At 71.4% G+C, this 113,616-nt stretch carries 107 protein-coding genes, 1 tRNA gene and 1 pseudogene (1 of these 109 only partly in view); 50 read left to right on the forward strand and 59 right to left on the reverse strand.

The window, feature by feature from the left end:
• A pseudogene (locus ABT034_RS02560) lies at positions 1-1,065 on the reverse strand (sugar-binding protein); the annotation flags it as partial.
• A 437-nt stretch (positions 1,066-1,502) separates the two neighbouring features.
• Here ABT034_RS02560 and ABT034_RS02565 point away from each other — a divergent pair.
• On the forward strand, positions 1,503-2,474 hold the full coding sequence (locus ABT034_RS02565; RefSeq protein WP_351210460.1) for an ATP-binding cassette domain-containing protein: 972 nt from the start codon (positions 1,503-1,505) through the stop codon (positions 2,472-2,474).
• Between the two features lie 47 nt (positions 2,475-2,521).
• Complete coding sequence (locus ABT034_RS02570; protein ID WP_351210462.1) at positions 2,522-3,319, forward strand: ABC transporter permease; 798 nt, start codon at positions 2,522-2,524, stop codon at positions 3,317-3,319.
• 80 nt (positions 3,320-3,399) lie between these two features.
• On the opposite strand, the gene ABT034_RS02575 is transcribed toward ABT034_RS02570, so the two are convergent.
• Both ABT034_RS02575 and ABT034_RS02580 read right to left on the reverse strand, forming a co-directional pair.
• Positions 3,400-6,540, reverse strand: coding sequence for an AfsR/SARP family transcriptional regulator (locus ABT034_RS02575; protein WP_351210464.1), 3,141 nt, complete (start codon positions 6,538-6,540; stop codon positions 3,400-3,402).
• A gap of 120 nt (positions 6,541-6,660) precedes the next feature.
• The gene (locus ABT034_RS02580) at positions 6,661-7,539 is read right to left on the reverse strand and encodes a glycosyltransferase family 2 protein (RefSeq protein ID WP_351210466.1); all 879 of its coding nucleotides are present in this window, start codon (positions 7,537-7,539) and stop codon (positions 6,661-6,663) included.
• A gap of 277 nt (positions 7,540-7,816) precedes the next feature.
• On the opposite strand from ABT034_RS02580, the gene ABT034_RS02585 reads away from it, so the two are divergent.
• Positions 7,817-9,073 (forward strand): serine/threonine-protein kinase, encoded by a 1,257-nt coding sequence (locus ABT034_RS02585; RefSeq protein ID WP_351210468.1) that lies wholly within the window; start codon positions 7,817-7,819, stop codon positions 9,071-9,073.
• Between the two features lie 36 nt (positions 9,074-9,109).
• On the opposite strand, the gene ABT034_RS02590 is transcribed toward ABT034_RS02585, so the two are convergent.
• Together ABT034_RS02590 and ABT034_RS02595 are read right to left on the reverse strand one after the other, a co-directional pair.
• Positions 9,110-9,391 carry a hypothetical protein gene (locus ABT034_RS02590; RefSeq protein WP_351210469.1) on the reverse strand — a complete coding sequence of 94 codons (282 nt, stop codon included), beginning with the start codon at positions 9,389-9,391 and terminating at the stop codon, positions 9,110-9,112.
• An 82-nt stretch (positions 9,392-9,473) separates the two neighbouring features.
• On the reverse strand, positions 9,474-10,817 hold the full coding sequence (locus tag ABT034_RS02595; RefSeq protein WP_351210471.1) for a tetratricopeptide repeat protein: 1,344 nt from the start codon (positions 10,815-10,817) through the stop codon (positions 9,474-9,476).
• A gap of 374 nt (positions 10,818-11,191) precedes the next feature.
• Here ABT034_RS02595 and ABT034_RS02600 point away from each other — a divergent pair, with 374 nt between their 5' ends.
• The 3 genes from ABT034_RS02600 to ABT034_RS02610 are packed head-to-tail and all read left to right on the forward strand — an operon-like array spanning position 11,192 to position 14,838.
• The gene (locus tag ABT034_RS02600; RefSeq protein WP_351210473.1) at positions 11,192-12,226 is read left to right on the forward strand and encodes an Lrp/AsnC family transcriptional regulator; all 1,035 of its coding nucleotides are present in this window, start codon (positions 11,192-11,194) and stop codon (positions 12,224-12,226) included.
• Positions 12,227-12,252: 26 nt separating this feature from the next.
• Complete coding sequence (locus tag ABT034_RS02605) at positions 12,253-14,073, forward strand: S9 family peptidase (protein ID WP_351210475.1); 1,821 nt, start codon at positions 12,253-12,255, stop codon at positions 14,071-14,073.
• Between the two features lie 24 nt (positions 14,074-14,097).
• A complete protein-coding gene (locus ABT034_RS02610; RefSeq protein WP_351210477.1) occupies positions 14,098-14,838 on the forward strand; it encodes an SURF1 family protein in 741 nt (246 codons plus the stop codon).
• A gap of 26 nt (positions 14,839-14,864) precedes the next feature.
• On the opposite strand, the gene ABT034_RS02615 is transcribed toward ABT034_RS02610, so the two are convergent.
• From ABT034_RS02615 to ABT034_RS02645, 7 genes are all read right to left on the reverse strand, one after another.
• A complete protein-coding gene (locus tag ABT034_RS02615) occupies positions 14,865-16,043 on the reverse strand; it encodes a hypothetical protein (RefSeq protein ID WP_351210478.1) in 1,179 nt (392 codons plus the stop codon).
• Positions 16,040-16,768, reverse strand: a complete 729-nt coding sequence (locus tag ABT034_RS02620; protein WP_351210480.1) for a SigE family RNA polymerase sigma factor — start codon at positions 16,766-16,768, stop codon at positions 16,040-16,042. Before ABT034_RS02620 ends, ABT034_RS02615 begins: the two co-directional genes overlap by 4 nt.
• A gap of 262 nt (positions 16,769-17,030) precedes the next feature.
• Entirely contained in the window at positions 17,031-18,089 is a 1,059-nt protein-coding gene (locus tag ABT034_RS02625; protein ID WP_351210482.1) for an aspartate-semialdehyde dehydrogenase, read from the reverse strand.
• Positions 18,086-19,366 (reverse strand): aspartate kinase, encoded by a 1,281-nt coding sequence (locus tag ABT034_RS02630; RefSeq protein ID WP_351210484.1) that lies wholly within the window; start codon positions 19,364-19,366, stop codon positions 18,086-18,088. The genes ABT034_RS02625 and ABT034_RS02630 overlap by 4 nt, the downstream gene beginning before the upstream one ends.
• 164 nt (positions 19,367-19,530) lie before the next feature.
• Positions 19,531-20,193, reverse strand: a complete 663-nt coding sequence (locus ABT034_RS02635; protein WP_351210486.1) for a DUF5063 domain-containing protein — start codon at positions 20,191-20,193, stop codon at positions 19,531-19,533.
• Positions 20,194-20,228: 35 nt separating this feature from the next.
• Positions 20,229-20,828: a recombination mediator RecR gene (gene recR, locus ABT034_RS02640; protein ID WP_351210488.1), complete on the reverse strand. Its 600-nt coding sequence runs from the start codon at positions 20,826-20,828 to the stop codon at positions 20,229-20,231.
• A 101-nt stretch (positions 20,829-20,929) separates the two neighbouring features.
• A complete protein-coding gene (locus ABT034_RS02645; RefSeq protein ID WP_148003706.1) occupies positions 20,930-21,265 on the reverse strand; it encodes a YbaB/EbfC family nucleoid-associated protein in 336 nt (111 codons plus the stop codon).
• A 267-nt stretch (positions 21,266-21,532) separates the two neighbouring features.
• Here ABT034_RS02645 and ABT034_RS02650 point away from each other — a divergent pair, with 267 nt between their 5' ends.
• Positions 21,533-22,237, forward strand: coding sequence for an SLATT domain-containing protein (locus ABT034_RS02650; protein WP_351211370.1), 705 nt, complete (start codon positions 21,533-21,535; stop codon positions 22,235-22,237).
• A 31-nt stretch (positions 22,238-22,268) separates the two neighbouring features.
• Here the strand turns inward: ABT034_RS02650 and ABT034_RS02655 are convergent, their stop codons facing one another.
• The 3 genes from ABT034_RS02655 to ABT034_RS02665 form a co-directional block, all read right to left on the reverse strand.
• Positions 22,269-22,919 (reverse strand): putative DNA-mimic protein, encoded by a 651-nt coding sequence (locus ABT034_RS02655; RefSeq protein WP_351210490.1) that lies wholly within the window; start codon positions 22,917-22,919, stop codon positions 22,269-22,271.
• A gap of 121 nt (positions 22,920-23,040) precedes the next feature.
• On the reverse strand, positions 23,041-23,775 hold the full coding sequence (locus tag ABT034_RS02660; protein ID WP_351210492.1) for a GntR family transcriptional regulator: 735 nt from the start codon (positions 23,773-23,775) through the stop codon (positions 23,041-23,043).
• A gap of 68 nt (positions 23,776-23,843) precedes the next feature.
• Positions 23,844-25,208, reverse strand: coding sequence for an aspartate aminotransferase family protein (locus ABT034_RS02665; protein ID WP_351210494.1), 1,365 nt, complete (start codon positions 25,206-25,208; stop codon positions 23,844-23,846).
• A 132-nt stretch (positions 25,209-25,340) separates the two neighbouring features.
• Between ABT034_RS02665 and ABT034_RS02670 the strand changes: the two genes are divergently transcribed.
• Both ABT034_RS02670 and ABT034_RS02675 read left to right on the forward strand, forming a co-directional pair.
• On the forward strand, positions 25,341-25,982 hold the full coding sequence (locus tag ABT034_RS02670; RefSeq protein WP_351210496.1) for a DJ-1/PfpI family protein: 642 nt from the start codon (positions 25,341-25,343) through the stop codon (positions 25,980-25,982).
• The gene (locus ABT034_RS02675) at positions 25,979-26,449 is read left to right on the forward strand and encodes a MarR family winged helix-turn-helix transcriptional regulator (RefSeq protein ID WP_351210498.1); all 471 of its coding nucleotides are present in this window, start codon (positions 25,979-25,981) and stop codon (positions 26,447-26,449) included. The genes ABT034_RS02670 and ABT034_RS02675 overlap by 4 nt, the downstream gene beginning before the upstream one ends.
• Positions 26,450-26,482: 33 nt before the next feature.
• On the opposite strand, the gene ABT034_RS02680 is transcribed toward ABT034_RS02675, so the two are convergent.
• Genes ABT034_RS02680 through ABT034_RS02690 form a run of 3 tightly spaced genes read right to left on the reverse strand, consistent with a single transcriptional unit; the run spans position 26,483 to position 27,870 of the window.
• A complete protein-coding gene (locus ABT034_RS02680; RefSeq protein ID WP_351210500.1) occupies positions 26,483-26,857 on the reverse strand; it encodes a type II toxin-antitoxin system VapC family toxin in 375 nt (124 codons plus the stop codon).
• Positions 26,858-26,899: 42 nt separating this feature from the next.
• On the reverse strand, positions 26,900-27,409 hold the full coding sequence (locus ABT034_RS02685) for a VOC family protein (protein WP_351210502.1): 510 nt from the start codon (positions 27,407-27,409) through the stop codon (positions 26,900-26,902).
• Between the two features lie 38 nt (positions 27,410-27,447).
• Positions 27,448-27,870 (reverse strand): hypothetical protein, encoded by a 423-nt coding sequence (locus ABT034_RS02690; protein WP_351210504.1) that lies wholly within the window; start codon positions 27,868-27,870, stop codon positions 27,448-27,450.
• Positions 27,871-28,025: 155 nt separating this feature from the next.
• Between ABT034_RS02690 and ABT034_RS02695 the strand changes: the two genes are divergently transcribed.
• A complete protein-coding gene (locus tag ABT034_RS02695; protein ID WP_351210506.1) occupies positions 28,026-28,865 on the forward strand; it encodes a helix-turn-helix domain-containing protein in 840 nt (279 codons plus the stop codon).
• Positions 28,862-29,098: a DUF397 domain-containing protein gene (locus ABT034_RS02700; RefSeq protein WP_351210508.1), complete on the forward strand. Its 237-nt coding sequence runs from the start codon at positions 28,862-28,864 to the stop codon at positions 29,096-29,098. Before ABT034_RS02695 ends, ABT034_RS02700 begins: the two co-directional genes overlap by 4 nt.
• Here ABT034_RS02700 and ABT034_RS02705 read toward each other — a convergent pair whose 3' ends face one another.
• The gene (locus ABT034_RS02705; protein WP_351210510.1) at positions 29,099-29,989 is read right to left on the reverse strand and encodes a glycoside hydrolase family 19 protein; all 891 of its coding nucleotides are present in this window, start codon (positions 29,987-29,989) and stop codon (positions 29,099-29,101) included.
• Between the two features lie 180 nt (positions 29,990-30,169).
• Between ABT034_RS02705 and ABT034_RS02710 the strand changes: the two genes are divergently transcribed.
• A complete protein-coding gene (locus tag ABT034_RS02710; RefSeq protein ID WP_351210512.1) occupies positions 30,170-31,009 on the forward strand; it encodes a hypothetical protein in 840 nt (279 codons plus the stop codon).
• A gap of 97 nt (positions 31,010-31,106) precedes the next feature.
• Here ABT034_RS02710 and ABT034_RS02715 read toward each other — a convergent pair whose 3' ends face one another.
• Complete coding sequence (locus ABT034_RS02715; protein WP_351210514.1) at positions 31,107-32,048, reverse strand: NADP-dependent oxidoreductase; 942 nt, start codon at positions 32,046-32,048, stop codon at positions 31,107-31,109.
• A 173-nt stretch (positions 32,049-32,221) separates the two neighbouring features.
• On the opposite strand from ABT034_RS02715, the gene ABT034_RS02720 reads away from it, so the two are divergent.
• Both ABT034_RS02720 and ABT034_RS02725 read left to right on the forward strand, forming a co-directional pair.
• A complete protein-coding gene (locus ABT034_RS02720; RefSeq protein ID WP_351210516.1) occupies positions 32,222-33,760 on the forward strand; it encodes a PstS family phosphate ABC transporter substrate-binding protein in 1,539 nt (512 codons plus the stop codon).
• A gap of 26 nt (positions 33,761-33,786) precedes the next feature.
• Positions 33,787-35,706: a serine/threonine-protein kinase gene (locus tag ABT034_RS02725; protein WP_351210518.1), complete on the forward strand. Its 1,920-nt coding sequence runs from the start codon at positions 33,787-33,789 to the stop codon at positions 35,704-35,706.
• Between the two features lie 119 nt (positions 35,707-35,825).
• Here ABT034_RS02725 and ABT034_RS02730 read toward each other — a convergent pair whose 3' ends face one another.
• A complete protein-coding gene (locus ABT034_RS02730) occupies positions 35,826-37,109 on the reverse strand; it encodes an adenylosuccinate synthase (RefSeq protein ID WP_351210520.1) in 1,284 nt (427 codons plus the stop codon).
• 142 nt (positions 37,110-37,251) lie between these two features.
• Between ABT034_RS02730 and ABT034_RS02735 the strand changes: the two genes are divergently transcribed.
• Complete coding sequence (locus ABT034_RS02735) at positions 37,252-38,049, forward strand: diacylglycerol kinase (protein ID WP_351210522.1); 798 nt, start codon at positions 37,252-37,254, stop codon at positions 38,047-38,049.
• A 124-nt stretch (positions 38,050-38,173) separates the two neighbouring features.
• A complete protein-coding gene (locus tag ABT034_RS02740) occupies positions 38,174-39,634 on the forward strand; it encodes a hypothetical protein (protein WP_351210524.1) in 1,461 nt (486 codons plus the stop codon).
• A 43-nt stretch (positions 39,635-39,677) separates the two neighbouring features.
• Here ABT034_RS02740 and ABT034_RS02745 read toward each other — a convergent pair whose 3' ends face one another.
• The 17 genes from ABT034_RS02745 to ABT034_RS02825 form a co-directional block, all read right to left on the reverse strand.
• Entirely contained in the window at positions 39,678-40,880 is a 1,203-nt protein-coding gene (locus ABT034_RS02745; RefSeq protein ID WP_351211372.1) for a cytochrome P450, read from the reverse strand.
• Between the two features lie 36 nt (positions 40,881-40,916).
• Complete coding sequence (locus tag ABT034_RS02750) at positions 40,917-41,579, reverse strand: response regulator (RefSeq protein WP_351210526.1); 663 nt, start codon at positions 41,577-41,579, stop codon at positions 40,917-40,919.
• On the reverse strand, positions 41,576-42,898 hold the full coding sequence (locus ABT034_RS02755; protein WP_351210528.1) for a sensor histidine kinase: 1,323 nt from the start codon (positions 42,896-42,898) through the stop codon (positions 41,576-41,578). The genes ABT034_RS02750 and ABT034_RS02755 overlap by 4 nt, the downstream gene beginning before the upstream one ends.
• A 77-nt stretch (positions 42,899-42,975) precedes the next feature.
• On the reverse strand, positions 42,976-45,207 hold the full coding sequence (locus ABT034_RS02760) for an FG-GAP repeat domain-containing protein (protein ID WP_351210530.1): 2,232 nt from the start codon (positions 45,205-45,207) through the stop codon (positions 42,976-42,978).
• Between the two features lie 90 nt (positions 45,208-45,297).
• Positions 45,298-46,167 carry an alpha/beta hydrolase gene (locus ABT034_RS02765; protein WP_351210532.1) on the reverse strand — a complete coding sequence of 290 codons (870 nt, stop codon included), beginning with the start codon at positions 46,165-46,167 and terminating at the stop codon, positions 45,298-45,300.
• A 103-nt stretch (positions 46,168-46,270) separates the two neighbouring features.
• Positions 46,271-47,569 (reverse strand): kynureninase, encoded by a 1,299-nt coding sequence (gene kynU, locus ABT034_RS02770; protein WP_502972786.1) that lies wholly within the window; start codon positions 47,567-47,569, stop codon positions 46,271-46,273.
• Positions 47,562-48,419: a tryptophan 2,3-dioxygenase gene (locus ABT034_RS02775; protein WP_351210534.1), complete on the reverse strand. Its 858-nt coding sequence runs from the start codon at positions 48,417-48,419 to the stop codon at positions 47,562-47,564. Before ABT034_RS02775 ends, kynU begins: the two co-directional genes overlap by 8 nt.
• Before the next feature lie 124 nt (positions 48,420-48,543).
• On the reverse strand, positions 48,544-49,362 hold the full coding sequence (locus ABT034_RS02780) for a DUF3152 domain-containing protein (protein ID WP_351210536.1): 819 nt from the start codon (positions 49,360-49,362) through the stop codon (positions 48,544-48,546).
• 187 nt (positions 49,363-49,549) lie between these two features.
• Positions 49,550-49,963, reverse strand: a complete 414-nt coding sequence (locus ABT034_RS02785) for a DUF3151 domain-containing protein (protein WP_266893592.1) — start codon at positions 49,961-49,963, stop codon at positions 49,550-49,552.
• 15 nt (positions 49,964-49,978) lie between these two features.
• Positions 49,979-51,439 (reverse strand): MFS transporter, encoded by a 1,461-nt coding sequence (locus ABT034_RS02790; protein ID WP_351210539.1) that lies wholly within the window; start codon positions 51,437-51,439, stop codon positions 49,979-49,981.
• Positions 51,440-51,563: 124 nt separating this feature from the next.
• The gene (fbaA, locus tag ABT034_RS02795; RefSeq protein ID WP_351210541.1) at positions 51,564-52,586 is read right to left on the reverse strand and encodes a class II fructose-bisphosphate aldolase; all 1,023 of its coding nucleotides are present in this window, start codon (positions 52,584-52,586) and stop codon (positions 51,564-51,566) included.
• A gap of 222 nt (positions 52,587-52,808) precedes the next feature.
• Positions 52,809-53,348, reverse strand: a complete 540-nt coding sequence (pyrE, locus tag ABT034_RS02800) for an orotate phosphoribosyltransferase (RefSeq protein WP_015034616.1) — start codon at positions 53,346-53,348, stop codon at positions 52,809-52,811.
• A 24-nt stretch (positions 53,349-53,372) separates the two neighbouring features.
• Positions 53,373-54,158 (reverse strand): aldose epimerase family protein, encoded by a 786-nt coding sequence (locus ABT034_RS02805; protein ID WP_351211376.1) that lies wholly within the window; start codon positions 54,156-54,158, stop codon positions 53,373-53,375.
• A 62-nt stretch (positions 54,159-54,220) separates the two neighbouring features.
• Positions 54,221-55,222, reverse strand: a complete 1,002-nt coding sequence (locus ABT034_RS02810; RefSeq protein ID WP_351210543.1) for an SRPBCC family protein — start codon at positions 55,220-55,222, stop codon at positions 54,221-54,223.
• A gap of 42 nt (positions 55,223-55,264) precedes the next feature.
• Positions 55,265-56,962 (reverse strand): polyamine aminopropyltransferase, encoded by a 1,698-nt coding sequence (locus tag ABT034_RS02815; RefSeq protein ID WP_351210545.1) that lies wholly within the window; start codon positions 56,960-56,962, stop codon positions 55,265-55,267.
• A gap of 75 nt (positions 56,963-57,037) precedes the next feature.
• Positions 57,038-57,556, reverse strand: a complete 519-nt coding sequence (locus ABT034_RS02820; protein WP_351210547.1) for a DUF2617 family protein — start codon at positions 57,554-57,556, stop codon at positions 57,038-57,040.
• A 261-nt stretch (positions 57,557-57,817) separates the two neighbouring features.
• Entirely contained in the window at positions 57,818-58,066 is a 249-nt protein-coding gene (locus tag ABT034_RS02825; RefSeq protein WP_351210549.1) for a hypothetical protein, read from the reverse strand.
• 100 nt (positions 58,067-58,166) lie between these two features.
• Between ABT034_RS02825 and ABT034_RS02830 the strand changes: the two genes are divergently transcribed.
• Positions 58,167-59,336 (forward strand): pyridoxal phosphate-dependent aminotransferase, encoded by a 1,170-nt coding sequence (locus tag ABT034_RS02830; protein ID WP_351210551.1) that lies wholly within the window; start codon positions 58,167-58,169, stop codon positions 59,334-59,336.
• An 88-nt stretch (positions 59,337-59,424) separates the two neighbouring features.
• On the opposite strand, the gene ABT034_RS02835 is transcribed toward ABT034_RS02830, so the two are convergent.
• Together ABT034_RS02835 and clpB are read right to left on the reverse strand one after the other, a co-directional pair.
• Positions 59,425-59,958, reverse strand: a complete 534-nt coding sequence (locus ABT034_RS02835) for a type III secretion system chaperone family protein (RefSeq protein ID WP_351210553.1) — start codon at positions 59,956-59,958, stop codon at positions 59,425-59,427.
• 94 nt (positions 59,959-60,052) lie between these two features.
• Positions 60,053-62,647: an ATP-dependent chaperone ClpB gene (clpB, locus tag ABT034_RS02840; protein ID WP_351210555.1), complete on the reverse strand. Its 2,595-nt coding sequence runs from the start codon at positions 62,645-62,647 to the stop codon at positions 60,053-60,055.
• A 123-nt stretch (positions 62,648-62,770) separates the two neighbouring features.
• On the opposite strand from clpB, the gene ABT034_RS02845 reads away from it, so the two are divergent.
• Complete coding sequence (locus ABT034_RS02845; protein ID WP_351210557.1) at positions 62,771-63,175, forward strand: pyridoxamine 5'-phosphate oxidase family protein; 405 nt, start codon at positions 62,771-62,773, stop codon at positions 63,173-63,175.
• A 103-nt stretch (positions 63,176-63,278) separates the two neighbouring features.
• Here ABT034_RS02845 and ABT034_RS02850 read toward each other — a convergent pair whose 3' ends face one another.
• Together ABT034_RS02850 and ABT034_RS02855 are read right to left on the reverse strand one after the other, a co-directional pair.
• Entirely contained in the window at positions 63,279-63,599 is a 321-nt protein-coding gene (locus ABT034_RS02850) for a Rieske (2Fe-2S) protein (RefSeq protein ID WP_073811266.1), read from the reverse strand.
• Positions 63,596-63,859 carry a hypothetical protein gene (locus tag ABT034_RS02855; RefSeq protein ID WP_351210560.1) on the reverse strand — a complete coding sequence of 88 codons (264 nt, stop codon included), beginning with the start codon at positions 63,857-63,859 and terminating at the stop codon, positions 63,596-63,598. Before ABT034_RS02855 ends, ABT034_RS02850 begins: the two co-directional genes overlap by 4 nt.
• A 107-nt stretch (positions 63,860-63,966) precedes the next feature.
• On the opposite strand from ABT034_RS02855, the gene ABT034_RS02860 reads away from it, so the two are divergent.
• Both ABT034_RS02860 and ABT034_RS02865 read left to right on the forward strand, forming a co-directional pair.
• Positions 63,967-65,010, forward strand: a complete 1,044-nt coding sequence (locus tag ABT034_RS02860) for a helix-turn-helix transcriptional regulator (protein ID WP_351210562.1) — start codon at positions 63,967-63,969, stop codon at positions 65,008-65,010.
• 5 nt (positions 65,011-65,015) lie between these two features.
• Complete coding sequence (locus tag ABT034_RS02865; protein WP_351210564.1) at positions 65,016-65,483, forward strand: hypothetical protein; 468 nt, start codon at positions 65,016-65,018, stop codon at positions 65,481-65,483.
• Positions 65,484-65,550: 67 nt separating this feature from the next.
• Here the strand turns inward: ABT034_RS02865 and ABT034_RS02870 are convergent, their stop codons facing one another.
• The 4 genes from ABT034_RS02870 to dnaK form a co-directional block, all read right to left on the reverse strand.
• On the reverse strand, positions 65,551-66,012 hold the full coding sequence (locus ABT034_RS02870) for a heat shock protein transcriptional repressor HspR (RefSeq protein ID WP_351210566.1): 462 nt from the start codon (positions 66,010-66,012) through the stop codon (positions 65,551-65,553).
• A 3-nt stretch (positions 66,013-66,015) separates the two neighbouring features.
• Positions 66,016-67,200 carry a molecular chaperone DnaJ gene (gene dnaJ, locus ABT034_RS02875; protein WP_351210568.1) on the reverse strand — a complete coding sequence of 395 codons (1,185 nt, stop codon included), beginning with the start codon at positions 67,198-67,200 and terminating at the stop codon, positions 66,016-66,018.
• 93 nt (positions 67,201-67,293) lie between these two features.
• Entirely contained in the window at positions 67,294-67,956 is a 663-nt protein-coding gene (gene grpE, locus ABT034_RS02880) for a nucleotide exchange factor GrpE (protein ID WP_351210570.1), read from the reverse strand.
• Complete coding sequence (gene dnaK, locus ABT034_RS02885) at positions 67,953-69,797, reverse strand: molecular chaperone DnaK (RefSeq protein WP_351210572.1); 1,845 nt, start codon at positions 69,795-69,797, stop codon at positions 67,953-67,955. The genes grpE and dnaK overlap by 4 nt, the downstream gene beginning before the upstream one ends.
• A 335-nt stretch (positions 69,798-70,132) precedes the next feature.
• On the opposite strand from dnaK, the gene ABT034_RS02890 reads away from it, so the two are divergent.
• The 3 genes from ABT034_RS02890 (at position 70,133) to ABT034_RS02900 (ending at position 74,118) form a co-directional block, all read left to right on the forward strand.
• A complete protein-coding gene (locus tag ABT034_RS02890) occupies positions 70,133-70,621 on the forward strand; it encodes a sugar transferase (RefSeq protein ID WP_351210574.1) in 489 nt (162 codons plus the stop codon).
• A gap of 107 nt (positions 70,622-70,728) precedes the next feature.
• Positions 70,729-72,990, forward strand: a complete 2,262-nt coding sequence (locus ABT034_RS02895; protein WP_351210576.1) for a (Fe-S)-binding protein — start codon at positions 70,729-70,731, stop codon at positions 72,988-72,990.
• Positions 72,991-73,170: 180 nt separating this feature from the next.
• A complete protein-coding gene (locus ABT034_RS02900; protein ID WP_351210578.1) occupies positions 73,171-74,118 on the forward strand; it encodes a Yip1 family protein in 948 nt (315 codons plus the stop codon).
• A 66-nt stretch (positions 74,119-74,184) separates the two neighbouring features.
• Here ABT034_RS02900 and ABT034_RS02905 read toward each other — a convergent pair whose 3' ends face one another.
• On the reverse strand, positions 74,185-74,682 hold the full coding sequence (locus tag ABT034_RS02905) for a phosphoribosyltransferase (protein ID WP_351210580.1): 498 nt from the start codon (positions 74,680-74,682) through the stop codon (positions 74,185-74,187).
• A gap of 13 nt (positions 74,683-74,695) precedes the next feature.
• Positions 74,696-75,271, reverse strand: coding sequence for a dCTP deaminase (gene dcd, locus ABT034_RS02910; RefSeq protein WP_329118768.1), 576 nt, complete (start codon positions 75,269-75,271; stop codon positions 74,696-74,698).
• A 403-nt stretch (positions 75,272-75,674) separates the two neighbouring features.
• Here dcd and ABT034_RS02915 point away from each other — a divergent pair.
• The 8 genes from ABT034_RS02915 (at position 75,675) to ABT034_RS02950 (ending at position 81,649) form a co-directional block, all read left to right on the forward strand.
• A tRNA-Gly gene (locus ABT034_RS02915) sits at positions 75,675-75,745 on the forward strand.
• Positions 75,746-75,894: 149 nt separating this feature from the next.
• A complete protein-coding gene (locus ABT034_RS02920; RefSeq protein ID WP_351210582.1) occupies positions 75,895-76,296 on the forward strand; it encodes a WXG100 family type VII secretion target in 402 nt (133 codons plus the stop codon).
• Between the two features lie 19 nt (positions 76,297-76,315).
• On the forward strand, positions 76,316-76,618 hold the full coding sequence (locus tag ABT034_RS02925) for a WXG100 family type VII secretion target (RefSeq protein ID WP_351210584.1): 303 nt from the start codon (positions 76,316-76,318) through the stop codon (positions 76,616-76,618).
• Entirely contained in the window at positions 76,618-78,387 is a 1,770-nt protein-coding gene (locus tag ABT034_RS02930; RefSeq protein ID WP_351210586.1) for an RNase A-like domain-containing protein, read from the forward strand. Before ABT034_RS02925 ends, ABT034_RS02930 begins: the two co-directional genes overlap by 1 nt.
• A 27-nt stretch (positions 78,388-78,414) precedes the next feature.
• Entirely contained in the window at positions 78,415-78,975 is a 561-nt protein-coding gene (locus tag ABT034_RS02935) for a hypothetical protein (protein WP_351210588.1), read from the forward strand.
• A gap of 46 nt (positions 78,976-79,021) precedes the next feature.
• Positions 79,022-79,321 carry an RNase A-like domain-containing protein gene (locus ABT034_RS02940; protein ID WP_351210590.1) on the forward strand — a complete coding sequence of 100 codons (300 nt, stop codon included), beginning with the start codon at positions 79,022-79,024 and terminating at the stop codon, positions 79,319-79,321.
• A gap of 13 nt (positions 79,322-79,334) precedes the next feature.
• Complete coding sequence (locus tag ABT034_RS02945; protein WP_351210592.1) at positions 79,335-79,991, forward strand: contact-dependent growth inhibition system immunity protein; 657 nt, start codon at positions 79,335-79,337, stop codon at positions 79,989-79,991.
• 812 nt (positions 79,992-80,803) lie between these two features.
• Positions 80,804-81,649 carry a DUF1206 domain-containing protein gene (locus tag ABT034_RS02950; RefSeq protein WP_351210594.1) on the forward strand — a complete coding sequence of 282 codons (846 nt, stop codon included), beginning with the start codon at positions 80,804-80,806 and terminating at the stop codon, positions 81,647-81,649.
• Between the two features lie 241 nt (positions 81,650-81,890).
• On the opposite strand, the gene ABT034_RS02955 is transcribed toward ABT034_RS02950, so the two are convergent.
• A complete protein-coding gene (locus tag ABT034_RS02955) occupies positions 81,891-83,444 on the reverse strand; it encodes a UDP-N-acetylmuramoyl-L-alanyl-D-glutamate--2,6-diaminopimelate ligase (protein ID WP_351210596.1) in 1,554 nt (517 codons plus the stop codon).
• Between the two features lie 119 nt (positions 83,445-83,563).
• A complete protein-coding gene (locus ABT034_RS02960; protein ID WP_351210598.1) occupies positions 83,564-83,716 on the reverse strand; it encodes a hypothetical protein in 153 nt (50 codons plus the stop codon).
• Positions 83,717-83,944: 228 nt separating this feature from the next.
• Between ABT034_RS02960 and ABT034_RS02965 the strand changes: the two genes are divergently transcribed.
• Positions 83,945-84,274, forward strand: coding sequence for a hypothetical protein (locus ABT034_RS02965; RefSeq protein WP_351210600.1), 330 nt, complete (start codon positions 83,945-83,947; stop codon positions 84,272-84,274).
• Positions 84,275-84,300: 26 nt separating this feature from the next.
• On the opposite strand, the gene ABT034_RS02970 is transcribed toward ABT034_RS02965, so the two are convergent.
• Positions 84,301-86,613, reverse strand: a complete 2,313-nt coding sequence (locus ABT034_RS02970; RefSeq protein WP_351210602.1) for an N-6 DNA methylase — start codon at positions 86,611-86,613, stop codon at positions 84,301-84,303.
• Positions 86,614-86,915: 302 nt separating this feature from the next.
• Positions 86,916-87,350, reverse strand: a complete 435-nt coding sequence (locus tag ABT034_RS02975) for an FG-GAP repeat domain-containing protein (RefSeq protein ID WP_351210604.1) — start codon at positions 87,348-87,350, stop codon at positions 86,916-86,918.
• Between ABT034_RS02975 and ABT034_RS02980 the strand changes: the two genes are divergently transcribed.
• The 8 genes from ABT034_RS02980 to ABT034_RS03015 all read left to right on the forward strand — a co-directional run bounded on the left by ABT034_RS02980 (position 87,304) and on the right by ABT034_RS03015 (position 98,927).
• Complete coding sequence (locus ABT034_RS02980; protein ID WP_351210606.1) at positions 87,304-88,275, forward strand: SulP family inorganic anion transporter; 972 nt, start codon at positions 87,304-87,306, stop codon at positions 88,273-88,275. The two genes, ABT034_RS02975 and ABT034_RS02980, sit on opposite strands and share 47 nt — an antisense overlap.
• 77 nt (positions 88,276-88,352) lie before the next feature.
• Complete coding sequence (locus ABT034_RS02985; protein ID WP_351210608.1) at positions 88,353-90,170, forward strand: alkyl/aryl-sulfatase; 1,818 nt, start codon at positions 88,353-88,355, stop codon at positions 90,168-90,170.
• Positions 90,171-90,198: 28 nt separating this feature from the next.
• Complete coding sequence (locus ABT034_RS02990) at positions 90,199-90,684, forward strand: DUF1269 domain-containing protein (RefSeq protein WP_351210610.1); 486 nt, start codon at positions 90,199-90,201, stop codon at positions 90,682-90,684.
• A gap of 197 nt (positions 90,685-90,881) precedes the next feature.
• On the forward strand, positions 90,882-95,978 hold the full coding sequence (locus tag ABT034_RS02995; RefSeq protein ID WP_351210612.1) for an HD domain-containing protein: 5,097 nt from the start codon (positions 90,882-90,884) through the stop codon (positions 95,976-95,978).
• Positions 95,975-96,334 carry a hypothetical protein gene (locus ABT034_RS03000; RefSeq protein ID WP_351210614.1) on the forward strand — a complete coding sequence of 120 codons (360 nt, stop codon included), beginning with the start codon at positions 95,975-95,977 and terminating at the stop codon, positions 96,332-96,334. The genes ABT034_RS02995 and ABT034_RS03000 overlap by 4 nt, the downstream gene beginning before the upstream one ends.
• Complete coding sequence (locus tag ABT034_RS03005) at positions 96,331-96,927, forward strand: hypothetical protein (protein WP_351210616.1); 597 nt, start codon at positions 96,331-96,333, stop codon at positions 96,925-96,927. The genes ABT034_RS03000 and ABT034_RS03005 overlap by 4 nt, the downstream gene beginning before the upstream one ends.
• Positions 96,928-97,488: 561 nt before the next feature.
• Positions 97,489-98,067, forward strand: a complete 579-nt coding sequence (locus ABT034_RS03010) for a TetR/AcrR family transcriptional regulator (protein WP_351210618.1) — start codon at positions 97,489-97,491, stop codon at positions 98,065-98,067.
• A gap of 77 nt (positions 98,068-98,144) precedes the next feature.
• Positions 98,145-98,927, forward strand: a complete 783-nt coding sequence (locus ABT034_RS03015) for an oxidoreductase (RefSeq protein ID WP_351210620.1) — start codon at positions 98,145-98,147, stop codon at positions 98,925-98,927.
• Between the two features lie 39 nt (positions 98,928-98,966).
• Here the strand turns inward: ABT034_RS03015 and ABT034_RS03020 are convergent, their stop codons facing one another.
• From ABT034_RS03020 to ABT034_RS03030, 3 genes are all read right to left on the reverse strand, one after another.
• Positions 98,967-100,241 (reverse strand): M23 family metallopeptidase, encoded by a 1,275-nt coding sequence (locus ABT034_RS03020; RefSeq protein WP_351210622.1) that lies wholly within the window; start codon positions 100,239-100,241, stop codon positions 98,967-98,969.
• 367 nt (positions 100,242-100,608) lie between these two features.
• A complete protein-coding gene (locus ABT034_RS03025) occupies positions 100,609-101,850 on the reverse strand; it encodes an MFS transporter (protein ID WP_351210624.1) in 1,242 nt (413 codons plus the stop codon).
• Positions 101,847-103,307 (reverse strand): NAD(P)-binding domain-containing protein, encoded by a 1,461-nt coding sequence (locus tag ABT034_RS03030; RefSeq protein WP_351210626.1) that lies wholly within the window; start codon positions 103,305-103,307, stop codon positions 101,847-101,849. Before ABT034_RS03030 ends, ABT034_RS03025 begins: the two co-directional genes overlap by 4 nt.
• 253 nt (positions 103,308-103,560) lie before the next feature.
• Between ABT034_RS03030 and ABT034_RS03035 the strand changes: the two genes are divergently transcribed.
• Both ABT034_RS03035 and ABT034_RS03040 read left to right on the forward strand, forming a co-directional pair.
• Complete coding sequence (locus ABT034_RS03035) at positions 103,561-103,920, forward strand: ArsR/SmtB family transcription factor (RefSeq protein WP_351210628.1); 360 nt, start codon at positions 103,561-103,563, stop codon at positions 103,918-103,920.
• Positions 103,917-104,417: a GNAT family N-acetyltransferase gene (locus ABT034_RS03040; protein ID WP_351210630.1), complete on the forward strand. Its 501-nt coding sequence runs from the start codon at positions 103,917-103,919 to the stop codon at positions 104,415-104,417. The genes ABT034_RS03035 and ABT034_RS03040 overlap by 4 nt, the downstream gene beginning before the upstream one ends.
• Before the next feature lie 104 nt (positions 104,418-104,521).
• On the opposite strand, the gene ABT034_RS03045 is transcribed toward ABT034_RS03040, so the two are convergent.
• From ABT034_RS03045 to ABT034_RS03055, 3 genes are all read right to left on the reverse strand, one after another.
• Positions 104,522-105,577 carry an ArsO family NAD(P)H-dependent flavin-containing monooxygenase gene (locus tag ABT034_RS03045; protein WP_351210632.1) on the reverse strand — a complete coding sequence of 352 codons (1,056 nt, stop codon included), beginning with the start codon at positions 105,575-105,577 and terminating at the stop codon, positions 104,522-104,524.
• Between the two features lie 186 nt (positions 105,578-105,763).
• The gene (arsB, locus tag ABT034_RS03050) at positions 105,764-106,846 is read right to left on the reverse strand and encodes an ACR3 family arsenite efflux transporter (RefSeq protein WP_351210634.1); all 1,083 of its coding nucleotides are present in this window, start codon (positions 106,844-106,846) and stop codon (positions 105,764-105,766) included.
• Positions 106,843-107,151, reverse strand: a complete 309-nt coding sequence (locus tag ABT034_RS03055; protein ID WP_351210636.1) for an ArsR/SmtB family transcription factor — start codon at positions 107,149-107,151, stop codon at positions 106,843-106,845. Before ABT034_RS03055 ends, arsB begins: the two co-directional genes overlap by 4 nt.
• A 275-nt stretch (positions 107,152-107,426) precedes the next feature.
• Here ABT034_RS03055 and ABT034_RS03060 point away from each other — a divergent pair, with 275 nt between their 5' ends.
• From ABT034_RS03060 to ABT034_RS03070, 3 genes are read left to right on the forward strand one after another with little or no spacing between them, the layout of a single operon-like run.
• Positions 107,427-107,843 carry an arsenate reductase ArsC gene (locus tag ABT034_RS03060; RefSeq protein ID WP_351210638.1) on the forward strand — a complete coding sequence of 139 codons (417 nt, stop codon included), beginning with the start codon at positions 107,427-107,429 and terminating at the stop codon, positions 107,841-107,843.
• Positions 107,840-107,986, forward strand: coding sequence for a hypothetical protein (locus ABT034_RS03065; protein ID WP_351210640.1), 147 nt, complete (start codon positions 107,840-107,842; stop codon positions 107,984-107,986). Before ABT034_RS03060 ends, ABT034_RS03065 begins: the two co-directional genes overlap by 4 nt.
• A gap of 39 nt (positions 107,987-108,025) precedes the next feature.
• A complete protein-coding gene (locus ABT034_RS03070) occupies positions 108,026-108,247 on the forward strand; it encodes a hypothetical protein (RefSeq protein WP_351210642.1) in 222 nt (73 codons plus the stop codon).
• 492 nt (positions 108,248-108,739) lie between these two features.
• Here ABT034_RS03070 and ABT034_RS03075 read toward each other — a convergent pair whose 3' ends face one another.
• The gene (locus ABT034_RS03075; RefSeq protein ID WP_351210643.1) at positions 108,740-109,714 is read right to left on the reverse strand and encodes a helix-turn-helix transcriptional regulator; all 975 of its coding nucleotides are present in this window, start codon (positions 109,712-109,714) and stop codon (positions 108,740-108,742) included.
• A 279-nt stretch (positions 109,715-109,993) separates the two neighbouring features.
• Between ABT034_RS03075 and ABT034_RS03080 the strand changes: the two genes are divergently transcribed.
• The 5 genes from ABT034_RS03080 to ABT034_RS03100 all read left to right on the forward strand — a co-directional run.
• On the forward strand, positions 109,994-110,284 hold the full coding sequence (locus ABT034_RS03080) for a hypothetical protein (protein WP_351210645.1): 291 nt from the start codon (positions 109,994-109,996) through the stop codon (positions 110,282-110,284).
• A gap of 151 nt (positions 110,285-110,435) precedes the next feature.
• On the forward strand, positions 110,436-110,606 hold the full coding sequence (locus tag ABT034_RS03085; RefSeq protein WP_351210647.1) for a hypothetical protein: 171 nt from the start codon (positions 110,436-110,438) through the stop codon (positions 110,604-110,606).
• Positions 110,603-111,139 carry a transposase gene (locus ABT034_RS03090; protein WP_351210649.1) on the forward strand — a complete coding sequence of 179 codons (537 nt, stop codon included), beginning with the start codon at positions 110,603-110,605 and terminating at the stop codon, positions 111,137-111,139. Before ABT034_RS03085 ends, ABT034_RS03090 begins: the two co-directional genes overlap by 4 nt.
• Positions 111,140-111,326: 187 nt before the next feature.
• Complete coding sequence (locus tag ABT034_RS03095) at positions 111,327-112,907, forward strand: phospholipase A2 (protein WP_351210651.1); 1,581 nt, start codon at positions 111,327-111,329, stop codon at positions 112,905-112,907.
• A 218-nt stretch (positions 112,908-113,125) separates the two neighbouring features.
• Positions 113,126-113,616: the 5' end (the start) of a S8 family serine peptidase gene (locus ABT034_RS03100; protein ID WP_351210653.1), read on the forward strand. Its footprint extends 2,284 nt past the window's final position; 491 of the gene's 2,775 nt are visible here — the first part of the coding sequence; its start codon is at positions 113,126-113,128; its stop codon lies beyond the right edge, outside the window.

The following is a 113,616-nucleotide window of genomic DNA, read 5'->3' on the forward strand; positions in this document are numbered from 1 at the left end:
GATCTGCTTGCCGCTGATCTGCGCCATCGGGAAGTGCAGGAACGACCGCGCGATCTGACCGGCGCCGTTGTTGCCGAGCTTGAGCTCCGTCGACGCCGACATGTCCGTCGTGTAGCCCTGCTGCACGAAGGTGTCGAAGCTGGACCCGAGGTTCACCGCCGGGTCCACCGTAACCGGGAACGTTCTGGCCGGGTCGGAGAGGAAGTCCGCGTCCGGGGTGAGGGTCAGATCGACCGCGTCCCCGCGCTGCGTCACCTTCAAGCCCACGTCAGCGCGCCGGGTGTGCTCACCGGACCGTGGGTCGACATACGCGTCCCACATCACGGGAGCCGGCAGGACACCGACCTGCTTGCCGGACTCGACGTCCATGAAGGACACCGACCGGTCCGCGTTCGCCCGGGCACTGATCCCCTTGGCATTCAGCGTCAACGTGACCGAACCATTGGCCGCGATCGCCGAACGGTCCTTCAGCTCCAAGAACTGCTCGAAACCCGTACGGGTCGATTCGATGACCAGGTCCGTCGCCGGCAACGCGTTCGCGTACCGAGCCGTAGTACCCGACAGCGCGGGCTCCGGCAGGACACCCCGCCACGACAGGTTCAACGCCTGGCCGTCACCGTCGTCCAGCGATACCAGCGGAACCGGGGTGGTCCGCGCATCGCCGGCGGCGCCCGACGCCATCACCCGGGCTGCATGCGCGGCCGGCGTCCTACCCCCCAGCTTCAGCCCGAGCGGGTGGTCCCTCGCGATGACCGAACCATCCAGGCCTTTCACCAACGCGACGTCGACGTTGCGCCAAGCACCCGTGGCCTTGTCGCGGAACCGGACCGGGCCCGACGCGGCGTCCGTCGTCACCGTGCCGTCCGGGTTCGCCCAAGTCGTCGTCGACTCCGTGCGCTCCGACAGCGCCTCCACCCGCTTGCCCGACAAGCGGGCCGCAACCGTCGCGGACGGCAGGTCCGCCGCTTCGGTGGGGTACGCCGCGTCATCGACCGCGGGAGGCTGCGAGGGCAGGGCGATCGCCTGCCCAGTGGTCTCCAGCACGATGGCAGCCTCGACGGCCATCAGGGCCGCAGTTGCGAGCGCCACCCTCCGCAAAGCGCGTCTGGGTAGCCACCCTCCGCCTGTCCAATTCGACGGCAATATGCAGTCATTCACGCCTTTGAACCCTCCCCTTGAAGCCACTTATGCGGCTAGCGGAGGATAGTATTCAACTTGAAAAAGTTTCGCGAAGACGGGGTGTCGCGCTTGCGCACCCTCTTGATCATCTACTCACCGAGCACGACTGCCAGCCGGTTTTTCAGCACACGGGCGGGCCGGAAGCGTTCGTCCCCGAGGCGTTCGCCCTCCGGAGTGCCGGCGGACCGCCGCTCGGTCCTGACACGGGCTGACAGCCGGCGGGCAGGGCTGTCAGGTGGCTGGCCGAGGGCTGTCAGGGGGGTTCGGCATCGTCAGGGGCGTCGAGAGACGGCGAGCGGGAACCTGACGAGGAGATGGTGGACATGGCGTATGCGATTCGGGCCGAGGGTCTGGTCAAGAAGTACGGGGACTTCACCGCGCTGGACGGTGTCGATCTGGAGGTGCCGGCCGGGAAGGTCGTCGGGGTGTTGGGGCCCAACGGGGCCGGCAAGACCACCACCGTGCGCATTCTGGCCACGCTGATGCGCCCCGACGGCGGGCACGCCACCATCGGCGGGCACGACATCGTCAAGGACCCGGTCAAGGTGCGGCAGCTGATCGGGCTCACCGGGCAGTACGCCTCCGTGGACGAGACCCTCTCCGGTGCCGAGAACCTGGTGCTCATCGGGCGGCTGCTCGGACTGTCGCGGCGCGACGCGAAGGCGCGGGGGGCCGAGCTCCTGGAGAAGTTCTCCCTCACCGAGGCGGCCCGCAAGCCGATCGCCACCTTCTCCGGCGGTATGCGGCGGCGGCTCGACCTGGCCGCCTCCCTGGTCGGCCGGCCGCAGGTGCTCTTCCTCGACGAGCCCACCACCGGCCTCGACCCGCATGCCCGGCAGGAAGTCTGGGACGTCGTGCGGCAGTTGGTCGCCGACGGCTCCACGGTGCTGCTCACCACCCAGTACCTGGAGGAGGCCGACCAGCTCGCCGACTCCATCACCGTCTTCGACAAGGGCCGCAAGGTCGCCGAAGGCCGGCCCGGTGAGCTCAAGCGCCGCGTCGGCGGCCAGATCCTCCAGGTCCGGCCCACCCTCGCCGCCGATGTGCCGCAGGTCGCCGGGATGCTCGCCGAGCTGACCGGGCACACCCCCGCCCAGGACTCCGGCGTCCTCACCGTGCCCGCCGACGAGCCGCTGATCGTCGCCGCCGTCGCCCGCCGCCTGGACGGCGCCGGTATCACCGCCGACGAACTCGGCCTGCGGCTGCCCAGCCTCGACGAGGTCTTCCTCGCCCTGACCGGACACGCGCCCGCCGTCGCGCCCGCCGACGCCGCTGCGCAGTCCGTGGCCGTCTGAGACCGCTGCCCCCCGCTTCCCCCCAGGACTTTCGAGAGGACCCCGTCATGAGCCACGCCGAGCTTCCCAGCCGTATCAGCCTCGCCCAGACCGCCCAGCACAGCTTCGCCCTCGCCGGCCGCGGCGTCACCAAGTTCATGAAGTCGCCGATCCAACTGGTCGACGTGATCCTCACCCCGATCATCAGCCTCCTGATGTTCGTGTACCTCTTCGGGGAGGCCATGTCCGGCGGCGACACCGACCGCTACCTCCAGCTCGTCACCCCCGGCGTCATGGTCATGGCCGTCTTCCAGGCCAGCGTCGGCATCGGCGCCTCGCTCTGCGCGGACGCCAGCACCGGAATCTTCGACCGGTTCCGCAGCATGCCGATCGCCCGCTCCGGCCCGCTGATCGGCGCCGTCCTCGCCGACATCGTGCGCTACGTCGTCTGCCTGGCCACCCTGGTCGTCCTCGCCCTGGTCATGGGCTACCGCGTCGAGACCGGCCCGGTCGCCTCGCTCGCCGCGCTCGCCCTCCTCGTCGGCTTCGCCCTCAGCTTCTCGTGGATCTCCGTCTACCTCGGCATGCTGATCAAGAACCCCGCCTCCGTGCAGGGCCTCATGACCATCCTGATCCTGCCGCTCACCTTCGCCAGCAACGTCTTCGTCCCCCGCGAGGACATGGCCGGCTGGCTCCAGGCCTGGTCCGACGTCAACCCCGTCTCCCTGGTGGCCGACGCGGTCCGCGGTCTGCTCAACGGCGGCCCCGTCGCCGGCTCCCTGGCCGGCACCTTCGCCTGGATGGCCGGTGTGATCGTGGTCTTCTTCCCGCTGGCCATGCGCGCCTATCGGAAGAACGCGGGATGATCCTCATGTGACACCGAAAGCCGGGCGGGTCCGCACCCTTGGTGCGGGGCCCGCCCGGCTTTCGCGTTCCCCCGCTCCCGTCAGCCCCGCAGCGTCTCCGTCTCCAGCCACCTCAGCGCGTCCGTACGGGAGTACGCGGCCCCCTCGTCGTACGCCTTCCGGAAGCCCTCCTCGCCCAGCACCGCCACGATGCGGTCGACCAGCTCGCGCCACTCCGGCTCGCCCCAGTCGAAGGCGCCGCGCATCACCTGGCTCATGCCCAGCGCCCGCGCGCCCTCCTCCGGGGCGCCCTCCAAGGTCCTCAGTCCGCCGAGGAGTTCCGACACCCAGGCCAGCGCGGCGCCCGCCCCCTGGCCGAACAGGGAGCCGGCCGCCTCGGGCAGCAGCGCCCTGGCCCGCACCGCGTCCCCCTCCGCGAGACGGTTCTCGACGCGGGTGCTGACGATCAGGTCGCGGGCCAGGCCCCGGAGGGAGGGCCGCCGGGCGCTCAGCGCTTCGAGGCGGTCCAGCGTCGCGTCGGACTGCGCCAGGTCACCGGCCCTGCGGTGCACGTTGGCGAGGCCCACCAGGATGTTGGCCTCAAGCCGCAGTTGGCCCTGTTCGCGGGCCTGGCGGTGTGCCGCGTGCAGGTCGCGGAAGGCGCCCGCCAGGTCGCCGCTGCGCCGGCGTTCGCGGGCGAGCCGGGCCTTGCTGAGGTAGAGGTAGTCCTCGGTGCCGAGTTCGGAGCTGAGCACCACCGTCCGTTCGAAGGTGGCGATGGCCTGGGCGTACTCGCCCCGCAGCGAGTGGTCGCGGCCGATCGGGAGCAGGCTCATCACGAGCCCCCAGCGGTCGCCCACCTCCTCGAAGCCGCGCAGGGCCTCGATCCGGGACTCGGCGCCGGTGACCAGGTCGCCCTGTTCGGTGAGCGCGAAGTCCCGTGCCAGATGGGCGCCGGCCCGTACCCAGGGGTCGGGGGAGGTCAGGGGGTCAGCGGCGTCGGTCCGTCCCGAGCCCGCCGGGAGGGAGGACCAGCCCGCCGGGAGGGACGCCTGGGACATCCGTAGGAGCAGGGCCGCCGGGTGGAACTCGCGCGCGGTCGCCGACTCGCCCTCGGCCCCCGGGCCGTCACCGTCACCGCCGCCGTCACCGCCACCGGCCGCCGCCTTCGGCAGATACGTGTCCAGGCGCGTGCTCAGGCCCCTGATCCCCCAGTACCAGAACATCGCCCCGGCGAAGCGCCCGGCCAGGTCCGCTTCCCCCGCGTCGGCGACCGTGCGGAGCGCGTGGACGAGGTTGTCGTGTTCGGCGTCGAAGACCTCGACCGCGCGCAGTTGTTCGCGGGTACGGAGGCGGGGTTCGTACTCCTCCGCGAGCGCCAGGAAGTACGCGGCGTAGCGGCGCGTGACGGCGTCCCCGGGCTCGGCGGTGGCGAGTTGCCGCGCCGCGTACGCGCGTACCGTCTCCAGCATCCGGTAGCGCGGCTCGCCCGCCCCTTCGTCGACGACGCCGACCAGCGACTTCTCCACCAGGGCGTCCAGGACGTACGGGATGTCGTCGGCCGGGAGCGCCGGGTCCGCGCAGACCGCTTCGAGCGCGGGGACGGTCGCGCCGCCCGGGAACACCGACAGTCTGCGGGCGAGGGTCCGCTCGGGTTCGTCCAGGAGGTCCCAGCTCCACTCGACGAGGGCGAGCAGGGTGCGCTGGCGGGGCAGGGCGGTGCGGCTGCCCGAGGCGAGGAGGCGGAAGCGGTCGTCCAGGCGGCGCGCGATCTGCTCGACGCTCATCGAGCGGAGCTTCGCCGCGGCCAGTTCGAGGGCGAGCGGCACCCCGTCGAGCCGGCGGCAGATCTCGACCACGGCGTCGAGGGTCTCGTCGTCGAGTGCGAAGTCCGGCCGGGTTCCGGTGGCCCGGTCGACGAAGAGGCGGACGGCGGGCGACTGCGCCGCTTCGGCGGGCTCCGGTGTTCCCATCGGTACGGCGAGGGGGCCGAGGTGGCACAGCGACTCGCCGGTGATGGCGAGGGCTTCGCGGCTTGTGGTGAGGATACGCAACTCGGGGAGCTGGTCCAGGAGTTCGGCCGTGAGCGCCGCCGCCTCCTCTACGAGGTGCTCGCAGTTGTCGAGCATGAGCAGGGCGTCGCCGCTGCCGAGGAGCCCGGCCATGCGCTCGACCGGGGTGGCCCGCTGCCCCTGGCCGGCGTCGTAGAGGCCGCCGTCGGTGGAGCTGAGGGCGCCGAGTACCGCGTCGGCCAGCTGGTCCGGTGCGCTCACGCCGGCGAGCGGCACGAACCAGACCCGGCCGCGGGCGTGGGCGCGGTCCCTGGTGGCCGCTTCGAGGGAGAGCCGGGTCTTGCCCGCGCCGCCGGGGCCGACGATGGTGACGAGGCGGTTGCGGACCAGCTGACCCGCCAGTCGGTCCAGTTCGGCGTCGCGGCCGACGAAGCTGGTCAGCCTGGCCGGGAGGCGGCTCGGGGCCGCCTGGGCCCGCTCGGTGGGCGTCTCGAGCTCGCCCCGCAGCAGGGACAGGTGGATCTCGCGCAGCTCGGCCGACGGATCGACGCCGAGTTCGTCGCCGAGCCGCTCCCGTACCGCCTCGTACACCGCGAGCGCGTCGGACTGGCGTCCGGCCGCCGCCAGCGCCCTCATCCGCAGTCCCGCGACCCGCTCGCTCAACGGGCGCTCGGATCCGGCCGCTTCGAGGTCGGCAAGGACCGCCCCGTACCGTCCGAGGCGCAGTTCCGCGTCGCAGCGGTCCTCGGCCGCCGCGGTCCGCAGGTCGTCGAGCCGGGTCGCGACGGGCCCGGCGAACGGCGCGTCGAGGACGTCGGCGAGCGCCCCGCCCCGCCAGAGGCCGAGCGCCGTCCCGAGCAGCGCGGAGGCCTCGGCCGCCCGGCCGGCGGCGAGTTCCCGTCTGCCCCGGCCGGTCAGCTCCTCGAAGCGGTGGACGTCCACGTCCTCGGGCCGTACGGGGAGCCGGTAGCCGCCGGACGCGGTCTCGACCGCCGCGGGCCCGCGCAGTGCCCTGCGCAGCCGGGAGACCAGGGCCTGGAGCGCGTTGGCCGCGTCGGCGGGCGGTTCCTCTCCCCACAGGCCGTCGACGAGGGCGTCGGCGGAGACCGTCCGGCCCTCTTCGAGGGCGAGCCGGGCGAGGAGCATCCTCAGCCGGACGCCTCCGACGTCGACCGGCGCCCCCTCGTCGGCGTACACCTGTATCGGTCCCAGCAGCTCTACGCGCACCACGGCGGCCCTCCCCCTGTGGACCGGTCACCCCCGACCGGCCCCGATGATGTTGATCATCATCCCTTCGACGCCGGTCAGCATCACCCACCCGGCGGCCCCGGTAAAGGGATCGCGGCCGACCTAGATCACCGGCGGGCGGCCCAGGCGGGTCATGTGGCGGACCGTGGACCAGCGCATGGGGTGGCGGGGTCCGCCCGAGCGGCGCACGCCCTCCGCGAAGCCGGCGAACCAGGACGCGAGGCCCGGCAGGGAGCGGGTGCGGGCCAGGGTGAGCAGGGTCCACACGCCCAGGTAGACGGGGACGAGCAGGGCGGGCAGGTTGCGCTTGGCCAGCCAGACGCGGTTGCGGGCGGTCATCCGGTGGTAGACGGCGTGCCGGGCCGGGCTGGTCTTCGGGTGCTGGAGGAGCAGCGCGGGCTCGTAGATGACCTTCCAGCCCGCGTCGAGCGCGCGCCAGGCCATGTCGGTCTCCTCGTGGGTGAAGAAGAAGTCCTCCGGCCAGCCGCCGATCTCGTCGAGCATCGCCATCGACAGGCCGTGCCCGCCGCCGAGGAAGGTCGTGACCTCCCCGCCGCGCATCGGGTCCTTCGCGCCGAGGCGCGGGATGTGGCGCCGCTGCGTCTCGCCCGTCTCGTCGGCGATACGGAAGGACACGACGCCCAGGGCCGGGTCCTCCTCGTACAGGTCGGCCAGGCGCCGGAAGACGTCCGTGTCGACGAGCAGGCCGTCGTCGTCCAGGTCCACGAGCACGTCGACGTCGCCGAACGCGCGCAGCGTCTCGATGGCGACGTTCCGGCCGCCCGACACGCCCCGGTTCTCGGGCAGTTCGACTCCGGTGACACCTTCGGGGAGCTCCGGGAGCGTCCCGGTACCGTTGCCGACGACGACGATCCGGGCCGCGGGTTCGTCCTGCCGGGCCACGGCGTCGAGCAGGGCCCGCAGCTCGACCGGTCGCGTGCCCATCGTCAGTACCGCCACACCCACACGAGGTCGTGCCACGACCCACTCCGTTCCACGCTCACCGGCCTGCGCCGGCACTCACTCCGGGCCGCGATGCTAACCGGACGGCGCCATCCTTCGTTCACCCGCATCACAGACCACGTCCATCCGGGCGGGCCGCGGAGGGCGGGATCGCGGCCTCGAAGGGGCCGGCCGCGGGCGTCTGCGCGAGGGCCGCGGCGGGCCCCGGGGGGAGCGCGGCGAAGAGCACGGTCGTACGGCTCTACGCTGGTTCCCTTCCGTCAAGTTGATCGATCGTCGAAAGGGTGGTCTCCAGGTGCTGGTCGCGGACCGATATCGGCTTCACGTGTGTATCGGCCGGGGCGGCATGGGCGAGGTGTGGCAGGCCACCGACGAGGTGCTCGGCCGGTCCGTGGCCGTCAAGCTGATGCTGGCGCAGTCGACGGACCCCTCCGCCGGTGACCGCTTCCGGCTGGAGGCGCAGACCGCCGCCCGGCTCAGCCACCCGCACGTGGTCGGCGTCTTCGACTTCGGTACGTGGGACGGGAAGCTGTTCCTCGTCATGGAGCTGGTGGAGGGCGACAGCCTCGCCGGGAGCCCCTCCGATCCGCTGGTCCTGCCCCCCGAGCGGGTCGCCGTGGTCGCCGCGCACGCCGCCGCCGGGCTCGCCGCCGCGCACCGGCAGGGGGTCGTGCACCGGGACATCAAGCCGGGGAACCTGCTGATCGACGGGGACGGGACGGTGAAGCTGGCCGACTTCGGCATCGCGCGGTTCGTCGACGACCCCTCGGCGGCGCTCACGACGACCGGGCAGATCGTGGGTACGGGGCTCTACCTGGCGCCCGAGCGGGCCCTGGGGCAGCCCGCCTCGTCCGCCTCCGACGTGTACTCGCTCGGCTGCGTGCTCTACCAACTCCTCACCGGCCGCCCCCCGTTCCGCGCGGACACGGCGACGGCGCTGCTGTACCAGCACATCGACACCGCGCCGGTGCCGCCCGCCCACCTCGGGGTGGCGCTGCCGCCCGAGTTCGAGTCGTACCTGCTGAGCCTGCTGGCCAAGCAGCCGGAGCAGCGGCCCTCGGCGCAGGCCATCGCGGACTGGTTCTCCTCCGGCGCCTGGCGCGCCACCTACGCCCCCGGCATCCCGGCGCAGCCCGGGCCGGGCGCGGCACACCACCACGCGGGCCCGCCGCAGGGAGTCGCGGCCACCCGGGGCGCGCCCCTATCCGGGCACATGGCGGGGCAGATGTCGGGGCCCATGTCCGGGCCTATGTCAGGGCCGATGTCAGGGCCGATGTCAGGGCATGCCTCCGGGTCCATGTCCGGGCCCATGCCCGCGCCCGCCGCCATGCCGGCACCCCGTGCCGGGCAGGCCCACAGACCCCCGGCCGGACAGTCCCGCAGACCGGTGTCCGCCGGCGCGCCCACCTCGGCACGGCGGCGTGAACGGCCCGCACCCACGGGCGGCGGGCTCGCGGAACTCTCCCGGCGCCGGCCCCGCAAGACGGCCGCCGTCGCCGGGGCCATCGCCTTCGTCGTCTTCCTGATCATCGGGATGGCCTGGCTCTCCTGACCGGCCGGCCGCACCCCGACCCCGGCCCGCTATCCCTCAGTACGCTCTCGGCGCCATCACCAGCGGCTCCCCGTCCGCCTCCGTGATCAGCAGGCAGTGCGGTACGCCGGGCCCCGGGGTCGCCCGTACGGTCACCGTCGTCGGCGGGTCGGTCGGCAGCTCGACCGGTACCGTGACGGGCCGGTCACCCTGGGTCCTGGCGTATCCGGTCTCCTTGCCGTCGACGAGGACCTCGACGACGGCGGTGTGCCCGGTCTGGACGGTCACGGAGACCGAGTGTCCGAGGTGGTCGGTGTGGAAGTGGTGCCGTCGGCTCATGGGTCACCTCCGTACCTCAAGAGTAGGTACGGAACGCCGCTCGCGCCGCTCCACCGCCCGCCCCACCGCCCGGGCGCGACCGCTACGCCGTCTCCGCCAGGGCGAACAGGCCGATCCTCGCGCCCTCTTCGTACGCCCGGCGCAGCTCCGGGTCGTCGAGCATGTCCCGCAGGGCCGTCTCGCTGCGGTCCCGGGTGGGCACGCAGTACTCCGCCGGCCTGTACGAGGCGTCGAAGACGGACGTCCTCAACAGGTTCACCGCGCCGAGGAGATGGGCGGCCGACGCGGCCCGGCCCGTCATGAGCCGCAGCTGGGCGAGGAGTTCCGCCGCACAGGCCGCTCCGACCGCCGAGCCGAGCGCCAAGTGGCCGCGCAGCGCCCGCCGGGCGTGGTCGGCAGCGCGTTCCCGCTCGCCGTCCCAGGCGAGGAGCTCCGCGCGCGCGTGGTGCGTCCACGCCTCGGCCCACAGGTCGCGCCCCGCCCAGGCCCGCCGCGACGACGGGTCGAGCACGAGCTGGTCCAGGGCCTCCTGGGCGGCCTCCGGGTCGGTGCGGGTGAGGCTGAGCGCGAGCGCGGCCCAGCACAGCTCCCGGGTGGGTCCGAACTCCGGGCAGTCCCCCATCAGGGCGAGCGCGTCCCTGAACTCGGCCGCCGCCGCGCGCGTACGCCCCTGGTAGAGGGCGGTCGCGCCGCGCAGATGGGACAGCAGACCCAGGGTGCGGTCGTCCCGCTCCCGTACGGCGGCCGCCCAGGCCTGGACGAGGAGCGGGTCGGCGTCCTCGGGGCGGCCGGACTCCAGCTCCAGGAAGGCGGCGAGCCACAGGGCGCGGGACGGCGGCTTCCCGGTGTAGAGGGAGAGTGCGTGGCGCAGCCGGGTCCTGCCCTCGCCGACCCGCCCGCAGGCGATCCACAGGAACCACAGGGAGACGGCGATCTCGACGGCCGTGTCGGCCTCGGCGCTCGGCGAGAGGGGCGCGGTCGTCGGGTCCATGGCGGCGGCCAGGTCGGGGAGTTCGCGCAGGGCGAGATCACGGGCGTCCAGCTGCCGGCCGCTCTGCCACCAGTCGGCGGCCCGCCGGGCGAGCTTCACGCACCATCTGCGATGGCGCAGGACGACGGCCCAGCGGTCGCCGCGTGCGGTGAGGCGGCGGGCGCCGACGGCCCGCATGGGGTGCGGCATCCAGTAGCGGGGGCTGTCGTTCTCGCCGTCGAACAGGTCGTCGACGGGGAGGAGGGCGGCGGGGGCCAGCCGGTCGAGGACCGACTGGACGACCGCCGGGGGCAGGGCGTCGGAGGCGCACACCTCACGGACGGCGTCCCCGCCGAAGGCCCCCTCGAAGACGGAGAGCCGTTCCCACAGGAGCTGCTCGGCGAGGCCGCAGCGGGCGTATCCGCGCTCCGCGGCGGCGAGCTGCTCGGGGCTCACCGGCTCGCCCCACAGCAGCTCCGCCCCCGGTTCCGCCCCCGGCGCCGTCCACGGGCCCCTTCCGACGCCCGCCCCCGGCTCGATCCCCGGCTCGATCCCCGGCTCCGCCCCCGCCTCCGTCCACGGGCCTCTTCTGACCTCCGCCCCCTGCCCTCTTCTCGGTTCCGTCCTCGGTCGTCGCCCGCTCACCATGTACCCCCGTCCCCCGTTCGTGCCCGTTCGTTCCTGTTCGTTCCGCGCCGGCATCCGTACCGTGTGGCGGAGTCGATCGCGGTCCATCGCCGTTGCGGCTTGAATGCAGAGGCCCTGGTCAACATCCTGGGGCGCTCCGGGACCCACACCCACGGTTTCCCAGGGATCGGCCAAGGAGGAAAATGCGTACCGGGGAATCCGTCCTGGGAGAAGCGGATCTTTCGCTGATCCACGCACTGCAGATAGCCCCGCGGGCCAGCTGGACCCAGCTCTCGGCCGTGCTCGGGTCGAGCCCGGACACCCTCGCCCGGCGCTGGGAGCACCTCACGGCCGGCGGATACGCCTGGAGTTCGCTGCTCGCCGCCCGCCGCGGCACGGACGCCATGCTCTACGCGTGGATCGAGCTGGAGTGCGTCGCGGGCGACACCGAGGCCACCGCGATCGAGGTCTCGGGCGATCCCTGCACCCTCGGGGTGCACCAGGTGACCGGCGACGCCGATCTGGTCCTGCTCGTGGTCTGCCCCGACCTGTTCGCCCTCGACGCGTACCTCGCCGGGCGGGTGCGGCGGCTGCCCGGGGTGATCCGCTCCCGTACCCAGGTCGTCACCCGGCTGCACAACCGCCCGTACCGGTCGCGGATCGAGCAGCTCACGCCGGGGCAGGTCCAGCTCCTCACGGGGATCACGGGCGGCGACCGGCGGCCACGCGCGCGCGGGGGCAGCGGGCCGAACCTCACGGAGCTCGACCACCGGCTCGTCGCGGAGCTGGCGGGGGACGCCCGCCGCAGCGCCGCCGAGCTGGCCCGGCAGTGCGGTACGAGCGAGTCGACGGTACGGCGGAGGCTGGACGTCCTCGCGGCGGGCGGCGCCCTCCACCACCACTGCCTGCCGGCCCCGAGGTTCTCCGGGCGTCCGGTGTGGGCGATGGTCACGACCGATGTGCCGCCCCTCGAGGTGCCGGCGACGGTGGCGGCGCTCGGCCGGGTGCGGGAGACCCGGCTCGTCACCTCGGTCACGGGCCCGCACAACCTGGCCGTCGCGCTGTGGCTCCGTACGGTCGACGAGCTGCACGACGTGACGGCGGCGCTGGTACGGGCCGCCCCGACGCTGCGGATCGCGGGCACCGCGCTCTCGCTGCGCACCCACAAGATAGGGGCGCAGGTCCTCGGCCCGGACGGGCGCCGCATGCACCACGTACGGCCCGCGTCGGTGTTCTGACACGGCCGTCCGTGGCGCGGAGCATCATGGGTGCCATGACTGAGAGCAAGCCGATCGACACCCCTGTCTGGGAGCAGCGCTTCCGGGCGCCGCGCGTCTCCCTTCCCGAGTGGGCCGAGGAGGCCCCGGACCGCTCCCTCTTCGTGTCCAACGCGACGGGGACGTACGAGCTGTACGCCTGGGACCGGGCGAGCGGGGAGCAGCGGCAGGTCACGGACCGGCCGAACGGCACGACGGACGGCACTCTGTCCCCTGACGGCGCCTGGATCTGGTGGTTCAAGGACACCGACGGGGACGAGTTCGGGGTGTGGATGCGCCAGCCGTTCGGCGGCGGCGCGGACGAGCCGGCCGTGCCCGGCCTCGGCGCCTCCTATCCGGCGGGGCTCGCCATCGGCCGGGAGGGCACGCTCGTGGTGGGCCGCTCCACGGACGAGGAGGGCTCGACGGTCCATCTCGTACGGCCCGGGGCGGGCGACCCCGTCGAGATCTACCGGCACCGGGAGTCGGCCGGGGTCGGGGACCTGTCGTACGACGGGTCGCTGATCGCGATCGAGCACACCGAGCACGGGGACGCGATGCACTCGGCGCTGCGGGTGCTGCGCGCCTCGGACGCGGGCGTGGTCGCCGAGCTCGACGACACCAAGGGCGGTACGGAGGAGCTGGGCCTCGCGGTCCTCGGTTTCGCGCCGGTGGCCGGGGACAGCAGGCTGCTCGTGGGCCACCAGCGGCGCGGCCGCTGGGAGCCGATGCTCTGGGACGTGGCGGCGGGCACGGAGACGGACCTGGCGCTCGACCTGCCGGGCGATGTGTCGGCCGAGTGGTATCCGGACGGCACCGGGCTGCTGATCGTGCACAGCTTCGAGGCCCGCAGCGAGCTGTGGCGGTACGAGATCGCGACGGGCGCCCTGGGGCGGGTGGAGACCCCGGCCGGTTCGGTGTCGAGCGCGACGGCCCGTCCCGACGGCAGCGTGGAGTACCTGTGGTCGTCGGCCGCCGAGCCGCCCGTGGTGCGGTCCACGGACGGCCGGGTCGTCCTCGACCCGCCCGGCCCGAAGGCGCCGCCGTCGGTGCCGGTGGAGGACGTGTGGGTGGAGGGCCCCGGGGGCAGGGTCCACGCGCTCGTGCAGCGCCCGGAGGGCGAGGGCCCGTTCCCGACGGTCTTCGAGGTGCACGGCGGCCCCACCTGGCACGACAGCGACGCCTTCGCCTCGGGCCCGGCGGCCTGGGTGGACCACGGATACGCGGTGGTGCGGGTCAACTACCGGGGTTCGACGGGGTACGGCCGGGAGTGGACGGACGCGCTCAAGCACCGCGTCGGCCTGATCGAGCTGGAGGACGTGGAGGCGGTCCGCGCGTGGGCGGTGGCGAGCGGCCTCGCCGACCCGGCGCGGCTCGTGCTGTCCGGCGGCTCCTGGGGCGGCTATCTGACGCTCCTCGGCCTCGGCACCCAGCCGGACGCCTGGGCGGTGGGGCTCGCGGCGGTCCCGGTCGCGGACTACGTCACGGCGTACGAGGACGAGATGGAGGCGCTCAAGGCGCTGGACCGGACGCTGCTCGGCGGTTCGCCCGATGAGGTGCCCGAGCGGTACGCGGCCTCGTCGCCGCTGACGTACGTGGACGCGGTGAAGGCCCCGGTGCACATCTCGGCGGGCGTCAACGACCCGCGCTGCCCGATCCGGCAGATCGACAACTACGTCGAGCGGCTGAAGGCCCGGGGCGCGGTCCACGAGGTGTACCGGTACGACGCGGGCCACGGCTCGCTGGTGGTGGAGGAGCGGATCAAGCAGGTCGCCCTGGACCTCGCGTTCGCCGCGAAGCACCTGGGGACCCGGCCGGCGGGGGGCTGAGGCGGCTTGCGTACCGTGGGGGGCGTGTACCGGTTCCTGAGAACGCCCCGCTGGTGGGGGATCAACGTCTTCGTCCTGCTCGCGATCCCGTTCTGCGTCTTCATGGGGACCTGGCAGCTGGGCAAGTTCGAGGACCGCGTCGACTCCCATCGGGAGGCCGAGGACCGGCCCGCCGCGAGCTCGCTGAAGGCGGAGCCGCTGGACTCGCTGCTTCCGGTGGACAAGGAGACCTCGGGCCGGTCGGCCGAGGCGCGCGGGCGGTACGGCGAGCAGTTCCTCGTTCCGGACCGCGAGCTGGACGGCCGGACCGGCTCGTACGTCCTGACGATGCTGCGGACGGACGGCGGGCGGTCCCTGCCGGTGGTCAGGGGCTGGCTCCCCACGGGCGCTGAGGCGCCCGCCCCGCCGTCCGGCGAGGTGGCGGTGGTCGGTGCGCTCCAGGCCTCGGAGACCTCGGGCACGAGGGGCGTCCGTGCGGCCGGTGGGTTGCCCGAGGGGCAGCTCGGCATGATCAGCTCGGCGGCCCTGGTGAACGTGGTGACGGACGACGTCTACGACGCGTGGATCACCCTCGCCGACGCCCCCGCCGGCCTGGTCCCGGTCCCGGCGGCGGCCGCGGCGGGCACGGGTCTGGACGTGAAGGCGTTCCAGAACCTCGGCTACACGGCGGAGTGGTTCGTCTTCGCGGGCTTCGTGCTCTTCATGTGGTTCCGCCTGGTCCGCCGCGAGGCGGAGGCGTCCCGCGACGAGGCCCTGGGGCTGTAGCAGCCCTCAGGGCCCTCTCCGGGGCCTCAGGAGGCCAGGACCCCGGTCCGGTAGACGGTGCCCGCGCAGGCGTTGGGGATGCTTGCCGAGGCCGCGGGGCCGCCCGGTTCGGCGACATGGCTGACCAGGACGCTGCCGTCCGCCGGGCCGTCCTCGCGGAGCAGCTGGGGTGCCGTGCCGGCGTCCGCGCCCGAGCCGGCCTCGCCGCCGGTCTCCGGTCCCGTGCCCGTGCCGCCCGCGCCCGAGCCCTCGCTGGGGCTGGGGTCGACGGTGGGGTCGGTCGGCGGGGTGTCCGTCGGGGGCGGTGTGGTCGGCGGTTCGGTCGGCTCGGTCGGCTCCGTCGGGGTGGGCGTGGTCCCGGTCGTCGGGCAGGTCTCGCTCGGCACCCAGACGAACTTCACCTCGTAGGAGCCACTCGGCCCCAGGACCAGCGAGGACGACTCCTGCGAGGGGTCGGGCAGCCCGCTGCCGTCGCCCGAGGTGTGCCGGATCACCGAGATCCGCGAGGGGTCGGCCGCGCCGCGGGCCTCGAAGCTGACGGTTCCGCTGCCGTCCACGACACAGGACTGGCCGGAGACGTTGGCGATGCGGAAGGAGCCGTACACCTTGCCCTCGCCGTCGGGTCCGCCCGCGCCCGCCGAGCTGACGCCGAGCTGGCCGGCTCCGCAGCGCGGCACGGAGCCGGTGTCGGCGCCCTGCGTCTGCCGGGGGCCGCCGCCGGTCACGCCGGGGCCGGGCCGCTGCGGCTTGCCGGAGGAACCTTCCGCCGCGCTCTGGGTCGGGGACACGATGCTCGCGGGGGGCGTCGCGCTCCGGCCGCCCTCGATGCCGGTCTCGGCGCCGGTGCCGCCCTGGGCCTCCTCGCCGTGGCCGGCGTTCACCGGGCTGCCGGCGGCGGAGACGCCACCCGAGGCGGCGACGTGCACGAAGGCGGGTACGGCCGTGCCGATGAGGACCGCGGCGGCCGCCGCGCCGACGATGGCCTGCCGCTTGCGGGCCCGTCGGGCGGGCACGGCGCGGTGGAGGTGTTCGAGCGAGCCCTGGGACGGTTCGAGGCCGGACACGGCGCTCTGGAAGAGCCGCCGCAGCGCCAGTTCCTCGTCGCCGTCGCCCTCGCCGGGCTCGATGTTCACCATGCGCTGTCCAGTCAGGTCGTCATGTTCTTCTTCTCGGGCGTCGTCCTTGTCGCCGAGAGCCTCGCTCATGACGTCGCTCCCATCGCGACGCGCAGCGCCGCGATGCCCCGCGAACCGTACGCCTTCACCGAACCCAGCGATATCCCGAGCGCCTCGGCGACCTGCGCCTCGGTCATGTCGGAGAAGTACCGCAGGGCGAGCACCTCGCGCTGGCGCCGCTGGAGTCCGCGCATGGCCTTGATCAGGTCCTCGCGCTCCAGCAGGTCGTACGCGCCCTCCTCCGCGCTGGCCATGTCCGGCATCGGCTTGGACAGCAGCTTGAGTCCGAGGATGCGGCGCCGCAGCGCGGACCGGGAGAGGTTCACCACGGTCTGGCGCAGGTAGGCGAGCGTCTTCTCGGGCTCGCGCACCCGCTTACGGGCGGAGTGGACGCGGATGAACGCCTCCTGGACGACGTCCTCGCAGGAGGCCGTGTCGTCGAGGAGCAGCGCGGCGAGACCGAGCAGCGACCGGTAGTGGGCGCGGTAGGTCTCGGTGAGGTGGTCGACGGTGGTGCCGGCGGCCGCCACGCTCTCGGCGCTGGCCCGGGGCGACGGGATGCCGTCCACCGAGCCGGCGCGGGATCCGGTGGGCACGGGGGCGATCACCGGCATGCCGCCGAGAGGACGCGGACGGCGATAGGGGCCGACCGCGGTGCCGCGTACGGGGACGACGGCGACGCTCCGCGCGGGGAGCACCGCAGTGCCCGCGCCGCGCAGCGGAGCGATGGTCGCGATGTCGAGTAGCTCTGCCACGCATGTTGGACACGCTTCCCCCCGGCAGGGTTGTACGCGTACGCCACCCTTTTCGACGGCGACTTTTCTGTCCTCATGCGTAACCGTTCTCCCCCGATGCCCCGCCCTCACAGCGTGTCCACTGCCCACGACCGTGGGTGAACGCAGAGACGCCTCCACCCAACTACTGGTTGCAGCAAGGGGGAAGAGCATCGTCGACCACGGCATCAGCGCAGTTCAAGAGGTATCTGACGCCTATTTGCTCACAGGACGTTCACAGATCCTACAAAGCTGGGACAACCGATTCCGCTATCTGGAGGGCGTTGAGCGCCGCACCCTTGCGGAGATTGTCGACACAGACGAAAAAATCCAGCGCCCGCTCGTCGTCCAGGGAGCGCCGCACCCGCCCGACCCAGGCCGGATCGGTGCCGACGACGTCGGCCGGGGTGGGGAAGTCGCCCGCCTCCGGGTCGTCGTACAGCACGACTCCCGGCGAGGTCGCCAGGATCTCGTGCGCCCGGCCGACCGGCACGGGCCGCTCGAAGCGGGCGTGCACGGACACGGAGTGCCCGGTGATGACGGGCACGCGCACACAGGTGGCGGCGACCCGCAGCGCGGGCAGCCCGAGGACCCGGCGGGTCTCGTCCCGTACGCGCTCCTCCTCCGACGAGGCCCCGTCGGCGCCCGCCGTGCCCGACCAGGGCAGGACGTTGGACGCGAGGGGCCCGGGGAAGGGCCCGGTGTGCTCGCCGACGGCCCGCCGTACGTCGCCCGGGTGGGTGCCCAGGTCGCCGTCGGCGGCCACGAGACCGAGCTGCCCCCGGAGCGCGTCGACGCCCGCCTGGCCGGCGCCGGCGCCGCTGGCGGCCTGCTGGGCGGTGACGACCAGTTCGGTGAGCCCGAACTCGGCGTGCAGGGCGCCCACGGCGACGATCAGCGCGAGGGTGGTGCAGCCGGGGCTGGCGACGATGCCCCGGGGCCGTACGCGCGCCGCGTGCGGGTTGGTCTCGGGGACCACGAGGGGGACGTCGGGGTCCGCCCGGAACGCGGCGGAGGTGTCCACGACGACGGCGCCCTTGGTGGCGGCGATCGGCGCCCAGTGCGCGGCCACCGCCTCGGGCACCAGGAAGAGCGCCAGGTCGACGCCGTCGAGGGCCTCCTCGCTCAGCGCGAGGATCTCGCACTCCACCCCGCGCACGGAGGCCTTGCGGCCCGCCGAGCGCGGGGAGGAGAGGAGGCGTATCTCGCCCCAGACGTCCGCGTGGTGCGTGAGCATCTGGAGCATCACCGAGCCGACGGCTCCGGTCGCACCGACGACCGCGAGCGTCGGCTTCGACGTCATCGGCCGGTGCCTCCGTAGACGACGGCCTCGTCCGAGTCGCTGTCCAGACCGAAGGCCGAGTGGACGGCGCGCACGGCCTCGTTGACGTCGTCGGCGCGGGTGACGACGGAGATGCGGATCTCGGACGTCGAGATCAGCTCGATGTTGACGCCCGCGTCGGAGAGCGCGCGGAAGAAGTCCGCGGTGACGCCCGGGTTGGTCTTCATCCCGGCGCCGACCAGGGAGATCTTGCCGATCTGGTCGTCGTAGCGCAGCGAGTCGAAGCCGATCGCGCCCTTCGCCTTCTCCAGGGCGTCGATGGCCTTGCGGCCCTCGGCCTTGGGGAGGGTGAAGGAGATGTCCGTCAGACCGGTCGACGCCGCCGACACGTTCTGCACGATCATGTCGATGTTGATCTCGGCGTCCGCGACGGCCCGGAAGATGGCCGCGGCCTCGCCCGGCTTGTCCGGCACACCGACGACGGTGATCTTCGCCTCGGAGGTGTCGTGGGCGACGCCCGAGATGATGGCCTGCTCCACCTTGGGGCTCTTTTCTTCGGAGTGTGGCTCGTTGCTGACCCACGTGCCCTGCAAGCCCGAGAAGGACGAGCGGACGTGGATCGGGATGTTGTAGCGACGCGCGTACTCGACGCACCGGTGCAGCAGCACCTTGGAGCCGGAGGCGGCGAGTTCCAGCATGTCCTCGAAGGAGATCCAGTCGATCTTCTTCGCCTTCTTCACGACGCGCGGGTCGGCCGTGAACACACCGTCGACGTCGGTGTAGATCTCGCAGACCTCGGCGTCGAGCGCCGCGGCGAGCGCCACGGCGGTGGTGTCGGAACCGCCACGGCCCAGCGTGGTGATGTCCTTCTTGTCCTGGGAGACACCCTGGAAGCCCGCGACGATGGCGATGTTGCCCTCGTCGAGGGCGGTGCGGATCCGGCCCGGCGTGACATCGATGATGCGCGCTTTGTTGTGGACGGAATCGGTGATGACACCGGCCTGGCTGCCCGTGAACGACTGGGCCTCGTGGCCCAGGTTTTTGATCGCCATGGCCAGCAGGGCCATGGAGATCCGCTCTCCGGCGGTCAGCAGCATGTCGAACTCACGCCCGGCAGGGATCGGGGATACCTGCTCGGCGAGATCGATCAACTCGTCCGTCGTGTCGCCCATCGCGGAAACCACGACGACCACCTGGTGGCCGTTCTTCTTGGCGTCCACGATTCGCTTGGCGACGCGCTTGATGCCTTCGGCATCGGCAACGGAGGAGCCTCCGTACTTCTGCACGACAAGGCCCACGTGCGCTCCTCGCTCAGTGTGTGCCGCAGCCGGCGCTGCGATCGGCTCAGTCTAACGAGCGACCCGTGAACGCCCATGTGATCCCGGATGCTGAGACCGGGCGCTCACAGGGTGATCACTGCGGTCCTCCGAGGTCCCCTGTGGTCCTCTGAGGCCCCTGCTGGTCACTTCCTGAGCGGACGCATCCCCAGGGGAGCGCCGATCTCCTCCACCATCACGCGGCCCGCCTCCTCGGCGAGGTCGTCCTCGGTGAGGTCCTCGTCGATGTCGAGGCCGTCCAGGGGCGCGAGCGGCTGGTCGAGGCGGACGTGGGCGACGAGGGACTGGAGGGCGCGGAGGGTGGCCGAGGCCGTGGGGCCCCAGTTGGAGAAGTACGAGAACTGCCACCACCACAGGGCCTCGCTGGTCCGGCCGGCCCGGTAGTGGGCGAGGCCGTGCCGCAGGTCGCTGACGATGTCGGCGAGGTTGTCGGAGATGCGGGCCGGGACCGGCGCCTTGCGGGGCTCGTACGGGTCGAAGACCTCGGAGAAGACGTCGACCGGGTCGAGGAGCACGGCGAACCGCTCGCGCAGGTCGTCCACGTCGGGCTCGGGGCCCGTGTCCGTCTCGTACCGCTCGTCCGGGACGATGTCCTCGTGCGCGCCGAGCCGGCCGCCCGCGAGGAGCAGCTGCGAGATCTCCAGGAGCATGAAGGGGACCGCGCTGTCCGGCTCGTCGCCCTTGGCGACCTCGGTGGTCGCGACGATGAAGCTCTCGATGGAGTCGGCGATCTGGACGGCGAAGTCGTCGGGGTTCTGCGTGATCGCGTGCAGCGTGGGGTCAGACATCGAGGAGCCTCCCTGAGAGCGCGCCGGCCAGGTCGTCATACATCTAGCAGCCTCCGCCCCTCGAAGGCACGGCCGAGGGTCACCTCGTCGGCGTACTCCAGGTCGCCGCCGACCGGGAGGCCGCTGGCGAGCCGGGTGACCTTCAGCCCCATGGGCTTGATCATCCGCGCCAGGTACGTCGCGGTGGCCTCGCCCTCCAGGTTCGGGTCGGTCGCGAGGATCAGCTCGGTGACGGTGCCGTCGGCGAGCCGCGTGAGCAGTTCGCGGATGCGCAGGTCGTCCGGGCCGACGCCCTCGATCGGGCTGATCGCGCCGCCGAGGACGTGGTACCGCCCCCGGAACTCGCGCGTCCGCTCGATCGCCACGACGTCCTTCGGCTCCTCGACCACGCAGATGACGGTCAGGTCGCGGCGCGGGTCCCGGCAGATGTTGCACTGCTCCTGCTGGGCCACGTTGCCGCAGATCGCGCAGAACCTGACCTTCTCCTTGACCTCCAGGAGCGCGTGCGCGAGCCGCCGGACGTCCGTGGGCTCGGCCTGGAGGACGTGGAAGGCGATCCGCTGCGCGCTCTTGGGACCGACGCCGGGCAGCCTGCCCAGTTCGTCGATGAGGTCCTGAACAACGCCTTCGTACACGGAACGCCCTTCCGAGGGAGTGCTTGATTCTTACGGTAGTAGCTGGGGGCGGGCCTTAATAGCCCACGGGAGCCGTAAAGCGGCCCGGGAAGGGCCGGGGCTCAGAAGCCCAGGCCCGGCATGCCGCCCATGCCCTGCGCCAGCGGGCCGAGCTTGGCCTGCTGGAGCTGCTGCGCGTTGTCGTTGGCGGCCTGGACGGCGGCCACGATCAGGTCGGCGAGCGTCTCGGTGTCCTCCGGGTCGACCGCCTTGGGGTCGATCACCAGGCCGCGCAGCTCGCCGGAGCCCGTCACGGTCGCCTTCACCAGGCCGCCGCCCGCCTGGCCGTCGACCTCGGTCGCGGCGAGCTCCTCCTGGGCGCGCGCGAGGTCCTGCTGCATCTTCTGGGCCTGCTGGAGAAGCTGCTGCATGTTGGGCTGACCACCACCGGGAATCACGGTCACTCCTGAGGTTCGGTACGTCCGTATGTCGGTACGCCGAGCCTACGTGGTCCCCGGCCGCCCTGCCCCACCACTCTTTCGAGTGAGAAACTGCGGGCTCCTCTACCTGATCAAGACCCTCTTGCGGGCGGAAATCCCGGGATTCCGGGCCCGTCGCCCACCATTCGGCGGTAGGAAGGGCAGGCACCACGTGCACCGCACGTCACAGCAGGACACGCGCGCTGAGCTGAACAGAGGAGTCCCCCGGTGAGCCAGCAGCCGGAGATGCCGCCACCGGGACCCCCCGGGGGAGACGTCCACCGCGATCTGACCGGTACGCCGTTCCCCCTGGGCGACTGGGGCGAGCCCGCCGAGCGGCTCGACGAGCTGTACCGCTGGGTGGAGTCCAACGCCCTGCGCACCGCCGAGTGGTACCTCTCCGACCGCGACCGGAAGCGCCTCTGCGCGCGCGTGCTGCGGATCGGCACGGCCGCCGGGGTGATCGCCGGTGCCGCGCTGCCCCTGCTCGACCTGACGCGGGTCGCGGAGGGCGCCGCAGGGCTCGGCTACCTCTCGCTGCTGCTCGGTGCCGCCTGCCTGGCCTGCGACCGGTACTTCGGCCTGACGTCCGGCTGGATGAGGGACGTGGCGACCGCCCAGGCCGTGCAGCGCAGACTCCAGGCGTTGCAGTTCGACTGGGCCTCGGAGAGCGTCCGGGAGGTGCTCGGGCCCACGGAGGGCACCGCGAGCGAGGCGGCCGAGCGCTGTCTCGGCGTGCTGCGCCGCTTCTCGGAGGACGTGACGGAGCTCGTACGGGCCGAGACGGCGGACTGGATGGTGGAGTTCCGTTCGGGCCCGGCGCCGCTCGCGCTCCAGTCGGTCGGCGTGGTGCCCGCCCGGGCGGAGAGCTCCCACCCGTCGGGCCGCTTCCCGCTGCCGCCCGGCACCCGGCCCAACATGCCGCGCCAGCGGCCCCCGGAGGCCCGCTAGGACCTGGCCGGGGGCCCGCCCGGCCGGGTTCTCAGCTCAGGATGATCATCGAGCCCTGGGCGAGGCTCCGGGTCACCGCCGCGTGCAGGCCCAACCACACATGGCGCTCCCGCGCGAAGGGGCTCCCGTCCAGCTGGATCGGTACGGCCGGTTCCTCCAGGCTGGTCGGCCGCTCCGGCGGTACGGGGGCGGCCGGCGGGTTCGCCGGGTCGATGCCGATCGAGGGGGCCACGTACTGGAGCTCCCGGAGGAGTCCGTACGAGGAGCCGAGCGGTCCGCCGCCCTCCAGGAGCTCGTCGCTGGCGAGCGGCACCGGGAAGTCGACCGGCACGTACGCGCCCGCGTGGTCGTAGTGCCAGACCAGGTGCGACTGCTGGGCGGTCGCCTCGAACATCTCCAGGAGCTGCTCGTAGTCCCCGCCGAGCTCGCCGACCGGTTCGACCGGCAGTCCGCACATCTGGAGGAGGTAGGCGCGCCGCAGGAAGTGCAGGGCCTCGTAGTCGAAGCCGGCGACCGGGGCGACGTCGCCGGAGAGCCCCGGCATGTACGCGTAGACGGGCACGGTCGGCAGGCCGGACGCGGTGAGCACGGCGTCGTACGCGGCGATCTCTTCGGCGAAGGGGTTGTCGGGGCTGTGGCACAGCACGTCGACGAGGGGGACCAGCCACAGGTCACAGGCCAAGGGAGGCTCGCTCTCCGTCAGTTGCGGGGGACGCTCGCGCGCGTTTGCAGGGACGGCCAGGTTAGTCGGCGTCCCACGGGCGCCGTCCACCCGTTGAGGACCTGCCCCCGGAGCCCCGCCCTCAACCGCCCCGGCGCTCCGCCGGGTCCCGCCGTTCCAGCCGGTCCGCCCACTCCATCGAGTGCGCGTTGTACTCCCGTACGACCGAGACGGCCGCGTCGGCGTCACCGCGCGTGATGGCGTCGACCAGGTCCACGTGGCCGCTCCACAGCCAGCCCAGCATGTCCCGTTCGGAGCGCAGGTACGGCACGGAGAAGACCCAGGCCTGGACGCGGAGGCGGTGCAGGAAGTCGGCGATGTAGTCGTTGGCGGAGACCAGGCGGCCCAGTTCGCGCCAGTAGCGGATGTCGTACCCGATGAGGATGTCGAGGTCCCCGGCGCGGGCCGCGCGGGCGGCGGCCTCGCCGCGGCGCCGTACGGAGACGAGCGCGACCCCGATGCCGAGGTCGGGTCCCTGGGCGGGGGCCGTGGCGGGCGGCGGGGGCATCGCGGGCGCGTGGCGGCGGAAGATGCCGTCGACGACGAGCATCCGGGCCTCGACCATGCCCCGGTAGTCGTCGACCGAGTACTGGTGGACGCGGAAGCCGCGGTGCTGGTCGGAGTCGAGGAGGCCTTGCGCGCAGAGGTCGACGAGCGCTTCCCGTACGGGGGTCGCGGACACGCCGTACTGCTCGGCGATCTGCTTGACGGTGAATTCCTCGCCCGGCTGGAGACGGCCCGCGAGCACTTCGTCACGCAGCGCGTCCGCGATCTGCTGTCGCAAGGTGTTGCGGGTGACAGCTCCGCTCGCGGGCATCTTGGTCGGTCCCTCCGTCCGGCTCCGGACACCCTAGTCCAGACGGAGGGAACGTCCCCGTACTGCGGTTACGCCGTGTGCTCGTCGGCCACCGAGAGGGCCGCGTCGAGGGCCGCGAGGCCCTCCTTGGCCTCGGCCTCGGAGACGTTGCAGGCGGGAACAGCGTGGGTGCGGTTCATGTTGACGAAGGGCCACAGGCCGTTCTTCTTCGCCGCCGCGCCGAAGGCGGCCATCGGCGCGGCGGCCTCGCCGGCCGCGTTGTACGGGACGAGCGGTTCGCGCGTCTCGCGGTTCTTGACCAGGTCGAGCGCCCAGAAGACGCCCAGGCCGCGGACCTCGCCGACGGAGGGGTGGCGCTCGGCGAGCTCGCGCAGGCCGGGGCCGAGGACGGTCTCGCCGATGTGGGCGGCGTTCTCGACGACCTTCTCGTCCTCCATCACCTGGATGGTGGCGACGGCGGCGGCGCAGGCGAGCGGGTGACCGGAGTAGGTCAGTCCGCCCGGATAGGGGCGCTTGTCGAAGGTGGCGGCGATCTCGGCGTTGATGGCGACGCCGCCGAGCGGCACGTAACCGGAGTTGACGCCCTTGGCGAAGGTCATCAGGTCGGGGACGACGTCGAAGTGCTCGGCGGCGAACCACTTGCCGGTGCGGCCGAAGCCCGCCATGACCTCGTCGAGGACGAAGACGATGCCGTACCTGTCGCAGATCTCGCGGACGCCGGCGAGGTAGCCGGGCGGCGGGGTCATGATGCCTGCGGTGCCGGGCACGGTCTCCAGGATGATCGCGGCGATCGTCGCCGGACCCTCGAAGGCGATCGTGTCCTCCAGGTGCTGGAGGGCCCGCGCGCACTCCTCCGCCTCCGTGGTGGCGTAGAAGGGCGAGCGGTAGAGGAAGGGCGACCAGAAGCGGACGACACCGGCGGAGCCGTTGTCGGAGGCCCAGCGGCGCGGGTCGCCGGTGAGGTTGATCGCGGTGGAGGTGGCGCCGTGGTACGAGCGGTAGGCGGAGAGCACCTTCGTACGGCCGGTGTGCAGCCGGGCCATGCGGACGGCGTTCTCGACGGCCTCGGCGCCGCCGTTGGTGAAGAAGATCTTGTCCAGGTCGCCGGGGGTGCGCTCGGCGATGAGGCGTGCGGCCTCGGAGCGGACGTCGACGGCGAAGGCGGGCGCGAAGGTGGCGAGCTTCCCGGCCTGCTCCTGGATGGCGGCGACCACGCGCGGGTGCTGGTAGCCGATGTTCGTGTAGACGAGGCCGCTGGTGAAGTCGAGGTAGCGGTTTCCGTCGTAGTCCCAGAAGTACGAACCCTCGGCGCCGGCGACGGCGAGCGGGTCGATCAGGCCCTGGGCGGACCAGGAGTGGAAGACGTGCGCGCGGTCGGCGGCCTTGACGGCGGCCCCGGCCTGGGGATCGGGTTCGATGACATGAGGGGTCATGGGGTCGAGGGTAAGGAACCGCAGGTGGGGCGGGCCATGGCCATCTTGTCCACCGAGACCGGGGCGGACGCGACACGTTGTTCCACCCCCTCCCCCATTGACAGCTTACTGTCGAGATGACAGTCTTCTGTCATGACAACGGAGACTGAGATCGAGACTGCGACCGAGACTGCGACCGAGACCGGGACCACGACCGTCCACCTCGCCGTCTACGACACCCTCGCGGACTGGGAGACCGGCCACGCCACGGCGTGGCTCGCCCGCGCCGGATACACGGTCAGGACCGTCGGCCCGGTCGCCGGAGAGCCCGTCACGACCCTCGCCGGCATCCGGATCGTCCCCGACCTCGCGCTCGCCGACCTCCGTCCCGAGGACAGCGCGCTGCTGATCCTCCCGGGCGCCGAGAAGTACGACGAGGGCGACGAGCTCGCCCCGTTCACCGCCAAGGCCCGCGCCTTCCTCGCCGCCGGGGTCCCGGTCGCCGCGATCTGCGGGGCCACGGCGGGCCTGGCCAAGGAGGGCCTGCTCGACGACCGCCCGCACACGAGCGCGGTCTCCTTCTACCTGGCCGCCACCGGCTACAAGGGCGGCGACCACTACGTCGACGCGGACGCGGTCCGCGACGGCGACCTGATCACGGCGGGCCCGACCGAGCCGGTCGCGTTCGCCCGCGAGATCTTCGCCCGGCTCGGCGCCTACGAGGGCAAGCGGGACGCCTGGTTCCGCCTCTTCCACGACTCGGACCCGGCGGCCTTCGAGGAACTGAACGCGTGAGCCGCGAGCAGCAGGACGCCCTCTCCCGCACGGCCCTCGGCGTCTTCCGGCTCAACGGCCAGTTCCTCGCCGTCTCGGAGAAGCTGGCCGAACCGGCGGGCCTGACCGCCGCCTGGTGGCAGGTCCTCGGAGCCGTACTCCCCGAGCCCCTGCCGGTCGCCGGGATCGCCCGCGTCATGGGCATCACCCGGCAGAGCGTCCAGCGGATCGCGGACCTGCTCGTACGGGAGGGACTCGCGGCGTACGAGCCGAACCCGGCCCACCGCCGCGCCAAGCTCCTCGCCGCCACGGAGGCGGGCCGGGCGGCGATCGCCCGCATCGAACCGGGCCACGCGGAGCTGGCCGCCCTGCTCCAGCGGGAGTTGGGCGGCCAGGAGGCCTTCGACGAGACCGTACGGGTCCTGGAACGGCTCTCGACGGCCCTGGAGGCGATCAGCGCGAGCGGGCGGGATCCGCAGGGCCAGTGAACCGGGGCCGCGGGACCCGTGAACCGGGGCCGGTCAGCCGAGGATCACGTCCACCGGGCAGCGGATGCCGGACGCGCGGGCGAGCCGGCCGTCCGCGGTGACCAGCGCGCAGCCGTACGCCTCCGCCGCCGCGACGTAGGCCGCGTCGCACGTCGTGAGGTTCCCCCGCAGTTCCCAGATCCGCGGCAGGAGCACACGGGACGACGGAACGACGGGTTCCAGCTGGGCGAGCGCGGCGACGGCGTCCTCGGCGTGCTCCTTGGAGATCTTCCCGGCGAGCAGGTGCCCCCGGATCACCGAGAGCACTTCGATCGTCCAGTGCTCCGGCGCGATCCATCTGCTGTCGGCGGCGAGGGCGGCGCGGCACCGGTCCCCGGTCGCCCCCTCGTCGATCTGCAGAGCAACCACGCATGCACGGTTGCATGCATGGTTGCGGGCCGCGATCGGGGATCAGCGGACGTCAGCTCCCTCGGGGCCCTCGGGGCCCTTCCGCAGCGCCCCCGTCACGTACTCCATCGCGCGGGTGAACTCCGGGTCGGTGAGCCGGCGGGCCGCCTCCTCTTCGGAGACGTCCTCGATGTGGGTCTGGACCCACCAGAGGTTCCCGTACGGGTCGCGGACCCGGCCGACCTTGTCGCCGAAGAACAAGTGGGTCACCTCGGTCACGGAGGTGCCGCCCGCCTCGACCGCCCGCCGGTGCACGGCCTCCGCGTCCTCCACGTACAGCCGTACGAAGGCGGGCGTCGGCTCCCAGCCCGGCGGGCTGTCGAAGGCCATGATGTGTCCGGTGCCGATCCGCAGTTCCGCGTGCCCGATCGTGCCGTCCTCCATGACGAACCGACCCAGCTCCTCGGCGCCGAACGCCCGCTCCAGATAGTCGATGAGCCCTGCCGTGTCGTGTCCGATGACCCAGGGCGTGACGGTGGTGTAGCCGTCCGGGACGGCCTTGATGTCGCTCATGGGACCGAGGCTAGGAAGCCACTAGGTCAGCCCTCGCCCTAGTTGGACCCGGCTCCCCCGAAAAGTTCGGAGACCGCACTCCGCAGGAGCAGCGGATGCACGAAGCGGCCGGGGCCCGTCGGCGGGAAGCGCCAGGCGAGCGGCCAGGTCCGGCCCGTCAGCGCCGGCACCGGTACGAAGCTGACGTGGGCCGGTCCCGCGTTGAACCGGGTCACCCCGCGCGGCCACGACTTCCGCGCCGTCGACCCCGGCGGGACGAGGAAGTAGACCCCGCGCCTGCCGTTCGCCTCGATGACGACCGGGCCCGGGTCCCCACCCGTGAGTACCTCTATCCAGTCCGCGAGCCGCCGCCCCTCCTCGCCGTCGACGCGGACCGCGTCGAATTGCACCCCGGCCTTGCGGAGTTGGAATCCGGAAACAGGAATCCAATCCACGTTTACTTCCCGATTCTCTTCATTCACGAGGACATGTTCCCGCGTCGGCGCTAGCGTTTTCCACGACTGTGGAGGGCGCGTCGACACCCCCTTGACCTGCGTCAACGCCCTTGCCAGCAGTCGAATTCGGCGGGGAGCAGTTGAGACCGGTTGAGATCGGTTGAGTTCGAATGGGGATCGCGATGGCGCGAGCGGAGAACAAGGAAACGGCGGTCGGCCCTGCGGCCCGCATGGCGGCGGCGGTGGCGCGGCGATTGCGGCTGAAGAAGGGCCTGACACAGGACCAGCTCGGCGCCCAGACGGGGTACACGGGCGCGGCGATCAGCGCGATGGAGCGGCTGATCCACCCGGTGAGCGACGAGATGCTCATCCAGCTCGAACGCGTACTCGGCGGCGGCACGGGCATCTTCGAGGAGATGCGGGAGCTCGTACGACTGGAGAAACTCCCGGAGCAGTTCCGTGGGTACGCGCCGATCGAGCAGAAGGCGGTGGCCCTCTGGTTGTACGCGAACCACGTCGTCCACGGGCTGTTCCAGACGGAGGCGTACGCGCGCGCTTTGATCGCGGGCGGGTACCCGGAACCGACGGAGGAGCGGGTGGAGGAGCTGGTGGCCGCCCGGATGGCCCGGAAGGCGCTCTTCGACCGGAAGCCGGTCTGCGAGATCGAGCTGGTACTCGACGAGTCGGTGCTGCGACGGCCGATCGGAAGCGAGGAGATCCTGCGCGAGCAGTTGGTCTACCTGGCGGAGTGCGCGCGGAGGAGGAACGTGAACCTTCAGGTGTTGCCGCTGGACGCGGGGCTGAGCGGGGATTACGCGGGTGACCGAGGAATGATGAACCTCGTCGAGACGCCGACCCACGACCGCGTGGCTTTCCTGGAGATCCAGGGGGAGAGCCTGCTGATCACCGACCGGACGAAGGTCAGTACGTACACACAGCGGTATGCGAAGATCCGAGCACAGGCCCTGGATCCGCGCAGGTCGCTGGGTCTCATCGAGGAGTTGGCGGGAGTACGGAGATGAACGACACCCTGCACTGGTTCAAGTCCAGCTACAGCGACAGCGGTGGCGGGGACTGCGTCGAGGTCGCCTTCGACTGGCACAAGTCCTCCTACAGCGATGACAGCGGCGGCAACTGCGTCGAGGTCGCCGCCTGCCCCCACGCCGTCCACCTCCGCGACTCGAAGGTCAGCGACGGGCCCACGTTCGCCGTGGAGCCCGCCGCCTGGTCCTCGTTCCTCGCCTGGCAGGACTGATCAGCAGTACAGGTTCGCCCCGGTCGGGACGCCCAGGATCTGGGTGAACTGCTGGTACTTGGTGACCCGGCTCTGCACCTGGGCCGGGTTCGCCCCGTTGCACTCCAGGGTGCCGTTGATCGCGCGGATGGTGTGGCCGAAGCCGGCGCCGTTGACCATGGCGTTGTGGGCGGTCATGGTGCCGGGGCCGTTCTGGGTGTTCCAGTACCAGAGGCCCGTCATCATGGCGACGGCCGGCTCGCGTTCGACCCGGTACGGGTTGTTCAGCAGGTCGATGCCGAGGGCGTCGCCGGCGGCCTTGTAGTTGAAGTTCCAGGAGAGCTGGATGGGGCCGCGGCCGTAGTAGGCGGCCTGTCCCGCGGGGCAGCCGTAGGGCTGGTTCCGGTCGCAGTAGTGCGGGTAGTTGGCGGTGTTCTGCTCCACGATGTGGACGAGGCCGCCGGTCTCGTGGGAGACGTTCGCGAGGAAGGCCGCGGCCTCCTGGCGCTTGACCGTCTCGCCGCCCGTGGTGGCGAAGGCGGGGTACGACTTGAGGGCCGCGGTGAGGCCCGCGTACGTGTAGAACGGGTTCCTGTTCGGGAACATCTGGTTGAACTGGGCCTCGGAGACGACGAATCCGGACGGGTCCGGCTGCTCGCCGCCGCCGCCCGTGCCGCAGGTGCCCTCGTCGCGCCAGACGTCCGAGCTGCCGGGGCGCTCGTTCTGCGTCCACCACTTCGCGTACCAGTTGTGGCCGTTGTACGAGGCGGTCATGCCGCCGGTGTAGACGCTGCCGGAGTTCCAGGCGCCCACGCAGGCGGGGGCGGCGCCCGCCGAGGCGGTGGGGAGGAGTACGGCGAGCCCGACGGCCGTACAGAGCGCGGCCAACAGGGTGACCAACTTACGCAGCATGCGTGCTTCCTTCCGGGTGGGGGGGGCCGGGTGGGAAGCACAGCGAAGCGCGATTGGTCTGAACCTGTCAAGGTCTAGACCAGGACTTGTGACAGGACGGAACGGGAGCAGCCGGGGGCCTCAACGGAGCAGGATCGCCAAGGCGTTAGGCTGCCGCTCTTCGGCGAATGGGGGCATCGCATGTGGCAGCGGGGCATACGGATGGTCGGGCTCTGCGCGGCCCTGGTGATCCTCGCCGGCTGCGGTTCCGAGACCGTCGGGGCCGGAGGGACCGTCGGGACCGGCGAGACGGTCGAGACCGTCGAGACCGCCACGACCGCTGAGGAGGCGGCAGGGGCGGCGGGCCTGCGCTGGACCCTCTCCGCTCCGATCCGCATCGACGGGGTCCGTACCGCCGACGGCGGCCGGTCCCTGGTGGTCGCCGCCGAAGTGCCCGCCGGCCCACGCGCGTGCGTGCGCGGCCTGCGCGGTGAAGTCGAGACCGTCGAAAACGGCACGGTCTACGTGAGCGTCACGTACGAGTCCCCTTCCGGGGACCGGGCCTCGGGCTGCACCCGGACGCAGCGGGTCGAAGCCACGGTGAAGCTGCGCGAGCCCCTGCGTTCTCCCCGGGTCATGGTGAACAGCCGGGACGTGTACACCCCCGCCGGTGCCACCCCGCCCGCCCTGCGGAAGTGCGGGGAGAACGGCTGCGACCCCACGCCGCCGCGGTGCACCTCGTCCTCGTACGAGCAGGCGGTCAACGACACGGACGTCCCCCAGCACACGAGCCGGGAGGAACGCGGCTGCGACGACACCTGGCTGGTCCTTGACCTGTCGACCCGGATGGGGCCGGTGTGCGGTGACGCCGACGCCGGCTGCTCCTCAAGCGTCTCCCAGCGCTGGTTCTACCGGGCCGAGGCCTCGGGCTGGCGACCGGTCGCCACGAACGGCGATGCGGGGTGCGCGGGCATCCACAAAGTCCTGCCGGAGTTGCCCGCGCGCCTCTGCGCGTCGCTGCCGCGACTCGACCGCGGCTGACCCGCCGCACAACGGCGGCGGGCGGCTGCCGGAGCGGCCCTGACGCCGGCGCGTGCTGCCCGGTCGACCTGGAACGATCAGAGTCATCCTGGAACGATCAGATCAGCAGCACGATCCGGCCGGGCCGGTGACCCGCCTCCGCCCTGCGGTGCGCCTCCGCGACCGACTCGAGGGGCATGACGTCCGCCACCCGGGTGATCAGCTCCCGCGCCTCCACCTTCTCCAGGGTCTCCTTGAGGCGCGCCGCGTCCGGCCGTGCGCGGACCGCCTCCACGCGGATGTTCCGCTCCCCGGTCGGCACCCGGTCCGGAGCGAGCGCGACGAAGACGCCGCCGTCCTTGACCGCCGGGAGGAGCCCCTCGCCCACGAGCGCCCCGTCGAAGACCCCGTCCACCCGGTACGGATCGCCCTCGATCACCCGCGCGACCACCTCCTCCGGTGTGCCACGCGTGACGACGTGGTCCGCGCCGAGGACCCGCAGCTCCGGCGCGTCGCCCTCGTGGGCGACGGCCACCACGCGCAGCCCCGCCGCATGGGCGTACTGCACCGCGAGCCGGCCCACCACCGCGCTCGCACCGGTCACGAGCAGCGTCGCGCCCGGCTGGAGTCTGAGCCGGTCCAGGCCCTCAAGTGCGGTCGCCGAGGCCAGCGGGACGGACGCGGCCACGGTGAACTCCACGTCGTCCGGGATCGGGGCCAGCCACTCGGGGGCGACCCGTACGACCTCCGCGTACGTGCCCTCGCCCGTCAGCTCCTCGTACCAGGGGATGAAACCGGCCACGCGGGTGCCTTCCGCCATCCCGGGCACGGGGTCGAGCAGCTTGCCCGCGAAGTCCGTACCGATGACGAAGGGGGGCCTGAGGTCGCCGACCGCGTTCGCGTACAGACCGGATCGGATCCGCAGGTCCGCCTGGTTCACACCCGCCGCCTTCAGGCGCACCCGTACCCGCCCGGGGACGTCCCCGGCCTCCGGCTCTGGCCGGCGGGCCATTCTGAGGACCTCGGGTCCGCCGTAGGCGGTCACTTCTACGACACGCATGGGGTACTCCTCAGACGGAAGGCCCCCTCGTCGCCATTACACCCACGCTCCCCACCCCCGGCAACCCCTGTCGGGCCACCTGAACGACCCGTCACCTGAACGAACGGAGAAGTCCAGGTGACCGCCCGCTACGCCACCCCCGCGTTCGTACAGACGTCCGTACCGTCCCGGCCATGGAGTGGATAACCGCCGAGAACGTCATCGCCCTGGCGACGGCGCTCCTCGGTGTCCTCGTCTCGGTCGCGGTCGTCTGGATCGACCGGATCTCGCCGCCGCGCAAGCGGCTCGGCTACCGCGTGCAGCTCAACACCCCGCTCCACCGGGAGGAGAACCGGGACGGCGAGGTCATGACCGTGCGGGAGGGCCAGGTGGTGGGGATCGCCCCGCCCGCCAACGAGTCCACGCTCGTCCTCCTCCGCATCGAGAACGACCGGGACCTCGACATCAGCCTCGACGACTACGGGCCCTCCGCCCAGCCCCACGGGCTGAGGATCACCTTCGGCCGGCGGGACGTCGAAGGTGTCGTCGCGACCGTCCCGGCCGGTTGGGTCTCGATACGGGAGGACCTGGAGCGCGACCCCAAGCTGGGCCGCGACGGCAGCGCGGTCCTCGTCCCCAAGGTGGCCCTGGAGCGCGGGCAGTACTACAAGCTGCTCGTACAGCTCTCCGGCCGGGTCGCCGACAAGGACATCAAGATCGAGGGCACCCTCCAGGGCGGCTCGATCTGGCGCAACAGGAGCACCACCCCCGACGAGAAGGCAGCCAGGTTCAGCCCCACCGCCCGCAACGTCACGGTCATCCTCACCGCCTGCGTGATCGTCCTGGCCACGATCATCGTCCGCGAGCGGACCCCGCCGCCGATCGGCTGCGCCGAGGGGACGCTCACCGTCACCGGCTCGACGGCCTTCGCGCCCGCCCTGCGCAAGGTCGCCACGGCGTACGAGAAGGACTGCGAGGGCTCGACGGTGATCGTCGACGCGCACGGCTCGACCTCCGGGATCCGGAAGCTGGCCGACGCCGGGGCGAAGACGTCCAAGGGCTCCCCCGCCGTGATCGCGCTCTCCGACGGGCGCAAGCCCGGCGGCTACCCGCAGCTGCGCGAGAGCATGGTCGCCGTCTCCCTCTTCACCCTCGTCCTCAACGACGGGATACCCCTCGACGACCTCAGCCTCGACCAGATCCGCCGCCTCTACCGGGGCGACATCACCAACTGGAGCGAGCTCGTCCCCAGCGTCGACCAGCCCGTCCTGCTCGTCAGCCGCGACGCCAACTCCGGTACCCGCGAGGTCTTCCAGCGCCGGGTCCTCGGCCGCAACGAACCGGCCAACTCCTCCCGTGACTGCGAGCACCTCGACGACCCCGAGGCGAAGGTCATCCGCTGCGAACTCGACTCCACCGAACAGGTCCTGTCGACCGTCGCCCGGCTGCCCGGGGCCATCGGCTACACCGAACTCCGCGCCGGCAGCGGCCTGAAGGGCCTGCACCGGGTGGCCGTCGACGGGCGCACGGCCGTCCTCGACGAGATCGGCGAGTCGACCTACCCGTACCGGGAGATCGAGTACGCCTACACCTGGGGCGACCCCCCGGCCGACTCGCTGACCTCCAGCTTCCTCACCTATCTGAGCCGGGGCGGCGGCCAGGACGTCATCCGCACCCACGGCCACCTGCCCTGCGCCACCCCCAAGGGGCTGCGGATCTGCGGAGACGGCTGACGCCGGGTCTGGCATCCTCTTTCGACGTGGAGCCATTGAACGCGGAAGACCCGGTCAGCATCGGCCCGTTCCGTCTGCTCGGCCGCCTCGGGGTCGGCGGGATGGGCCGGGTGTTCCTGGCGCGTTCGGCCGGGGGGCGGACGGTCGCGGTGAAGGTGGTGCACGCCGAGCTGGCCGCCCAGGACGAGTTCCGGCGCCGGTTCGCCCGCGAGGTCGCCGCCCTGGAGCGGGTCGGCGGGACGGGCACGGCGCCCGTACTCGGCTCGGACACCGCCGCCGGGTCGCCGTGGGTCGCCATCGGGTACGTACCGGGGCCTTCGCTGCGGATCGTGGTCGGCGACGAGTACGGGCCGCTGCCGCCCGCGACCGTGAAGGCCCTGGCCGGCGGGCTCGCCCGCGCCCTCGTCCACATCCACACCGCCGGGCTCGTCCACCGCGACCTCAAGCCGTCGAACGTGCTGCTCACCGTCGACGGGCCCCGGATCATCGACTTCGGCATCGCCCGCGCCGTCGACACGGTCGCCGACGGCGGCAACCTCACCACCACCGGGGCGGTCGTCGGCTCGCCCGGCTTCATGTCGCCGGAGCAGGTGCGCGGCGAGCACCTCACCCCGGCCTCGGACATCTTCTGCCTCGGCTCGGTCCTCGCGTACGCGGCGACCGGCCGCTCCCCCTTCGGCACGGCGGACAGCGGCGTCCACGCCACCATGTTCCGCATCGCCCACGACGAGCCCGACCTGACGGACCTCGCGCCCGAGCTGTCCGGCCTGATCCGGGCCTGTCTCGCGAAGGACGCGGCGGCCCGCCCGTCGGCCGCCGAGATCGCGGAGACGCTGCCGGTGCCGGACCCGTGGCTGCCGGCGGACGTGCTCGCGCGGCTGGGGCGGCACGCGGCGCGGCTCCTGGAGGCGGAGACGCGGGCCGAGACGGAAGCGGAGGGTGCGACCGGTGCCACCGGGACGGGGGGCGCCGGCCTCGTCGCCGGTGACCCGACACCGCCCACTCCCCTGCCGTCCACCGCCGCGACCGCGCCGCAGGCCCCGTCTCCCGGCCGCCGCTCCCGCCGTACGGCCCTGATCGCCGGCCTCGCGGCCCTCGCGGTCGCGGCCGCCGCCACCGTCACGTACACCTTCTGGCCCGACCCGGGCACCGGCGGCGACGAGCAGAAGAACAAGGGGAAGGGCGACACGGGCAGCATCTCCGCCCGGCCCGCCGGGATCGTCCCTGCCGCCTTCCTCGGCGCCTGGGAGGGCGTCCTCCAGGGCTCCCCCGACCACCCGAGGGAGACCACCCGGATCGAGATCGCCCAGGGCGCGGCCGGCGCCAAGAACGCCGTCTACGTCCAGGTCAGGGAGAACCAGCTGTGCATGGGCCGCTCCCGGCTCGTCTCGGCCGACGAGGACAAGGTCGTCCTCGGCGAGTCCGACGTCACGACCAGCGTGCCCGCGCAGCGCTGCACGCCCGCCGCGCACCAGACCCTGACCCTGCGCTCGCCCGACGTCCTGGAGTGGACGTCGGGCGCCGCGAAGGCCACCTTCCGCAAGGCCCCCACCGGCACCGAGGTGGTGCCCGCCCGCTTCCTCGGGCACTGGTCGCGCATCCCCGCCCCCGAGATCTACGGCGAGAACGACGACCGCTACACCTCGGAGGTGACGATCACCCAGGGCCCGGTCGGCGCCCCCGTGGTCACCGTCATCGACGGCTATCCGCGCACCATCGACGGCGTGACCACCACGGAGGACTGGTCCTGCGGAACCACGTCCGTCCTCGCGGGCGTCGGGAACATGCTGGTCATCGGCCCGTCCACGCGGGACACCACCGCCTGGGACCGCGAATGCCAGGAGGGCCTCTCCCGCTACCTGGTCGTCGACAAACTGAAGGGCAGGGACCGGCTCCTCGTCTACCCGATGCTCGACGGCGAACCGAACGAGTACTACCGGTCCTGAGGGGCGCCCATCAGGCTCCCAACACCCCTTGCGTACAAGGTGAGTTCAAGACGACTGACGGACACGGCGAAGGGCCCGCCCCCCAGGCGAACCGGGGGGGCGGGCCCTTCGCTGTGTGCCTAGAGGAACGAGTTGATCTCGATCGTCTCGGTGCGGCCGGGGCCGACGCCGATCGCGGAGATCGGCGCGCCCGACATCTCCTCCAGCGCCTTCACGTACGCCTGCGCGTTCTTCGGCAGGTCCGCGAACGTCTTCGCCTTCGTGATGTCCTCGGACCAGCCCGGCAGCATCTCGTAGATCGGCTTCGCGTGGTGGAAGTCGGTCTGCGAGTACGGCAGCTCCTCGACGCGCTTGCCGTCGATCTCGTACGCGACACAGACCGGGATCTGCTCCCAGCCCGTCAGCACGTCGAGCTTGGTGAGGAAGAAGTCGGTCAGACCGTTGACCCGGGTCGCGTACCGCGCGATGACCGCGTCGAACCAGCCGCAGCGGCGGTCACGGCCGGTGGTGACACCCCGCTCGCCGCCGATGCGGCGCAGCGCCTCGCCGTCCTCGTCGAACAGCTCCGTCGGGAACGGGCCGGCGCCGACACGGGTCGTGTACGCCTTGAGGATGCCGATGACCCGGCTGATCTTCGTCGGGCCCACGCCGGCGCCGGTGCAGGCGCCGCCCGCGGTCGGGTTCGAGGAGGTGACGAAGGGGTACGTGCCGTGGTCGACGTCCAGGAGCGTTCCCTGGCCGCCCTCGAAGAGGACGACCTTGTCCTCGTCGAGCGCGTTGTTGAGGATCAGGGTGGTGTCCGCGACGAACGGCTTGATCTGCTCCGCGTACTGGAGCATCTCCTCGACGATCTGCGCGGCGTCGATCGCGCGGCGGTTGTACAGCTTGGCGAGCAGCTGGTTCTTGCCCTCCAGCGCCGCCTCGACCTTCTGCACCAGGATCGACTCGTCGTACAGGTCCTGGACCCGGATGCCGACGCGGTTGATCTTGTCGGCGTACGTCGGACCGATGCCACGGCCCGTGGTGCCGATCTTGCGCTTGCCGAGGAACCGTTCCGTCACCTTGTCGAGGGTGACGTTGTACGGGGTGATCAGATGAGCGTTTCCGCTGATCAGGAGCTTCGACGTGTCGACGCCGCGGTCGTTCAGTCCGCTCAGCTCGGAGAGCAGGACCGCCGGGTCGACGACGACACCGTTTCCGATCACCGGGGTACACCCCGGCGACAGGATTCCGGAAGGGAGAAGATGCAGCGCGTACTTCTGGTCGCCCACGACGACGGTGTGGCCGGCGTTGTTGCCGCCCTGGTAGCGCACTACATAGTCAACGGATCCACCGAGGAGATCGGTGGCCTTTCCCTTGCCCTCGTCACCCCACTGAGCACCGAGCAGCACAAGTGCGGGCACAGGCGTACACCCCTTCCGGGTGGGGCATGTCCAAGGTCAGGGGCATACGCCGCCTCACCGGTGTGCCCCGGAATAGACGAAGCCCCTGGCGCAATAGCGCAAGGGGCTCTTGCACAAAGATGCTACCCGAGGAAGGACCGAGGTGTCGGATCACGACCAGCTGCTGGTCATTGTCGACCCGGTCGCCCGCCGAAGTGACGGCGAGTCCGTACGGATCGCGAAAGATGTCCTGTCCGCCGGCGCGGAAGCGAAGATCTGCCTGCCGGACACGCCGGAGGAATTCTCCCGGGCCCTGGCCAGGCGCGGTTCGCGGCGTCCCGTGGTGCTCGGGGACGACCGCGCGCTGCTGCGTACGGTCGCGCTGCTCCACCGGGACCGGGAGCTCGCCGGGGCCGTGGTCTCCGTCGTCCCGATCGGCCCTCCCGACGCCCTGGAAGTCGCCCACGCGCTCGGCGTGCCGCGCTCCGTCCCGGCGGCGGCCCGGGCGGCCCTCGGCGGGTCGGAGCGGCGCCTGGACCTGCTCGTCGACGACAGTGACGGGGTCGTCCTCGGCGACCTCCGGGTGCCCGCCACCGCGGCTCTTTCCTCGGCGGCCCCGTCCGTCTGGGGCACCTGCCGCTCCCTGGTCCGCACCCTCGTCCGCCCGGCCCCCGGGGCCCTCGCCACCCGCACCCACCGGCTGCGGGTGGAGGCCGACGGGGTGCTGCTCACGGACGTCGACACCCCGCTGGAGAGCCTGACGGTCCGCTCGGTCGCCGGTGCGGCCGAGGTGACCGTCCACCCCGTGTCCGCCCCGCCCCTGCACACCACCGCCGACGTCCTCACGGTCTCCGGCCCGGACTTCCGCTACCGCGCGGACGGCCGCCTGACGGGCCCGGTCCGCCGCCGGACGTGGACGGTCCGGGCGGGGGCGTGGGGGCTGGTTCTGCCGCGGGACTGACGCGGGCGCTCCCGGCCCGGGATGCCCTGGGGCCGCCCCCCATATCCGCCTGGTGCGCGGCACCGCTGGGGGCTACCGTCGCGGGCGGGACAGGTGGGGTTCTCGCCGTGGCGGGGGGATTGTGATGGCACGTGCGCTGGAGCTGGCGGAGACCGCGGGGGCGCTGCGCCGGTACGGGCGGCGAGCGGGCGAGGTGATGGTGATCGGGGGCGTCCTGTTCGCCCTCGCCGCCGGAGTCGCGCTTGTGGCGCCCGGGGAGACGTGGACGGGCGACCTGATCGGCGCGCTCGTCGTCCTGGGCGTCCTCACGTCCGTCACCGGCGCCGGGGCCTGGGCCCTGGCGCGGCGGATGCGGCGCGCCCTCGGCTCCGGGGGCTGGTCGGCCCACGCGGCGGTGTCGGTGCGGAGCATGCGGTCCACCGAGGCCGTCGTCCTGCGGTCCCTGGACGGGGACGGGCTGTGGCCGCTGGAGGCGGTGGCGATGCGGCACCGGTACGAGCTGCTGCGGCCGGGGCCCGACGGGGTGATGTGGTGGTGCGGGGACCCGTCCCGGGGAGGCGTGCTCGCACCGCCCGGCGGCGGGGCGCTGATCTGGGCCAGGCCGGTACGGCACCGGCGGGCCCGGCACCGGATCGTGGAACAGGCCGAACGGTCGGGAGTCCTCGACCGCGCGGCCCTCGCCCAGCCGCCGGGACAGGAACCGAGGGTCGTGCCACCGGCGCCGGTCACGCCGGTGCCGGTGCCTGTCACGCCGGTGCCGGTGCCTGTCACGCCAGTGCCGGTGCCTGTCACGCCAGTGCCGGTGCCTGTCACGCCAGTGCCTGAGCCGGTCCCGGTCCCCGCCCCGCGCCTGAGCCTCGTCAAGCGGCGGTCCGACACCAGCAGCGCGCCGACGTACGCGCGGCTCGCGGCGCACGCCAGGCGGCAGGCCGTTCCGCAGACCCGGACGCGGCGCCCGGAAGCGGACGTCCGCGAGGTGGCGTGGTGGCGGGTGCGGAGCCTGCGGCGGACCGCGGGGTTCGGTCAGGTGGTCCTCCCGCTGGCCGGCTGCGTCGCCCTGGGCGCGGCGGCGTTCGTCCGGCCGGAGGGCGGCGGCCTGATGTACCTGTACGTCGCGGCGATCCTGGCCCTCGGGGCGCTCGTCTACTCCGGCCACCGGTTGCTGACCGCCGGCGTCCCCGCGGTCCGCGTGATGGCCCGGGCCGCCCGCTCCCCCGTACCCGTTCCCCGGCGGTACGCGCTGCTCCACGACCCGCGCGGCGGAGCCCCCGTCCTGGCCCTCTTCCACGCCCACGGCGGGCCGGACGCCCTGCCGGAGGGGCTGCTCGTGCTGCTGTCCCCCGGCACGGCGAAGCACCCGCGGCTCGGGCTGCCGCCGGAGCCCACCGGCACCGTCGAGCTGCGCGGCTGGCGCGATCACTCCGCCGACGGCCGGCCGGTCGTCGTGCCCTGGTTCGACGGGCGCGCGCTGTGGCCGGCGGAGCCGTACATACCGGCGGACGGGGCGGAGAGCGCCGCACTGCTCGCCCGGCTCGCCCCGCCCCTGAGCCCCCGGGTCCGTCAGGAGGAGATCTGGGTGCCCTGAGCCGCCTTGCAGGCGCCTTGTAGGCGCCTTGTAGGCGCCTCCCTCACACCTCCACCAGCAGCTCCTCGAAGCCCCGGATCACGTACCCCGGCTTCCACACCGGTTCGGCCGCGAGCCGCAGTCCCGGCGCCTGCCTCAGCAACTCGCCGAAGACGGCGGCCAGTTCGAGGCGGGCGAGCGGGGCGCCCAGGCAGTAGTGGATGCCGGCGCCGAAGGTGACGTGCGGGTTGTCGGCGCGGCTCAGGTCGAGAGTGTCGGCGGTGGGGCCGAAGCGGGCCGGGTCGCGGTTGGCGGAGCCGAAGAGGAGGGCGACCTCGGAGCCGCGCGGGATCGTCACGCCGCCGAGCTCGATGTCGTCGAGGACCCAGCGCTCGAACATCTGGAGCGGGGTGTCGTACCGCAGAAGTTCATCCACAGCTGTGGACAACTTTTCGGGATCCGGACGGACGCCCTCCTTCAGGAGCGTCCACCAGCCGTTGACCGTGGTGTTCACCGTCGCCTCGTGGCCCGCGTTCAGGAGGAGCACACAGGTGGAGATCATCTCCTGTTCGGTCAGATCCTCCACCGCGATCAGGGACGAGATCAGATCGCCCCCCGGCTCCCGGCGCCGCCGCGCGATCAACTCCCGCAGGTAGTCCGAGAACTCGATCGAGGCCCCGACCGCCCGCCGGGCCGCCTCCTCCGACGGGTTCAGCTCGAACATCCCGCAGATCGCCGCCGACCAGGGCCGCAGCCGCCCCCGCTCCTCGTCCCCCTCCGGCACGCCGAGCATCTCGGCGATCACCGCCACCGGGAGGGGCTCCGCGACCGAGGCGAGCAGATCGCCGCCGCCCGCCGCGACCAGGTCCCCGACGAGACCGGCGGCGAGCCGCCGTACCGTCGGCGCCAGGTCCTCCACCGTCCTCGGCGTGAACGCCTTCGACACGAGCCGCCGGATCCGGGCGTGGTCGGCCGCCTCCAGATCGAGGAGCCCGTGGTCGTTGAGCGTGTGGAACGGCTCGTGCGCGGCGGCCGGCGGCTCCTGCCCGAACTCCTCGTGGGTGAAGCGGTGGGTGTACGTACGCCCGAGCCGCCGGTCCCGCAGGAGCGCCGACACGTCCTCGTGGTGCGGGATCAGCCACTGGCGGGTGGGGGCGAACCAGTGCGCCCGGCCGGTGGCACGGAGCCGGGCGTACGCGGGGTACGGATCGGCGACGAACTCGGCGGACCAGGGGTCGAAGGCGGCGGCGGCCTCGGTGGCGTCCATGGCATCCATGGACGGACGCTACCCCTTGGACAGGCCCTAGCCCCCGACCCGCACCAGACCCGCCTCGTACGCGAACACCGCCGCCTGCGTCCGGTCCCGCAGCGCCAGCTTCACCAGGATCCGGCTCACATGCGTCTTGATCGTGGACTCGGCGACGACGAGATGCTCGGCGATCTCGGCGTTCGACAGGCCCTGGGCGATCAGGACGAGGACCTCCGTCTCCCGCTCCGTCAGCTCCCCGATCCGCGCCATCGCCGGCGGCCGCGGGGAGCTCCCCGGCGCCTTCGCGAACTCGGTGATCAGCCGCCTCGTGACGGTCGGCGCCAGCAGGGCCTCGCCGGCCGCGACGACCCGTACGCCCTCCGCGAGCTGCCGGGCCGAGGCGTCCTTGAGCAGGAAGCCGGAGGCGCCGGCGCGCAGCGCTTGGTACACGTACTCGTCCAGGTCGAAGGTGGTCAGGACGAGCACCTTCGCGTCCGCGTCGGCGGCGACGATCTCCCGGGTGGCGTCGATGCCGTTCAGCTCCGGCATGCGGATGTCCATGAGGACCACGTCCGGGTGGAGGGCCGCGACCTGCGCGACGGCCTCCCGGCCGTTGACGGCCTCCCCGACGACCTCGATGTCCGGCATCGCGCCGAGCAGCACCGAGAAGCCCTCGCGGACCATGATCTGGTCGTCGACGATCAGTACGCGGATCACTGCGCGGTCTCCTCACGGCTCACCGGGATGAACGCAGCCACCTCGTAGCCGCCGTCCCCGGTCTCCTCCGCGGTCATCTCGCCGCCCAGCATCGTCACCCGCTCCCGCATGCCGGTGATGCCGTGCCCGGCGCCCGGCGAGGGCTTCACGAGCCCGCGCGCGGGGCCGTTGGCGATCCGCAACCCGAGACCGCCGAGGACATAGCTGACCTCGACCTTCGCCGCCGCGCCCGGCGCGTGCCGCAGGACGTTCGACAGGGCTTCCTGGACGATCCGGTACGCCGAGAGCTCCACGCCCTGCGGCAGCTCCCGTACCGCGCCGGTGACCGTCTTCTCGACGACGAGCCCGGCCTCGGTGACGTTGCGGACGAGGGTGTCGAGGTCGCCGAGGGTCGGCTGCGGGGCGTCGGGGGCCTCGTAGTCCTCGGCGCGTACGACTCCGAGGATGCGGCGCAGCTCGGTCAGCGCGGCGACGGCGTTCTCGCGGATCGTGAGGAAGGCCTGTTCGAGCTCGGGCGGCGGGTTCTCCACCCGGTAGGGGGCGGCCTCCGCCTGGATCGCGACCACCGACATGTGGTGGGCGACGACGTCGTGCAACTCGCGGGCGATGGTGGTGCGCTCCTCCAGGACGGTCCGCTTGGACCGCTCCTCGGCGGTCACGGACTGCTGCGCGGTCACCTCGCGGGTGGCCTGGCGGCGGACCTGGACCACGGTGACGGCGAGCAGCGCGAGGGCCGCGACGAACAGGAGCGGCATCGAGTCGGAGCCGTGCCCCACGCCGAGGAACATCTCGGCGAAGAGGGCGTAGCCCGCCGTCCCGGCCCACATCCATCCGGCGGTACGGGGGCCGGTGCGGGCGGCGACGACGGTGAGGACGACCACGTGGGCGGCGAACGCGTTGTCCGTCCACGGCCAGCCGCCCCAGTAGCCGCCGAGGAACGCGAGGAAGGGCGTCGAAGCGAGCGAGGCCCAGTAGGCGAAGACGGGCCTGATGAGGGTGGCGAGCACGATCGCGGCCGGGACACAGGCGAACACGAAGGCCGTCAGACCGACGCCGCCGTCGATCCGGTCGGTCCCGATCAGGAAGACCACGAAGGCGCAGAAGGCGACGGTCGCGTGCGGAAGCAGGCCGATGTAGGGGCGTATCCGCTTCGGAAAGCGGCGGCCGACGCCGCCGTTCACGTCCATGCGCGGCAGCGGGCGGTAGGCGAAGGCGTCGTGGAAGAGTTCCTGGCGCAGCCCCCCGAGGGCCACCTGCACCAGGCGGAACTCGGGGCTGCGGCTCGTCTCGGTGGGCTGTGTCTGGGTCACGCCGACCACGGTACGGGGGGTGCGGGGACCCGGTCGTCCCGCTGGATGCGGATCCTTCCGGGTCCCTCTTGAGGACTAGCCGGTCCTCAGGCGACGCTGTTGTAGGCGCTCCGGAGCGCGTACAGGTCCGTCTCCTGCCGGGTGAAGGGGCTGGAGGCCGAGCCCGTCGAGCGGTAGACGTACGTGCCGCCCGGCGCGTACGCGATCATGTCCGGGCGCCCGTCGCCGTCGAGGTCACCGGCGCCGACCAGCTGGGTGAACGCGTTCCAGCCGCCGCCGATCCGCACCCGGGGCGCGAAGCCGCCGCGGCCGTCGCCCTGGTGCAGCCAGAGGATGCCGGCGGTGTCGCGCGCGACCAGGTCCCCGGCGGCCGTACCGGCGATGTTCCCGACGGCGGTGAGCTGGTTGTAGGCCTGCCAGCCGCCGCCGACCCGGACGCGGGTGGCGTACGGCTTCGCGTAGCTGCCGGTGCCCTTGTAGAACCACAGGGAGCCGGCGGCGTCCGCGCCCACCAGGTCGGGACGGCCGTCGCCGTCGAGGTCCGAGCCCCCGGCGGTCTTGTTGTAGGCCTGCCATCCGGAGCCGACGTTCATCCGGGGGGCGAACGTGCCGTCGCCCTTGCCCAGGTAGAGCCACTGCACGCCGGAGCCGTCGACCGCGACCACATCGCCGGTGGCGGCGCCGCCGACGTTGCCGACGGCCTCGATCTGCTTGTACACCCCCCAGCCCCCGCCGATACGGGTGGACTTGGAGGTCACGACCCGGCCTTCGCACGGATGGTTCCGCAGGTCGTCGCGGAACAGCACACCGCCGGCGTCCCGGGCCAGGACGTCGGTGGAGCCGTTGTTGTTGAAGTCGTGCGGGTTGTACGCGCGGACGATGTTCAGGAACGCGCCCTGGTAGGCGGGCTCGCCGGAGCCGTCGCGCAGCGTCGCCTCGGCCTCGACGGCGTACTTGCCGTTCGGCGCGTCCACGGACCGGACCACGCCCGCGGCGTCCACCTCCTCGATGACGCCGTCCCACGTGAAGGAGAACAGGGTGCCGCTCTCGGGGTCCGTCAGGCGCTTCGTGAACTCCGTGCCGGTGGCGATGTGGGTGAGCGTGACGTCCACGGAGGCGTCGGCGCGCGACAGCCTCCAGCCCAGGGTGACGCCGGCGCTCGTCTTACCGAGTTCCGCCACCTCGGGGACGTGCGTCTGGTCGATCTCCAGCGGGATGACCACCTTGCCCGTCTCCGCCACCTTGGTGACCGTCGGGGTGCCGTCCGCGGCGGCCGCGACGCGGAACAGTCCGTCGCCGTCGGCGGCCCTGCTGCCGCTCACCACCGCGCTGCCGTCGCCCGAGCCGGCCGTGCCGGACACGCGGTCGAGGAGGTGGCGGGTCTCGCCTGTGGTCAGGGAGACGGCCCTGAGGGGCGTCTCGGGACCGCCGTACACCACCCAGCCGCCCACGAGTTCGGCGTACCACTCGTCGGAGCGGCTGCCCAGGACGGTCTTCCTCTCCTCACCCGTGCCACGGTCGACGGATGTGACGTACAGCCCGGTGCCGACCGCGTAGTCGAGCCAGGCCACGTGCGAGCCGGAGAACATCAGGCTGGTGAAGTCGTACCCGGACTCGGCGGCGGAGTACGTCTCGGAGACCGTTCCGGCCGCGACGTCGACCAGGGCCCGGCCCCCGGTCCGCGCGGACTCGGAGCCCGTCGCGTACCCCACGAGGACGGAGCCGTCGCGCACCGTCGAGCCGGTGAACTCGGTGGCGTCCGCCGGCAGGCCCGAGACCTTGCGGCTGGTCGTCGTGGTGCCGTTCTTGGTCACGACGTGCAGTTCCGCCGTGCCGTCCTCCTTCGTCAGCTGCGCGAGGACGCTCGTCGGGCTCAGCACGACGACGTAGGTCCCGTTCAGCGCGCCGAGGTCGATGTCCACGACCGGGGCGGACGGGTCGGCCATGTTCCGCAGGGTGAACGACCGTGTCCCGGCGTCCCCGCCGGCCTCACGGATGACGGCCACGTCGCTGCCCACCACGGTGACGCCGCCGCCCTCGGGCGCCTGGAGCCGCGTGGCGGTCCCCCCGTCGAACGGGGTCCAGAGCAGGGTCTTGTTCCCGGACCGGTCGAAAGAGTAGGTGAGGAAACCGGTGGCGCCCACGCCCGCGAGCTGGGAGCCCTCGGGGAAGACGGGAAGGGCGGCGGCGACCTGGTCGGCCGGGGCCGCGGTGGCCGCGAAGGCCACCGGGGCGGTGGCCAGCGTGCCGGCGCCGACGGCCGTGGCCGCGAGGACGGCGGTGACGGCCAGGGCAAGACGGGTGGAGCGGAACTGCAAGGTGAACCCCCACGAAAGGAACCGGGCACGGGAGTGCCGTGCCCGATGAGACCCGTGACCGGTTCGAAGGGTTGTACGGGACGTCCGCCCTCACCAGGCCAGTTGCGTGAGTTCCTCCGCGACGACCGCGCACGCGTCCGCCGACGGGTCGATCAGGGGGAAGTGGCCGACCCCTTCGAGGAGCGTCAGGCCCACCGTCTCGCCCGCGCACGCCGCCGCCTCCGCGTACGCGTCGGCCACGCCGTACGGCACGTCCAGGTCCTCCCGCCCCTGTACGACCGTCGTCGCGATCCCGGTCGGGAGCAGGGCGGAGGGGTCGGTGTACGCGGCCCGCTCCTCGTACGTGGCCGGGCCGCCGAGCAGTTCGGTGACCGCGCCGCCGCAGACGCCCAGTTCGACGGCCCGCCCGAAGTGGGCGATCGGGGCGAGGGCGACGACCCCGCGCAGCGGGGGCGGGGCGGGCAGGCGCCACGGGGAGCCGGGCGGCAGCACGTGCCGGGCGGCGGCCCAGAGGGCGAGCTGGCCGCCCGCCGAGTGCCCGGTGAGCACGATCCGGCCGGTGTCGGCCCCCGGCAGGTGCGCGGCGGCCAGGGCCGGGACCGCGTCGAGCGCGGCGGCCACGTCGTCGAAGGTCTCCGGCCAGCGCCCGGCGGCCGGGGCCGCGCCGCCCCGCCGGGGGATGTCGCTGCCGCGCCGGTATTCGACGTTCGCCACGGCGAAGCCCCGGCGGGCCAGGAAGTCCACGAACGGCGTCAGGTGCCGGCGGTCGTACGGGGCCCGCCAGGCGCCGCCGTGCAGGGCGACGACGAGCGGCGCCCGGGTCGCCCCGCCGCGCGGCGCGTAGAAGTCGATCACCTGGTCCGGGTGCTCGCCGTACGCGGCGGAGGCGTCGGGGGCGACGGCCGGGTGCGAGAACGCGGACGCCTCTTCGGCGGCACCGCGCGCGGCGGGGTCCGGCATGTTGTTCCAACCTCTCGGATACGAGGCCGAATTGGCCTGACCTGCGGGGACCGTACCAGGCGTACGGCCCCCGCCGATCGGGCGATGATCAGACGGTACGACCTCAGGCGGGGAGGTCGGCCAGGACTTCCGCGAGGGTCCGGGCCGCTCGTTCGGCGTCCTCGAACCCGACGTACAGCGGCGTGAAGCCGAACCGCAGCACGTCCGGCCTGCGCAGGTCGCCCACGACTCCGCGCCGGATCAGCTCCGCCATGACGGCCGGCGCGTTCTCACAGCTCAGCGCGGTCTGGCTGCCGCGCTCCTCGTGCGCCTCCGGCGTCACGGAGCGGACGCGGCCCTCCGGTACGTACGCCCGCACGCACTCAAGGAAGAAGTCCGTGAGCGCCAGGGACTTGGCCCGTACGTCCTCGATCGCGACCCCGTCCCAGACGTCGAGCGACGCTTCGAGGGCCAGCAGGGAGAGGATGTCGGGGGTGCCGACCCGGCCCCGTACGGCGCCCGCGGCCGCCTCGTACCCGGGGGTCATGGCGAACGGGTCGGCGTGCGAGTTCCAGCCGGGGAGCGGCGAGTCGAAGGCGCCCTGGTGGCGTTCGGCGACGTACAGGTAGGCCGGCGAACCGGGCCCGCCGTTCAGGTACTTGTACGTGCAGCCGACGGCCAGGTCGACCCCGTGCGCGTCCAGGCCGACGGGCAGGGCGCCCGCGCTGTGGCACAGGTCCCAGACGGCGAGCGCGCCCGCCGCGTGCAGCGCGGCCGTGATGCCGGGCAGGTCCTGGAGGCGGCCGGTGCGGAAGTCGACGTGGTTGACGAGCGCGAGTGCCGTGCGCTCGCTCACCGCGTCCGCCATTCCGGCCGGGTCGCACGCCACGATCCGGTGACCCGTCATCCGGGCGGCCGACTGGGCGATGTACCCGTCCGTGGGAAAGGTCGTCGCGTCGACGAGGATCTCGTCCCGGTGGTCGTCGCTCAGGCGGGCCGCCGCGACGACCGCCTTGAAGACGTTCACGCTGGTCGAGTCGCCGACCACGATCTGCCCGGGGGCCGCGCCGACGATCGGCGCGATCCGGTCGCCGATCCGCTCGGGCGCGGTCCACCAGCCGGACTCGTCCCAGGACCGGATGCGCAGCTCGCCCCACTCACGCGTGATGACGTCGGCCATGCGGGCGGGGACGTGGGCGGGCAGCGCGCCGAGGGAGTTGCCGTCGAGGTAGACGGTCTCCGCGTCGAGGGCGAACTTCTCGCGGTGCCGCGCGAGGCCGTCGGCCGCGTCGAGCGCCAGGGCCTGGTCCTTGAGGCGATCCACGCGGCGGTCCTTGAGCCGGTCCTTGAGACGGTCCTTGAGCCGGCCGTTGAGCCGGCCCTCACTACGGTCGACGAGAGCGTCGTCGAGGCGGTCAGACATGGCTGCGCGCCGTCCACAGCTCGGGGAACACGTTCTTCTGGGCCCGCTTCTCCAGCCAGGCCACACCGGCCGAACCGCCGGTGCCGGTCTTCGCGCCCATCGCCCGGCGGGTCGCCACCAGATGGTCGTTGCGCCAGCGCCAGACCAGTTCTGCGACGTCGCTGAGGGCCTCGCCGAGCCGGACGAGCTCGCCGTTCTGGTCGGCGTCCGTGTAGATCCCGGCCCAGACGGCCTCGACCTCGGGGGACGGCTCGTACCGCTGCGACAGGTCGCGTCCGAGGACCGCGGCCGGCACGGGCAGGCCGCGTCGGCCCAGGAACGCGAGCACCTCGTCGTACAGGCTCGGCTCCTGGAGCGCCTTCTCCAGCTCGGCGTGGACGCGGGGCGCGCCCCGGTGCGGGACGAGCATGGACGCGGACTTCTCGCCGAGCAGGAACTCCATCCGCCGGTACATCGCGGACTGGAAGCCGGAGCCCTCGCCGAGCGCGGACCGGTAGGCGTTGAACTGGGCGGGGGTGAGCTGGGCGAGGGGCCGCCAGGAGTGGTTGAGGGCCTCGAGCTCGCGCACGGAGCGCTTGAGGGCGTCCATCGCGACGGGGACGCGGTCCTCGCGCAGGGCGCGGCTCGCGGTCTCCCACTCGTGGACGATGACCGTGAACCACAGCTCCATGACCTGGGTGGTGACCAGGAAGACCATCTCGCCCGGGTCGTCCGAGCGGAGGTGCTGGAGGTGGGTGAGGACGTCCGCCTGGACGTAGTCCTCGTACGGCGTCGTGCCGGCGAAGTCGAGGTTCGGGTCGTCGGCGACCGAACCGGCTCCGGAATCGGGAGAACCCGGGAAGAGTGACATTGCTGTCTCCTCGGTACGAACTACCGGGTAGCGGTCTGCTCCACCGTGTCCGCGTCGTTCCGTGCGGCACGGGAGCCCCGGTCCCCTCGGGAGGCGCGCTTCGTCGCGTGCCGTCCCAACCGCATCATGACACGATCGGGCCGGTGATGTAGTTCCCGTCTTCGTCATACGGAAAAGCGTTCGATCGACAGCCGTCCAGGCCCTTGATCTGCTGCATCATCGCCGGTGCGAGCTTGCCCGGGCCGCCGCAGCCCATGTGCTGCCGGATGCCTATCTCGTGCCCGACCTCGTGGTTGATGATCAGATGCCGGTACTCGGCGGGCGGCCCGGCGAAGGTGGGCGAGCCGAGCATCCAGCGCTTGAGGTTCACCACGACACCGTCGGTGGTCTCGCAGTTCAGCTCGCCGCGGGTGTTGAGGCCCTGCCGGGCGCAGAGGGCGTCGGCCGTGTCCGGGGTCGCGATCCGGATGACGAAGTCGGCGTTCTCCGAGACCAGCTGGAAGCGGCCCCGGCCGTGCGCGGCCCAGCCGCGCGGATGCGCCAGGATCCGCTGGATCTCGGCGGCCGTCTCGCGCGCCGAGAGGTCGACGCCGTCCTCGACCTGCACCCGGTAGCGGCGCAGGACACCGCTGTCACCGACCGCCTCGCCCGAGGCCTGCGCGGTGGTGAAGGTCCCGGCGCCGGACTGCGGCACCGTGGTCTTCTTCGGGGTGGGCTTCGGCTTCGGCGTCGGCGTCGGCCTGGGCTTCGGCTTCGCCGTCGTGGCCTTGGGGGCCGGGGCGGCCGTCACCGGGGCCGGGGAGCCGGTCGCGGGGGCCGGGGCGGTCGCGGGCGGCGGAGCCGCCGAGTCGTCCGTTCCGGGGCCGTTGAAGTGGGCGAGGGCGACGCCCGCACCGAGCGCGACCGTCATCAGGACCAGGGTCGGCAGCGCGAGCCGGCGCACGGGGCCGCGTCTGTCCCTGCCCCTCCGCCGGCTCGGCGTTCGTCGCCGTCCTGCGGATGCGGCACGTTTGCCCACGACAGACTTCCCCCCGTTGACTACTGCGGTCCCCCAGGGGATCGTACCGACCCGGTCGAACACCCTTTCCCCGCAACGGGGAAAAGAGTGTCCGGCGGGCAGGGGGGAAACGTCAGCCGAGCGTCTCCGCCGCGGTCTCCGAGGAGTCCCGCAGGAAGGTCGTGCAGCGCTCGTACTCGTCCTTCTCACCGATCTCGCCGGCCGCGCGGGCGAGCGAGTGCAGCGCGCGCAGGAAGCCCCGGTTCGGCTCGTGCTCCCACGGCACCGGGCCGTGGCCCTTCCAGCCGTTGCGGCGCAGCGCGTCGAGGCCGCGGTGGTAGCCGGTACGGGCGTAGGCGTACGACTCGACGACCGAGCCGCGCTCGTACGCGTCGTCGGCGAGCTGGGCCCAGGCGAGCGAGGAGGTCGGGTACTTCGCGGCGACGTCCGCCGGAGCCGTACCGTTCGCGAGCAGCTCGCGCGGACCCGGGTCGTCGGGCAGATGGGTGGGGGCGGGTCCCCCCAGGAGGTTCTCATGCATGGCCATGGGCCCCAGTCTGCCTCAGTCGGGAGCCCCCGCACGCGGCTCCCGCTCCCCCGGTTCCAGCGGCGGTGACGTCACCCCGCAGTGCACCTTGCACCCCGGGTGGCAGTCCGCCCGCGCCGCCGGGGTGCGCATCGTCGTCCAGGCGAGCACCGCGCCCGCCACCAGGATCCCCGCGCACATCGGCATCGCCCGCCGGAACGTCTCCCCGAACTCCCCCGCCGAGCGGTACGCCTCCGGGCCCATCCCGGCCAGCATCGGCAGCGCCGCCACCGCGAGCAGCCCGGCCGCCCGCGCCGCCGCGTTGTTGATGCCGCTCGCGAGGCCCGCCCTCGCCACGTCCACCGAGGCGAGCACGGTCGCGGTCAGCGGGGCGACCAGGGCCGTCATACCGAGCCCGAGCACAAGGAGGGCGGGCAGCACATCCCGTACGTACGAGGCGTCCGCACCGACCCGGAGCATCAGGAGCATGCCCGCGGCGCACAGCAGCGGCCCGACCGTCAGCGGGATCCGGGGCCCGATCCGCTCCCCCAGCTCCCCGGACTTCGCCGAGAGCAGCAGCATCAGTACGGTCGTCGGCAGCAGGGCCGTACCGGCGGCGAGGGCCGAGTAGCCGGAGACCACCTGGAGCTGGAGGGCCGCAAGGAAGAAGAAGCCGCCGAACGCCGCGTACACACAGAGGGTGACCAGGTTGACCGCCGTGAAGATCCGCGACGCGAAGATCGACGGCGGCACCATCGCGGACCCTCCGCGCCGCCGCTCCACCACCACGAACCAAGCCCCGACGGCGACCCCGGCCGCCCCCGCCCACCAGGCCGCTCCGATCAGCGCGTACGTCACGAACGCGAGCGCCGCCGCACCCAGGACCGCCCCGAGGACGTCGAACCGGCCGCGCGCGGTCTCGTCCCGCGACTCCGGCACGTGCCGCAGGGCGACCGGTACGCAGAGGACGGCGAGCGGCACGTTCAGCAGGAACACCCACCGCCAGCCGGGCCCGTCCACCAGCCAGCCGCCCACGAACGGCCCGATCGCCGCGCCCACCCCGCCGAAACCCGACCAGAGCCCGACCGCCTTCGCCCGGTCGTCCTCGTGGAAACTGGCCTGGATCAGCGCGAGCGACCCCGGTGTGAGCAGTGCCCCGCCCACGCCCTGGAGGGCGCGGGCGGCGATCAGCACTCCGGCGTTCGGCGCGAGCCCGCACAGCAGCGAGGCGAGCGCGAACCACACCACCCCGATGACGAAGACCCGGCGCCGCCCGTACCGGTCACCGAGCGCCCCGCCGAGCAGGATCAGCCCGGCGAGCGTCAGCATGTAGGCGTTGACCGTCCATTGCAGCGCGCCGAGATCGGCGTCGAGGTCCTCGCCGATGTGCGGCAGGGCGACATTGACGACAGTGGAGTCGAGCAGCGCCATCCCGGACCCGAGGACGGTCGTGAAGACGATCCACCGTCCGGTCCCCGAGCTCATCCGGATGTCCATGCCTGCCATCGTCCTCGCGGGGGCGGCCCCGTGCATCCGTTGCGGGCATTCGCCCCCCCCGGGGGGCCACGCACGAGGGCCCGGCACCTCGGGAGGTGCCGGGCCCTGCGCTGCTCGGTGCCGCTTACTTCAGCTTGGTGCCGGTCGAGCGCAGCGCCGCGCACGCCTCGGTCACGCGGACGGCCATGCCGGCCTCGGCCAGCTTGCCCCAGGTGCGCGGGTCGTAGGTCGACTTGACGCCGACCTCGCCGTCGACCTTCAGGACACCGTCGTAGTTCTTGAACATGTGGTTCGCCACCGGACGCGTGAACGCGTACTGCGTGTCGGTGTCGAGGTTCATCTTCACGACGCCGTTCTCGAGCGCGGTCGCGATCTCCTCGGCCGTGGAGCCCGAGCCGCCGTGGAAGACGAAGTCGAACGGGGAGGCCTTGCCGTACTTCTCGGCCACGCCCGCCTGGAGGTCCTTGAGGAGCTCGGGGCGGAGCACGACGTTGCCCGGCTTGTAGACGCCGTGCACGTTGCCGAACGAGGCGGCGAGCAGGTAGCGGCCCTTCTCGCCCAGGCCGAGCGCCTCGGCGGTGCGGAGGGCGTCGTCGACGGTGGTGTACAGCTCGTCGTTGATCTCGTGGCTGACACCGTCCTCCTCGCCGCCGGTCGGGGTGATCTCGACCTCAAGGATGATCTTGGCGGCGGCGGCCTTGGCGAGCAGCTCCTGGCCGATGGCCAGGTTGTCGGCCAGGGTCTCGGCGGAGCCGTCCCACATGTGCGACTGGAACAGCGGGTCGCGACCGGCCTTGACGCGCTCGGCGGAGACCTCGAGCAGCGGACGGACGTAGCCGTCCAGCTTGTCCTTCGGGCAGTGGTCGGTGTGCAGCGCGACCGTGATGTCGTACTTCGCGGCGACGATGTGCGCGAACTCGGCCAGGGCAACGGCGCCCGTGACCATGTCCTTGTTGTACTGGCCGCCCAGGAACTCGGCTCCGCCGGTCGAGATCTGGATGATGCCGTCGCTCTCGGCCTCCGCGAAGCCGCGCAGAGCAGCGTGCAGGGTCTGGGACGAGGTCACGTTGATGGCCGGGTAGGCGAACTTGCCTGCCTTCGCCCGGTCGAGCATCTCGTTGTAGACCTCGGGGGTTGCGATGGGCATTCGTCCGCTCCTTGTGATGTGCGGGGTGTGTGCGTTGCTGTCCCTGACCTGGGGGCGACGTCATCGTCGACGCCCATCCTTCCAGACTCTTGTCCGGGCTCCCACGGGCATGGCAGACGAAGGGGCGGAGTGTTTCACGTGAAACACTCCGCCCCTCGGCAAAAACGCAGGTCAGGACAGTTACCACCGGAGTCCGGGACCTAGGTCACGACTTCGCGCCGGTTACGCCAGGTCGAGATCGGCCAGCTGGTAGCCGGTGAGGTACGTCAGACCCGCCCCCGCGATGGCGTCGGCGGCGCCCCGGTCGACGATCGTGGCCACGGCGACGACCTCGCCGCCGGCCTCACGGACGGCCTCGACCGCGGTCAGCGGCGAACCGCCGGTGGTCGAGGTGTCCTCGACGACGAGGCAGCGACGGCCCTTGACGTCCGTGCCCTCGATCCGGCGCTGCATCCCGTGTGCCTTCTGCGCCTTCCGTACGACGAAGGCGTCCAGGCGCTGCCCGCGCGCGGCGGAGGCGTGCAGCATCGAGGTCGCGACCGGGTCGGCGCCCAGGGTCAGACCGCCGACACAGTCGAAGTCCAGGTCGGCGGTGAGGTCGAGCATGACCTGGCCCACCATCGGCGCGGCCTCGCCGTCCAGCGTGATCCGGCGCAGGTCGATGTAGTAGTCGGCTTCCAGACCCGAGGAGAGGGTCACCTTGCCGTGCACCACGGCCTTGTCCTTGATCTGCTGGAGCAGCTCAGCGCGTACGTCAGTCATGCCCCTGAGCTTAGAGGGCACTGGTCAGAGGCGCCGCCAGCTCCAGGTGCTCTCGACCTCCAGCGGGTCGATCGGGGTGACCAGGCGCGGGTGGGTGTTGAGGCCGTTCGGCGGGCCGGACTGCGGCTCGACGCAGACGGCTTCCGCGGGCTCGTCGTAGATCACGACCCACTCGGCGCGGCTGGTGACCTTGAGCTCCAGCTCCTCCGGCCAGGTGAGGGTGACGTCGACGCCGTCGGGCATGCCGAAGCAGTCGTCCCAGGGGCCGGGCAGGGGATCGATCCTGCGCCCGGTGGGGAGGTGGTTGTCGCCGCGCTCCTCCTGCCAGGCGGGGGTGAAGCCGATCCGCACGTCCTGACCGCCGCCGCCGAGGTTGCGCAGGAACCAGGGGTGCCAGCCGGCCTGGGCCGGGAAGGAGGCGTCGTAGGTCTCCACCCCGAAGCGCAGGGTGAGGGAGTCCTCGGCCAGCTCGAAGACCTGGGTCACCGTGCCCTTGTACGGCCACGGGTCCCCGAGCTCGCAGGTGAAGACGGCCTCGGTGGCGGAGGTCCTGACGGTCTTCCAGGCGACCTCGCGGACGGTGCCGTGGATGGCGTGCGGACCCGCGTCGACCGGCAGTTCATGGGTGGTCACGCCGTTGCGGAAGCGGCCGTTCTCGGTCCGCCCGCACCAGGGAACCATCGGGAAGCTCCCGTACCGCTCGCCCTGGCGCAGCACCTCGGTGCCGCCGAGGCGCAGGCTCTCGATCCGGCAGCCGTTCTCGGGGCTGATGGTCAACTCGGCGTCGCCCGCCGTCAGTCGCGTCTGCATGCTCACGCTCCGACCCTAATCGTGCGACGCCTCGAACGTGACCGACCCTTGCCGGGCAGGTTTCAGCGGCGCCGGCGCAGTGCCCGGCCGACGACGACGGCGGAGGCGAGCGCGAGGGCCGCGGCCGGCGCGATCCAGCGCAGCGTGGCACCGGCGCTCGACGCCTCGGGGGCGGGCATGGGGGCGTACCGGCCGCGCGGCGGGGCGTGGTCGACCTCCTCGGCGCTCCGCCCGATCATCGTCCGGCGGGCGTGGGCGGCCTCGGCGGCGGGCTGCGGGACGGGGAAGGCGAGGGGGGTGTCGCCGAAGTCCTCGCCCAGGAGGGGGTCGAGGGGGGACGGGGGGGCGGGCCCGTCGAGTCCGGAATCCCGCCGGGGCTCCTCGACCCCGTCGTCGACACCGTCGTCGTCGGTGTCGGGCTCGGAGGCGGGCTCGGCGGTGCCGGAAGGCTCGGAGGCGGCTGGCTCGGAGGCGGGCGAGGCGGCGGGCGAGGCGGCGGGCTCGGAGGCGGGCGGGGCGGCGGGCTTTTCGGGCGCTTCAGGGGTCGGCTCCCCCGGCTCCTCCCCCGGCTCCGGTGCCTCCACCGGCTCCGGCGCCCCCACCGTCTCCGGCCCCGGCTCCTCCACCGCCTCCGGCTGCCCCGCCACGGCGGCCAAGGCCTCCGCGAACCGGTCCAGCAGCCGTGTGCCCGCCGTGGCTCGTGCCTCGTCCGTCGCCTCGGCGAGTCGGCCGGTCGCCGTCAGGGTGCCGGTGAAGCTCAGGCTCGTGCCCTCGGCCAGCGGGGTGAGGACGACGGTCAGGGCCAGTTCCGCCGTGCCCTTGCCCCGGGCCTCGGCACCCTGGCCCTCGTAGGTGAGGGCGCCGTCGCGCTCGACGACCTCCAGGGCGCCCCGGTAGGTGATGGTGTGGCCGCCGACCCGTACCTTGAGCCGGCCCGTGAGGGGGCCCGCCTCCGCGTCGGCGTCGCGCTGGAAGCCGGGTACGCAGCGCACCACCCGGCCCGGGTCCGTGAGCGTCGCGCGCAGAACCTCGGCCGGGACCGGGACGAACACCTCATGCTCCATGGAAACCGAGCCTACTCAGGCCGGGGCGCCCCGTCGCCTCCGTCAGCCGCCGTACCTCGGATGCACCAGGGTCGACGGGGGCAGCTCCGCGACCCGCCCCCGCTCGGCGCGGCGGGCCGCCGCGTCCAGGGTGACCCCGCCGAGCGAGCGCAGCCGGGGCGCGTCGGCGGCGAGGCCGAGGGCCGGCGGGCGGCTGCCCGGGACGGCCAGGAGGAAGCCCCAGTCGTCGGGCCCCCGTCCCGTGTCGCCGGCGCGGTCGGCGCGGTCGGGGCCCGCGGCGAAGCCCGGGGTGCGGCCGCTCGCGCTGTACGGGCGGGTCGCGAAGCCGGCCGCGCGCAGGGTGGCGTCCACGGTCCAGTAGGTACGGGGGCGGTCGGTGACGGACCCGGCGTGGACGGCGAAGCGTCCGGTGCGGGTGAGGACCCGGGCCACGAGGCCGTAGAACTCCTGCGCGTACAACTTGGTGCTGGGGGTGATCCCGGGGTCGGGCAGGTCGGAGATCACCACGTCGTACCGTTCCTGCACAAGCGCGGTGGCGCCCCTGAGCCAGTGGAAGGCGTCCGCGTGGACCACCCGGACGCGGGGGTCGCGGAACGCCTGCGCGTTCAGCCGGGCGAGCGCCGGGTCCGTACGGGCGAGGCGGACGACGCCCGGGTCGAGTTCGACGACGGTGACGGAGCGGGCCCCGGGGTAGCGCAGCACCTCGCGGGCGGCCATGCCGTCCCCGCCGCCGACGATGAGCACGCGCGTGTGCGCGCCGTTCATCGCCGGGTGGACGAGCGCCTCGTGGTAGCGGTACTCGTCCTCCCCGGAGACCCGGAGGCGTCCGTCGAGGAAGAGGTCGGGCGGTCCGTCAAGGCCTCCCGTGACGACCACTTCCTGGAGCTCGGTCTGGACGGCGACCCGGACCCGCTCGCCGTACACGGCCCGGCGCGCCGCCTGTTCGAAGTCGTCGACGAGGACGGTCGCCGTGGCGAGGACGGCGAGGACCGACACGTTCACGGCGACGAGGAGCGCTCGGGAGCGGGTGGTGAGGTCGCGGCGGAACACCCACAGGACGAGGCCGCCGCCCGCCACCGCGTTGACCGCGCCGGTGACGAGGGCGCCGGTGAGCTGGCCGAGCCAGGGCAGCAGCAGGAAGGGGAAGGCGAGGCCGCCGACCAGCGCGCCGACGTAGTCGGCGGCGAAGAGGTCGGCGACCGTCCCGGCGGCGTCGTCCTGCTCACGGGTCGGGGCCTGCCGCCCGGAGCGTCCGGACGGCTGCCCGGCGGACCGCTGTATCAGCGCCATCAGGAGCGGGATCTCCGCGCCGATGAGCACCCCGACGGCGAGCGAGAACGCCACCACCACGTACCGCGATTCGCCGAGCCAGGCGAAGGCCGCGTACAGCACCATCGCCGAGCAGCCGCCGACGAGCGCGAGCCCGGCCTCGACCAGGCCGAAGCCGACGGCGGCGCGGCAGCGCAGCCGCTTGGCGAGGAGCGAGCCCACGCCCATGGCGAAGACCATCACGGAGAGCACGACGGAAGCCTGGGTGACCGAGTCGCCGATCAAGTAGGAGGCGAGCGCGACCAGTTCGAGCTCGTAGACCAGGCCGCAGGCGGCGCAGACGAAGACGACCGCGAGGACCGGGAACCGTACCGCCGCGACCGCACCGGCGGTCCCGCGCGGCGGCTCGGGCCGCCGCACGGGCGCCCGCCGCACCCTCTTGGGTGGCATGGTCACGGTCGGCTCGATCATGGCCGTAACGCTACGTCACGACTCTCACACTCTTTGTCACCCACACGAGTGCACCTGGGGCTCCGGGAGGGCGTATCAGAGCGTTGCGGGCATACGTGCGCCGATACGGGTCCTGGTCACCACCAACTGCCCTTCCTGCGGGTAGGCGTGCCAGGTGCGCCAGCGCACCTGGCCTTCGTGGCGCTGCGCCAGCATCGCCGTGAAGGCGTGCGGGGAGCCGGGGAAGGTCCCCGCGAGTCCGTTGGGATGGTCCGCGACGAGTGCGAGCAACTCCTGCGCACGGCCCGCGAAGGAGCCGTGCGAGAGCGTCTCGACGCGTGCGGCGAATTCGTACTCCCATTCGCCGACGCGCTTGGAGACGCCGAGCGGGAGCGGGGTGCTGCTGCCCGGCATACAGGCGACGGTCTCCGAGCAGCTGCGGCCCTCCTCTTCGAGGAGGACCTGATGGGAGGCGCCGAGCAGCCTCAACTGAAGCTCGGCGCCGTCGAGTTGGATGTCGAGCACGGCGAGGGCGGGCAACGGCTCACGCCCGAGGGCCCAGGCCAGATCGGCCGCGCGCGTGTCGGTGTAGGAGGTGTTCAGGGTGGTGAGCATGGGTCGGCTCCGCAAACACGGTTTGACGGGTGGGCCGGGGGCGCCCCGGAGAGGGTTCAACGGCAGTGGGGAATCGCCGGCTCGGGTCCACACACGGTCCGAGGGCTGTCTCTGTCAGGAGCGAGAGAACCACGGACGCCGAGCGACTCGCAGCGGTTTTACCCAACTTGCTGTGTTTTCCAACCCCTTCGGGGACCCCACAGTTCAATTGTTCAATCAGAATCGATCAAACAGGTCCGCGCGGAGAGCGATGACGTGTGCTCAGCTGCCGCCACCGCAGCCGCCGCCACCTCCCCCGCCGCAGCTCGACCCGCCGGAACCGCAGGAGCTGCTCCCGCCGCCGCAGCCGGCGCCCCCGCCGCCGTCGGCCCAGGTGCTGTGCCTCGACCGGCCACCGCGCGACCGGACGGACCGCGGGTCGCCGCCCTGCGTGCTGTGGACGGCGACGGCCACGCCGATGACGACCATGATCACGAAGAGAGCGATGCCGGTCACGATGAAGAATTCCATCTGTACTACCCCCGTTCTTCTGTGCGAGGGAGATTCCCACTCCGTCCTTGCGTCAAAGCGCACTTGAGCAAGTCCAGAGCTTGGCTCCAGGATGGCCGTCATGACACGACCGCCGCTCAACCGCCGCCTCGCCGAGTTCGGGACGACGATCTTCGCCGAGATGTCCGCGCTCGCCGCCAGGACCGGCGCGATCAACCTCGGCCAGGGCTTCCCCGACACCGACGGCCCCGAGGAGATCCGGGAGGCCGCGGTCCGCGCGCTGCGGGACGGTCGCGGCAACCAGTACCCGCCCGGCCCCGGCGTCCCCGAGCTGCGTGCGGCGATCGCCGACCACCAGCGGGAGCGGTACGGCCTCGACCACGACCCGGGCACGGAGGTGCTCGTCACCGCCGGTGCCACCGAGGCCATCGCGGCGGCGCTGCTCGCGCTCGTCGAGCCGGGTGACGAGGTGATCGCCCTGGAGCCGTACTACGACTCGTACGCCGCCTGCGTGGCGATGGCCGGGGGGACGAGGGTCCCCGTCACCCTCCGCCCGCACGAGGGGTCCTACGTCCTCGACCTGGACGAGCTGCGGGCCGCCGTCACCGACCGGACCCGGCTGATCCTCCTCAACACCCCGCACAACCCGACCGGCACCGTGCTCACCCGGGCCGAACTGACCGCCGTCGCCGAGCTCGCGGTCGAACGCGACCTGCTCGTCGTCACCGACGAGGTGTACGAGCACCTCGTCTTCGACGGCGCAGAGCACGTCCCGATCGCGACCCTCCCCGGCATGCGCGAGCGCACGGTCACCATCGGATCGGCCGGCAAGACCTTCTCGTTCACCGGCTGGAAGGTCGGCTGGATCACCGCGGACCCCGCGCTGACCTCCGCCGTCCGCTCGGCCAAGCAGTTCCTGACGTACGTCTCCTCGGGCCCGTTCCAGTACGCGATCGCCGAGGCGCTCCGGCTCCCGGCCGCGTACTTCGACACCCTCCGCGCCGACCTCCAGGCGAAGCGGGACCTGCTGGGCGAGGGCCTCGCTCAGGCGGGCTTCGAGGTCTACCGGCCGGCGGGCACCTACTTCGTCACCACCGACATCCGCCCGCTCGGCACCGGCGACGGCTTCGCCTTCTGCCGCTCGCTGCCGGAGCGCGCCGGGGTCGTCGCCATCCCCAACGCCGTCTTCTACGACCACCGCGAGGCCGGAGCCCCCTTCGTCCGCTTCGCCTTCTGCAAGAAGACCGAGGTCCTGGAGGAGGCCGTCTCGCGGCTCAAGCGGCTGGGCTGAGGCGCGTACGCGCACCCGGGGACGTACGAGAGCCCGGCCTCCCTCCGAGGGGGCCGGGCTCTCGTGACGATCGGGTGGGCGGGGAGGCTCAGGCCTCCTCGTCGCCCGCCTTCTGCTCGGGGGTCTCCAGACCGAACTGCTCGACGATCCACTTGTCGAACTCGATGGAGGCGCGGACCCAGCTGACCGTGGAGGACACGAAGTGCTCCAGGGCGACGCCGGTGCCGATCAGCATCTGGGCCTCACCGATGAGACGGAGGGTGGCGGAGCCGTCCTCCTCCTCGTGCAGGTGCGTGTAGACCTTCGGCCACAGGGTGCGGCGGTTCCAGTCGTCGATCGCGTCGAGGATCCGCGCGCGGTCGTCGGCGGAGTGCGGGCGGTCGTAGAACGTCCGCACCGAGAAGACCTGCTGCTCGTCCTCACCGCGGAACATGAAGTACGTGCGGAATTCCTCCCACGGCGCCGCGAGGTCACCCTCGTCGTCGACGACGTACTTCAGCTCCATCTGCTCGAGGAGCTGCTTGACGAGGTCCTGGTCGGGGACGACGGGGCCCGCCGGTCCTGCGGCCTGAGGCTGGGGCTGGCCCCCGAAATTCGGAATCGAGGACGGGTCGATGCTCACCGTGTATTTCCCTTCGTACGGATGCTCGCCATCCTCCCCCATGCCGGGCGGGTTGTGGCAACCCCGGGCCGGTCGGATGAGCCGAGCCTGATGGTCAGCGTCCCGCGGGCCCCACGATCAGGCCGTCCTCGAAGCGGTCCACCCGGACCGTGTCGCCGTCCTGGACCTCGCCCGCGAGGATCTCCTTGGCGAGCCGGTCGCCGATCGCCGTCTGGATGAGGCGGCGCAGCGGCCGGGCACCGTACGCCGGGTCGTTGCCCTCCTCGGCGAGCCACTCCAGGGCCTCCGGGGTGACGTCGAGCGTGAGCCGCCGCTCGGCGAGCCGCTTCGCGAGGCGGTCGATCTGGAGCCGCGCGATCCGGCCGAGCTCGGCCCGGTCGAGGGCGGAGAAGACGACCAGGTCGTCGAGCCGGTTGAGGAACTCCGGCTTGAAGCTGGCCCGGACCACGTCCATGACCTGCTGCTTCTTCACGTCCTCCGTGGTCAGCGGGTCGACCAGGTACTGGCTGCCGAGGTTCGACGTCAGGACCAGGATGGTGTTGCGGAAGTCCACCGTCCGGCCCTGGCCGTCGGTGAGCCGCCCGTCGTCCAGGACCTGGAGCAGGACGTCGAAGACCTCCGGGTGCGCCTTCTCCACCTCGTCGAGCAGGACCACGCTGTACGGGCGGCGGCGGACCGCCTCCGTGAGCTGACCGCCCTCCTCGTAGCCGACGTAGCCGGGAGGCGCGCCGACGAGCCGGGCGACGCTGTGCTTCTCGCCGTACTCCGACATGTCGATGCGGATCATGGCCCGCTCGTCGTCGAAGAGGAAGTCGGCGAGCGCCTTCGCCAGCTCGGTCTTGCCGACGCCCGTCGGGCCGAGGAACAGGAAGGAGCCGGTCGGCCGGTCGGGGTCGGCGATGCCGGCGCGGGTGCGGCGCACGGCGTCGGACACCGCCTGGACGGCCTCGGACTGGCCGATGAGCCGCCTGCCGAGCTCGTCCTCCATCCGGAGCAGCTTCTGCGTCTCGCCCTCCAGGAGCCGCCCGGCGGGGATGCCGGTCCAGGCGCCGACGACGTCCGCGATGTCGTCGGGGCCGACCTCCTCCTTGACCATGGTGTCCTTGGACGACTCCTGCTGGGCCTCGGCCTCGCTCGCCTCCTCCAGCTCCCGCTCCAGGGCCGGGATCTCCCCGTACAGCAGCTTGGACGCGGTGTCGAAGTCTCCGTCGCGCTGGGCGCGCTCGGCGCGGCCGCGGGTCTCGTCGAGGCGCTCCTTCAGCTCACCGACCCGGTTGAGGGACTGCTTCTCCTTCTCCCAGCGGGCGGTGAGGCCGCGCAGCTCCTCCTCGCGGTCGGCGAGGTCGCGGCGCAGCTTCTCCAGGCGCTGCTTGCTCGCCGCGTCCGTCTCGTTCTTGAGGGCCAGCTCCTCCATGCGGAGCCGGTCCACGGAGCGCTGGAGCTCGTCGATCTCGACCGGGGACGAGTCGATCTCCATCCGGAGCCGGGAGGCGGCCTCGTCGACGAGGTCGATGGCCTTGTCGGGGAGGAAGCGGGAGGTGATGTACCGGTCGGAGAGGGTCGCGGCTGCCACCAGGGCGGAGTCGTTGATCTGCACCTTGTGGTGGGCCTCGTACCGGCCCTTGAGGCCGCGGAGGATCGCGATGGTGTCCTCGACCGTCGGCTCGGCGACCAGGACCTGCTGGAAGCGGCGCTCCAGGGCGGGGTCCTTCTCGATCCGCTCGCGGTACTCGTCGAGGGTGGTCGCGCCGACCATGCGGAGCTCGCCACGGGCCAGCATGGGCTTCAGCATGTTGCCCGCGTCCATGGCGGAGTCGCCGCCGGCGCCCGCGCCGACGACCGTGTGCAGCTCGTCGATGAAGGTGATGATCTGGCCGTCGCTCGCCTTGATCTCGGAGAGGACGGTCTTCAGTCGCTCCTCGAACTCGCCCCGGTACTTGGCCCCTGCGACCATCGCGCCGAGGTCGAGCGAGACCAGCCGCTTGTTCTTCAGCGACTCGGGCACGTCGCCCTTCACGATCCGCTGGGCGAGGCCCTCGACGACGGCGGTCTTGCCGACGCCGGGCTCACCGATGAGGACCGGGTTGTTCTTGGTGCGGCGGGACAGCACCTGCACGACCCGCCGGATCTCGTGGTCCCGGCCGATGACCGGGTCCAGCTTGCCCTCGCGTGCGGCGGCCGTGAAGTCCGTACCGAACTTCTCCAGCGCCTTGTACTGACCCTCCGGGTCGGGTGTGGTCACCCGGCGTCCTCCCCTGCTCTTCTCGAACGCGTCGAGCAGCTCCGATGCGCTCGCGCCCTGCCGGTCGAGGATCTCACCGGCCTGGCCGCCCTTGGCCGCGAGCGCGATGAGGAGGTGCTCGGTGGACAGGTAGTCGTCGCCGAGCTCCTTCGCCCGCCGGTCGGCGTCGGCGATGACCGCGAGGAGGTCGCGGCTGGGCTGCGGGGGCGCGACCGTGGACCCCGTGACGCTCGGCAGGGCGGCGATCAGCCGCTCCGCGCCGGTACGGACGACCGCCTGGTCGGCCCCGACGGCGGCGAGCAGGTCGGTGATGTTCTCGTTCTCCTGACCCGTGAGCAGCGCCAGGAGAAGGTGGGCCGGTGTCATGTCCGCGTGTCCCTCGGACACGGCGCGGCTGCTGGCCGCGTTGATCGCGTCCCGGCTCCGGTTGGTCAGTTCGGCGTCCACGGTCGGTGCTCCTCCTCGGGGTCGTGGTCACTCTCTCGTTCTATGACCCTTCCAAGGTACACAAAGTTGAGCCTATTCCGCTCAAGGTGTCGGAGGGGGCCGGGGCCCGGGTAGTTTCCGGGCATGGCGACTGATCCGCGGAACCCCTCCGACTCGTACCTCACCTTCTGGCGCGAGTACCACATGTGCACCCTGACCACCCCGCGCCCGGACGGCACCCCGCACGTCGTGGCGGTCGGTGTCACGTACGACCCCGAGAACGGGTACGCGCGGGTCATCACCAACAAGCACAGCCGGAAGGTCGCCAACGTCCTGGCGGCGGGCGCGGACGGCGCGCGGGTCGCGGTCTGCCAGGTCGACAAGGGGCGCTGGGCCACCCTGGAGGGCGTCGCCCGCATCCGTACGGAGGCCGAGGTCGTCGCGGACGCCGTGGACCGCTACGCGGACCGCTACGGGCGCACGCCGACCCCGAACCCGGACCGGGTCGTCATCGAGATCGCCCTCACGCGGGCGATGGGCCGCGCCTGAGATCTCCTGGACGCAGCACAGCGGCGCCATCGCGTTTCAGGTCCGCGATGGCGCCGCTGTGTGGGGGAAGTGCCGGAGCGATCTACAACGACGGGGGAATCGCTCAGGCACTGCGGGGGGTGGCGGTGATGGTCTCGGGCTCGATCAGCTGGTGGTCCCGCTGGTCGAGGTTGACGAAGATCATGCCGTACCGGATGGCACAGCGGATGGGCTGCGGGGCGCCGCGGGGCCGGCGGAGGCAGCGGTAGGCGCGGACGTCCTCGTCCTGCTCCCGTGCCACGACGATCGGCTCTCCGAAGAGGGTGACCTTCAGCGAGTCGCCACGGTGGGGGATGGCCGTGGCGAGGTCGACGAAGTGCCATCCGGATCGGTAGGCCGAAGCCATCTCCCGGCGGAACCTGGGGTCGTCCGGCGGCACGGTCACGCGCCCGCGCCCCGGGGAGGGATCTCCCAGGACGGCTCGTAGGGTGCCGCGAGGACGATGTCCGCGGGAGCGCTCTCCCACGAGGGCTCCTCCGGGGCCGCCACCACGGAGTGCGCCGGAGCGATCTCCCACGAGGGCTCGTCCGACCCCGCCACGGAGTGCGCCGGGGCGACCTCCCACGAGGGCTCGCCGACGGCGAGTGCGCCGAGTGCAGCCGCCGCGACGGCTATGGCGCCAAGTGCACGAACGATCCTGGTCATGACCGATCTCCACCTCTTTTGATCACTACCTCCCCCCCGCGAGTAAGACGATGGCTCACGCACGCCCCCTTTCACCAGCCACGCCGGGCATCATGTTCCTGTAATTCATGACCCTGAGGGGGGTGCAAATGAGGCGAGAATGCGACGAGTCCGGTCATAAGCACAGTCACGGTGACCTATGCGACGTGGGCAAGGAGCTCTATGCGAACGCTCTCCGCACCGGCCGCATAGCCCGCGCCGACGCCGAAGCCGCCCCCTGTCTGAGGGCGCTCTCCCTCCTGCACCCGGACCCGGACGACAGCCAGTGGCTGCGCCCCGTACCGCCGTCGATCGCCCTCAGCCAGCTCGTGCACCCCATCGAGCAGGAGATACAGGCCCGCCGGCAGCACGCCATCGCCCTCGCCGACGCGTTCGAGCCGTTCATGGCCCTCCACACGCAGGATCCTTCCGGCACCCAGGCGATCACCGTCCTCGAAGGCCTCAGTGTCATCAACGCCGCCCTCGACCGCGCCATCAACGAGTGCACCGAGGAACTCCTCACCATCCAGCCCGGCAGCGGCCGCCGCCCCGAGACCCTCGAAGCGGCCCTGCGCCGCATGGAGCCGCTCCTCGACCGCGGTGTCCGGATGCGGACGCTCTACCAGCACACCGCCCGGCACCACCCCGCCACCCTCGCCTACGTCGAACGGGTCGCCCCCTACGGGCTCGAACTGCGCACCCTGGAAGAGATCGTCGACCGGCTGATCATCGTCGACCGCAAGGTCGCCTTCGTGCCCGCCCGCAGCGACCGCCAGGTCGCCCTCGAACTGCGCCACGAAGGCCTCGTCCAGTACCTCGTCGGCGTCTTCGACCAGTTCTGGCTGCACGGCGTGCCCTGGGAGGAGGAGATCCCGTACAGCCCCTCCGTGGACGGCATAGGGGGCGTCCAGCGCTCCATCGCCAAGCTCCTCGTCGAGGGCCACGTCGACGAGGCCATCGCCCGCCGCCTCGGCATGAACGTGCGCACCTGCCGCGCCCACATCGCCAAACTCGCCGCCGCCCTCGGCAGCGGCAGCCGGGCCCAGCTCGGCTACCTCATCGCCCGGTCCGGCATCCTCGACGGGGACAACCGCCCCGCGCGGCACCTGACCGGCATCGGACGGAACGACTGACCACCGTGTACGCACAGATCGACCTCGACGGCCCCGCCGGAACCCTGCGGGTCTCCGGCTACGAGCTGCCCACCGTGGAGCTCGTACGTGCCCCCGGGGCCCGCCCCGACACCCACATCCCCATCGGGACCCGCAGGGCCGCCCTGCTCACCCTCACCGTGGACGGGGCCCCCGCCACCATCCGGCCGGCCCGCGGACGGCTCCTGCGGCGCTCCTACCGGGTCGACGTACGGACCGGCGGCACGCGCTACCGGCTGATCCCCTGCGGGTACGTCGAGAGCCGCCTCCTCCGGGGCAGGCGGCGGATCGGCACACTCCAGAGCTCGGGCGACGGCCGGGTCATCGACACCTGGGAACCCGGCGCGACCCCCCGCGACATCGCCCTCGGCACCGCGCTCGCCGCGGCCTTCGGGACGGGCGCCGCGCCCTGGTGGGAGACGGTGGGCGACATCGTGTCCGAGCTGATCCCCTGACCTGACGCCTGACATGCGGGAGGCCCCCTCCGTCGGAACGGAAGGGGCCTCGGGCGCGTGTCGCGTACTACTCGCCGCGGTTGGGGCGCCACACCACGAGGGCGCTCGCCTGCTGCACGTCCTGGTACGGCACCAGGTCGCGCCGGTACGAGGCGTGCACCTGGGCCTCGCGCTGCCGCATCGCCGCCGCCGCGCCGTCGACCGCGGCCGACAGTTCGGCGATCCGGCTCTGCAGCGCCGCGACCTGGTTCTCCAGCTCGATGATCCGCTTGATTCCGGCCAGGTTGATGCCCTCGTCCTGCGACAGCTGCTGCACCTGGCGGAGCAGCTCGATGTCACGGGCCGAGTAGCGCCTGCCCCGGCCGGCCGTGCGGTCCGGGGAGACCAGGCCGAGCCGGTCGTACTGCCGCAGGGTCTGCGGGTGCAGGCCCGAGAGCTGGGCCGCCACCGAGATGACGTACACCGGCGACTCGTCGGTCAGTTCGTACGCCCTGCTGCCGAATCCCGGCTGTCGTCGGCGCCCGTCCACGGGTCACGCTCCCTTCGCGGCCTGGAACAGCTCCGCCCGCGGGTCCTCGGAGGCGGTCGCCTCGCGGTAGGTCTCCAGGGCGTCACGTGCCTTGTCGTCCAGCTCCTGCGGCACCGCGACCTCGACCGTCACGAGGAGGTCGCCGCGGGTGCCGTCCTTGCGGATCGCGCCCTTGCCGCGGGCGCGCATGGTCCGGCCGTTCGGAGTGCCCGCGGGCAGCTTGAGGGTGACCGCGGGGCCGCCGAGGGTCGGCACCTTGATCTCGCCGCCGAGCGCCGCCTCCGTGAAGGAGACCGGCACGGTGACGGTGAGGTTGTCGTCCTTGCGGCCGAAGACCGGGTGGACGTCGACGTGCACGACGACGTACAGATCGCCGTTCTGCCCGCCGCGCTCGCCCGGCGCTCCCTTGCCGCGCAGCCGGATCTTCTGGTTGTCGCTCACGCCCGCCGGGATGCGGACCTGCATGGTGCGGGAGGACTTGGCCCGGCCGCTGCCCTTGCAGATCTCGCAGGGGTTCTCCGCGATCAGGCCGCGGCCCTTGCAGTCCACGCACGGGTCGGTGAGCGAGAAGCCGCCGCCGCTGCCGCGCGAGACCTGCCCGGTGCCGACGCAGGTCGGGCACACCCGGGGGGTGCCGTTCTTGTCGCCGGTGCCCGAACACGCCGTGCACGGCTGCTGGCTCGACATCCGCAGCGGTACGGTCGCGCCCTCGATGGCCTCGGTGAAGCTGAGCGTGACCTCGGACTCGATGTCCTGGCCGCGCCGCGGCTGGGTACGGGCTCCCGCACCCCCGCCGCGGTTGAAGAGGCCGCCGAAGACGTCCCCGATCCCGCCACCGCCGCCGAAGCCGCCCGCTCCGGCGTGGCCGCCCTGGGCGCCGCCGAAGAGGTCGCCCAGGTCGAAGTTGAACGAGCCGCCGCCGGGGCCGCCGGGTGACCGGAAGCCGCCGTTCCCGAAGAGGGCGCGGGCCTCGTCGTACTCCTTGCGCTTCTTGGGGTCGCCGAGGACGTCGTTCGCCTCGGAGATCTCCTTGAAGCGCGCTTCCGCCTTGCTGTCGCCCTTGTTGGCGTCCGGGTGGTTCTCGCGGGCGAGCTTCCGGTACGCCTTCTTGATCTCGGCGTCGGTGGCGTCCTTGGGGACGCCGAGGACCTTGTAGTAGTCCTTCTCGACGAAGTCCTTCGTGCTCATCGACGTCCCTCCTTCCGGACTGCTCCGGTGTCCGTCACTGCTCCGGTGACCGCCGGGACTCCGGCGGTCACCCCTGCTCCGACGATCGGCGCGTCACCCCTCCTCGGGGGCACCGCTCTCCTCGTCGGCCGACGTGCCGTCCTCCTTGGCCGGGGCCGCGCCCGGCTGGGGCTCGGCGACGGCCACGCGGGCGGGCCTGATGGTCCGCTCGCCGATCCGATACCCGGGCTGCAGGATCGCCACGCAGGTCGTCTCGGTGACGTCCGGCGCGTACGAGTGCATCAGGGCCTCGTGGATCGTCGGGTCGAAGGGCTCGCCCTCCTTGCCGAACTGCTGCAGACCCATCTTGGCGACGACGGTCTCCATCGATTCGGCGACCGACTTGAAGCCGCCCACGAGCTCGCCGTGCTCCCGGGCCCGGCCGACGTCGTCGAGTACGGGGAGGAGCTCGGTCAGGAGGCTCGCGACGGCGATCTCCTTGACCGTGACCCGGTCCCGCTCCACGCGGCGGCGGTAGTTCTGGTACTCGGCCTGGAGCCGCTGGAGGTCCGCGGTGCGCTCGTCGAGCGCGGAACGGACCTGGTCCAGCTGGGCGGTGAGGCCCGCGGTACCGGCCGACTTCTGGCTGCTTGCGTCCCCGGCCGGGGCCGTCGGGTCCTCCTTGGCGGAGGACTCGACGGTCTCGGCGGCGTCGTCAGGGGTGGCGCCGGAGGGGACGTCGGGCTTCTCCTCGAAGCCCGGGGTCTCCTCGGTCACGCCTGACCACCCTTCTTGGGCTCGTCGTCGATGATCTCGGCGTCGACGACGTCGTCGTCGGCCTGGGCCTGGCCCTGACCGGCTTCGCCGCCGGCGGCCTGGGCGCCCTGGGCGTCGGCGTACAGCGCCTGGCCGAGCTTCTGGGAGACGGCCGCGACCTTCTCGGTGGCGGTACGGATCTCCGCGGTGTCCTCGCCCTTGAGCTTCTCCTTCAGCTCGACGAGCGCGGCCTCGACCTCGGCCTTGACGTCACCGGGGACCTTGTCCTCGTTGTCCTTGAGGAACTTCTCCGTCTGGTAGACGAGCTGCTCGCCCTGGTTGCGGGACTCGGCGGCCTCGCGGCGGCGGTGGTCCTCGTCCGCGTACTGCTCGGCCTCCTGGCGCATCCGGTCGACCTCGTCCTTCGGCAGCGAGGAGCCACCGGTGACGGTCATCTTCTGTTCCTTGCCCGTGCCCAGGTCCTTCGCGGTCACGTGCATGATGCCGTTGGCGTCGATGTCGAAGGCGACCTCGATCTGCGGGACGCCACGCGGGGCCGGCGGCAGACCGGTCAGCTCGAACATGCCGAGCTTCTTGTTGTACGCCGCGATCTCGCGCTCGCCCTGGTAGACCTGGATCTGCACGGACGGCTGGTTGTCCTCGGCCGTCGTGAAGATCTCGGACCGCTTGGTCGGGATCGTGGTGTTGCGCTCGATGAGCTTGGTCATGATCCCTCCCTTGGTCTCGATGCCGAGGGACAGCGGGGTCACGTCGAGGAGCAGGACGTCCTTGACCTCACCCTTGAGGACACCGGCCTGGAGCGCGGCGCCGATGGCGACGACCTCGTCCGGGTTGACGCCCTTGTTGGCGTCCTGGCCACCGGTCAGCTCCTTGACGAGCTCGGCGACGGCCGGCATGCGGGTCGAGCCGCCGACGAGGACGACGTGGTCGATCTCGGAGAGCTGGATGCCCGCGTCCTTGATGACGTTGTGGAACGGCACCTTGCAGCGGTCGAGCAGGTCCGAGGTCAGCTGCTGGAACTGGGCGCGCGTGAGCTTCTCGTCCAGGTGCAGCGGGCCCTCGGCGGACGCCGTGATGTAGGGCAGGTTGATCGAGGTCTCGGTCGAGGACGACAGCTCGATCTTCGCCTTCTCCGCGGCCTCGCGGAGACGCTGGAGAGCCATCTTGTCCTTGGCCAGGTCCACGCCGTGGCCGTTCTGGAACTGCGTCACCAGGTAGTCGACGACGCGCTGGTCCCAGTCGTCACCACCGAGGTGGTTGTCACCGTTGGTGGCCTTCACCTCGACGACGCCGTCGCCGATCTCCAGGAGGGACACGTCGAAGGTGCCGCCACCGAGGTCGAAGACGAGGATCGTCTGGTCGTCCTTGTCGAGGCCGTACGCCAGAGCGGCGGCCGTCGGCTCGTTGACGATGCGCAGGACGTTGAGGCCCGCGATCTCACCGGCCTCCTTGGTGGCCTGGCGCTCGGAGTCGTTGAAGTACGCCGGGACGGTGATGACCGCGTCGACGACCTTCTCGCCCAGGTAGGCCTCGGCGTCGCGCTTCAGCTTCTGCAGGATGAAGGCGCTCATCTGCTGCGGGTTGAAGTTCTTGCCGTCGATCTCGATCTTCCAGTCGGTGCCCATGTGGCGCTTGACCGACCGGATGGTCCTGTCGACGTTGGTGACGGCCTGACGCTTGGCCACCTCGCCGACGAGCACTTCGCCGTTCTTCGCGAAGGCGACGACGGACGGCGTGGTCCTGGCACCCTCGGCGTTGGTGATGACGGTGGGCTCGCCGCCTTCCAGAACGCTGACGACGGAGTTAGTCGTGCCCAGGTCGATGCCGACCGCACGTGCCATTTCGGTTCCTCCAGCTGACGTACTTGAGTGGATCTGACTCAAGGATGCATGACGACCCCCATCGCGTCAACAGACCTGAGTGGAGCCGACTCAACTCTTCGCCCGCTGACGCGCTCATGCCGGGCGGGAGCGCAGGTCGGGCGGGCTCGCGCGGGGTCGGGGGCGGGCTCGCGCGGGGTCGGGCGTGCGCGTCGATCCGGGACCGGGCGGGGTGCGGCATGAGAGAGTCCGGGTGCTCCTTGCCGGACAAAGCAGGCATATTCCACGAATATCCCATGATTCTCAGCCATCCCAAGGTCTCAAGGGCCGGTCGACGCCTCGGAAGGGTGTGGGGAATGACGGCCAAGCGCACGTTCGACATCGTGGGCGGGCTCGCCCTCCTGGTCCTGCTCTCCCCGCTGCTCGTCGCCGTCGCCGCGTCCGTCGCCCTCGCCGCCGCACCGCCCGGCCACGGCGTTCTGCGCCGCCGCACGGTCGCGGGCCTCGAGGGGCGCCCCTTCACGATGCTGACCTTCCGCACCCGGAGCCCGCTGGCCGCGCTGCCCCTGCTGCTGCACGTCGTCGGTGGCCGGATGTCGCTGGTCGGGCCGTGCCCGCTGGCCCCGTCCCACCGCGAGTGCGCGGGCGAGGGACGCCGCCGGCTCTCCGTACGCCCCGGCCTCACCGGCCCGTGGCAGATCAGCGGGCGCTCCGACCTGCCGTGGGAGGAGCGCGAGCTGCTCGACCTCCACTATGTGGACCACCACTGGCTGGGGATGGATCTGAGGATCCTGGCGCGTACGCTTCCAGCTGTACGCAGGCGTCGCGCGGCAAGGTTTGCCTGAGCGACACACATCACCGCGAGCGCCGCTACAGCGCGGAGCCGCGACCGGGTAATCTCAGCAGGAACTCGATAAGTTACCGCTTAGTAGGCCCGCCCGAGGAGCCCTTCATGCAACTCGCAGCGATCATCGTGTCGATCGCCATCACGGTGGTGGCCGTCGCGCTGTTCGGCCGCGCCACCGTGCAGATCTACCGCTTCGTGCGGCTCGGTCAGCCGGTGCCCGCCGGCACGCGTACCGGTGACCCCACACAGCGCACCATCACGCTGGTCAAGGAGTTCCTCGGCCACACGCGGATGAACCGCTGGGGCATCGTCGGCTTCGCGCACTGGTTCGTCGCGGTGGGCTTCTTCTCCCTGCTCCTGACGATCGTCAACGCCTTCGGCCAGCTCTTCCAGGCCGACTGGCTGATCCCGATCATCGGCGACTGGCTGCCGTACGAGATCTTCACCGAGTTCCTCGGCCTGATGACGGTCCTCGGCATCGTGACCCTCATCGTGATCCGGCAGCTCAACCGGCCGACCGGAGCGGGCCGCAAGTCCCGCTTCACCGGCTCCAAGACGGGCCAGGCCTACTTCGTCGAGGCCGTCATCCTGATCGTCGGCCTCTGCATCATGACGCTGCGCGCCCTCGAAGGCGTCCAGCACCACGTGACGAGCTGGGAGCCGGGCTTCTTCGCCTCGTACCCGCTGATCGCGCTCCTGGACGGCCTCGACCTGAGCACGATCCAGCACCTCACGTACTTCGTCGCGGCGCTCAAGATCGTCACGTCCTTCACCTGGATGATCACGGTCTCGCTCAACACGAACATGGGTGTCGCCTGGCACCGCTTCCTCGGCTTCCCGAACATCTGGTTCAAGCGCGAGGCCGACGGCTCCACCGCCCTCGGCGCGCTCCAGCCGATGACCACGGCCGGCAAGGAGATCGACTGGGAGGACCCGGCCGAGGACGCCGTCTTCGGTGTCTCCCAGGTCGAGCAGTTCTCCTGGAAGGGCATCCTCGACTTCTCCACCTGCACCGAGTGCGGCCGCTGCCAGTCGCAGTGCCCCGCCTGGAACACGGGCAAGCCGCTCTCCCCGAAGCTCCTCATCATGTCGCTGCGCGACCACGCGCACGCCAAGGCGCCGTACCTGCTGGCCGGCGGCGGCAAGGACATGGAGGGCAACGAGAAGGCGACGCCGGAGCAGCTGGCGAACGTCCCGGCATCGGCGATCGCGGAGGCCGAGCGCCCCCTCATCGGCACCGCCGAGGAGAACGGCGTGATCGACCCGGACGTCCTGTGGTCCTGCACCACCTGCGGCGCCTGCGTCGAGCAGTGCCCGGTGGACATCGAGCACATCGACCACATCGTCGACATGCGCCGCTACCAGGTGATGATCGAGAGCGCGTTCCCGTCCGAGGCGGGCACGATGCTCAAGAACCTGGAGAAGAAGGGCAACCCCTGGGGCCTGGCGAAGAAGCAGCGCGTCGAGTGGACCAAGGAGGTCGACTTCGAGGTCCCGATCGTCGGCAAGGACGTCGAGGACCTCACCGAGGTCGACTACCTCTACTGGGTCGGCTGCGCCGGCGCCCTGGAGGACCGGGCCAAGAAGACGACGAAGGCCTTCGCCGAACTCCTCCACATGGCGGGCGTCAAGTTCGCGATCATGGGCGGCGAGGAGAAGTGCACGGGCGACTCCCCGCGCCGCCTGGGCAACGAGCCGCTGTTCCAGCAGCTGGGCCAGGAGAACGTCGCGATGCTGAACATGGCGTTCGGCGAGGACGACGAGGACGAGTCGACGAAGAAGCCGAAGTCGGCGAAGAAGATCGTCGCGACCTGCCCGCACTGCTTCAACACGATCGCGAACGAGTACCCGCAGCTGGGCGGCGAGTTCGAGGTCATCCACCACACGCAGCTGCTCCAGCACCTCATCGACGAGGGCAAGCTGGTCCCGGTGACCCCGGTCGACGGTCTGATCACGTACCACGACCCCTGCTACCTGGGCCGCCACAACAAGGTCTACACGCCGCCGCGCGAGATCATGTCCGCCGTCCCCGGCCTGCGCCAGCAGGAGATGCACCGCCACAAGGAGCGCGGCTTCTGCTGCGGCGCCGGTGGTGCCCGGATGTGGATGGAGGAGCGCATCGGCAAGCGCATCAACAACGAGCGCGTCGAGGAGGCCCTGTCCCTCAACCCGGACATCGTCTCCACCGCCTGCCCGTTCTGCCTGGTCATGCTGACCGACTCGGTCAACGGCAAGAAGAACGACGGCAAGGCCAAGGAGTCCGTCACGGTCGTGGACGTGGCCCAGCTGCTCCTCGACTCGGTGAAGACCCCGGTGGACCCGGAACCGCAGCCGGCGGAGGAGCCGGAACCGGAGCCGGCGCAGTAGAGCCCGGTAGGTGAGAGAGGGCCGCCCCGCGACGACGCGGGGCGGCCCTTTCCCGTACGCCTCCGTACGCCGTCTCTGTACGCCTCAGGGGGTCGTCCGCCCCCTAGGGGATGTCACAGCTCAGTGGCAAGCATCCGCCGGAGGAGCGCCGGTACGGCGAAAGCGGGTACGTTCGACGACGTGGCTGGATTCAGGAACGGACGCGGCCGGGACAACCGCCCCCCGCAACAACAACCGCAGCAGGCGCCGTACGGGCCGGGCGCGGCCCCGCCGCCGTACCCGCAGCAGCAGTGGCAGCAGCCACCGCAGGGGCAGCAGTACGGGCAGCAGTACGGCCAGCGGGGACAGCAGCAGCCGTACGGGCAGCAGGGGCAGCGGGGACAGCAGCCGTACGGGCAGCAGGGGCAACAGCAGCAGCCGTACGGCGAGCCGGAGTACTTCGGCGACCCGCACCAGCACCACCAGCAGCAGCACGCGGCGACGGCGGCGAACAACCCGGGCCACACCCAGATGTTCAGCGTCGACGACCCGTACGGCCAGGGCGGCCCCGGCGCGGGCCACCAGGCCGCACCGCTCGCCCCCATCGGCCCCCGGCTGCCCTGGAAGGCCCTCCTGAGCGGCATCGTGCTGCGCCCGGCGGACACGTTCCTGCGGATGCGGGACCACGCCGTCTGGGGCCCGGCGCTGGTCGTGACGTTCCTCTACGGGCTGCTCGCGATCTTCGGCTTCGACAAGGCGCGCGAAGAGGCGATCAACGCGACCCTGTCGACGGCGATCCCGTACGTCCTGATGACCGCCCTCGGCTTCGTCGTCGGCGGGCTCATCCTGGGCGCGGTCACGCACACGCTGGCGCGCCAGCTGGGCGGCGACGGGGCCTGGCAGCCGACCGTGGGCCTCTCCATGCTGATCATGTCGATCACGGACGCGCCCCGGCTGATCTTCGCGCTGTTTCTGGGCGGCGAGAACGGCCTCGTGCAGGTGATCGGCTGGCTGACCTGGCTGGCGGCGGGAGCGCTCTTCACCGTCATGGTGAGCCGCTCGCACGACCTGCCGTGGCCGAAGGCGCTGGGCGCGTCGGCGATCCAGCTGGTGGCGCTGCTCAGCCTGATCAAGCTGGGCACGCTGTAGGAAGCGAAGCGAAAGGCCCCCACCGGAGTGCCGGTGGGGGCCTTTCACGTACCGCAGCAACGTTTCTCAGGCGTCGAGAACCTGACCCTCGCGCTTGACGACGGGCGGCTCGACGGACCAGGGGAAGTTGATCCACTCGTCGGTCTTCTTCCACACGTACTCGCACTTCACGAGGGAGTGCGACTTCTCGTAGATGACGGCCGAACGGACCTCGGCGACGTGGTCGACGCAGAAGTCGTGGACGAGCTTGAGGGTCTTGCCGGTGTCGGCGACGTCGTCGGCGATGAGGACCTTCTTGTCGCTGAAGTCGATCGCGTTCGGGACGGGCGCGAGCATGACCGGCATTTCCAGCGTGGTGCCGACGCCGGTGTAGAACTCGACGTTCACCAGGTGGATGTTCTTGCAGTCGAGGGCGTAGGCAAGCCCACCGGCGACGAAGACACCGCCGCGGGCGATGGACAGCACGACGTCGGGCTCGTAACCGTCGTCGGCGACGGTCTGCGCCAGCTCGCGGACGGCACGCCCGAAACCCTCGTACGTCAGGTTCTCGCGTACTTCACTCATGACTGCGACCGCCTCACACCTGGGTCCGATGGAAGTTCAGGAACGACCGGGAGGCCGTCGGCCCCCGCTGGCCCTGGTACCGGGAGCCGTACCGCTCGCTCCCGTACGGGAACTCGGCGGGCGAGCTCAGCCGGAACATGCACAGCTGCCCGATCTTCATGCCCGGCCAGAGCTTGATCGGCAGGGTGGCGAGGTTCGACAGCTCCAGCGTCACGTGCCCGGAGAAGCCGGGGTCGATGAAGCCGGCGGTCGAGTGGGTGACGAGACCGAGCCGCCCGAGGGAACTCTTCCCCTCGAGCCGGGACGCGATGTCGTCCGGGAGGGTGATGACCTCGTAGGTCGAGGCGAGCACGAACTCGCCGGGGTGGAGGATGAACGCCTCGTCGCCCTCGGGCTCGACCTCACGGGTCAGGTCGAGCTGTTCGACGGCGGGGTCGATGTGGGGGTAGCGGTGGTTCTCGAACACCCGGAAGAAGCGGTCAAGCCTCACGTCGATGCTCGAGGGCTGCACCATGAATTCGTCGTACGGGTCGATGCGTACCCGTCCGGCATCGATCTCGGCCCGGATGTCCTTGTCTGAGAGAAGCACGCCCCCACGATACGCAGGGGGCGCGGAGCTGCCGCAATCGGCAGGCATCCGCGCCCCGGCACCCCGTCAGCGCCGCCCGAGCTCCACCGGCACCGCATGCCGCAGCCGCGCACACCGCGGACACCGAATGAGCCGCCCGGGCCCGATCCGCGCAGCCCCGAGCTGCTGCAACGGGAACGAGGCGGTACTGAACACATGCCCTTCGGCACAACGGACGACGGTGCGCTCCATCGAACCCATCAAGTCCCTTCCCCTACACACATGCTGGACGAGCAGCCACATTAGGGGATGAAGGGGGCGGCGCCCCGGACGGCACTCCGTACGCGAAAAGGGGCGAGCTTCGCCTCAAGTGGCGCATGGGGTACAGTGTGCAACGATGCGGCACGGATCACCCGGCCGCTGCGCGGATGTAGTTTAATGGTAGAACATGAGCTTCCCAAGCTTATAGCGCGGGTTCGATTCCCGTCATCCGCTCTTCTACGAAGCCCCAGGTCAACGGCCTGGGGCTTCGTCGTTTTCCAGCCTTTACCCAGGCCCCGCTCCGAGGGACAGAGCCCGCCTCCTAGGGTGAATAGCCGCGCGGGGAAACGTGCGGAGGACAGCGCCACGAACGGGGGCTCAGAATGCAGAACGCCGATCTGGACGTCTCGGAGGACGACCTCACCAGGCTGGCTAACGACCTCGACGAGATGCAACGTCATCTGGAGCAGCAGACCCGCACCATGGACGAGGTCGTCGACAGGATCGCCGCCGGCTGGCAGGGCCCCACCGCCACCGCGTACCGCTCCCTGCACCGCGGCGTCGCCGAGGACGCGGTACGTATCCGCCAAGTGATGGTCCTCCTCGAAACCGCCATGCGCGCCTCGCGCGACGGCTTCACCGAGCAGGAGCTCGACACCCTCGGACGGATCCGGCGCATGCAGGAAGGCGAGGACGTCTCTGCCGCCGCCCGTGCCCTCGCCGTTCCCGACCCGGCGCCCGCGACGCACGCCGAACGGCCGACAAGCCGAATCCTGGGCATCTGAACCACGGGGGATCAGCACCATGCCGAACGAAGACCGGATCACCGTCGACTTCGCCACCCTGCAGCGGCTTTCGGGGGACCTGGAGGACATCCTCCGCGTCCTCAACGAGAAGCTGGACACGCTGTACGGGCGGGCCACCAAGGTCGTCCTCAGCTGGGACGGCGAGGCCCGCGAGGCCTTCATCGACGAGCTGGACAAGTGGAGTCGATCCGCCGACGACCTCAAGGCTTCACAGGCCTGGCTCCACGAAGTCGTCGTCAAGGGGCACCTCAATTACGCCGCGGCCAATCGGTCCGTACTCGAAGGCTGGGGAGGCGCCTGATGGCCGGACCGTCCGCCCCCACCCCGTCAACGGGCGGCAGCGGCGCCATCGACGTCAAGCCGAGCGACCTCTGGTCGGTCTCGGGCCGGGTCGCAGCGCAGCAGGACTTCCTGATGCGCGGAGCCAACAAGCTCCTGGAGGAGCTGCGCGAGTACCCCGACGCCGGAGGCGCCGGCAGCGAGGCTCAGCAGTTCGCCCAGGCGTACAAGAAGATCGGCGACCGCTGGCTGGAGGTCTGGGGCAAGTCCGTACTCAGCGTCGGTGGCGTAGCCGTCGGATTCACCGAGACCGCCAACGCCTACACCCAGGCGGACGCGGCGGCCAACCCCAAGCCGGGGAAGCCGGCCGAGCAGCGCCCGCGCCCCGCGGTCATCGACCAGGCCCCGAAGTTCGGAGGAGTACCTGACATCAAGTGGGGTGATGACGACGGCGGCGACAACATCGAGCGCCGCGTGATGGAAGGCATTCCAGAGATCGTCCGGGCTGTTCTCCAGCCGCTGTTCAAGAATGTGTTCCGGGTCGGGAGAGTGGCGGACGTCTTCCCCTTCCCGCATCAGCACTACCTCAACTCGCTCTGTCACAGCTGGATGAATGTCTCCATCTCCGCGTCGCTGGGAGCGGACCAGCTCACCCAGGCCGTCGGCAGCATCACCAATCACCAGCAGGCCGACTGGGAAGCCGCCATGCGAACGTTCTGCAGCGCGCTGTGGGGCGGGACGGCATGGGGACAGCAGCGGCACGGCTACCAATGGGCACAGACCGCCAACTCCGGGCCGGGCACGCCCCGCCTTCCCACAGGCAGCGAGCCGGTCCTGGCCGTGCTCAAGGACACGGCGGACAACGTCGCCACGATCCTGCGCGAGTACGCGGAAGCCGCCGTCGACCTGAACCGCGATGTCGAGGACGAACTCCACCGCGCCATGTTGCAGGCCGCCAAGGAGGTCATCGAAGACCTGGCCAAGCCCAAGGGTCCGAAGAATCTCCTCGGCGCCGTCACGTCGGTGATCGGCAAGGGCACGGGGCTGATCCTGTCGTTCGACATCAAGACCGTCCTGAACATCGACACGGCCAAGCTGAACCGCATCGTCGGCACGTACACCGGCATCCTGGCGGGTCTGACCACCCGCATGGATGCGCTGAAGGAGCCGCTGGACGAGGCATACCTGAGCGCCCCCAAGTTCGAGGCAGGTGTGGCCCGGGCGCACGGCTTCGGCACACGGGCGCTGGAGGAGTTCAAGGACTCACAGGTGTGGTTGAAGGTCGACTCGAACGGCAACTACGAACTGAACCTCGCGGCCAACGAGTACATGGGGGACGGCCATACCCTGGACAAACACGTCGGCAAGACGGACGAGCAGCTCGCGCAGCGTCTCCGTGACCAGCAGTCGAACGGCCCGACGCAGGCGTGGCCGTACGGCAAGCCGATGCCCAGCGGCTCTTCGGCCTTCCCGAACTACCAGCGTGCGGAGGAACTGACCGAGTACAACCTCAACAAGAGCAAGGCCGATATCGAGGCGTGGATCAAGGGCCCGCCGCCGGCGGAAAGCGGCGATGTCAGGTCGTTCTACTCCACGGCGCCCAACGGCGAGACCAGCGGCCGCAGCGTGAGCAAGCAGCCGGTGGACCCGAACGACCCGCTGTCCGGATACAAACAGGGCGGCATCAACGCCAAGGCGTACGACGTCACAGGCATCGACACGCGGATCCGGTATGACAGTAGCCGCACTCCACCGTTCACCGTCATGACGTCGATGCCCTCCAAGTCCTAGCGCCCCGCCGAGAAAGGCCAGCACCACATGTCCGTCGACCAGGCCTCCTGGGAAGCCGCGGTACGCCACCTGTTCGAGGATGCGTACCCGTACGACGCCACGGGCCCGCGCCGCCACGAGGACTGGGTCCTCGACCTCCTCCCGCTGATGGCCCGGGTCCCGGACCCGCGGTGCTGGGCCGGCCTCGACGACGCGGCGCAGGACCCGGAGCGCGCGGCGTCCCCCACGTACCCCTTCGTCGCCCACCCCCCGGGCTATGTCAGGACGCGCCTCCGTGAGATCGACCGGGACAGCGCCGAGAACCTTCTCCTCGCCCTCACGGACGACGGCTGCACGCTGTCCAACCTGAAGCGCTTCACGGAGAGCGAGGAAGAACTGCGGGCCATGGCACGGACAGTCCTCGCTCGATACGGAGACTCGGCCACTTTCCACACCAACGTGGACCGGCCCGGCGCCGCGCCCGGGACGCTCGACTTCACGACCCCGAACTGGGGGTACAGCCCGCTCAGCGTCTACTCGGAGGACTGCGGCCTGGTCGTCGTCTCGGACACCGAGGTCGGCATGTTCTGGAACTTCTCCGACTACTGAGCCGTACGAGCGCAGCCCTGACCAGGTGCTTTGAGAGGATGCTGCCGTGCTGACCCGTTCCTCTTCCTATCCCGACCGGGAGACCGCCCACTGGGCCACCCAGCAGGTGGTGAACGCCAACGAGCAGGTCGTTCACCGCTGGCTCGCCCAGGGCACACGTGCCCGTCTCACCATCGAGGCCGCCTGGCCCTCCCACGAAGGACCCGTGGGCCGGGTCCAGCTCGAAGGCGACCTCCTGGCCGGGCGCGGCCCCGTCGACGTCCGCGCGGCTCGCGTGGTGCTGCGCCGCGAGCCGACGAGCCCGCACGGTTTCGTCGTCCACACGACCGTCCCGTTCTATCTGTAGGGGCCGCAGGCACATGTCCATGAAACCCCTCGAACACGACCGCCGGTACGGCGAGCTGGACCAGGTGATGCGCGCGTACCTGGGTCAGCCGGCCGACGACACCCCGGAACAGCGCAGTCGCGCGCTGGACGCCTACCTCCGTCACACCTGGCACACCCGCCCCTCAGCCATCGCGGAGGCGGAACGCCAGCTGCGCGAGTACAGCCGCAACCCTCCGGGCCGCATCAGGCAGGACCTGGGCGAGTTCTATGCGATCCCTGACACCGGGATGCCCCAGTCGGAGATCGGCGGCTGGCTGATGGTGCTGGCCGACCACCTGAAGAAGAGCATCGAGGAAGGCGACGTACCAGCACCGTCGTCCCCGCAGACGCACTGGGAGTGGCACGCCCGCTTTCCGGAGACCGGGCAGTTGCTCGGCGGCTGGTTCTCCCAGGACATCGTCGACGAGTTCCCCGACCACGACGCCGCCCTCGCCGACTATGCCTCCACCACCCACCCCCAGCTGGTCGCGCGCGTTGTGGGCGAGCTCCACGAGCTGCTCGCACTCCCCCTGGACGAGGGCGACTACGCCCTCGCCGCCGCCGAACTCGGCATGGAGGTCGGCCCGCCCGAACCGTTCTCCCACGGCGCCTGGCTCCAGTCGCTGGCGACCACTCTGTCCAGCGGCTGATCGCGGGTTGTGAGCAGCCGCCCCGTCTCGTGCCCCAACCGTGCCCTTCCGAGCGGACAACAGCGGTCGACACCGGAGTCCACGAGCCTGCGAGATCAGGCCGACAGGGCATGTTTCCCCAGGTCAGACCTCATATGATCGAGCTGGGCGACGGTGATTCCCAAGCTTATAGCGCGGGTTCGATTCTCGATTCCCGTCATCCGCTCTTCTACGAAGCCCCAGGTCAACGGCCTGGGGCTTCGTTGTTGTCTAGACCTCTCGGGGCTCGCGTGCCATGAGAGGTCGTCTCCGGCCCGAAGCGGCCATCCGTGACGCCATGAGCGTTGTATCTCCGGCTCCGAGCCACTATGTGCCCGAGCAGATCAGCGCGGCCACATCGATCAGCGGGAGGGCGAAGCCGGCCACGTAGCCGTCGCCCCAAGGGATTGTTTCGAGGACACTTGTAGACGGGCCCCGATCCTCCGGAGTGATTCCAGGTCCCTGTGTGCAGGACGTCCGCACGTGGGTGGTGACTCCCCCTCTAGGACAGCCCTACCGTGGAAAGACAGGGAACAGACCGGGGGTGATGACATGCCGGTCAGCCTCGGAGACCCGAACCTGGCCGCCACATCGGCCGGCGTGGCATCGCGGTCCGCAGACAGCGGGCACGTCGGGGACGCCTTCGGACACTGGCTCTGACCCGCGACGCCCATCCCGGCCGACGGCGCGCTGTTCAGTGGGGTCGGCCCATGGAGGTGCCAGATATGGAGCGCAGTCAGGACGGTCCGGCTCGACCCAAGTCGCCGGGGCGGCGTGTGGCCGACAGTCGTGCGGTGGAGGTCGCGTCCAGGGTCGGGCTCAGTGCCCGGGGAGTGATCTACGTACTGGTGGGGATTCTGGCCGTGCGGATCGGCCTCGGCAGCGACAGCGGCCAGGAGGCCGATCGGTCCGGCGCTGTGGGGACCCTCGGCGAGCAGCCGTTCGGCCGGGCTCTGCTGTGGGCTCTGGTGGTGGGGCTGGCGGCAATGGCGCTGTGGCGGCTGTGCGAGGCGGCGTTCGGGCAGACGGTGGAGGGCGGGGAGAAGTGGTCTCGTCGTCTGGGTTCTTTGGGGATGGCGGTGTTCTACGCGGTGATCTGTGTCGGCGTGGTGCAGACGGCGCTGGTCGGCGGATCCGCCGGGGGCCGCCCCGGTGACGAGACGTCGAAGGAGTACACCGCCAGGGTGCTGGACTGGCCGGGCGGCCGGGTGATCGTCGGCGTGTTCGGGGCCGTCCTGATCGTCGTGGGCGTGGTGATCCTGGTGCGCAGCCTGATGCGGAAGTTCGAGAAGAATCTCCGGACGGACGAGATGCGCCCGGCGACGCGGCGGGTCATCGCGGCACTGGGCATCGTCGGCGGCGTGGCGTGCGGCGTGGTCGCGGCCGGGGCCGGTCTGTCCGTCCTGCTGGCCGCCGTGCGGTACGACCCCAACCAGGCCAAGGGCCTGGACGAGACCTTGCGCTCGTTCGCCGCCACGCCCGCAGGGCCCGCCCTGCTGATCGCCGCCGCTGTGGGCCTCCTGCTGTTCGGCCTGTATTCGTTCTGCGAAGCCCGCTGGCGCAAGGCCGCCGAGCACGGCACTCCGGCGGAACAGCCGACCGGGGCTGCGGGCCCGGGGACACGTCCCGGTGCGCCCTAGCAAGAGGAACTCGTCCGGCAGCGTGGGACCGACGATCAGCAGGCAGAACAGTCCTTCGGTGATCGCGCCGCTGATGCCGAGCACGATCGCGGCAATGACGACCGTGCCCCACCCGTGCCCTTCGGAACGGTCAGCAGCGGTCAACACGTGTACCGCCGGATCACCGGGAGGAGCCGCGAGAAGGGGCCTTTCCGCAGGTCAGACACCTTATGATCGGCGTCAGCTTCGGTGATTCCCAAGCTTATAGCGCGGGCTCGATTCCCGTCGTCCGCGGCGGCGGGCCGGCCGCGGGGCGCCCGGTGCTGCGTACGGGCTGGGTCCGGGCCAGTTCGCGCGCCGTGGCCATATCGCTGAAGGGGAGCAGCTTCTCGCCGACGATCTGGTGGGGTTCGCTGCCCTTGCCGGCGATCAGGACCGTGTCGTCGGGGCCCGCTGCGGACAAGGCGAAGGCGATCGCCCGGCGCCGGTCGGTGTAGCGCCGGAAGGGGGTGCCCGTTGCCGTGAGGCCGGGGGCGATCTGGTCCAGGATGGCCTCGGGGTCCTCGTTGCGGGGGTTGTCCGAGGTCAGGACACAGAGGTCGGAACGGGTCCCGGCGATCTGGCCCATCTCGGCTCGTTTGGTGGTGTCGCGGTCACCGCCGCAGCCGAAGACCGTGATCACCCGGCCGCGGGCGAAGCCCCGGATGGCGGCCAGGACCTTGTCCAGGGAGTCCGGCGAGTGGGCGTAGTCCACGATCACCGACGTACCCAGCGGGGTTCGGAAGCGTTCCATCCGGCCCGGGACGGGCAGCATCCGGTCGAGCGCGTCGACCAGCGGCCCCAGCTCGTGCCCCAGCACGTGGCAGGCAGCCACCGCGGCCAGCGCGTTGGCCACCGAGAACCGGCCGGGGACGGGGATCGAGGCCGGGTAGACGCGTCCGTCGTGGTGGAGGGCGAACCGCGTGCCCGAGGCACTCACCACGAGGTCGGTGGCCCGGTAGTCGGCCGGGCGATCAAGGGCGTACGTGGTCACGTCACCCGGCATCATCGACACGATGGACGCGCCCACCGGGTCGTCGGCATTGACCACCGCGCGCCGGCACAGGCCCTGGAAGAGCCGCAGTTTGGCGTCCCTGTAGTCCGCCATCGTCCCGTGGTCGTCCAGATGGTCCTGCGTCAGGTTGGTGAAGACCCCGACGTCGATGAACGTACGGTCCACCCGGTGGGTAAGGAGCGCCATCGACGTGGCCTCCAGCACCACCCCGGCCGCCCCGCGGTCGCGCATGAACCCCAGGAGGTACTGCAGGTCGGGGGATTCCGGCGTGGTCAGCACCGATGGCGGCATGGGGATCGGTTCGTCGCCGATCCTGCTTCCGGCGGTGCCGATCACCCCCACCCTGGCGCCCTCGGCGATCCGCAGGACGGACTCGACCATGTACGAGACGGAGGTCTTCCCGTTGGTGCCGGTGATCGCCACCATCTCCATCTGCCGCCCGGGCTCGCCGAAGTAACGGGAGGTGACCACCGCGGCGGCCGTCCGCGCGTCGGGTACCCGGACGGCGCAGGTGCCCGCGGGCCACACCCCGGCCGGCAGGGCGGGTTCGCTGCTGTCGACGAGCACGGCGGCGGCGCCCCGGGCCAGGGCGGGCGAGACGGAGCCGGGGCCGCCCTCCCGGTGTCCGGGTACGGCGATGAAGAGCGAGCCCGGCTTCACCCGGTCGGCGTCGAAGGTGGTTCCCGCGGTGATCAACGTCGTGTCCGGATCACCCTGGAGAACGTGGTGCTCCTGCCCGGCCAGCAATGCGCTCAGCTTCACAATGATCCCTTCGAGGGGGCTCGGGCCCGGGCGTGCGGCCGTAGCCAGGCGGCAGTGCCGGCGGCATGCCGGGAAGCTGCTGTGGTGATGTGGAGCGGAGGAGCCGGAGGCGCGATGCGCTAGCCGTGGCCGTGCAGGGCGGTACGGCGCGTCCTGGGCGCTGCGGCGAGGGCCGCGCCGGTCGGGTCGACGGCGGTCGGAACCCCGGCGGCCGGGCGCATCTCGGAGGCGGCCTGGTGCAGGCACTGCCTCGAGGAACGTGTGCGACCCATGGGCCGAGTGTACGGCCCGCCCAGCGACCCGATGACCGCCTCTGCCTGCACGTGAAGGCCACCGGTCCGTCACGGCGGCGGCCGGCCGAAACCCTCTCCAGCCACCCCGGCCGGTATGGAGTGCTGCCTCCTCGGTCGGTGGGGGCTCAGCGACGCGGGCAGGCTGCCGGGGGGAACTGGGCGAAGGCGGGGAGGGCCAGTCCGAGGGTGCCCCAGCCGAGGAGGGTCGTGAAGGCCGCCGAAACGGCTGACCAGTGTGCCGGCACCGTGCTCCTCGTGTTCGTCTTCGTGCTGTTCCTCTTCGTGGGCCTGGCGGTGACCGCCCTCGGCCTGGTGATCATCGGCGGCCCGAAGGCCGGACTCCGCAACGTGAGGGAGCTGGAGAAGACCGGCGTCGAGGTCCCTGCGACCCTGCTCTCGCTGAAGCCCTACAAGACCTGCCCGGACGTCGTCTACGAGTACACGACCGCGGACGGTTCCCGGGCCCGCCACAACTCGTCCGCCGGCCGCAACCCCCTGCACGCCGTGGCGGTGACGGGCCTGGACCTCCTCCCCTGACTCACGTTCGCGCGCGAGGCACGCCGTCACGACGGCTCGAGCGCACCGTGCAGCAGGTGTTCAGCGAGTTCGGCCCGGAGTCGGCCGAGTGCCGAGGCGTACGAGGCATGCGCCTCGGCAATCCGGCTGAGTTCACCGAGGGTCTCCGCACGCCGTCGCTGCTGCTCGATGGGCGGAAGACGTACGGGAAGGTGGGCGAGAGCCGGAGAACTGAGGGAAGGGGCCGCCGTGGCTGCGGCACGGTGGGACATCCACTCCCTCGCATGCTGGAGCCCGAGATAGGTGTGGAGGTACAGAGGATCGATCTGGGCGTTCGGCCGCACCCGCAGACGCGTCACGTTCGAGCTGAGCAGCCAGCCGGCCTGCCGGCCCGAGACCAGCGCGGGTTGCTGCTGCACGCCCGTCCGCACACAGATGATGTCGTCCTGCTGCACCGCGTACTTCTTGAGACGATCGGCCGTCCTCCGTGACACTCGATGACGCGGCTCGTCCGTGATCTTCCCTGCGCCGAGATCCTGCGGAAAGACGAGGGGGACATCGCCGTCCTCCGTGCGGGCTGCCGCTGGAAGCTGGCTGTACGAGGGGCCCGCCTGAATCTCACACAGGTCTCCGAGGACTACCTGCGCCCACTCGCCCGGTCCCGAGCCGGCACGCCAGCCGGTCCCCGTTCCCTCCACCCGCCGCTCCAGCAGAAGCAGCTCGTTCCGAGCTCTTTCGGCCTCGTCACTGGCTTCGCGCAGCTGTGCGGCGAGGGGAACGGCCCCGTACGGTCCACCACCCACGTAATCAGCGGGCCGCAGCGAATACTCGTCGCCGACGATCTCCGCGTGTGCCACCACGGCAGCCGAGAAGCCCCGATCCGCGGCACGCCGTGCGCACTCCGCGCCGTCCAGGGACTCCTCCCCGTCGATCCACGGACGGACGACCGCCGTGATCGCGTCCCGATCCGCATCCCGCAACACTCGCCGACGCCGGTGCTTCTCCCCCAACCCCTGAGCGTCGACGAACAGGACACCTTCGCGCACCGGGTGTTCGACCCGCCGCAGCAGCCACAGGGCGACCGGCACGGGGGTCGCTGAGAACAGGTGGGGCGGCAGCGCGATGACGCATTCCACAGCTCCCCTGCGGACGAGGGCATGCCGGATCTCCCGCTCGGCGGAATTCACCGAGTTGCCCGCCTTCACGGGCATGACCACCGCTGCCCGACCGCCGGGGGCCAATGCCTTGAGGATGTGCTGCACCCAGGCGAAGTTGTCGTTGCCCCGTGGTGGTGCTCCGTACGGCCAGTCGCCCGTTCGCCGCCCCGGGCCAGGCGCGTCGCTCATGTTGAACGGGGGATTCGTCAGCACGACATCGACAGCATGCTCCCGCTCCGGCGGCCATCGATCGGACCGGGTACTGCCCACCTTCGGCCGCACACCGAGGTGGAGGAGGTACAGACTCGCGACAGCCTGCAGGCGACCGTCGAGAGTCTCGCCGTGCACGGTCCCGTCCGTGTTCCCCATGTGCCGGTACGCGGCCGCCAGCATCTCTCCGCCCCTCATGTAGGGGTCCAGCACCGTCGCTTTCTGCCCTGGGGACAACACCAGCGCCGCAGACAGCGACGCCAGGCCCACCGGGCTGCAGAACTCCGAGCTCTGCAGCTTTTCCCGGGCGCTGAACGACTCCCAGACGAGCTGGAACGCGCCCACGCCCGCACCGGCCGCCGTCCGTACGGCCTGGGTGAGATCGTTCCAGCTCCGCGGTTCGAGTTGGAGCAAGCTGCTGCGCAGGTCGGTGTGCACGCCGTTGCGGCGCAGCGTGTGCTGGGCCGCGTCACCAAGGGAACGCAGCAGGCTTTGCGCGTCCCGGGCACCTCGCCCCTCCGCCATGGCGTTCTCGATCCGACGCCACTGCTCCGGCTCCGCGTGCCGCACGTACATCACGATGAGGCAGAGATTCACGAAATCCGCCATGGCCGCCGGACCCCGTACGCGCTCCGCGAGCCGCATGAGCTGGTCGACGGCTCTGCTGTCCTCGGCTCCGGCCTGCGGGGACGCGCGCCTCGCGGTGTTCCGTTCCGCCTCCGGCTGCTTCGCGTCGGTCCGGCCGAAGCGTTCGGCGTAGGTGGTGCCCGGCTGCTCCCCGTCAAGCAACTGCCCGCGCGGAATGGTGCGGCCCACCAGCCACCGCGCGATCTCCGCCTCCCGGAAGAGCTCCATGTCGCCTGAGCGCACCGGGGTGGGGAAGTCCTGGTGGCGCCGGGCCCAGTTCGACACCGCCGGACGCTTGACGCCCACGCGGTCCGCGATCTGAGTCCGGGTGATCAGACCGATCTGTTCGTCGTGCGACGACTCCATCGTGGCTCCTCTAGGTCTGGGTGTTTGATCTTCCGATGTGAGGACCGTACGAGAGGAAGCACGCGTCAACCAAGTGCGCATGCACAGTGCTCAAGCAGCCATGCAGAGCGCATCAGAACCCCCTGACCCCGGATGTGTCACCATTTCAGCCCAGAAGAAGAAGAGATGCCTGGTCAGCTGTACGGCCCCGACTGCGCCAGATCCTCGATTCCCTCATTACAGGGGTTAACAAAAATTCAGAGGGCTGAAACCACCGCGCCCCCAGGACACAGGTCCTGGGGGCGCGGTGTCGCGGGGGTGGGTCAGAACAGCGTCTTGTACATCTGCCAGCCGCCGCCGATCGTCACCCGCGTGGAGAACGTGCCCGCGCCGGTGCCGTTGTAGCGCCACAGCACTCCAGCCGCATCTCGCGCGACCAGGTCCGCCCTGCCGTCGCCGGTGATGTCACCGACGCCCGCGAGCGCGTTGTAGGCCTGCCAGCCGGGGCCGACCTTCACGCGGCCGCCCAGCGCGCCCTTGCCGTTGCCGTAGTAACGCCACAGGACACCGGCGGCGTCGCGGGCCAGCAGGTCACCGGCCTTGTCGCCGTTCAGATCGCCGGTGCCGACGAGCGAGTTGTAGACCTGCCAGCCGGCACCGAGCGCCCCCGACCTGTCCGCCGTGCCCGAACTGATCGGCGGGGCGTTCTCCGTGGCGCTCGTCGCCCTCGCACAGGCCGCCGGGATCTCGCCGTCCATGCCGAACCCCGACGGCTCGCGCTCCGACGTCAACGGCGACTTCCGCTCCCAGGGGTACGCGAACCTCCTCGGCGGCCTGTTCCAGGCGCTGCCCTCCGGCGGCTCGATGTCCCGCACCGGAGTCGCCGTCTCCGCCGGGGCCCGCACCCGTTGGGCCGGGGTGATCTCCGGCGTCTCCCTCGCCCTCGTCGTCCTGCTGTGCGGGTCGCTCGCCGAACGCATCCCCATGCCCGTCATCGGCGGCCTGATCCTCGTCGTCGGCGGCGAGCTGATCTGGGGCAAGCGCCACGACATCCGCCTCGTGCTCCGGACCTCCCGGATGTCGTCGGCCGCGATGGTCCTCACCTTCCTCGCCACCACCCAGCTCCCCCTCCAGCGGGCCATCGTCCTCGGCGCCGTCCTGTCTCTGCTGCTGTACTGCGCCCAGGCCGCCCGCCAGGCCAAGGTCCTCGCCCTCGACCGGGACGATGACGGGGCCTGGCGTACCGCCGACCCGCCCGAGCGGCTGCCGCCCGGCGAGGTCACCGTCCTCGACTACGCCGGCGTGTCCTTCTTCGCCGAGCTCCCCCGCATCGAGGCCCAGCTGCCCGACCCGTCCGGAGCCCGCGACGCCGTCCTCGTACTCGTCGTACGGACCGTGCCGGACGTGCCGTCCTCGGCCGTGATCAAGCTCCTCGACCGGTACGCCCGGACGCTCTCCGACGCCGGAGGCCGGCTCGTCCTGGCCGGGGCCCAACCCCCGCTCGTACGAGCCCTGGAGGCATCCGGGCTGAGCGAGCGGCTCGGCGAGGGAGGAGTCGTACCGGCACGTCCCGAGCTGTTCGGGGCCCTGCACACGGCGGTCGCCGAAGGGCACGCCTGGATCGCCGCGCGGCGGCACGCGGGCACCGGTCCTGGTACCGCCCCTGACAGCGAGCCGACCTGACATTCGTAACAAAGTGCACATACCGCCATCCGGTGTTGAGATGGACCGGACCGCACCGCCGCAGAACGGAGCAAGAGATGAGCGCCCTCCCCTTCGAGGACACCACCGACTTCGAGAACGCCGACCGCGGTTTCATCGGCGCGCTGATCCCCGGCGTGATCGAGTCGGCGGACGGCCGCGTGGTGTGGGACAACGACGCCTACGACTTCCTCAAGGGCGAGTGCCCCGACACGGCGAACCCCAGCCTGTGGCGGCAGGCCCAACTCGCCTCGAAGCAGGGGCTGTACGAGGTCACCGAGGGCATCTACCAGGTCCGCGGCCTCGACCTCTCCAACATGACGCTCGTCGAGGGCGAGCGCGGTGTGGTCGTCATCGACCCGCTCATCTCCGCCGAGACCGCCGCCGCCGCGCTCGCCCTCTACCGCGAGCACCGGGGCGACCGCCCGGTCACCGGCCTGATCTACACCCACTCGCACGGGGACCACTTCGGCGGCGCCCGCGGGGTGCTGCCCCGCGGCACCGAGGAGGGCGTGCCGATCCTCGCCCCGGCCGGCTTCCTGGAGCACGCGGTCAGCGAGAACGTCTACGCCGGCAACGCGATGACCCGCCGCGCGGTCTTCATGTACGGCGACCGGCTGCCCAAGGCGCCCGACGGCCAGATCGGCGCCGGTCTCGGCATGACCACCTCCACCGGCACCATCACGCTCATCCCGCCCACCGTGGACATCACGGAGACCGGTCAGGAGGAGACGGTCGACGGCGTACGGATCGTCTTCCAGCTCACCCCCGGCACCGAGGCCCCGTCCGAGATGAACTTCCTCTTCCCGGATCACCGCGCGCTGTGCCTGGCGGAGAACGCCACGCACAACATGCACAACATCCTGACCCTGCGCGGCGCCGTCGTCCGCGACTCCCGCATCTGGTCCCGCTACCTCGACGAGGCCATCGACCTCTTCGACGGGCAGTACGACGTCGCCTTCGCCTCCCACCACTGGCCCACCTGGGGCCACGACCACGTCGTGCGCTACCTCTCCGAGCAGCGCGACCTCTACGCGTACATGCACGACCAGACCCTGCGCCTGCTCAACAGCGGCCTGACCGGCCCGGAGATCGCCGAGGAGATCCAGCTCCCGCCCGCCCTGGAGAACTCCTGGCACGCACGCGGCTACTACGGCTCCCTGAACCACAACGTCAAGGCGATCTACCAGCGATACCTCGGCTGGTTCAACGGCAACGTCGCCACCCTCTGGGAGCACCCGCCCGTCGAACTCGCCAAGCGGTACGTCGACCTCGCCGGCGGCCCCCGACAGGCCCTCGCCAAGGCGCGCGACTACATCGAGCGGGGCGACCTCCGCTTCGCCGCCACCCTCCTCAACCACCTCATCTTCGCCGATGCCGGCGACTCCGAGGCCAAGGAGACCCTCGCGGGGGTCTACGACCGGCTCGGCCACGGCGCCGAGAACGGCACCTGGCGCAACTTCTACCTCACCTCCGCCATGGAACTGCGCCACGGCGAGAACGCGGCCCTGCTCGACGCCGCCAACCCCGAGATGGTCATGGCGCTGACCACCGGCATGCTCCTCGACTCGATCGCCGTCCGCATCGACGGCCCGCGCGCCTGGCACGAGGACCTCACCCTCGACCTCGTCCTCACCGACGAGGACACCCGCCACCGCCTCACCCTCCACAACGGCGCCCTCACCCACCGCACCCTCCGCCGCGAACCCCGCACCCCCGCCGGCCTCACCCTCACCCTCACCAAGCCCCAGCTCCTCGGCGTCCTCGCGGGCAAGGGCCTCGACGGCATCACCACCGACGGCGACCCGGCCCTGCTGACCCGCCTCTTCTCCTACGTCACCCAGCCCGACCCGGGCTTCCCGATCGTCACCCCCTGAACCCCACGCCCCCGTGAAAGGACGCCCCATGGCCACGCTCACCGCCTGGAAGTTCCCCACCCCCGACGGCGCCGCCCAGGTCGAGGAGACCCTCCTCTCCCTCCAGAAGCAGGGCCTCGTCCGGGTCCACGACGCGGCCGTCGTCACCTGGCCGGAGGACCGCAAGCAGCCCAAGACCAAGCAGCTGCACAACCTCACCTCCGCCGGCGCCCTCTCCGGCACCTTCTGGGGCATGCTGTTCGGCCTGATCTTCTTCGTCCCGCTCCTCGGCGCGGCCCTCGGCGCCCTCGGTGGCGCGCTCGGCGGCTCCCTCGCCGATGTCGGCATCGACGACGACTTCATCGAAGGCGTCCGGGGCGAGGTGAAGCCGGGCACCTCCGCCCTCTTCCTCCTCACCTCCGACGCCGTCCTCGACCGCGTCCACGAGGCCCTCCCGGCCGGCAGCGCCGAGCTGATCCGCAGCAACCTCTCGAAGAACGACGAGGCCAAACTCCGGGAAGTCTTCGACGCCTGACGCCCCATGGCTTCCGGGCTCGAGTACCGGGTGATTCCCAAGCTTCTAGCCCGGGTTCGATTCCCGTCATCCGTTCGTGAACGAAGGCCCCGGTCAGAGACCGGGGCCTTCGCCGTTTTCCCGGCTTCTCTCCCTCCAACCAGGCCGGGTCTGATCGAGTGAGAAAGTAGGCGTGTCGGAAGGAGAGTGAGCGCCGAGTGGACGACACCAGCCGCATAGCCCTGCTCATCGGCTCGGGTGAGAATCCGGAAGCGGAGCATTCGCTTCCCTCCCTGGCAGCAACGGTCGCCGCGGATCTGCACGTGTTGGGCGCCGCGCTGGAAGGCAGCGGCTACGCGGTGGAGACACTGTTGAACCCCACTCGGAACGCGATCGCCGAACGTATCTCCACGCTGTCCTCGACCGCACCGCGCGGCAGCACTCTGCTGCTCTACTTCACCGGCCACGGCGTCCGCATCGGGACCACCGACTACTTGGTGCCGTCCGACGCGCGTGCCCCTGCCGGCACCGACGACGACGCGGACGGGTGGGAGCAGCCCCACGTGCGGGAGTCGCTCCTGGAAGCCGACATCAGCCGCTATCTGTCCGCGTGCAGGGCCGGCACCGTGCTGTGGCTGATCGACGCCTGCCGCTGGGGGAAGGAGGGGCCGGCCTTCGGCAGCAACGTCGTCAAAGGTCCGCCCCACAGCGGGTTCGCCATGATGACGGGCTGCGGACCCGGCGAGTCCAGTGGCTTCGCGGAGAGAGGCAGCTTCTTCACGGCGGCTCTCGCCCATGCCTTCGACCCGCTGACCGAGGCCACCACCGTGGAGGAGGTGTACGAGCAAGCCAGACGCGACACCCGGACCTCTTCGATGCGCGCGCAGGCGGGCCCGCAGCAGGTCCTGATCCACTACGGCACCGACCTTGCGGAGCAGACCCGGTCTCTCCAGGTCGCCGAGGGCAGAAGGCTGCTGGAGCCCTGGCAGGACGTCGTCCGCACGCCTGCCCTTTGGGAGCGGGTCCCCGAGGGTGACGCGGAGATCGTCGCCCACTTCCAGGAGTGCCTGTCCTCCTTGGCCGCACAGGCCGCTCGGCATGTCCAGCGTGCTCAGAAACGGCTGCCCGATCCGTGGGCGGACGACGAGTTCCCGGTCCGGCTGCTGACCGATCGCCTGCCCAAGCTCCTGCCCAAGGACGCCGAGCTGTCGGCGCTGGAGGTCACCGCGCTCATCGCCGGCGTGCTGTTGCACGAGATGTCCTGGGCCGAGCGGCTGAGCCAGGCCGCCGAGCTGTCCCCCCGGCTCACACGGCGACGGACCACGGCGGACGAACAACGGCGGCACTACGAGCAGATCACCGAGCACTACCCCCAGATCACCGAGAAGCTCAAAGACGCGTACCTGTGGCTGACCAACCCTGCGGACGACCGCCACGCCGTCACGCTGTGGCTGGTCCACCGCTGGATCGAGGAGCGGTTCGCGACCGACGAGGAGGCCGTACCCGCCGCCCCGGCCGACGACTTCGTCGCCCGGCTCCTCGACCTACCGCCGCAGACGACGGGCGAGCAGCTCGGCGGCCGGGCAGCGGCACTGTCCACGGTGCTGCGCGCGGTCGCCGCGGGCCCCGTCATCGGGGCGCCTCCGGACGATCAGCTGCTGCCACCCGGCCGTCACGTCGTCCGCAGAATGCCGTGGCGCCTGCGCGTGCGTCCCCTCGCGGCGCTGCTGCGGCTGGCGGGACTGCTCGCCTTCGACGCCCGATGCCTGCCGGAAGTCCTCGCTGAGCACCTTGCCGTATCCGATCCAGTGGTGCCGGGCGAGGTGCTCTCCGTGCTCCGGGACGCGTTCTGGGATCTCGACCAGGACGCGAGCGCCTCGTCGTATCTCCATCTCGACGCGGTCTGCCCGCACCCGGCGATTCACGCAGCACTCGCCACGGTCGTCGAGGACGCCGACGACCTCGGGCACCTGCTGCGCGAGTCGGCACGTCACCTTCCGCAGGACGAGGCAGCGCTGCTCAGCGGCCTCCCCGTACGTCTCTCCGACCAGCGGCTCCGGGCGGACCGCCGGCACGGTGTGGACGCCTACGACGTCCCGCTCTCCCAGTTCTCACTCGCGCAGACGGAGATCCGCCGGCTCTTGATGGGCGAGAAGCTGTACGAGGGCGAGCCCCAGCTCGCCCTCCGAGAGCTGTACCAGAACGCCATGGACGCCTGCCGGTACCGGGAGATGCGCTACCGGTACCTTCGGGGTCTGGGTCGGGAACAGGGGGCGTGGGCGGGCCGGATCCGCATCGAGATGGGTGAGGACAGCCGCGGCCCGTACGTCGAGTGCGTGGACAACGGCGTCGGCATGACGGCCGACCAGCTCAAGAGCACCTTCACCCGGGCCGGCCGCCGCTTCGACCAGTCCCATGCCTTCCGGCGGGAGCAGGCCGCGTGGCTCCGCCACGACAGTTCCCTGCGGCTGTACCCCAACAGCCGTTTCGGCATCGGTGTCTTCAGCTATTTCATGCTGGCCGACGAGATGACGATCGTGACCCGGCCGGTCGGCCCGGACGGGCGTCCCGCCGCGCGGGCACTGCGCGTCGAGATCCCGGTCAGCGGCAGCCTCTTCCGGGTTCGCGAGGAGGACGAGCGCCAAGGCGCGGCGCTGCCCGAGGGCGGCACGCGCGTCCGGCTGCATCTGCGCGAGGCAGGGGCGCTGGACGCGAACTCCGTCGTGGCGCTGCTGCGTTCGATGGTTCTGATCAGCGAGTTCCGGCTTGAGGTGCGTGACCTCGACGGCGCGGAGGAGATCTGGCTGCCCGGACAGCTGAAAACCGGCCGGGAGAAAGGCTCGTTCTCCGCCAGGTTCGCCATCGAGGCGGTGCCAGGCACCTTGTGGTGGGTCTCGGGCGATGGAGCGATCGTGTGCGACGGGATCGCCACAGACAAGCGGACGTTCGGGTACGTGCTCAATCTGTCGGGTCCGCACGCCGGGGAGCTCAGCGCCAACCGGAAGAAGCTGGAGTCCTACGACATCGGGTGGGCGGCCGAGCAGCACGAGCGGGGCGCGCGCGTGCTGGCGGAAAGCCCCGAGCTGCGCCTCCCGTGGCTCTGGGACATGGAATCCCGGGAGCGTTCCATCGCCCGCATCCTCTGGAAGGCGCTGCGAGGTCGAGGCGTGGTCGCGTCGGACGACCTCGGTCGGCGGGTGAATCTCGACGAGGTGGGCTGGTTCCGGATGGACGCCAACTTGGGGGACCCGCGTAGGGCGCATAAGGAAATGGGGCCCAAGGGGGCGGTCCGGCCCTGGCGGCGGGCTGCCCTCAGTCCCGGGTTCCGCAGCTCGAAGGAAGCGGTTCCGTTGTCCCTCTCCGGCCACCCGGTTCCGCAGCCGGGCTGGTCGGATATCGCGACGAAGGTCGGGGACGACTGGCGTGGCGCGGTTCAAGTGGCCCTCGAGCAGGACACCACCGTGGCGGAGGTTCTCCGCGCAACCCGCGGCCTGCGCATCGCCCATCCTCGGCTGGCGGGGCCTGCGGTTGTCGGCGACGGTGACCTGGACTGGAACCCGGGTTTCACCGACTGGCTCGTCATGAATGGGCTGTTGGGCAGCGAACGCGACCCGATGAGCAGCCTCCAGGTCACCGTCTGGGGCCAGCCTCTGCCGCGGGAGCGCCGGGCCTCCCTTGAGATCTTCTACCGACACCCACCCGACGATCTGTCCGGCATCGTCCGGGCCTCCGCACATGCTCGGCAGCCGCTCGGCGAGCTGGCCGAGGCGTGCGACCGGTACGCGCCGTTCGTGGGCAAGCCCCTGGGCGCCGTCCCGGATCACCACCAAGACCACGTTTGCACAGACGCCGAACTGAGGCTTCTGTACCTTCAGGAGGACGAGCACCACTGGCGTCCCGCCATGCATCCCTGGGACGTTCCCTTGGTGGCAGCCGCGACCGGCCTGGACGTGGGGGAGGCGCAGCGCCGCATGGCCGCGTTCGCGTGGCTGGGCCGCCCCGCGCCCGATCCGGTCCTGGCCGTCCGGTGGGCCGAGGTCCCGTCGGAGATCTCCGACGTCATGCGCCACTACATCGTCCCCGGCTCCGGAGGCCGGCCGGAGCTCCTCTGGGGCGCCGCCATCGAGCTGGCCGCAGAGTGCGAACTGAGCGTGTGGGAAGCCGAGCGGGCCCTCGCCCGCGCGGCAGAGGGCGTCGGAGTGGTCCACCGCCGTCGTTACACCAAGCGCTCCCCCGGCAGGGACACCATTCCCTCGCTCGAAACCGGCCGTCTCGCGCGATGGCTCCACGGGGAGGGCATCCGTCTGGAGGGCGGCGTGTCGCTCCGGGACCTCTCGTTCGTCCGCTCGCATGAGATGTCGTTCGACGACCTCGCCTGTTACCTCGAAGACCTGAGGGAGGCCGAGGTTGACCTCCCGGACGCGGCGAACCTACTGCGTGCCTGGGACGAACTGCCCACGCCCAGCAGATACGCGTTCTCCGGCGAGGACCCGAGCTGGTCCGGTGCCGACTACCCCGTGCCGGCGAGCTCGGCCGTGCTGTTCACCGGAAGTCAGCGGCTTCGCCAGAAGCTGTCCGTCCTGTGGGACATCGCGCGGCGGGAGGCCCGCGACCTGGGACTGAACGCGGCCTTCGTGGCCCCGGAGCCGCCCGACGGACTCAGGAATTTCGTCCCGACGTGGGACGAGATCGCCGCGCTGGTCGACGTCGGTCCGGACGAGGACAGTGACGGCGAGTGGTTCGAGACCCCTCATTGGGTCCCGGTCACGGCGCAGAGACTGATGGACTACGCCCGTGCCCGTACCATCGGCGCCCGGACGGCTTACCAGGCTCTCGCTCCCTTACGGGTCATCGGCGCCCTCGTACCGGAGCTGACCGCCGATGCCGAGGCAGCTCTGCCGGAAGAGGTGCCCAGCGCCCACGACGCCGTGGCAGTCGACCCGGCATACCGCGTCTCCGAGCCCGGCACCGGCCTGCTGCCCCTTGATCTGGTCAGCATCGCGGGCCGTCTGGGTGAGTCCGTACTACACACCTGGCAGCGGCGCGTCACGCCGTATCTCGGGCTGGAGCAGGCACCGCCGTCGATCACCGACGTACCCGACGTGGTACCCCTGTGGCAGGACCTGGCGATCCTCTCCGAACGCCACGACGGGAAACTTCCGGCGCTTACCGGTCATGTCGGGCAGGACCGTCTGGAGCGCTGCGCCCTGGCGGTGGAGGAGACGCCCGAGTGGGTGCGACGTCGCCTGGAGATCTACGCGGGGATGTTCGCCGTCCGGCTGGAGGGCACCGCCGACAGAGGAGACAGGCCATGACGACCACCGCCCGGCACGATCACGGTGTGCCGTACGCCGACGAGGATCTGGGCGAGATCGACGCCGCTCTGTTCACTCAGGAACCGGCCACGGGCGGAGAGGGCGTGGTCGTCGCGGGGGCGTGCCCTCGCTGTCACGGCACGACCAGAACGCTGTTCCCGTGGGGACGGCCAGGCGTGGGCACAAAGGGGGCACTCAGCCTGCTCTTCGGAAGAGGGGCCACCCGGAAGGCCGAGGACGCACCCGAACCGCTGCTTGCGGAGGTGCACTTCTGCGAGTGCGGCCATCCCCATCCGCAAGGCCCGCCGGACACGTCATTCCTCGGCTGTGGCGCAGTCTGGAGACTCCGCCGATGAGTGTCCGTTCTGAGCGCCGCTGGGCCGAACTCGCTCGTGACCTGGAGTTCACCAGGCTTCCGGAACTACGCAGACAGGCGGAGGGGTGGCGCACCGGTCTCACGGGATTGACAGCCCTACTCGCGGTCCTCGTGCTGCTGAAGGGCCGCGACAATCTCGTAGACCTGCCGACGGCGGCTCGCGCGATCGCCACGGGGCTCCTGATCACAGCCTTCGTGTCCTTGGTCGTGGGCTCGCTCCTGGCGGCGCGAGCGGCGCACGGCGCCCCGGAGCGTGAAATCCTCCTGGGCGGTCAGGCCCTACGCCACTGGACCGGACAGGAAGTGGCCCGGGTGACACGGGCGCTGGCCTGGGCCTATCTGCTCTGCGTCCTCGGAGTGGTCCTGGTAGTCGGAGCACTCGTCATCGCGTGGCTGACCACACCGGATTCCGGTACGAAGCCGGTCATGGTGCGGACGACCACCGGCGTGCTGTGCGGGGATCTGATCCGCGCCGACCAGCAGCACGTGGAGATCAGGACCAAGGCGGACGACAAGCTCACCTTGCCGTGGGCGGCGGTGGTGAGCGTCAAGCCGGCCAAGACCTGCGATTGAGCACTCCCAGGACCGTGGGGGCGTGGGGCGGGGAGTGCCACGTGGCCGAACTGGGCTTCGGGGTTGTCGGGTGGCGGGTCAGCCCTCGTCGATGGTGCAGGCGAGGTAGAGGTCGACAAGGTCGCGCGGGCGGTCGAGGGGTCACGGCCGGTCAGGTGCTGGATACGGCCGATGCGGTAGTGGAGGGCGGTGGCGATCCTGCGCCAGGCGCTGTTGTGGTCCGGGCAGGCGGTCAGGGTGCGGACCAGGTCGACGTCGTGCTCGGCGTCGTACTCCTGGAGGGGGCCCACGAGGCGGCGGTAGGAGGCGGCGGCTGTCGGCAGCACGCCGGCGAGGAGCAGGAGGTGGGAGTCGAGGGCTCGGACGGTGACCAGGGCCAGGCGGGCGGGGCGGAGGGCGGCTGGGCGGGGTTCCTCCACAGCGCGGGCCAGGCCGAAGGCGATGCGGCCGCCCTCGGCGGCCGGCTGGGCTGGCGTGCCAGTTCCGTGCCACCGCTGCGTCTGGTTGGTCGGCGAGGGGGGATTTTGACCTCTGGGTCAAGAACGCTGCTACGGTGGGGCCATGGGCAGGCCGAAGCAGTTCGATCCGGACGTCGCGGTGGAGCGCGCGATGGGTGTGTTTTGGCGTAAGGGGTACGCGGCGACGACGCCTCAGGACCTCGTGGACGAGATCGGCATCGGCAAGGGCAGCCTGTACAACGCCTTCGGCAGCAAGCACGCGTTGTTCGAGCTGGCCCTGGCGCGGTACCGCGATTCTCAGGCCGCGTGGCTGGAGGCGCTTCTCGATCACCCCGGTTCGGCGAAGGACCGGCTGCGGGGAGCCCTGGAGGCCCTGATCCACCTCGACCTGGGCGATCCGGACCGGCGCGGCTGCATGGCGGTGAACACCGCCGCCGAGCTGGGCACATCGGACGCCGGGACCGCTGACACGGTGCGCAAGATGTTCGCGCGCACCGAGAGCGCGTTCAGGGCCACCGTCGAGGAAGGCCAGCGGGCCGGCGAGATCGCCGGCGACCGCGACGCGGCGGCGGTAGCCGGCTGGTTGCTCGCGACAGTCATCGGAATGCGCGTGCTGGCGAGAACCGCCGAGGACGCCACACAGTTGAGGCGCGTCGCGGACGCGGCGATGAGGTCGCTGTAGTCGGCGCCGGCGACGGCAGCCCTATGTTTTCGGGCTCATTTTGTACCTCTGATTCAAGAATATGTGGGGAGTGGGACATGGAACTCGATCTCGCCGGCAAGACCGCGGTCGTCACGGGGGCCAGCCGGGGTGTCGGCCTCGCGATCGCCCGGCAGCTCGTCGCCGAGGGCGTCCGGGTGGTCGGGGCAGCCCGGACGATCACGCCCGAGCTGAAGGAGATCGGCGCCCACCCGGTCGCGGCCGACCTGAGTACGCCGGAAGGTGCCGAGGAGTTGGGGGCACAGGCGCTGGCCGCACTGGGTGGTGTGGACGTTCTGGTCAACAACCTCGGTGGTGGCGACGAGTTCACCCTGAACGGGTTCCTCGCGACCAGCGACGCCCTGTGGGCGCAGAGCTTCGAGGTCAATCTGTTCGGCACGGTCCGGGTCACCCGCAGGCTGCTGCCGAGCATTCTGGAACGCCGCGGCTCGGTGGTGAACGTCTCGTCGATGAGCGCGCGCCTGCCCGGCACGGGCCCCATCGAGTACGGCGCCGCGAAGGCGGCTCTCAACGCGTTCGGCAAGGCACTGTCCGAGGAGTTCGGACCGCGGGGCGTACGCGTGAACACCGTCTCCCCCGGACCGACGCGCACCGGCATGTGGGAAGACACCGACGGCTTCGGGGCCCGGCTGGCGCAGGCCAGCGGCGTCGACCACCGCGACTTCCTGGCCGCGGTGCCCGCGGCGATGGGCATGAGCACCGGGCGCATGGTCGAACCCGACGAAGTCGCGGCCGTCGTCGCGTTCCTCGCCTCGGACCGCGCGGCAAGCGTGACCGGCGCCGACTACGTGGTCGAGGGAGGCGGCATCAAGACGGTGTGAGACGAACTGCCCGGTGCCAGCAGGGGCTTGAGGAGCCGGTCAGAACTCCAGTACCTCGCGGTCGAGCGGATAGCGCGCGTGGTGAGGGCCCTCGTGCGGCGAGGGTGTGATCGGGAGGACGCCGGTCGGCTGGGTGCCCAGGTTGTCGTCCCAGAGGCGGGGTTCGACCTGTCCGACGACGCGGAACTTCCGGAAGGTGAACGGCGGGCTGTCGGTCGGGAAGAACTCGGGCGTGGTCATCACCTGGAAGTGCAGGTGCGGCGTGGTCGAGTTGCCGCTGTTGCCGATCAGCCCGAGGACCCGGCCGGGTTCGACGCGGTCGCCTTCCCGGACCTTGAGCGAGCCGGGCGCCAGGTGGGCGTAGAGCAGGTAGCGGCCGGGCGCGACCTCCACGGTGACGTGGTTGCCGACGGTCTGCTCGATCGGCGGGACCGGCGGCGTGACGGGCGGTGTGTTGTCCGGGATCCCGTCCTGGACCTCCACCACCCTGCCGCCCGCCGCCGCCACGACGGGCTGCCGGTAGCTCAGGTAGCTGGTGAGCCGCGCGGGGTCGCCCTCCCAGGTCTGTCCCTGCTCGCCGACCCGGTACCAGTCGATCGCGAAGCGCTGCGGTACGTAGAAGCGGCCGTTGATCGGGCCGAGGCCGCGCCGGTGGTGGGTGTTGCCGCAGCACGACTCGCTGGAGTACCAGGTGCCGGGACGGACCGGCGCGTCCAGGTTCAGCGGCTCGGTGCGGTCGGTCGGGGTGATCTGGACCGTCTCCTCGAACGGGGAGGAACCGGAGGCGGTGAGGACGGCACCGGAGAGGTGGTGTTCGAGGACCTTGGGCACCCGCTGACCTCGGTCGAGGGCCAGGTCGAGCCAGACGACCCACTGCTGGGAGCCCGGGATAACGGTCGGCGTCGGCCCCGGCGGCGCCGGTGTGTACCCGTCCGCACCCGGCAGGGGGTCGCCCACCGGGTTGGCGGCATCGGCCAGCGCCTGGCCGCTCAGCGAGCCCACCACCCGGTGCGTGCGGGCGTCCCGGACCTCGACCCGGTCCAGCCGCACCCGCGCGGTGCTGGGCAGCGCGTTCGTGGTGAGCAGTTCGTACGAGAGGTGCGTCTTGCCGTCCGTGGCCCGGAACGGCGCCGGTTCGGTCAACACGGCCGCCGTCAACGGCGTGAACTGCGGGCCGGGCGCCGGCGTGGTCGGGCCGGTCCCGTATCCGGGTGCCGTCGAAGCCGTCAGCATGCCGACCGCGAGCACGGCGGCGGCGAGCCCGCGCCGTAGCGTGCTGCGGCCGGTGCGGTTGCGAGGGTGGCTCTCTGCCATGGCGCTCTTCCAGCCGTCGGGTCCGGGACCGTGAAGGGCACCGGCACGCCTCACGCCGAGGCGCAGGCCCATGTAATCCGGCCAAGCGTCGCTCCCGGCGGACGGCGCCGGAGTCAGACGCGAACTACACCCGTCCAGCCGCACCGGCCCGCCGAGCGGGGGCGGGCACTTGCCCAACCGTGCCCTCCAGGGCGTTGGACAGCGGTCACCACGGGAGTGAGCAGAGCCTCCCGGAAGGACCCACGAATACACTTTTCCGCAGGTCAGAGGCCGTATGGACGGCCAGAGCAGCGGTGACTCCCAAGCTGATGGCGCGGGTTCGACTCCCGTCATCCGTTCGGATCCGTTCGCGAACGAAGCCCCAGGCTCAGACCCCAGTAGGCCCGGTCTTCTCTCGGGGAGCGGTTTTCGTCGCCAGGAGGGTCGCTGCGAACGAGCATCCGCTGAGGGCGAGGAACAGGCCGCCGTAACCGCCGAGCAGGCCGGCGAGGGCGACTCCGGCCCAAGGGGCGAGGGCGGCGGCGATGGTGGCCGGGGCCGTGAGGAGGGCGGAGAGTCGGCCGTAGTGGGTGGTCCCCCAGCGGTCGGTGACGGCGGTGGCCTGGAGCAGCGTGAGGTTTCCCCGTACGACTCCGGCGAGGACGGAGAACAGGACGAGGAGGGGAATCGGGCCTGGAACCAGCGCGAGGGCGGCCGTGGTGGCGCCACCGAGGGCGATCAGGACGGTGGTTCGGCTGGTGACGGTCACGCGGGTGGCGAGGGTGGAGTAGAGGGTGCGGCCGAGTGTCTGCCCGACGCCGCCGAGACCGAGTGCCCACGCAGCGGTGGTCGAACTCGCTCCGCGCTCTTCGAGGAGCGGTACGAGCCCGATGACGACCGCGTACATGGCGAAGCCGGACAGCGTGAACGCCGTGGCGAGCAGGGCGAAGGGCCCACTTCGCGCCGTCTGGTCGGCCCCTGTCGGCTGTTCGGAGATCTGGGGCTGCGGGGCGGGTGGCCAGGGAGCCCGCAGGGCGAGGGCATGGGCGGGGAGGGTGATCGCGGCGAGCACGCCCGCGAGCACCAGGTAGGTGGCGCGCCAGTCGAGGTGCTCCGCGAGGACGGCGGTGAGCGGGGCGAAGACGGTGGAGGCGAGGCCGCCGGCGAGGGTGACGACGGTGAGGGCGCGTACGTGGTCGGGAGCCCACCACCGGGTGAGAGCCGCGAAGGCGGGTTGGTAGAAGGTGGCGGCCATCGCGATGCCGGTCAGCGCCCAGGCAGCGTAGAAGACGAGGAGGTTCGGGGCGGCTGCTGCGGCCAGCACGCCGGTGACCGCCAGGGCAGAGCCCCCCGTCATGATCAAGTGCGGGCCGCGCCGGTCCAGGACGCGGCCGATGGGTACGCCCGCCGCTGCGGAGACGAGAAGTGCCAGGGAGAACGCGCCCGTCGTGGCACCCGACGACCAGCCGGTATCGGCCGTGATGCGGGAGAGCAGGACGGGGAAGGCGTAGTAGACGATCCCCCAGCTGGTGATCTGCGTCGCGCACAGCGCGGGCAGGACGGCGCGGGGCCGCGACCGGACCCCCGTCCCGGTCGCGGCCCCGGCCGTCGGGGTGTTGGAGTCGGTCACGAGCCGCAGGAGGGCGCCGGGCTGGCGGTGCCGAGCTGGATCAGCGCCGGGGCCGGGGCGCAGCAGCCGCCCGCTGCCGACTGCTCGATGCCGGGCCGGTCGATGCCGGGCTGGTCGATGCCGGGCTGGTCGATGCCGGGCTGGTCGATGCCGGGCTGGTCGGCGTCGGGCTGGTCGGTGCCGGGCTGGTCGAAGAGGCCGGCGCCGCCGCATACGCCCGTCTCCGGGAGGACGAGTTCGACGCGCTCGGCGGATTCGCGGTCGCCCGCGATCGCGGCGGCTACGGAGCGGACCTGTTCGTAGCCGGTGAGGGCGAGGAACGTCGGGGCGCGGCCGTAGGACTTCATGCCCACCAGGTACACGCCCTCTTCGGGGTGGGAGAGCTCGTTCACGCCGTGCGGGTAGACCGTGCCGCAGGAGTGCTGGTTCGGGTCGATGAGCGGCGCGAGGGCGACGGGGGCCTGGAGCCGGTCGTCGAGGCCGAGGCGCAGTTCGTCGAGGAACGTCAGGTCGGGGCGGAAGCCGGTCAGGACGATCACCTCGTCGACGGGGTCGAGCCGGCGGCCGTCCTCGGCGACCAGGACCAGGCGCTCGCCGTCGCGTTCGATCGTGTCCGTACGGAAGCCGGTGACGGCGTCCGCGTGGCCCTCGTCGACCGCCGCCTTGGCGGCGAGGCCGAGGGCGCCGCGGGCGGGGAGCTGGTCGGCGGTGCCGCCGCCGAAGGTGGAGCCGGAGATGCCGCGGCGCAGGATCCACACGGCCTTGGTCCCCTCGCCGCCCTCGGACCTGGCCAGGTCCGCGAGCGAGGCGAGCGCGGTGAAGGCGGAGGCGCCCGAGCCGATGACGGCGGTGCGCCGGCCCACGTAACGGGCCCGTACGGCGGGGTCCTTGAGGTCGGGGACGCGGTAGGCGAGGCGGTCGGCCGCGGCCTTCTCACCGAGGGCCGGCAGACCGGAGGCGCCGGCCGGGCTCGGGGTGGACCAGGTGCCGGAGGCGTCGATCACGGCGCGGGCGAGGATGCGCTCCTCCCGGCCGTCCGCGTGGGCGACGTGGACGACGAAGGGCTGGGTCTCGCGGTCGGCGTCGACGATCCGGTCCCGGCCGGAGCGGGAGATGCCGGAGACCCGGGCGCCGAAGCGGACCTTGTCTCCCAGGATTTCGGCGAGCGGGCGGAGGTACTTCTCGGCCCAGTCGCCGCCGGTGGGGTACGTCTTCGGGTCGGGCTTCACCCAGCCGGTCGGAGCGAGGAGCTTCTCGGCGACCGGGTCGGTGACCTCGCCCCACGTGGAGAACAGCCGCACGTGCGCCCACTCGCGCACCGCCGCGCCCGCCTGCGGGCCGACCTCGAGGACCAGCGGCTCCAGGCCCCGGTCGACGAGGTGGGCGGCGGCGGCCAGACCGGCGGGGCCGGCTCCGATCACGAGGACGGGCAGCTGGTCGGTGGCGGTGACGTTCATGACGAACCCCTTGTGTTTCGACGTCTGTCGATCTCTTGTGCTCTCAGCATGCACTGTATATCGATAGACGTCAACATAGACATTCATCGAAACGGAGTGGTCCCCATGGAACATGCCGGCGTCGGCGTCGACGTCATCGGGGGCGGCCAGTCCGGCCTCGCCGCAGCGCACAGCCTCCTGCGCGAAGGGCCGCTCGGCAGCTGCGTCGCCCGTAGGCCCTTGCCTCTGGTTCGACATGTGTCAACATAGACGTATGTCGAATGCAAGGGTGCTGCCGCTGCTCCAGCCCGAGGTCGAGCCGTGCTGCCCGCCGCTGACCGAACGCCCGCTCACCGCGGACGAGGCCGAGCGGACGGCGAAGATGTTCAAGGCGCTCGGTGACCCCGTACGCCTGCGACTGTTCTCGGCGGTCGCCTCGCACGAGGCCGGGGAGGCATGTGTCTGCGACATCTCCGACGTCGGCGTCTCCCAGCCCACCGTGTCCCACCACCTGAAGAAGCTCAAGGAAGCCGGGCTGCTCTCCTCCGAGCGGCGCGGCACCTGGGTCTACTACCGCGTCGAGCCCGCCGTGCTCGCCGCCATGGGACAGCTGCTGACCACGGCAGCCGCGTGACCGCCTCCCCCCTGGTCGTCCCGCTCACCGCCGTACACGCCGTCGAAGTAATCGCGATCTACCAGGCCGGCATCGACGAGGGCAACGCCACCTTCGAGACCACCGCCCCCACGTGGGAGCAGTTCGACGCGTCCAAGCTGCCGGAACACCGCTTCGCCGCCGTCGACGAGACCGGCCGCCTCCTCGGCTGGGTCGCCGCCACGAAGGTCTCCGACCGCTGCGCGTACGTCGGCGTGGTCGAGCACTCCGTCTACGTCCACCCCGACGCCCGTGGCCGAGGCGTCGCCTCCTTGCTGCTCAAGGCGCTCATCGACTCCACCGAGGCGGCCGGGATCTGGACCATCCAGTCCGGCATCTTCCCGGAGAACGCCGCGAGCCTGACCGTCCACGAGCGGGTCGGCTTCCGTGTGATCGGCACCCGGGAACGCATCGGCCGACACCACGGCCGTTGGCGCGACACCGTCCTGGTCGAGCGTCGAAGCGCCGTCATCTCCTGACACCCGCCCTGTCGGACGGCTTCCGGTGTCCCGCCCGGCCCCCAGGCGGGCTGCTCTTCAGCAGCAGCCAGTCCAACAGCGACCCCAGCACGACATGGGGAGTCTCAACGCAGCAGATCCGCGATCTGCCGTGCTGCCTCGCGTGCCGGGCGGCCGACGCCGATGAGGGTGGCGGAGGCCGGGCCGGTCCAGTCGCCGTAGCCGAGGAGGTGGAGGCGGGGTTCGCCGAGGGCCCGGGTGCCGGTGGTGGGGATGTGGCCTCGGGGGCCGCGCAGGCCGAGTGGGGCGAGGTGGGAGAGGCCGGGGCGGAAGCCGGTGCACCAGATGATCGCGTCCGCCTCGGCGGTCGTGCCGTCGGCCCAGGCGACCCCGGTCGCGGTGACGCGGTCGAACATCGGCTGGGCCTTGAGGAGTCCGGCGTCGCGGGCCTCCCGTACGGGCGGGACGGCGACGATGTCGCCGAGGGAGGCGACGCCTCCGCTGTCGGTGCGCCCCTCGTCGAGGGCGCGGCGGCGGGCCGTGGCGTGGTCGAAGAGTGCGCGGCCGTCGATGTCGTCGGCGAGGTAGCGCGGTTCGCGCGGGGTGACCCAGGTCAGGGCGGCGGCAGGCACGAGGTCGGCGGCGATCTGGGCGCCGGAGTTGCCGCCGCCGACCACGATCACCGTCTGTCCCGCGAGGTCGACGGGGCTGCGGTACTCGACCGTGTGGAGCTGGACGCCCCGGAACTTCGTACGGCCGGGCACGGCGGGGACGAAGGGCCGCGACCACGTCCCGGTCGCGCTGATGACCGCCCGGGCCCGCCACGACCCCGAGTCGGTCTCCACGTGCAGGAGTTCTCCGTCGCGGTGGACGCCGGCCACGCGTACGGGGCGGTGGACGGGGAGCTCGTACCGCTGCTCGTAGTCGGTGAGGTAGGCGACGACGTGGGCGGCGTCCGGGTACGTCTCGCCGGGTTGGGGCGGCATGAGGCGGCCCGGCAGCGAAGAGTACGCGGCCGGGGAGAAGAGGTGGAGGGAGTCCCAGGTGTGCTGCCACGCCCCGCCCGGCGTCGGCTGGGCGTCGAGGACGGCGAAGTCGAGGCCGAGACGCCGCAGGTGGTAGCCGGCGGCGAGACCGGCCTGGCCTCCGCCGATCACGACGACGTCGAGCGGAGCGGGCATGGCGGACTCCTTTCGTGCGACGTTCCGTACGACTTTCCGTACGACTTCCCGTACGGCTTTCCCTACGACGTTCCGTACGACTTTCCGTACGACTTCCCGTACGGCTTTCCCTACGACGTTCCGTACGACCTTCCGTACGACGGTGCCCCGCACCAGGGCGGGGCACCGTTCGATGACGCGGTCGCTCTACTGCTGGGCGGGGGCGAACTTCCTGCGCCAGGCGAGCGAGACGTACACGAGCGCGACCAGGACGGGGACCTCGATCAGCGGGCCGACGACACCGGACAGGGCCTGGCCGGAGGTGACGCCGAAGGTGGCGATGGCGACGGCGATGGCGAGTTCGAAGTTGTTGCCCGCGGCGGTGAACGCGAGCGTGGCCGTCCGGTCGTAGTTCAGGCCGATCGCCTTGCCGAGCAGGAAGGTGCCGAACCACATGACCGCGAAGTAGACCAGCAGCGGCAGCGCGATCCGGGCGACATCCAGCGGCTGGGACGTGATGGTCTTCCCCTGGAGGGCGAAGAGGATGACGATCGTGAAGAGCAGGCCGTAGAGCGCCCACGGGCCGATCTTCGGCAGGAACGCCGTCTCGTACGACTCCCGGCCCATCTTCTTCTCACCGATCCGGCGGGTCAGGAAACCGGCCACCAGCGGAACGCCGAGGAAGATGACGACGTTGAGCGCGATCTTCCACATGGAGATGTCGAGGTGCTCGCCCTCGCCGAGGCCCAGCCAGCCGGGCAGCAGGTCGAGGTAGAACCAGCCCAGGACACCGAACGCGATCACCTGGAAGACCGAGTTCAGCGCGACCAGGACGGCCGCGGCCTCACGGTCGCCGCAGGCGAGGTCGTTCCAGATGATCACCATGGCGATGCAGCGGGCCAGACCGACGATGATCAGGCCGGTGCGGTACTCGGGCAGGTCCGGCAGGAAGATCCACGCCAGGGCGAACATGAGCGCCGGGCCGAGGACCCAGTTGATGACCAGCGAGGAGATCATCAGCTTCCGGTCGCCGGTGACGGCGTCCAGCTTGTCGTACCGGACCTTCGCGAGCACCGGGTACATCATGATCAGCAGGCCGACGGCGATCGGGAGGGAGATCCCGCCGATCTCGACCTTGGCGAGCGCGTCGTTCAGGCCGGGGATCAGCCGTCCGAGCCCCAGGCCGAGGCCCATGGCGAGCAGGATCCAGACGGCGAGGAAGCGGTCGAGCGTCGACAGCTTCGCGACGACCGAGGGCTCCTCGGTGGGCGCGGGAGCGGTGGGGGTCAAGGACAGGCCCTCTTGTTCTCGGCAGCGGTACGAGCGGACTCGGCCAGGTCAGCGAACTGGCCGGCAACGGAGGCGATGACGTCCGGGCGGAGCTTGTAGTAGGTGAACCGTCCGCACGGCTCGGTCTCGACGACACCGGCCTCACGCAGCACTCTCAGATGGTTGGAGAGGTTGGTCTGCTTGGCCCCCGTCTCCTCCACGAGGTGGGTGGTGCACAGGGTCTCGCGGGCGAGCAGGGTCACGATCCGGAGCCGCAGGGGGTCGCCCAGGACTCGGATCAGCTCAGTGTCGACTGACGTCATCATGGACTGATACTGTCACATCATCCCGCACTGATACCAGCTGGGGCTGATCTCTTTCAGCCCGCCGAAGGGGGTTCTCCTGCCGTGACCGCGTTCTCAGGCCCGGTCCTGCCCGACGGCCGCCTCGCGCCTCCTCCGCCGGGACCGGTCCGTCCGCGGCCGGGTCGACCCGCACGTCAACCAGGTCCTCACGCGCCGAGGCCGGCGTCCCACTGGACACCCTGCCCGGTGTCTGAGAACCCCGCCCCACACTGATCCGATCGATTGAGGAAGAACCCATGACCGCTCCGCTCGCCTCCGTGCTCTTCGTCTGCGTCCACAACGCCGGCCGCTCCCAGATGGCCGCCGGCTTCCTGCGGCACCTGGCCGGCGACCGCGTCGAGGTCCGCTCCGCAGGCTCCATCCCGGGCGACCAGGTCAACCCCTCCGCCGTCGCGGCCATGGCCGAGCTCGGCATCGACATCGCCGACCAGAAGCCCAAGGTGCTCACCACCGAGGCCGTGCAGGCGTCCGACTACGTCATCACCATGGGCTGCGGCGACGCCTGCCCGATCTTCCCCGGCAAGAAGTACCTCGACTGGGCCCTCGAGGACCCGGCCGGCCAGGGCGTCGAGGCCGTCCGCCCCATCCGTGACGAGATCAAGCTCCTCATCGAGGGCCTCATCGCCGAGATCGAGGCGAAGCACGAGGCGTGACCTCCGCGACCGATCCCCTCACCTCTGGTGACGACGTCCGCGAGGTCATGGACACCATGCGGGCCCAGGCCGAGCGGTTCGGCGCCGAGGGGCTTCTGCTTCTCGGCGAGACTCGTCTCAGCTCCATCACGCTGCGGACGTGAACGGGCGTAGCGGATACGTGCGGGCGCATACTGGCAGCAATGACAAAGTCGAGTGCACCGAAGCGCTTTCTGCCCACCAGCCCCTTCAAAGCCCCGGTCGCGCTGCCTCCCAAGCAGTTCGCCGTAGGCGACCAGGTCACACACGACGTGCACGGCCTCGGCCGGGTCGTCGGCATCGAGGACGGGATCGCGACAGTCGTGGATTTCGGCTCGGCGCAACAGCGGATCCTGAGTCCGTACGCCAAGATGAGCAAGCTGTAGGACCGCCGTGCCCGGTCACGGCACACCAGATCCGTTCACGGACCCGCAAGGAAGAGGACCCCTCTCATCGACCTGACCTCGCCGTTCTCCGCTCCGGAAGGGGCGTCCCCCTCCGCCGCCGCAGCAGCGCCGCATCCCACCACGCATCCCTTCCAGGCGGCCGACTTCGGGGAGATCGAAACCTTCCCGTTCGACGAGGACGCGCCAGCGTCGGCCTCTGGCACGAGTGCGGCTCGACGCGAGGCAGGCTAGCTCCCGCTCATGATCGAGACGGGGTCGTGATTCCCAAGCTGACAGCGCGGGTTCGATTCCCCTCACCGTTCGCGGACGAAGCCCCAGGTCAGTGACCTGGGGCTTCTCTGTTGTCCAGACCTCTCCGGGTCAGGTGTCTCGTGGGCTCTCGGGGACCACCCGAGACATTTTCTTGACCCGTCGGGAGGGCGGCGGCCTATCGTCGGTGGCCGGTGGTGACCAGAACGGGGAAGGCTCGTGTCAGTGGGGGGAGTGCGACAGGTAACCGTTCTGGACGGCTCGCATTCCGGCCTGGAATCGGCTGCGGGCGCCCAGGTGGGCGAGCAGTCCGGTGATCACCCGGCCCACGGTGCGCGTCGAGACGCCCAGGCTGTTGGCGATGGATTCGTCCGTACGCCCCTCCGCCATGAGCTGCAGTACCGCGGCCTGCTGCCGGGTGAGGAAGTCGGGCTCGCAGGGCGCTGCCGCCTGTCCCAGCGGGGTCGCGGTCTCCCACATGTGGTCGAAGAGCGTGACCAGCACGGAGACGAGACCGGGGCTGGTGACCAGAGCGGCCGCGGCCGCGGTGTTCGTCGCGTCGACGGCCACCAGGGCGCTGCGGCGGTCCACGATGGTGAGGCGGTTGGGCAGGACCGGTCTGGTGCGGACGTGGGCCCCGGCGCTCTCCAGCCAGGTCGCGTACTCCCGGGCGTGGCTGTCGTGACGGATGCTGTCGAGGTAGATGGTCCGCATCACGATGCCCTGCTCGATGTTGCGCAGGCTCAGCGGGCGGGCCGCCTCGATGCTCGCCTGCGACATCTGCGAGTCGGGCGCGAACGTCAGCACTTCGAAGCGGGTCTCCGCGGACAGGAGCTCGATCTGGTCCCGAATCGCGTCGATGCCGTCCAGGTACCGGACTCCGGCCTTGGAGGATTCCTGCGACGAGGAGTCGGCGATTTCGGCCATCAGGCCGACGACGGCGGCCCGAGTCGCCTCCATGCGCTGCTGCTGGGCGGCGAGTTCGGCCTGCTGGCGGGCCTGGAGGAGCTGGAGGGCCAGCTGCGGATCAATGGCGCGGCCCTGCCCGTCGGCACCGCCGCCGCGCAGCAGCGCCATCTCGCTGAGCAGGGTCAGTGAGTGGCGTACGTCGTCCGGGGTCAGCCCCAGACGCTGGGCCATCTCCAGAACACCGTCCTGCGGATAGGCCAGTTTGCTTCGGTAGACCGATGCGGTCACGTCGTCAAGTTCACGCCGATCGAACACAGCCGCCCACTCCCCCATGGAAGACCTGCATGTTGCCGCAGCTCAAAGGCCCTGCGCACGAGCGTCAGGCTAGCTTGCCCGGCGGCTTGATCGAAGAGCAGGCGATACGGAATCGGGCGGAGTTTTCCGGCCGATCCGACGAACGCGGCGACGACAGGGCGCCGGTTTGTCCCACCTCTCCGCACGTGTGGGCTTCCGTCCCGCGGGTGAGGACTCATGTGTTGAGGGCACGACAGTTACCCAGGAGGGTTCATGTATCTGGTCCACCTGCACCTGAACGCCCCCCAGGGGGCGGGCGACCTGCCGCACGGTGTGGAGGCCGCCCTTGCCGAGGCCCAGCCCGCGGTCGAACTGGCCGTCCGCCACGTGCGTGCGGAGGCCGACCCGGTGGTCGCCCTCTACATGCGGGCCCCTGATCTGCACACCGCCGAGTACTGGGCCGCGGCGGCCTGGCGCCTCGCCGCGCGCCGGACCCTCGGGGCCGGCGCGTGGTCGCTGCTGAAGGCCGAGGTACCGCTGCTGGTCGTCGACGAACTGGCCTGACGGACACCCCCATCGCACGCTCCCGAGCGCACGCTGTCGTGTGTAGGACATGTCGGGTGCAGGACAAGCAAAACTCTGGATCACCCCTCTCACCTGCGGCAACCTTGAACACGTCAGCAGGAAACGCCGCACCGCTCGGGGGACTCCGATCATGCTCAGCCGTCTCAAGGCCGCCACGCTCGTTGCCGTCACCGCCACCACGCTCCTCGCGGGAGCCGTCACCGGCGCCGTCTCGCAATCCACCGGTTCGGACGGTGTGACGTACCAGGCCGACTGGCGCTGGGACTCCGCCCCGCTGACCGCTGACGGAGCGGACAGTTGACCGCCGGCCTCCGGTCCGGCGCGAACAGGGCCCATGAGGCGCTGATGATGACCGCACCGGCCCGCCGGGGAGCGCTTCACCGGACCACCGGCCGATTCGCGTGGCTGTCACCGATGGTCCTCTGGCCGCTCGCGCGGCACCTGCTCACCACCGGTACGGCCCGACCCCAGGGGGGCGGGACCCGCAGGGCGGACGAGGAGGCCGTGTTCGCCGCGGTCCTGTACGTCCTGGTGAGCGGCGAGTCCTGGCGCGCACTGCCGAAGTCCTTTCCCGTCTCCTGGCAGAACGCCCACCGGCGGTTCGGCCAGTGGTGCGACGAAGACCTGTGGAACCGGATGGCGGACACCGCCCGGGCCACGCCCCAGATCTCCCCATCGGTACGCGACTGGGCCGAACGCCTCGCCGAGGCGGCGCGATCCCGCCGAACGGACCGAACCGGTCTTCCCGATGGACTCGACCTCCCCGGTCTCCCCGATCGCAGGGACCTGCGGGACCGGACGGTCCGAGCGGACCTCCCGGCCCGGGTTGCCTGACCGCGCCTGACCGCGCCCCCACCCCCACCCCCGCTCCCACCCCATCCCCTCACCTGCCGTGCCCGTGGCACAGCCATGCCCGTAGGCAGAGCCCTGCCCGCAAGCACCGGCGCAGACTTCCCCACCTTCCCGATTTCCCTCTGAAAGGCTTAGCGTGCGTAGATCCGCGCTCCCCATCGTGGCCGCCATGTCCATGGCCATGCTGCTCCCGCAGCAGTTCTCGGCCTCCGCCGAAGAGGCGCCCAGCGCGCCCCTCGCCGCGGGCGAGATCCAGAACATCGGCCCCGGCATGTACCAGTCCGCGACCGACAGTTACCAGGTCTCCGAGAACGACGTCCCGATCGGCCTCATGGGCCGTACGCACACCGTCGCCGGCCAGGCGCAGGGGATCTCGCAGGCCCAGGACGCACCCGAGACCCGCTCCGACATCGGAGTCTTCGGTCCCAGCTGGGAAGCCGAGTTCGTCGGCGGCCAGCTGAACCGCAAGCTGGTCCAGGACTCGGAGTCGATCACCACCACCGACCTGGACAGCAGCGCGTCCACCCGCTACGACCTCACCGAGTCCATGGACGGTCCGGGCGGCGGCAGCATCAACACCTATACGGCGTCCGACGGTTCGACCCTGGTCGAGCACGCGGTGTGGGACGACCTCGCCGGTGAGATGAAGTCGACCATCACCGAGACGCTGAACATCGACCTGGCCACCGCGGTCGAGGGCGACGACGCCCCCGTCGACGCGAACGGCAACCCCATCCCGGCGGCCGATCTCAAGCCCACGTACACCTGGAAGCAGGCGTCCGGCACCGGTGACACCTGGCGCGTCACGAGCGTCGGCAACAAGGCGTACAAGCCCACCGCCGTCTCCTACGACGCCCAGGGCCGCGTCGCCACCATCACCGAGCCCGCCGCCGGTGAGACCCCCGCGCAGTCCATCGCCGTGACCTACGCCACCGCGACCACCGCGACGGGCACGACCCTCGGTGACGTGGCCGGCCAGGTCAAGGCCATCACGGTCACCACCGGCGAGACCGTCCAGACCCTCGCCCGCTACACCTACGAGGCCTCCGGTCTGCTCCGCGAGGTCACCAACCCTGCCGAGGGCAGCGAGCTCAGCTCGTACACCTACGACGGCGACGACCGCCTCTCGACGCTGACGAGCGGCGCCGGCGGCGACTGGGAGCTGACGTTCAGCGGCGACGCCGCCGCCCCGCAGGCCGTCGAGACCAGCGGTGTCATCCCCGACGCCGGCTCCATCGCGCCCGGCCAGGAACAGCCCGACGGGGTCAGCCCGCCCTCCGAGAACTTCATCGGCGGGGACATCACCGACCCGCAGGCCAACCCGCGCGCCTGCGGCTCCCCGGAGTCGTGGATCCGGTGGTGGGGCAACTGCACCACCGCAGTCGCCCATTACGGCTGGAGGTGGCCGTCCTGGAAGCAGACGCCCACCGGCTACTGGGTCCGCGGTGTCTTCTACGACCACTGCACCGACTCGTACGACCGGCCCCTCGGCTTCGACTTCCGCGCCGCGTGCGACGCGCACGACTACGCCTACGGAACCATCGGCAACACCTACAAGGGCTACAGCTACTACCTGGACCGCAACAAGGCCTTCGCCGCCGACGCCGCGTTCTACAACCTGATGCGCTACAACACCTGCCCGGCCTATGCCTGGTGGAAGCAGGCCTCCTGCAAGAGCCTGGCCTACAACTACTACCGCGGAGTCGTCCTCTTCGGGCACCCGAAGACCGGTGCCATGGCCACCCGTTGATCCGTCCGACGGACACCTCTGACGGACCCGTTCGACGGACCGTTCGACGGACCGTTCGACGGAGACCGTAGGGCCGGGCGCCCGACATCTTCGGCCGCCCGGCCCTCCCGCTTCACCCGCGCCTTCACCCGCGCCTTCGGCTTCGCCGCGCTGTCGCCCCCGCGCCCGATGGCCGCCCCCCTCCCCCGTTCCCCCCTCCCCTTCCATGGAGACACGAAGTGAAGAGATCCACGCGGGTCGCGCTCGCCGCCTCGGCGGCAGCCGTGGTGCTGACCGCGATACCGGTCGTCGCCAACCCCCTGACCGGTTCCAGCCCGGCGTTCGCCGAGGAGAACGGCCCGGTCGACCCGCCGCTGTTCGACGAGACCCAGGACGGCGGCACCGTCCGCGTCAACGTTCTCCTCGACGGTGTCTCGGAACTCTCCTCGGCCTCCGAAGCGGGTGAGGTCCTCGTCTCCTACGACACCCTGCCGCTGGTCACCCTGCGCGTGGACCGGGCCGGCCTGGATTCGCTGAGCAGCATGCCGGGGGTCGTCAGCGTCAGCGAGGACATCCCGGTCGCACCGACGCTGAACGAGTCCACCGCCAAGATCGGCAGCGCCGCGGCCGTCGCCGCCGGGAAGACCGGCGCCGGCAGCGCGATCGCGATCCTCGACACCGGCGTCGCGACCGGGCACCCGTTCCTGGCCGGCCGGGTCAAGGCCGAGGC

Origin of the sequence: Streptomyces sp. NPDC002773, from assembly GCF_040295605.1 — a bacterium.
Taxonomy (GTDB): Bacteria; Actinomycetota; Actinomycetes; order Streptomycetales; family Streptomycetaceae; genus Streptomyces.

Excerpts from the sequence above, each read along its gene's own strand:
- ABT034_RS02565 (WP_351210460.1), top strand. The coding sequence starts at position 1,503 with ATGGCGTATGCGATTCGGGCCGAGGGTCTGGTCAAGAAGTACGGGGAC.
- ABT034_RS02570 (WP_351210462.1), top strand. The coding sequence starts at position 2,522 with ATGAGCCACGCCGAGCTTCCCAGCCGTATCAGCCTCGCCCAGACCGCC.
- ABT034_RS02590 (WP_351210469.1), bottom strand. The coding sequence starts at position 9,391 with ATGAGCCGACGGCACCACTTCCACACCGACCACCTCGGACACTCGGTC.
- ABT034_RS02600 (WP_351210473.1), top strand. The coding sequence starts at position 11,192 with ATGCGTACCGGGGAATCCGTCCTGGGAGAAGCGGATCTTTCGCTGATC.
- ABT034_RS02605 (WP_351210475.1), top strand. The coding sequence starts at position 12,253 with ATGGGTGCCATGACTGAGAGCAAGCCGATCGACACCCCTGTCTGGGAG.
- ABT034_RS02615 (WP_351210478.1), bottom strand. The coding sequence starts at position 16,043 with ATGAGCGAGGCTCTCGGCGACAAGGACGACGCCCGAGAAGAAGAACAT.
- ABT034_RS02625 (WP_351210482.1), bottom strand. The coding sequence starts at position 18,089 with ATGACGTCGAAGCCGACGCTCGCGGTCGTCGGTGCGACCGGAGCCGTC.
- ABT034_RS02635 (WP_351210486.1), bottom strand. The coding sequence starts at position 20,193 with ATGTCTGACCCCACGCTGCACGCGATCACGCAGAACCCCGACGACTTC.
- ABT034_RS02650 (WP_351211370.1), top strand. The coding sequence starts at position 21,533 with ATGCCGCCACCGGGACCCCCCGGGGGAGACGTCCACCGCGATCTGACC.
- ABT034_RS02660 (WP_351210492.1), bottom strand. The coding sequence starts at position 23,775 with ATGCCCGCGAGCGGAGCTGTCACCCGCAACACCTTGCGACAGCAGATC.
- ABT034_RS02665 (WP_351210494.1), bottom strand. The coding sequence starts at position 25,208 with ATGACCCCTCATGTCATCGAACCCGATCCCCAGGCCGGGGCCGCCGTC.
- ABT034_RS02670 (WP_351210496.1), top strand. The coding sequence starts at position 25,341 with ATGACAACGGAGACTGAGATCGAGACTGCGACCGAGACTGCGACCGAG.
- ABT034_RS02685 (WP_351210502.1), bottom strand. The coding sequence starts at position 27,409 with ATGAGCGACATCAAGGCCGTCCCGGACGGCTACACCACCGTCACGCCC.
- ABT034_RS02695 (WP_351210506.1), top strand. The coding sequence starts at position 28,026 with ATGGCGCGAGCGGAGAACAAGGAAACGGCGGTCGGCCCTGCGGCCCGC.
- ABT034_RS02700 (WP_351210508.1), top strand. The coding sequence starts at position 28,862 with ATGAACGACACCCTGCACTGGTTCAAGTCCAGCTACAGCGACAGCGGT.
- ABT034_RS02705 (WP_351210510.1), bottom strand. The coding sequence starts at position 29,989 with ATGCTGCGTAAGTTGGTCACCCTGTTGGCCGCGCTCTGTACGGCCGTC.
- ABT034_RS02710 (WP_351210512.1), top strand. The coding sequence starts at position 30,170 with ATGTGGCAGCGGGGCATACGGATGGTCGGGCTCTGCGCGGCCCTGGTG.
- ABT034_RS02715 (WP_351210514.1), bottom strand. The coding sequence starts at position 32,048 with ATGCGTGTCGTAGAAGTGACCGCCTACGGCGGACCCGAGGTCCTCAGA.
- ABT034_RS02720 (WP_351210516.1), top strand. The coding sequence starts at position 32,222 with ATGGAGTGGATAACCGCCGAGAACGTCATCGCCCTGGCGACGGCGCTC.
- ABT034_RS02740 (WP_351210524.1), top strand. The coding sequence starts at position 38,174 with ATGGCACGTGCGCTGGAGCTGGCGGAGACCGCGGGGGCGCTGCGCCGG.
- ABT034_RS02745 (WP_351211372.1), bottom strand. The coding sequence starts at position 40,880 with ATGGACGCCACCGAGGCCGCCGCCGCCTTCGACCCCTGGTCCGCCGAG.
- ABT034_RS02765 (WP_351210532.1), bottom strand. The coding sequence starts at position 46,167 with ATGCCGGACCCCGCCGCGCGCGGTGCCGCCGAAGAGGCGTCCGCGTTC.
- kynU (WP_502972786.1), bottom strand. The coding sequence starts at position 47,569 with ATGTCTGACCGCCTCGACGACGCTCTCGTCGACCGTAGTGAGGGCCGG.
- ABT034_RS02775 (WP_351210534.1), bottom strand. The coding sequence starts at position 48,419 with ATGTCACTCTTCCCGGGTTCTCCCGATTCCGGAGCCGGTTCGGTCGCC.
- ABT034_RS02785 (WP_266893592.1), bottom strand. The coding sequence starts at position 49,963 with ATGGCCATGCATGAGAACCTCCTGGGGGGACCCGCCCCCACCCATCTG.
- ABT034_RS02790 (WP_351210539.1), bottom strand. The coding sequence starts at position 51,439 with ATGGACATCCGGATGAGCTCGGGGACCGGACGGTGGATCGTCTTCACG.
- fbaA (WP_351210541.1), bottom strand. The coding sequence starts at position 52,586 with ATGCCCATCGCAACCCCCGAGGTCTACAACGAGATGCTCGACCGGGCG.
- pyrE (WP_015034616.1), bottom strand. The coding sequence starts at position 53,348 with ATGACTGACGTACGCGCTGAGCTGCTCCAGCAGATCAAGGACAAGGCC.
- ABT034_RS02805 (WP_351211376.1), bottom strand. The coding sequence starts at position 54,158 with ATGCAGACGCGACTGACGGCGGGCGACGCCGAGTTGACCATCAGCCCC.
- ABT034_RS02810 (WP_351210543.1), bottom strand. The coding sequence starts at position 55,222 with ATGGAGCATGAGGTGTTCGTCCCGGTCCCGGCCGAGGTTCTGCGCGCG.
- ABT034_RS02815 (WP_351210545.1), bottom strand. The coding sequence starts at position 56,962 with ATGATCGAGCCGACCGTGACCATGCCACCCAAGAGGGTGCGGCGGGCG.
- ABT034_RS02820 (WP_351210547.1), bottom strand. The coding sequence starts at position 57,556 with ATGCTCACCACCCTGAACACCTCCTACACCGACACGCGCGCGGCCGAT.
- ABT034_RS02825 (WP_351210549.1), bottom strand. The coding sequence starts at position 58,066 with ATGGAATTCTTCATCGTGACCGGCATCGCTCTCTTCGTGATCATGGTC.
- ABT034_RS02830 (WP_351210551.1), top strand. The coding sequence starts at position 58,167 with ATGACACGACCGCCGCTCAACCGCCGCCTCGCCGAGTTCGGGACGACG.
- ABT034_RS02845 (WP_351210557.1), top strand. The coding sequence starts at position 62,771 with ATGGCGACTGATCCGCGGAACCCCTCCGACTCGTACCTCACCTTCTGG.
- ABT034_RS02855 (WP_351210560.1), bottom strand. The coding sequence starts at position 63,859 with ATGACCAGGATCGTTCGTGCACTTGGCGCCATAGCCGTCGCGGCGGCT.
- ABT034_RS02860 (WP_351210562.1), top strand. The coding sequence starts at position 63,967 with ATGACCCTGAGGGGGGTGCAAATGAGGCGAGAATGCGACGAGTCCGGT.
- dnaJ (WP_351210568.1), bottom strand. The coding sequence starts at position 67,200 with ATGAGCACGAAGGACTTCGTCGAGAAGGACTACTACAAGGTCCTCGGC.
- dnaK (WP_351210572.1), bottom strand. The coding sequence starts at position 69,797 with ATGGCACGTGCGGTCGGCATCGACCTGGGCACGACTAACTCCGTCGTC.
- ABT034_RS02890 (WP_351210574.1), top strand. The coding sequence starts at position 70,133 with ATGACGGCCAAGCGCACGTTCGACATCGTGGGCGGGCTCGCCCTCCTG.
- ABT034_RS02895 (WP_351210576.1), top strand. The coding sequence starts at position 70,729 with ATGCAACTCGCAGCGATCATCGTGTCGATCGCCATCACGGTGGTGGCC.
- ABT034_RS02905 (WP_351210580.1), bottom strand. The coding sequence starts at position 74,682 with ATGAGTGAAGTACGCGAGAACCTGACGTACGAGGGTTTCGGGCGTGCC.
- ABT034_RS02920 (WP_351210582.1), top strand. The coding sequence starts at position 75,895 with ATGCAGAACGCCGATCTGGACGTCTCGGAGGACGACCTCACCAGGCTG.
- ABT034_RS02925 (WP_351210584.1), top strand. The coding sequence starts at position 76,316 with ATGCCGAACGAAGACCGGATCACCGTCGACTTCGCCACCCTGCAGCGG.
- ABT034_RS02930 (WP_351210586.1), top strand. The coding sequence starts at position 76,618 with ATGGCCGGACCGTCCGCCCCCACCCCGTCAACGGGCGGCAGCGGCGCC.
- ABT034_RS02935 (WP_351210588.1), top strand. The coding sequence starts at position 78,415 with ATGTCCGTCGACCAGGCCTCCTGGGAAGCCGCGGTACGCCACCTGTTC.
- ABT034_RS02945 (WP_351210592.1), top strand. The coding sequence starts at position 79,335 with ATGTCCATGAAACCCCTCGAACACGACCGCCGGTACGGCGAGCTGGAC.
- ABT034_RS02960 (WP_351210598.1), bottom strand. The coding sequence starts at position 83,716 with ATGGGTCGCACACGTTCCTCGAGGCAGTGCCTGCACCAGGCCGCCTCC.
- ABT034_RS02970 (WP_351210602.1), bottom strand. The coding sequence starts at position 86,613 with ATGGAGTCGTCGCACGACGAACAGATCGGTCTGATCACCCGGACTCAG.
- ABT034_RS02975 (WP_351210604.1), bottom strand. The coding sequence starts at position 87,350 with ATGGACGGCGAGATCCCGGCGGCCTGTGCGAGGGCGACGAGCGCCACG.
- ABT034_RS02985 (WP_351210608.1), top strand. The coding sequence starts at position 88,353 with ATGAGCGCCCTCCCCTTCGAGGACACCACCGACTTCGAGAACGCCGAC.
- ABT034_RS02990 (WP_351210610.1), top strand. The coding sequence starts at position 90,199 with ATGGCCACGCTCACCGCCTGGAAGTTCCCCACCCCCGACGGCGCCGCC.
- ABT034_RS03000 (WP_351210614.1), top strand. The coding sequence starts at position 95,975 with ATGACGACCACCGCCCGGCACGATCACGGTGTGCCGTACGCCGACGAG.
- ABT034_RS03005 (WP_351210616.1), top strand. The coding sequence starts at position 96,331 with ATGAGTGTCCGTTCTGAGCGCCGCTGGGCCGAACTCGCTCGTGACCTG.
- ABT034_RS03010 (WP_351210618.1), top strand. The coding sequence starts at position 97,489 with ATGGGCAGGCCGAAGCAGTTCGATCCGGACGTCGCGGTGGAGCGCGCG.
- ABT034_RS03015 (WP_351210620.1), top strand. The coding sequence starts at position 98,145 with ATGGAACTCGATCTCGCCGGCAAGACCGCGGTCGTCACGGGGGCCAGC.
- ABT034_RS03020 (WP_351210622.1), bottom strand. The coding sequence starts at position 100,241 with ATGGCAGAGAGCCACCCTCGCAACCGCACCGGCCGCAGCACGCTACGG.
- ABT034_RS03030 (WP_351210626.1), bottom strand. The coding sequence starts at position 103,307 with ATGAACGTCACCGCCACCGACCAGCTGCCCGTCCTCGTGATCGGAGCC.
- ABT034_RS03035 (WP_351210628.1), top strand. The coding sequence starts at position 103,561 with ATGTCGAATGCAAGGGTGCTGCCGCTGCTCCAGCCCGAGGTCGAGCCG.
- ABT034_RS03045 (WP_351210632.1), bottom strand. The coding sequence starts at position 105,577 with ATGCCCGCTCCGCTCGACGTCGTCGTGATCGGCGGAGGCCAGGCCGGT.
- ABT034_RS03055 (WP_351210636.1), bottom strand. The coding sequence starts at position 107,151 with ATGATGACGTCAGTCGACACTGAGCTGATCCGAGTCCTGGGCGACCCC.
- ABT034_RS03060 (WP_351210638.1), top strand. The coding sequence starts at position 107,427 with ATGACCGCTCCGCTCGCCTCCGTGCTCTTCGTCTGCGTCCACAACGCC.
- ABT034_RS03070 (WP_351210642.1), top strand. The coding sequence starts at position 108,026 with ATGACAAAGTCGAGTGCACCGAAGCGCTTTCTGCCCACCAGCCCCTTC.
- ABT034_RS03080 (WP_351210645.1), top strand. The coding sequence starts at position 109,994 with ATGTATCTGGTCCACCTGCACCTGAACGCCCCCCAGGGGGCGGGCGAC.
- ABT034_RS03085 (WP_351210647.1), top strand. The coding sequence starts at position 110,436 with ATGCTCAGCCGTCTCAAGGCCGCCACGCTCGTTGCCGTCACCGCCACC.
- ABT034_RS03095 (WP_351210651.1), top strand. The coding sequence starts at position 111,327 with ATGTCCATGGCCATGCTGCTCCCGCAGCAGTTCTCGGCCTCCGCCGAA.